Here is a 91748-nt window from a genome sequence, read left to right on the forward strand (position 1 = left end):
GGCCGGGGCCTCGGCGTACGCGGCGCCGCCCGCGCGCTCGCGCGCCGTGCCGACGGCACGCAGCCGGTCCACCGCGCCCTCCATGGCGAACTGCGCGGCGCCCAGGCCCTCGACCACATAGCCGCGGCGGGCCTGCCCGCTCTCCTCGAAGACGGACAGCACGCGGTACGCGGCGGAGAACCCGCCCTCCACGCCCTCGGCGGCCACCGCTCCCCGGGTCACCACACCGTGCCGGTCCAGGAGCGTACGGGCCAGGGCGTGGGCCCGTACGGTCGGGTCGGGTTCGGGCGCGGGCAGCAGCGACCAGCGGCCGGCGACGGTGGGAGGGCCGCCACGGGACGCGGTGGGCCGCAGGGGGACGCCCCCACGAGCGGTGAAGGAGCCGTAACGGCCGCGCGGCACCGACCGTTTGGCCCGGTGCGCGGTGGAGCCGGCCGTCCGGCCCGATCCGAGGTACGAGCGCAGCGGCGCCAGGGTGTCGTTGGTGAGGCGGCCGGACCAGGCGAGGTCCCAGACGGCCTCCGCGATCCGCGGTTCGCCGCTCTCGGGGTCCGTGGCGCGCACCCGGTCGGCGATCTGGCGGAAGAACAGGCCGTAGCCGCCGGACAGCGCCTCCAGTACGGCCTGGTGGAGCGGGGACAGCTCCAGCGGGTGCGGTGCGGGCAGCAGCAGGGGCGCGGCGTCGGCGAGCAGGAGCGAGACCCAGCCGTCCTTGCCCGGGAGCGCGCCCGCCCCCGCCCAGACGACCTCGCCGGCCGCCGTCAGCTCGTCGAGCATCGCGGGGGAGAAGTCCTTCACGCGCGCGGGCAGCACGAGCCTCTCCAGGGCGGAGGCCGGTACCGGTGCACCCTGCAACTGCTCGATGGCGCGCACCAGTCCGTCGACGCCGCGCAGGCTGTGGGTGCCGACGTGCTGCCACTGAGGGAGGAACGCGGCGAGCGCGGTGGGCGCCACCGGCTCCAGTTCCTGCCGCAGCGCCGCGAGCGAGCGGCGGCGCAGCCTGCGCAGGACGGTGGCGTCGCACCACTCCTGGCCGATGCCGGAAGGGTGGAACTCGCCTTGGACCACGCGGCCGTTCGCCGCGAGGCGGTGCAGCGCGCCGTCGGTCACCGCCGGGCCGAGACCGAACCGGGCGGAGGCCTGCGCCGAGGTGAACGGGCCGTGGGTGCGGGCGAACCGGGCGAGGAGATCCCCGAGGGGGTCCTTGACGGGCTCGGTGAAGGCTTCGGGGACACCGACGGGCAGCGCCGTGCCCAAGGCGTCGCGGAGCCGGCCCGCGTCCTCGACGGCCGCCCAGTGGTCCTGTCCCGCGACGCGGACGCGGATGGCTCGCCGGGCGTCCGCCAGGTCACGCACCCACCGCGGGTCGGCGCCGCGCTCGGCCAGCTCGGCGTCGGTGAGCGGCCCCAGGAGCCGCAGCAGGTCGGCGACGCTCTCGGCGTCCTTGGCCCGGCGGTCCTCGGTCAGCCACTGGAGCTCGCGCTCCAGCTCGGTGAGGACCTCCACGTCGAGCAGCTCGCGCAGCTCGGCCTGGCCCAGCAGCTCGGCGAGCAGACGGGAGTCGAGGGACAGGGCGGCGGCACGGCGCTCCGCGAGCGGCGAGTCGCCCTCGTACAGGAACTGGGCCACGTAACCGAACAGCAGTGAGCGCGCGAACGGCGACGGCTCCGCGGTGGTCACCTCCACCAGCCGGACCCGGCGGGCCTCGATGTCACCCATCAGCTCGGTCAGCCCGGGGACGTCGAAGACGTCCTGGAGGCATTCGCGGACGGCCTCCAGGACGATGGGGAACGAGCCGAACTCCTCGGCGACCTGGAGCAGCTGGGCGGCGCGCTGGCGCTGCTGCCACAGCGGGGTGCGCTTGCCGGGGTCCCGCCGGGGCAGCAGCAGGGCCCGTGCGGCGCACTCGCGGAACCGGGCGGCGAACAGGGCCGACCCGCCGACCTGGTCGGTGACCAGCTGGGCGACCTCGCCCTTGTCGAAGGTGACATCGGCGGCCCCGACCGGGGACCGCTCCGCGTCGTACTCCCGGCCCTGGAGGGCCGGGTCCGCGTCGAGCAGGTCCAGTCCCATCACGTCCGCGTCGGGAAGCCGCAGCACGATGCCGTCGTCGGCGTGCATCACCTGGGCGTCCATGCCGTAGCGCTCGGCGAGCCGGGAGCCGAGGGCGAGCGCCCAGGGGGCGTGCACCTGGGCGCCGAAGGGGGAGTGGACGACGACCCGCCAGTCGCCCAGCTCGTCACGGAAGCGCTCCACCACGATGGTCCGGTCGTCCGGCACATGGCCGCACGCCTGGCGCTGCTCGTCCAGATAGGACAGCACATTGCCCGCCGCCCAGGCGTCGAGCCCGGCGGCGTCGAGCCGCGCGCGGGCGGCCTCCGGCGCCAGCCCGCCGACCTCCCGCAGGAACGCGCCCAGGGCACGGCCCAGCTCCAGCGGGCGGCCCAGCTGGTCGCCCTTCCAGAAGGGCAGCCTGCCGGGCACGCCCGGAGCCGGGGTCACCAGGACCCGGTCGCGGGTGATGTCCTCGATCCGCCACGAGGTGGTGCCCAGGGTGAAGACATCGCCGACCCGGGACTCGTAGACCATCTCCTCGTCCAGCTCGCCGACCCGGCCCCCGCCCTTCTTGGGGTCCGTGCCCGCGAGGAAGACGCCGAAGAGGCCCCGGTCGGGGATGGTGCCGCCGGAGGTCACGGCCAGCCGCTGCGCCCCGGGGCGCCCCGTGACCGTACCGGCCACCCGGTCCCAGACCAGGCGCGGCCGCAGCTCCGCGAAGGCGTCGGACGGATAGCGCCCGGCGAGCATGTCCAGGACGGCTGTGAAGGCGGATTCGGGCAGCGCGGCGAAGGGAGCCGCCCGCCGCACCATGGCCAGCAGCTCCCCCACGTCCCAGGTGTCGACGGACACCATGGCGACGATCTGCTGGGCCAGGACGTCCAGCGGATTGGCGGGGACGCGCAGCGACTCGATGGCCCCCTCGCGCATCCGCTCCGTCACCACGGCCGCCTGCACCAGGTCTCCGCGGTACTTGGGGAAGACCACACCGGTGGAGACCGCGCCGACCTGATGTCCGGCGCGGCCGACGCGCTGGAGCCCGGAGGCGACCGAGGGGGGCGACTCGACCTGGACGACCAGATCGACCGCGCCCATGTCGATGCCCAGCTCCAGGCTGGAGGTGGCGACGACGGCCGGCAGCCGGCCCGCCTTGAGGTCCTCCTCGACCAGCGCCCGCTGCTCCTTGGAGACCGAGCCGTGGTGCGCGCGGGCGAGCACCGGCGGCGCGCCCCTCGCCGCGCCGGACTCGGCCATCAGCTCGGCGGGGGAGTGGTGTTCGGGCAGGGGTTCACCCGTGGCCCGCTCGTAGGCGATCTCGTTGAGCCGGTTGCACAGCCGCTCGGCAAGGCGCCGGGAGTTGGCGAAGACGATCGTGGAGCGGTGGGACTGGACCAGATCGGCGATCCGCTCCTCCACGTGCGGCCAGATCGACGGCTTCTCCCTGGCGTCGCCTTCCTGGACGGGCGAGGCGCCGAGCTCGCCGAGATCCTCCACCGGAACGACCACCGAGAGGTCGAACTCCTTGCCCGAGGGCGGCTGGACGATCTCCACCTTCCGCTGCGGCGACAGATAGCGTGCCACCTCGTCCACCGGCCGGACCGTCGCGGACAGGCCGATGCGCCGCGCCGGACGGGGGAGCAGGGTGTCGAGGCGCTCCAGGGACAGCGCGAGGTGCGCGCCCCGCTTGGTGCCCGCGACGGCGTGCACCTCGTCCAGGATGACCGTCTCGACACCGGCGAGCGCGTCCCGCGCGGCCGAGGTGAGCATCAGGAACAGCGACTCGGGCGTGGTGATCAGGATGTCCGGCGGGCGGTTGACCAGCGCCCGGCGCTCGGCGGGCGGGGTGTCGCCGGACCGGATGCCGACCCGGATCTCCGGCTCGGGCAGTCCCAGGCGCACCGACTCCTGGCGCATGCCCGTGAGCGGGCTGCGCAGATTCCGCTCCACGTCCACGGCGAGGGCCTTGAGCGGGGAGACGTACAGCACCCGGCAGCGCTTCTTGGGCTCGGCGGGCGGCGGAGTGCTCGCGAGCCGGTCGAGGGAGGCGAGGAAGGCGGCGAGCGTCTTGCCGGAGCCGGTCGGAGCGACGACCAGGACGTCGGAGCCCTCGCCGATCGCCCGCCAGGCGCCGCTCTGCGCGGCCGTGGGCGCGGTGAACGCCCCCGTGAACCAGGCGCGCGTCGCGGGGGAGAACCCCGCGAGACCTCCCGCCGGGTCGCCCACCGAATCCGCCGCCGTACCGGCCGCCACGTCGTCCGCCATGCCCCCCATCGTGCACCGCACCACTGACAATGCCCCGGAACCGCAGGTCAGGGAAGGTATGGGCGGAAGTGGCGGCCCGGCTCAGGGTGCGCCGGCGGGTCCGCCGGATCCGGTGTTCACAGGGTCCGCCCGTAGGCGCGCAAGGTCAGCAGCGAGGCGATCGTCACCATCGGCCGGCCCTCCAGCCGGGTGCCCGGGGCCCACGCGCGCCACCGGACCGGCCAGCCGCCGTCGCCCTCCTGCGAGGCGGCGAGGAAGTCCAGCGACCGCTCCAGCTCGGCGTCGGTGAACCACGGCCGGGCCAGCGAGCCGGGCGTACGGGCGAAGTCGTGCGGGAAGTGGAGCTCCTCCGGCGCGTACCCCTCCGAGACCGGGAAGTCGCCGGTCCGGGCGGGGTCCAGGACCGCCAGCCGCTGCTCCCGCACGGTCCGTCCCAGCCGTTCCGCCGCCGCTTCCGCGCGCGGGCGGTCGGGGGCGCCGTCGAGGAAGGCGACGGCGGCCTGCACCTCGTACGGGTGAGTCTTCGCCCCGGCCCCCAGGGCCTCGACGGCCGCCCAGCAGAAATCGGTCGCCCGGAACAGCCACGCGTGCCAGACCTCGTTGCGGTGCAGCAGACCCACCACCGGGCCGGTGGCCAGGAGATCGCTCGGCGGATCGTCGACCACCAGCAGCCACGGCGCCGCCGGATAGCCGCGCAGCGACGGGTGAAGCGCGGGCAGGGCCCCGTCGGGTGTGGAGACGGCCGTCAGATAGCGGCACACGCGCTCCATGCGGCGGTCACCGCAGCGGCCGATCTCGTCGAGCACGTGCAGCGCGTGCGCGGTGTGCAGTGGCTGGCTCACCGGCCCGCGCAGATCGGGCTCCAGGGCGTACCCGTACCCCCCGTCCTCACCCAGATAGGCGGTCAGGGCCGCTTCGACGGCGTCGGGGCTCCCGTCCAGGAAGTGGAACGCGAATCTGCGCTGCTCCAGAACGCGGGCGGTCAGCCAGATGAACTGCTCGGCACGGGCTACGGGGGATGCTCCGGATCGGGCCATGCACCGACCGTAGGACGGAAAGCGCCACCGGTCAGCGGCTCGTGCCCGGCAGCACTCTCAGGGGCGGGATACTGGTCGCATGCGGTTGACGGTCTTCTGGCAGCGGATGGGCGATTATTTCGGCGTGGCGTACGCCGACTCCTTCGCGCGCGATCATGTGATGTCCGAGCTCGGCGGGAGGACCGTGCACCAGGCCCTGGACGCGGGCTGGAATGCCAAGGACGTGTGGCGGGGCGTGTGCCGGGCGATGGAGATCCCGGAGGACCGGCGCTGAGCCGCCGGGGCGGGAAGCGGCTGTCCGGCTGATCCCGCCGGCGGCCGGCCGACCCGTCCCGCGGACGTCCCGGCCCCCTTCACCCGATAGTCCACACTTGCCCCGTGGCAGCAGACGACACCGCCCCGGACAGCACTCCACCACGCCCGCCCGACGCGGATGCGCGCATGCCGCGCTGGCTGCCCCGCGCGATGGTCGTGGCTCTCGCCCTCTTCGCCGCGTTCCAGCTGGCCAGCTGGGCGTTCCACCAGCTCATCGGCCTGCTGATCAACATCCTGATCGCGTTCTTCCTCGCGCTGGCCGTCGAGCCGGCGGTGGACCGGATGGCCGCCCGCGGCGTGCGCCGCGGGCCCGCGACCGGCCTGGTCTTCCTGGCCGTCACCGTGGTCGCGGCGGGTTTCTTCACCCTGCTCGGCTCGATGCTCGCCGACCAGATCGTCACCATGGTGGAGAACTTCCCGTCCTACCTGGACGCCGTGATCCGGTGGATCAACCGCACCTTCCGCACCAGGCTGTCCCGGCTCGAGATCCAGCAGAGCCTGCTGCGCTCGGACTGGCTCCAGAAGTACCTCAAGAACAGCGCCAGCGGTGTGCTGGACGTCTCCGCGACCGTCCTGGGCGGGCTGTTCCAGCTGCTGACCGTCCTGCTGTTCTCCTTCTACTTCGCGGCCGACGGGCCACGGCTGCGCCGCGCCCTGTGCTCCGTCCTGCCGCCGAACCGGCAGGCCGAGGTGCTGCGGGCCTGGGAGCTCGCCGTCGCCAAGACGGGCGGCTACCTCTACTCGCGCGCCCTGATGGCGCTGATCTCCGGCGTCGCGCACTTCGTCCTGCTGGAGGTACTGGGAGTGCCCTACGCCCCGGCCCTCGCGATCTGGGTCGGTATCGTCTCCCAGTTCATCCCCACCATCGGCACCTACCTCGCGGGCGCCCTGCCGATACTGCTCGCCTTCACCGTCAACCCCTGGTACGCGGTGTGGGTGCTCGCCTTCGTCGTGATCTACCAGCAGTTCGAGAACTACCTGCTCCAGCCCCGCATCACCGCCAGGACCGTGGACATCCATCCGGCCGTCGCCTTCGGCTCCGTGGTCGCCGGCACCGCGCTGCTGGGCGCGGTGGGCGCCCTGGTCGCCATCCCGGCGACCGCGACGCTCCAGGCGTTCCTCGGGGCGTACGTGAAGCGGTACGACGTCACGGACGATCCGCGGGTCCACGGCCGGCGGCGGCGCGGGGGCGGGCCGCACACCCCGGTTGCGGAGCGGCTGCGGCGGGCGGTGCGGGCGCTGCGGCGGCGGTGACGGCGCGCCGGTGGGGCGCGCTTGACACCAAATTCGAACATCCATTCTCATGGGTGTTCCGGGCCTGCTGGGAGGCTAGTTATCCACAGGCTGGGGCGGTGCCCGGGCCCATTGTCAGTGGCAGGCGTTAGCGTCGTTGACGTGAAGCGATCGACTCAAGCAAACCGGGTGGAACCCATGGCAGGAACCGACCGCGAGAAGGCGCTGGACGCCGCGCTCGCACAGATTGAACGGCAATTCGGCAAGGGCGCCGTGATGCGCCTCGGTGACCGGCCGAACGACCCCATCGAGGTCATCCCCACCGGGTCGACCGCTCTCGACGTCGCCCTCGGCGTCGGCGGGCTGCCGCGCGGCCGTGTCGTGGAGGTGTACGGGCCGGAGTCCTCCGGTAAGACCACCCTCACCCTGCACGCCGTGGCCAACGCGCAGAAGGCCGGCGGCACCGTCGCGTTCGTCGACGCGGAGCACGCCCTCGACCCGGAGTACGCGAAGGCGCTCGGCGTCGACACGGACAACCTCATCCTCTCCCAGCCGGACACCGGCGAGCAGGCGCTGGAAATCGTGGACATGCTGGTCCGCTCCGGCGCCCTCGATCTGATCGTCATCGACTCCGTCGCCGCCCTGGTGCCGCGCGCGGAGATCGAGGGCGAGATGGGCGACTCGCACGTCGGCCTGCAGGCCCGGCTGATGAGCCAGGCCCTCCGCAAGATCACCAGCGCGCTCAACCAGTCCAAGACCACCGCGATCTTCATCAACCAGCTCCGCGAGAAGATCGGCGTCATGTTCGGCTCGCCGGAGACGACGACCGGTGGCCGCGCGCTGAAGTTCTACGCCTCGGTGCGTCTGGACATCCGCCGCATCGAGACCCTCAAGGACGGCACGGAGGCGGTCGGCAACCGCACCCGCGTCAAGGTCGTCAAGAACAAGGTCGCACCGCCCTTCAAGCAGGCCGAGTTCGACATCCTCTACGGCCAGGGCATCAGCCGCGAGGGCGGTCTGATCGACATGGGCGTCGAGCACGGCTTCGTCCGCAAGGCCGGCGCCTGGTACACCTACGAGGGCGACCAGCTCGGCCAGGGCAAGGAGAACGCCCGCAACTTCCTCAAGGACAACCCCGACCTCGCCAACGAGATCGAGAAGAAGATCAAGGAGAAGCTGGGCGTGGGCGTCAGGCCCGTGGCCCCGGCGGGCGAGCCCGGCGCGGACGCGGCGGGTGCCACGGCCGAGCCGGCGAAGTCGGTGCCGGCTCCGGCGGCGAAGTCCACCGGCAAGGCGGCCAAGGCCACGGCTGCCAAGAGCTGATCCGTGACACGGCGATCGGAATACCCTCCGCCGTGGGCGGAGGGAGAGCGGCCGGAGCCGGGCACGGACGACCGAACCGACGGTGATGCCCCGTCCTCGTCGAGGGCCGGGGCCGGGGCACCACCGCGGCCCGAGGAGCAGGCGCGGGCCATCTGCCTGCGCCTGCTCACCGGATCCCCGCGCACCCGCAAACAGCTCGCGGACGCGCTGGCCAAGAAGGGCATCCCGGCCGAGGTCGCGGACGAGGTGCTGTCCCGCTTCGAGGAGGTCGGGCTGATCGACGACTCCGCGTTCGCGGGGGCGTGGGTGGAGTCCCGGCACCACGGCCGGGGCCTGGCCCGCCGTGCCCTGGCGCGCGAGCTGCGCACCAAGGGCGTGGACTCCGCGGTGATCGAGGAGGCCGTCGGACAGCTCGACTCCGACCGGGAGGAGCACACCGCCCGGGAGCTGGTCGACCGCAAGCTGCGGTCCACGCGCGGCCTGGACCGGGAGAAGCGGCTGCGCCGCCTCGCCGGAATGCTCGCCCGCAAGGGATACCCCGAGGGCCTCGCCCTGCGGGTGGTGCGCCGCGCCCTGGAAGAGGAGGGCGAGGAGCCGGAGCTGCTCGACCACTACCTGCCGGAGGACTGACGGCCATGGATGCCGGCCGGCAGGGCGGTCGTGGATCCGGGCGGTCGTGGATCCGGACGGTCGGGATACCGGGCGCCGGGCATCAGCCCGGCCTTCAGGGGACGGCCCGCAGGGGGCCGACCTCCACCGGGTCAGCTCCCCTCGGCCGCACCCACCCGTCGCACCGGCAGCCCGGCCGCGCGCCACGCCTGGAAACCGCCGATGAGATCCGTCGCGTGGTGCAGCCCCAGTCGGCGCAGGGACACGGCCGCGAGGCTCGACGCGTAGCCCTCGTCGCACACGACGACCACCCGCAGGTCGTGGCGGGTGGCCTCCGCCGCGCGGTGGTCGCTCAGGGGATCGAGCCGCCACTCCAGTTCGTTGCGCTCCACGACCAGTGCCCCGAGGATGAGCCCGTCGCGCTCCCGCAGCGCCGCGTAGCGGATGTCGACCAGCAAGCCGCCCCCGGCCTGCGCCGCTGCGGCTTCCGCCGGGCCGAGCCGGTCCAGGCCCTCACGGGCGGCCGCCAGCAGCTCCTCGACCCTCATGCCCACTCCTCCGGCCACTCGACCTGCTCCAGGCGCAGCACCTGACCCGCCCGGCTGTACCGCCGCATCATCGGCAGCGGCGGGAAGTAGGCGTGCACGGACACAGCGTGCCGCGCCGTCGACGGGTTGAACACCTGGTGCACATGGTGCGGACCGAACGCCCGCCCGCGCCCGTCGGTGAGCCGCCGCTCCCGGTCGATGCCGTCCGCCAGTTCCAGCACCTTCCAGCCCTCCGTGGGCAGTTGCGCGGCGAGCGACTGTTCGGTCAGCCGGCCGGCCGCCGCGGCGAAGGCACCGTGCGAGCCGCCGTGGTCGTGCCAGCCGGTGCCCGCACCCGGCGGCCAGCCGATCAGCCATGCCTCACTGCCGCCCGGCCCCTCCAGCCGGATCCAGGTACGGCCCTCGGGATCGAGGGGGAGCGAGGCGATGAGCGCGGCGTCGGCGGCGGTCCGCCGGACGAAGTCGAGAAGACCGGCAGCGGGACCCGGATCGGGGCCGGTGGCCACGGCGGTGACCGATGGAGCGCCCACCGGGGCGCCGGCGGAGCCGGGCGCGGGCAGGCGTACGGGAAGAGACACAGGAGACCGTCCTGAGTGATCGCGAAGGAGCGCGCGGCACTCGGCACGGCCGCGCGACGGGGAAGCGGATCAGCAGGACGGACGACAGACGCAGCCGGCGTAGCGGAGCAGGTCGAGATGGACCCTCCGCCAGAAACGCGCGCCGCTGTCAGTCACGGTGAGTAGTCCACCACGGTCGTCCGGGCACGGTCAACGATTGGCCGTGGCCTCACTGGGGGTTCCACCGGGCGCGCCCGTGGCCTCCGCACCCCTGCCGGCGGCCGATGTCCCCGGCGCGCCCGCGGATTCGCCGGACGTCGTCGGCGCCGCCGACCCGCCCCGTACGGCGTCCGCGCACCCGTACAGCTCCGCGGGCCGCACCCCGGACAGCGCCGCGACCAGATGACCGTCCGGCCGCACCACCAGCACCGTGTGGGCCGCCGCGCCCGGATACGCCTCGGCGACCAGCAGCTCCGCCCGCATCGGCAGGGCGCCGAGGGCGGCGGACAGCCGCGGCATGAGCCCGGCGCTCAGCCAGTGCCGCCGCTCCCACACACCCGTACCGGGCGCGACCAGCACCACCAGGAGATCGCCGCCCAGCCGGGCCCGCAGGCCCACCACCGATCCGTCCGGCGCGGTCACCGCGACGTCCTCGACCGGCGCTCCGGGGACCGTGGCCACCGGCACCGAGCCCGCCGGTGGCGCGGCCGGGGCGAGCGGAGTCCGGGTGTGGACGAACGGCGCGCTCAGCGGCCCGCGCCCCAGGTGCCCCTCGGTGAGCAGTTCGTCGTGTCCGCGTACGGCACCCGGCACCAGTGTGCGCCGTACCGTGCGCCACCCGCCCTGGTCCCGTACGGCCGGCAGGAACCGGTCGGCCGCCCGCAGCCGCGCCACGATCGCCCCGCGCCGCTCCACCTGATAGCTGTCGAGGAGGGCCTCGGACGCTCCCTGGTGCCAGGCCAGTACGAGCTTCCAGGCGAGGTTCTCCACATCGCGCAGCCCCTCGTCGAGCCCTTGGGTGCCGAGCGCCCCCAACAGGTGGGCGGCGTCCCCGGCGAGGAAGGCGCGTCCGGTGCGCATGCGGCGCGTGAGCCGGTGGTGCACGGCGTGCACACCGGTGTCCAGGAGCTCGTACGGCGGCACCTCCCCGCACCACGAGCCCAGGGAGTCCCGCACCAGCGTCAGGAGGGCGTCGGGGGTGACCAGGTCGTCGCCCGGCGGCAGCAGCCAGTCGAGCCGCCACATCCCGTCCGGCAGCGGACGGGCCGTCACCTCGGGGCCGCGCGGCGGCGACCGGTGCAGTACGGCCTCGCCGGGCCAGGGCAGTTCGGCGCGGAGCGCCGCGACCGCGTACCGCTCGACGGCCGTCCGCCCGGGGAACCGGGCGCCCAGGAGCTTGCGGACGGTGGACCGAGAGCCGTCGCACCCCACCAGATAGCTGCCCCGCCAGGGCATCCCTTCGCTGCCCCGGGTGTGCACGGTGATCCCGGCGGGGTCCTGCCGCAGGGTGTCGACGCGGGCGCCGGGCACGATCCGGACCTTGTCCTCGCGGGCGAGCGCGGCCCGCAACTCCCGCGTCAGCGCGTGCTGCGGGACATGGAGAGGGGACGGCTCCCCGCCGTCCTCGGGGTCCTCAGGGTCCTCGGGGTCCTCCAGGGCCCCGAACGGCACCCGGGCGACCAGCGCGCGGCGGCGCAGGGTGCGCCAGCCCGCCCACCGCGTGCCCTCGGCCGCGCCGCAGCCCAGCCGTTCCAGCAGGGCGGCGGTGTCCGGGCGCAGGACGGCGGTGCGGGAGAGGCGTTCCTCCCGGGGAGCGGTTCCGTCGGCGGGGGCCTCGTCGAGGAGGATGACGGGCACGTCGTGGCGGGTGAGGCAGAGCGCGAGCGTGAGACCGACCGGACCGGCCCCGACGACGATCACCGGGTCCACGGCACGGCTCCCTGTGCCCCGCGGCGGACGGCCTCGCCGTGGGCTCCGCGGTGCGTACGCGTCGTACGCACCGGGCGGTACGCACGGACGCCGGGAAAGGGAACACGGTGCTCGATCACAGAACGTATGCAACCCATTGCGGGTGCTTGCGTCAAGCGATCAGGCCCTGCCACGCGTCGCGCCGGAGCGAGCGCGCCCCGTCGGCCGGCCCGGCCGACGGGGCGTCACCCACGTGTGTCCCGCGGGACCGACGGGTCCTACGCGCCGGAGCCGCCGGTGGAGTCCGCCGCGACAGCGGCTCCGGGGACGACCATCACCGGGGGGCTGCCCTTGCGCGAGCGCTTCGTGCGCCGTTCGACCCAAGTCGCCAGGGAGGACAGGGCCAGGCACAGCAGGATGTAGATCGAACCGAAGACGATCACCATGGGAATGAAGGCGTAGACGCCGTTCACGGGCGGTGTCTGTTGGGCGAACGCCTTGCCGACGAACAGCAGCTCCTCGTAGAGGATGATGAAACCGAGCGAGGTGTCCTTGAGGGTCACCACCAGCTGGCTGATGATCGACGGCAGCATCGAGCGGATGGCCTGCGGGATGAGGACGCTCGCCATCACCTGCGTCTTGCGCAGCCCGAGCGCGTACGCGGCCTCGCTCTGGCCCTTGGGCACGGCGTTGACGCCGGACCGGAAGATCTCCGCCTGGACCGAGCCGTTGTAGAGCGTGAGCCCGATGACCAGGGCCCACATCGGGTCGGACGTGAAGATACCCGCGTACAGCAGGAAGATCATGATCAGCAGCGGCATGGCGCGGAAGAGTTCCACGACCACCGTCGACACCCAGCGCACCGGCTTGTGGTCGGAGAGCCGGCCGGCGGCGAGCACCGTGCCGAGCGCGACCGAGAGCACGGCGGCGATGGCGAACGTCTTGAGCGTCGTCAGCAGGCCGTCGACGATGCGCTGATGGGTGTCGGTGTATTCGTAGTCGTCCCACAGCTCGGCCTGGAACTGCCCGGTGTCGTCCAGCTTGTAGACGACGAAGGCGATCAGGCCGAGGATCGCGACGGTGGAGATCACCCCGTAGACCCGGTTGCGGGCCCGTGTACGGGGTCCGGGTGCGTCGTAGAGGATGCTCGCGCTCATCGGGCCACCGCCAGCCGGGTCTCCAGCAGCCGGAAGAGGCCGCTGATAGCGAAAGTGATGATGATGTAGCAGACCGCGATCCACAGGAAGATCACGTAGATGTTGTAGCCCGAGGCCGCGTTGAGCGTCTTCTGCACCGAGCTCAGCTCGGCCACGTTGAAGCCCGAGGCGATCGCGGTGTTCTTGGTCAGGGCGATCAGCAGGCTGCCGATGGGCGGGATCGCCGTACGGGTGGCCTGCGGGAGCACGATCTGGCTCAGGGTCTGCGTGAAGGTCATCCCGATCGAGCGGGCGGCCTCCGCCTGTCCCACCGGCACCGTGTTGATGCCGGACCGGATGGCCTCGCAGATGAACGCCGAGGTGTAGCAGCCCAGCGCCATGACGGCGAGCCAGAAGGAGTCCCAGCCCTTGAGACCCAGCGCGGGCAGCCCCAGGGTCACGGCCAGGAAGAGGAGCACCAGCGGCGTGTTGCGCAGCAGGGTCACCCAGGCGGTACCGAATATTCGCAGCGCGGGCACCGGAGAGACGCGGAACCCCGCGATCACGGTGCCCAGCACCAGGGCGAGCAGGGCGCTGAGCGCCGTCAGCTCGACGGTGCCGAAAAAGCCTTCGCGGAACATCGCGAAGTTGTCCGACAGAACGTTCACGTCAACTCTCCGGAAATCGCGTGGCGTGCCGCCACGGCCGCGGCGCCCGGTGCCCCGGGGACCGCTGGGGTCCAAGGCGCCGGCCGCCGCGGAACCGATCAGGCGTGGGCCGCTGATCAGTAACGGTCGACCGCGGGCGGGTTCGGGGCCGCGACACCGGAGCGGCCGAGCGTGGCGTCGAACGCCTTCTTCCAGTCGCCGTTCTTCATGTGGGCCTCAAGGGCGTTGTTGACGGCGTCGCGCAGCGCCTTGTCGTCCTTCTTCAGGCCGACGCCGTACGGCTCCTTGGAGAACGGCTGGCCGACGACCTTCAGCGCGCCCTTGTTCTCGGCGGCGTAGCCCATGAGGATCGAGTCGTCCGTGGTGAGGGCGTCGACCGTGCCGTTGACCACTTCCTGCGCGCACAGCTGGTAACCCTGCTGCGCCTTGACCTCGGCGGCCCCGTACTTGGGGTCCTTGATGCGCTTGAGGGGGGTGGAGCCGGTCGCCGAACAGACCTTCTTGCCCTTGAGGTCGTCCGGGCCCTTGATGTCGCTGTCGGCCTTCACCAGCAGGCTCTGGCCGGCGATGAAGTACGGGCCGCCGAAGCCGACCTGCTTCTTGCGCTCGTCGTTGATCGTGTACGTACCGACGTACAGGTCGACGCCGCCACTCGCGATCTGCGTCTCGCGGGCCTCGGAGGGGATCGTCTGGAACTTGATGTGGGCCTCGTCGAAGCCGAGATCGGCCGCGATCATCCGCGCGATCTCCACGTCGAAACCGGACCGCTTCTTGGTGCCAGGGTGCTCGAAACCCAGACCGGGCTGATCGGCCTTGGTGCCGATCGTGATCGTCTTGCCCTTGATCTTCTCGAAGACCGGCGAGTCCTTGACGTCGGCGGCGGTGTTCACCTTGTAGGTCGGCACGGGCGGCGCGGCCTTGTCGCCCGCCTTGTCGGCCTTGTCGTCGGGGCTGCCCGACTTGCCGCAGGCGGTCGCGGACGCGGTGAGCGCCAGCACCACGGCGGCCGCTGCGGCGGTTTTGCGGAGCATCATGGTGAACATCCTTTGCGTCTGCGGCTGTTGCGCGGCGGTCGGAGCGCCGATGGTGGTCGCCCGACGGACGCGGGTCCGTCGGGCCGGTGGGAACGCGGAAGGCGGGCGGTCAGTGGTGCAGGATCTTCGACAGGAAGTCCTTCGCCCGGTCGCTGCGCGGATTGCTGAAGAACTGGTCCGGCCGCGCCTCCTCGACGATCCGGCCGTCGGCCATGAAGACCACCCGGTTCGCGGCCGAGCGCGCGAAGCCCATCTCGTGGGTGACGACGACCATCGTCATGCCGTCCCGCGCGAGCTGCTGCATGACCTCCAGCACCTCATTGATCATCTCCGGGTCCAGCGCCGAGGTCGGCTCGTCGAAGAGCATCACCTTCGGGTCCATGGCCAGCGCCCGGGCGATCGCCACGCGCTGTTGCTGGCCGCCGGACAGCTGGGCCGGATACTTGTCCGCCTGGGCGCCCACACCGACCCGGTCGAGCAGGGCGCGGGCCTTCTCCTCGGCCTGCTTGCGGTCCGTCCTGCGCACCTTGACCTGTCCCAGGGTCACGTTCTCCAGGACCGTCTTGTGCGCGAAGAGGTTGAACGACTGGAAGACCATGCCCACATCGGCGCGCAGCCGGGCCAGCTCCCGGCCCTCCTGGGGCAGGGGCTTGCCATCGATGGTGATCGATCCGGAGTCGGTCGTCTCCAGGCGGTTGATGGTCCGGCACAGCGTCGACTTCCCCGACCCCGACGGGCCGATGACGACGACGACCTCGCCGCGCCCGATGGTCAGGTCGACATCCTGGAGCACATGCAGCGCGCCGAAGTGCTTGTTGACGTTGTGCAGGACGACCAGCGCGTCCGCGGGGGCCGCCGCGGCGTCCTTGGTCACCGATACTTCGCTCATCGGCGTTCCTCGCTCCATCCTCCTCGGTTGGGGAGGACCCTAATGAGCGGCAACGACCAGCGTCATTACATCTGAGCTGAAATTGAGCATAACGATCCGGCCGCAAAGGGACACACCGCGTGAAGGGGGCGCACGGTGCGCACAGGGGTGGTGTGGGAGTACCGGCTGCATAACGGAAGCACGCTCACACCCACAACCCCCTTGACGGGGCAGGTGTCCATCAGCGTGGATGCGGTGTTGCCGGAGCACACACCGGCTGGACGGGAGGAGGCGGATGAGACTGCTGCTCGTGGAGGACGACGACCACGTCGCGGCGGCGCTGTCGGCGATCCTGGCCCGGCACGGCTTCGACGTCACCCACGCCCGCAGCGGCGAGGAGGCGCTGCGGGCGCTGCTGCCCGACGACGGCGCGCCCTTCGCCGTCGTGCTGCTCGACCTCGGCCTGCCCGACCAGGACGGCTTCGAGGTCTGCGGCAAGATCCGCAAACGCACCGCCACCCCCGTCATCATGGTCACCGCCCGCGCGGACACCCGATCGAAGATCCACGGCCTCAACCTCGGCGCGGACGACTACGTGGTCAAGCCGTACGACACCGGGGAACTCCTCGCCCGTATCCACGCGGTCGCCCGGCGCACGCCGCACACCGAGAGCGCCCCCGACGAGACGCACGACTCCGTCGCACCCCAGCCGCTGCGGCTGGGCGCGCTCACCATCGAGCTCCCCAACCGACAGGTGTCCGTGAGCGGCATGGTCGTCGCGCTCACCCGCAAGGAATTCGACCTGCTGGCGCTGCTCGCCCAGCGCCCCGGTGTCGTCTTCCGCCGCGAACAGATCATCAGCGAGGTGTGGCGTACGAGTTGGGAGGGGACCGGGCGCACTCTTGAGGTGCACGTCGCCTCACTGCGCGCCAAACTCCGGATGCCCGCCCTCATCGAGACGGTCCGCGGGGTCGGCTACAAAATCGTCGTCCCGGCCGCGTGACGGCCGGCCGAACCCGTGCGCACCCGACTCCTCCCCCTCCTCATCGTCCTGCTGGCGGGCGTCCTGCTGGCCCTCGGCTTCCCCCTCGCCGGCAGCATCGCCGCCGCCCAGCAGCAGCGACTGGTCGTCGACCGCATCGACGACACGGCCCGGTTCGCCTCGCTCGCCCAGTACGTCACCATCCGGCCCTTCGACCCCGAGGCGCAGACCGACGAGCGGCTCACCACCCTGAGCACCGAACTGCGCCGCTACGAGAACCTGTACGGCATCAGGGTCGGCATCTTCTACCGTGACGGGCGGACCATGGCCGTCGCACCCGCGCACTGGCCCATGCCCTCCGACAAGGAGGGCCGGCGGGCCTTCCAGGAAGCCCTGGCCGGTCGCCGCAGCCACGATCCCGCCCAGGTCTGGCCGTTACGGCACGGCCGGATCACCGTCGCCTCCCCCGTCATCCGCGACGGCGACGTGGTCGCCGTCGTCGTCACCGACTCGCCCACGGGCCGGCTGAGGTCCCGGATCCTGCACTCCTGGCTGCTGCTGGTGGCGGGCGAGACCGCCGCGATGCTCCTCGCGGTCGCCGCCGCGTTCCGGCTCACCGGGTGGGTGCTGCGGCCCGTACGGACTCTGGACGCCGCCACCCACGGCATAGCCACCGGGCGGATGAACTCCCGGGTCGCGGTGCACAGCGGACCGCCGGAACTGCGCCGCCTGGCGCGGTCCTTCAACGAGATGGCCGACAACGTCGAAGAGGTGCTGGAACAGCAGCGCGCCTTCGTCGCCGACGCCTCGCACCAGCTGCGCAACCCCCTGTCGGCCCTGCTGCTGCGCATCGAGCTGCTCGCCCTGGACCTGCCCGAGGGCCACGCGGAGATCGCCTCCGTCCGCGGCGAGGGCAAGCGCCTGGCCAGGGTCCTGGACGACCTGCTGGACCTGGCACTGGCCGAGCACGCGGCCGCGGACCTCCAGCTGACCGACATAGCGGAGATCGTCACCGACCGGGTGGGCGCCTGGTCCCCGGTCGCCCACCGGGAGCGGGTCACCCTCGCCTACCACGGGCCCGCCGCCGTGACCGGCTGGGCCGATCCGGTGGCGCTCTCCAGCGCGCTCGACGCCGTGGTGGACAACGCCCTGAAGTTCACGCCGGCGGGCGCCCGCGTCGACGTCGGTGTCGCCCTTGAGGGCGACATGGTCGGCATCACGGTCGCCGACGGCGGCCCCGGCCTCACCGAGGAGGAGCTCACTCGTATCGGTGACCGTTTCTGGCGCAGCAGCCGGCACCAGAACGTCTCCGGCTCGGGGCTGGGCCTGTCCATCTCCCGCGCCCTGCTGGCGGCGGGCGGGGCCACCCTCTCGTACGCGCCCAACGAGCCGCGGGGCCTGCGGGCGGTGATCAGGGTCCCGCGCCACCGGAGCGGGGGAGCGGGACCCTAGCCGGCGCGGACGGCGGCGTCCGCCGGTCGCCCCCTTCACGTACGCGAAGCCCGCGTGCCCTTCAGGGCTTGACCGACGCGTAGTAGCGCCGCGCCCCCGCGTGCAGGTCCAGGGGGTCGGTGAAAATCGCCGTCCGGAGGTCCACTTTCTGCGCCGCGTGCACCTTCTGCCCTATGCGGTCGCGACTGTTCATCACCGAGCGCGTGACGCTCTCCGCCAGGTCGGGGTCCGCGCGGTCCGTGGTGACCAGCAGATTCGCCACCGCTATCGTTTTCACCGCCTGCGGAGCCCGCAGCTCCGGATAGGCGTCCACCGGCATGACGGCCGCCCGGTAGTAGTGCGTCTCGGGCCCGAGCGCGTGCAGCGGCTTGATCAGGTCGTCCAGCTGCACGAGACGGATCGGCAGCCTCCGGCCGAGACTCTGGACGGCGTTCGTCGGCAGTCCGCCCGACCAGAAGAACGCGTCGAGCTGCCCGCCCTCCAGCAGCCCCGGCATCCGGTCGATGCCCACCCGTACGGGAGTGATGTCCCGGTCGAAGTCGAGCCCGGCCGCCCGCAGCAGCCGCCGCGTGATCAGCTGCACGCCGGACTCGTCCGTCCCCACCCCCACCCGCAGCCCCTTGAGGTCCCGCGCCGACCGCACGGGCGAGCCCTTGGGGACCACCAGCTGGATGTAGTCGTCGTACAGGCGCGCGCACGCGCGCAGCCCCTCCGCGCCCGGCTGCCGCCCGTCACGGTAGGTGGCCACCGAGTCGGCGGTGGCCAGCGTGAAGTCGGCCGTGCCCGAGGTGAGCCGCTTGAGGTTGTCCAACGACCCCTGGCTGCTCTGCAGCCGCACCTCCAGGGAGGGCATGTCCCGGCCCAGGTCCTCCTTCAGCAGGTCGCCGTACTTCGCGTACACGCCGGTGGGCAGCCCGGTGGCGAACGACAGCCGCCCCGCCGGCGACGACGCCCCGTGCTGCGCCAGCAGCCACCACGCGAGCAGCGCGAACACCACGGCCGCCACCGCGCCCGTCCGTACGGCGCGGCGCCTGCCGAGGCGCGTGAGTCGGGGATCCATGGGCGGATACTGCCAGGCTCCGGCGGGCTTCGGCAGGGGGTTGGGGGAAGGGAAGAGGCGGGCTGTCCGCGCGACCACGTACCCTGGTCGATTGAGATGAGTGCGAAGACATACGAGGTGCGCACCTACGGGTCGGCACTTTCACAAACCCTGTAGATCCCTGTCAGCCCAAGTGCTGAGGCACCCTTTGGGCAGTCACAGGCCGGGAGACACATCCCTGGTTAGCTAGGGGAGGGTGCCCCGTAGCGGGAGCCCTGGAGGAGGTCGAGATCCAGGTCCAGGTCCAGGAGCCCGCCGCCCCTCTTGTAGCCATAGCGGGAGCCCCCGAGAACGTCCAAGTCGAGGAGACTGCCGTTACTGGCGCGGACGCCGATGTCTGCCTGAGCAGGTGTAGCAACGGAGAGGCCCGCCAGAGCGAGAAGGGCACTCACTGCGGCAGTGGCGGTAATGCGGAGGGTGCTGTTCATGACGTGCCTCCTGTACGTGGGCGGGCGGCGAGTTGCCGCAGGCTCGCATGGGAACTTCCCTGCCGTGTGTTCTGCCACACGTGCGCTCCAGGGATGCGTGGGAGCTTGCAGGGGCGCATTGGAGCTAGACCCACGGCTGACCACAGGCTTGTCAGCTTTTTCGCAGGTCAGGAGCGCGCAGAGGGCGGATTGCCGCTTCCCGGCCTAGGGTCGGGATATGGACTTCCGGATCACCGAAGGGGAACAGAGTCTCCTGTTCGTGATCGTCGCACACCTGGACTCAGGCAGCGCTCCAACAGTCGATGAGCTGTCCGCCGGAGTAGGTCACGATGCCCGGCCTGAAGCCCTGGCGTTGCGCCGGAAGGGCTGGATCCTCATCGACGGCTCTGAGACCGTCATAGCGTTGTCCCCGATGGCCGTACAGGCTGTTCGAAACCTGCGTTACGGGCAGCGAGGCCAGGCATAGCGAAGCCCCGCCCAGCGGATGCCGGACGGGGCAGTACATGGGGGGCTCAGCGGCCCTGACGGCCCGACTGGCCGTCGCCCTCCCTCGGACAGGGGTGTCGGGCGCGGACCATGACCGCTGGCCCACTGGCGCGCTCAACGAGCCGATCCAGCTGCGCGCCGCAGTGCGGACACTTCACAGCCGCGTCCCCACCAGCGCGCTCGTCGCTGTCCAAGCTCTGGCAGGCGTTATCCGCGTGTCCGGGTGGAGGTACAGCACATCGGGGTAGTCATGCCCCTCCACGGCCGCGAGAAGGGCTGCCCTCCGGTGCGCTTTCCGAAGGCGGTCCTCCTCTTCTTGCAGCCGCTCGGCTTCACGCTGTTCCTCTTGAAACCGTACAAAATCGCGGACCAGCGGCTCGTCGTACCAGAAAACCTGGTCGGCCTCTGTGATCGCGAGTTCGTTGGTATGCGGCTCGGCTTGCCAGCCGACGGGCGGGGCGAGTGGTGAGACCGGAGACTCTGCCTCGGCAGAGAGCTTCCGGGCGTGCCGGCCTCGGGAAGGCAGTAATAGCCGAAGCATCCACATCTGGATGCGCGCGATAAGGTCGCGCATGTCATCAGCTCCTCGATAGCTGCTGGCATCAGGACCCCGACAACCGGGCCAAATCGGTTGTCGGGGTTTTCTTGTGCCCCGACGGTAGCGTCCTTGTATAGGTATGTCTATCCTTGCTCAGCCTCGTTCAGCGATGCTCAGCCAACTACGCTGATGACATGGCAGCAAGCAAGATCAACTACCGGGCCCCGGAGCCGCCGTACAAGCAGATCGCGGCAGACCTGATTCGGGATATCGAGGCCGGCACCCTCGAAGTGGGTAGTCCGCTGCCATCCGAGAGCGAGCTTGTTGAGCGGTACGGAGTGGCCCGAAACACCGTGCGGAACGCGGTTGCGCACCTGCGGGACGGGGGCTTTGTCGAGACTGTTCCGAAGCGCGGGTCGTACGTGAGGGCGCGCGACCAGCAGGCCCCGAACGAAGGCGCATCAGCAGGTTAGGCGCGGCTGGAGCGCGTAGATCGGCTCCCCATCGAACGGGCTTCCGTTCCGGTGATCATGGGCATACATTCACCGCCATGATCCTTGGCGCAAGCACTCCGGCCCCGGCGGCGATCCCTGAGATCGTTGGGTCTGCCAGCCGAATCACCCCGCTCAAGGACGGGTATCCCGATCTTGGCCTTTCTCTGACGTTCGACGGCTCCATCGCAACGAAGCTGAAGATCCGAACTCGTGCCCTCGACCCTGTCCGACAGTCCGGCATCCTGATGCCCAAGGGTTTCCCGGAAACGTGGCTGGAGGCGGGTGTGAACCTGTCATCGCCGCGATGGGAGCGCGGGCACGTGCACGGGATCGTGAGAACTTCGGAGCAGCTCAGCGCCTGCATCGGGCCGTACGGGCGGGACGGCATGGCGGTGGAGGTATGGACCGTCGAGGGGTACGCGCTGCTGCCCTGGGTGGACTTCAGCGGACTCGGCAAGGACCACAGCTACAGCCTCCTCGAAGGAGTTGATTTCGGAGGACGCATCCGTGAAGCCGGCCCTGGGCACCAGGCTCTCGTCAACCGTGCGGGTGCCGACCTTCGCCTCGTTGAGCTGGGCTTCGGCGCGCAGGCGCTGACGGGTCAGGCACCCTGGCCCGACGGCAGTGTTCTCCCTCCGGCCGCGGTGGGCCAGAGCGGCGGCGCCCAGTGAGACCGCACGATAAATTCATTCATGCTGCCGAGGAAGCAGAAGCGGACAGGTCGGCGGTCGTCGGGCTGCACCTTGCGCTCCACTTCCTCGAGGCCGGCCTGGCTCAGCGGCAGCTCCTCGAAACGCACTGCACCGCTGACGGCGGGGCCTTCCTCGGGGACGTTGACTACGCCCGGAAGGCCCTCAAGGAAGCGGCCCCACATCTGCGAGTAGATCATCGCGAGCTTGTCGAGGACACGCGAGTACTCCTGTACCAGTGGGATACCTACGCGTTCGATCGGTCAGTTGAACTGCGGCGAATGTGCGAAATTCTGGAAAATCTTACCCAAATGAGCCTGAGGCGACCCGGTCTGCTTAGCACTACTCCATGAGGAGGCCCGCAAGTTCTGACAGGGCAGGGGACCCGCCCCGTCAGGACCTTGGCGGTTCGTCCGCGCTCGCGGAGGCTCACTACGAGGCATAGGCACCGAGGAGTTCCCGCACCCCTGCGTGGTCCTGGTGTGGCCGGAACTTGTCGAGCGTCCCGCTCACCCAGTCGTTGAGCCGAGGCGACGCCGTGTGGAAACTGAGGGTGGCGGCACGCTCAGCTGACGCGGTTGCCTCGTCGAGGGCGCCGGCATCCAGATAGGACCCCGCCAGCCAGCAGGCGTACAGTCCAACCTCACGGGCGTGGGTGTCGTCGTATGGGGTCGTCAGCCCCTCCAGGATGGGAACCGCCTTCTTCGGCTGGCGCAGTTCGGCCCAGCAGCGGCCGGCCATGATCTGGGTTTCTTCTCGGTTGATCCAGTAGACGGTGTCCGGTTCCTCTACCCGGGAAGTGTCGCGCTTGTCGTGGGCCGTCTCCGACAGGCCGAGGGCGCGATCGACCCCTGCGGAGTCCCCCGTCCGGGCGCATGCCCACGCCAACCGGTCCGACAGGACGACGCTTACGGCAGGAAGAACATCCTTGGGGGCGTTTGCCAGCGATGCCTCGGCCATAGCCACGCCTTCACGAGGGTCACCTGTGGACGCCGTCAGATACGACAGCTCGGACAGGGCCGTGGCTCCCAGCGTGAAGTCGCTGGCTTGGTTCGCGGCGCTGGCTGCGGCCTGCGCCAGCTTCCTGGCATGGGGGATTCGCCCGGCGTCGAACGCGGTCCACGACGCGAATTGGTACAGCTCGCCGAGCGCCCCGAGCAACTTGCGCCCCACGGAATCGGAGTACGTGCCGTGCGCGGCCATCCCCGCGAGGGTGCCGATCTCGGCGATCACCTTCGGATAGACGGAAACGCCGCCGCTGTAGTCGTCAAGGCGGCGCAGCGCTGACAGACGCTGGCCGGCGCGGACTACGTCGGCATGGCCGATGCGGCGGCCTCGGGCCGCAGCTGAGGGGGCGGACAGTGCGATGCCGGCTACAGCACCGGCTCCAAGGAAAGCCCGACGGTCCACAGGAGGTACCAGCCCTTCCACGTCAAGAACAACCGCATCGCGTACGGGAGTTTCACCGTAACTGGTGAGATCGGCCTCCAGCACGCGTTCGAGGTAGGGCATCCAGTCCTCTGGATGCCTGATGCCCTTCTCCCACCGGTACACGTAGTGCCCGGTGCACGTGCCCTTCCTCCTGGCCGCTTCGTCCCCCCACCGGGCAATGTTCAGTAAGCGCGCAAGCTGAGCTTGGGTGAGGCGCCGGGCCTCGCGCAGTTTCCGGATCTCGTCGCCGACAGCCATGGGCCTCCCCTTTGGGTCTCCTGGCATACAAGAGGCATAGCGATGGCCTACAGCCTGGCATCTATGCACATTCCCCCGTGCGCCGTTGACTGAACATCAGCCTTCGTGATGTTGAGGGAGACGGCAATGACGTACCGCACCGGGGCCTTGGTGATGGACACCGGCAACGACAGGCTCGGCGAGGTCATGGAGGAGTGCGCGTCGGTGGTGTGGCTCCGCCCGCCCGGCGGCGGACGGGAGTGGCACTGCCCCCGCAAGAACTTGAGGTTGGCCAGTCGCGAGGAGCGTGCCGCGGCCCGGCGGCGGTCACAGTGAAGACCTGCGAGGAGTGCGCCCGCTTGGAGGCGAAGAAGGTGAAGGCTCGCCGCGTCGGCGACATGGGCAAGGTCGTTGACCTTGTGGTTGAGCTCGCGCAGCACAAGGGGAAGCACTCGTGAGCCGAAGCCGTCACCGATTTTCCAACTGGGTAACGACCCAGGACATGACTACCGCGGCCGAGTTCTCCGCCGAGTGCCGGGAAGACGGCTGCGAGGCAGAGTTCAGCATCCTGGATGACCTCAAGGCCGCCGAATCGTGGATGTACGCGCACATGAAGCGGACGGGGCACAACAGCTTCTGGCAGACCTGCGGGCACCCTGTGATCGTCAGTGCGCCGCCAGGATCCGTCCTCGCGGACCACGTTGTCGAGCACGGTAGGGCCGACGAGCCCGAGAGGTGCCGACGATGAGCCCGCCTAAGGACTCCAACAAGGCGGGCGGGGCGCTGCCGGCCAGCCTTCAGATCGGTATGGCCGTTTACGACAGCGCGGCGGGGATGCCCGGCATCCTGACCTCGTTCGAGGGGCGGCTCATCCGCATCACTCGCCCTACTGGGTTCAGATGGGACGCGCACCCGAGTCGGGTACGGCGTGCCACTTCATGGGAAATACGGCAGCTCCAGGCGCTCGCCAGGCTTCACGAGCAGCGCAAGCGCGCGGCTCGGGCGCCCTCTTAGATCCCTGCCTCTCCCAGTCCTCCCCCCTCGGGAGGGGCAGGAAGGGTGCTCGTCCGGCTGTCGTGGAGGCAGGGCTGCGACAGCCGGGCGGGCCCGCAAGTGCACCAACAGTGCGGGGAAGGTCTCCGCACTGGCGCGGTGAGCACTTCTGACCGGAGGAGCAGACCATGCCCGTCCATCGTCCCGCTGTCAGGAACTTTCTTGCCGGTCCCGCCTTGACCCCGGCGGACCTGTCCTTGGTACTCCTGCTGCGGGAGGACGACGCTGCGGCGAACCATCCCATGCCGACCATCACCCTCAGGGAAGTCCCGCAGGTCGTCCGAGAGGCGGCGTCTCTCGGGATTCGGTCGGTGAAACTCTTCGCCGGCAGTCGCCTGCGCGATGACCAGGCATCTCAAGCGGATTCTCCCCACAGCCTGATGGCACGCGCGATCAGGGCTGCCAAGGACGAAGCCCCGGCCGTTGCGATCATGACGGAGACCTGCGTCTGCTCCTACATCAGCAGCGGTGAGTGCTACGTCGCGAACCGAGGCGTGGTCGACGTGGGAGCAACGACAGCGGTGCTAGCCGCCCAGGCGGTCACGCAGGCCGAAGCCGGCGCCGACATCGTTGGACCGGCCGCGATGATTCCGGGGACCACCCGGGCTGTGCGAACAGCACTGGACGAGGCAGGCCACTCGGACGTGTCGATCATGCCTCACCTGATCTTCGACTCGTCCCTGTACGAGGGGTACCGGCTCACGATGCGTGCCGTGCCGGCCTCGGGTGCCAGGGCGTTCCAGATCGCTCCGCGGCGAGCCGACCAAGCTGTGCAGACGGGCCTGGCCATGGTCGCTGATGGCGCCGACATGATCTTGCTGGAGCCGGCCCTCTTCACAGTGGACACGCTCATCCGGTTGCACGAGGCGTGCCCGGCCCCGCTGATGCCGTTCTCCGTCAGCGGGGAGTACAACCGCCTCGCCCCGGTGGCAGAGGACGGCTCCCGCGACGTGCGACCACTGGTGGAAGCACTCACCATGCTCAAGCGATCGGGAGCCGAGCGCGTCATCACGTACGGCGCGATGGAGGTCGCCCGCACGCTCTAGCCGCGGATCGCGGCAAGGATGCTGCCCGCACCCCGTTCGAGCAGCTCCCGTGCTACCGCCTGCCCCAGTGCTTCCGGTTCACCCGAGGGGCCGCTGGCGGTAGCGCGGACCTGTTCCTTTCCGTCGAGGGAGGTCACCGTGCCGGACAGGAGTAGCCCGTCCCCGTCCACTGCGGCGTGGGCTCCCACGGGCACCGAGCACCCGCCGTGCAGTGCACTCAACATCGACCGCTCTGCGCGTACAGCCGCGTCTACGGCTGCGTCACCGGTACCGGCGAGCAGTTCCCTCAGGCGCTCGTTGTCTGCGCGGATCTGGATCGCGAGTGCTCCCTGGCCTGGGGATGGGGGGAAAATCGTGACGTCGAGGTGTTCAGAAACTTCGGCGCCAATGCCCAGCCGGCCGAGTCCAGCAGCGGCCAGGAGAACGGCGTCGACAGCACCGGGCCCTTTGAGCCTCCCCAAGCGCGGGGGGACGTTTCCCCGGATGGGCACAGTGACGATGTCGGGGCGCAGGGCAAGCAACTGCGCGATGCGCCGTTGGGCTCCGGTGCCGACACGGGCTCCGGTGGGCAGTGTGGCGAGGGTGTGGCCGCACAGCACGTCCCGTACGTCCTCCCGGGGGCCGGGCACCGGGAGGACCACCAACCCCGGCGTGGGCTCGGTAGGCAGGTCTTTGAAGGAATGCACGACAACATCAACGTCTCCTGCGAGCAGGGCACGCTGCTGCTTGCCGGAGAAAGCGCTCCCGCTTTCCGTTTTCGCAGCAACCTCGGCGAGCGAAGCCGTCTGGCGATCCTCGTCCCCGCCCTCCAGGACCACCCGCTGCTTGAACGTGACCTTCGGGAACTGCTTGCGAATCGGCCCTAGCCATTCCTTGACCTGCGTTCGGGCCAGGCGGCTGGCCCGTGATCCGACAATCACCGTGGAACCCGTGGTCATGGCGTCAACTCCATGTTCGACAAGGGGCGTTGAGCGCACATGCTACTGCGGTCCACCGGTGCCTTTTCCGACTTTTTGTCGGCGTGTTTTCCGACTGATTGTCGGCATTGGAGAACCGGAGGAGCGATCATGAAAGAACACCCGGAGACCCTGCCCCGAACTGTATTCGAGGCATCCCTTCCTCACGGCACCGCATGGGCTGCCGTGCTGATACGTGACTACCGAGGACGCGTGCTGCTGCTGCACAAGACCGGAGCCGGCCCGCGGTCCTGGCATCTCCCCGGGGGCCACCTCGACCACGGCGAGTACCCCGTGCAGGCGGCTCTCCGCGAACTGAGCGAAGAAGCCGGCATCGCACCGGGGAACCGCCCGCTGCGGCTCATCGGCACGGACTTCTCCCTCCCGGTGCGCGGCTGGACCGGTAACCGCATCGCGTACTTCTTCGATGGCGGCCGACTCGAGGTCGAGTACATGGACGCCTGCGTCGAGCTGTCCAGCGAGCACGACGACTGGGATTTGAGGGCCATGACCGAATGGGAGACGTTGATGAAACCCCCTGACGCCCAGCGCATTTACCGGCTGGTCAAGGCCGCCGACAACGGGTCGGTCGCGTACCTCCACGAGATGGGAGAACCAGCATGAGCAACCCCGAACTGATCCGAATCGGCACCCGCGCAGCTCCCATGGCACTCGCCCAGGCCGAGCAGGTCGCCGAGCTGATCCGCAAGCACTCCCCGGACACCGCCACCAAAATCGTCCCCTGCAAGACCCAGGCCGACCTGTGGCAGGGCGACCTCGCACGCCTGGGCGGGAAAGGGCTCTTCACCAAGGAAATCGATCACATGCTCCAGCGCGGCAGCGTTGACATCGCTGTGCACTGCATGAAGGACGTTCCCGGAGACAAGCCCCTCCCCGAGGGCCTGATCTTCGCCGCATACCTTCCCCGCGAAGATGTCCGGGACGTCGTCCTGTTCCCCGAAGGGGCAGAACACAGGGCCCTCGCTGACCTCCCTCCAGGAGCAACGGTCGCTACGTCGTCCGTACGGAGGAAGGCGCAGGTTCTCCGGGACCGCCCGCACCTCCAGGTGGAGCGAGTACGCGGTCTCGTCGGCAACCGCGTGGAAAGGCTCGATCAGGGTAAGAAAGGCTGGTCCGCCATGATCCTTTCCCTTGCCGGCCTGCGCCGGCTCGGATTGGAACACCGGGCCGAACAGATCCTTTCCGTAGACGAGATGATCCCGGCCGTGGGCGCCGGAGTCATTGGTGTCGAATGCCGCCGCGATGACGCTCCGGTCGCCGGACTACTCGAACAGCTCAACCACGCCAAGACCATGAAGGAGCTGACCGCGGAACGGGTGATGCTCCACGGTCTCCGAGGCCGCTGCAACAGCCCCATCGCCGGTCACTGCATCACCGGCCCCGACGGCCAGCTCGTACTCAGGGGCATGGTCTTCACCCGTGAAGGCGCTCAGTTCGTGCACGCCCAGCACTGGGGCGAAGCAGGCAACGATCCGGGCACTCTGGGCGCCCGAGTCTGCGCCGATCTTCTACGGCAGGGGGCCCGGGAGCTGATCGAAGGCGTACCGCGCTGACGTGAGCCCCCTCAGCCGTCTTGAACTGGCGTCTATAGAACAAGGGAGCAGGCCGGATGCCAGGTAGACGACGGATCAGGCCGGTGGCTGCCGCTCCGGTGGCGTTGTTCGACTTCGACGGGACGCTGATCCAACGGCAGGAGGTCTTCGCGAAGTGGGCGTCTGAGTTCGCCGAGCAGTACGGCGTGCCCCTGGCGTGGCTACTGGAGGCCGACACCCAGTACATCTCGCAGCGAATCGGTTTCTTCGAACTGCTCAAGTCGACCTTCGGCACGCAGCCAGCAGCCGCAAAACTGCATGCCCAGTACCGGCAGCGCATGTCCGAGCTGATCGCCCTCGAGCCACAAGTTCACGCGATGCTTGTCGACCTGCGCGAGGCCGGCTGGCGCCTGGGGGTGGTCACCAACGGTTCGACCGACAGGCAGACCGCAAAGCTCCGCAAGGCGGGCTTGTACGACCTTGTCGACGCTGTGGTCATCGCCGGCGCGGTGGGGGTATGGAAGCCGGATCCGCGGATTTTTCACCGTGCCACGGCAGGGCTTGGCGTTCGCCCCGGCCCGCATGTGGTGATGGTCGGCGACAGCCTCGAACAAGATGTCGCCGGCGCTCACGTCGCCGGACTGTCCACGGTCTGGGTTTCTCACGGGCACCCGCCGCCGCACTCAGGTCCACGGCCCCAGCACACCGTCTGCACTGTGCTGGAGGTTGCTGAGCTTCTGCCTGGCATTGTCACCTAGGGCGGGGGCTGTACCCCTAGACTCTGCGCATGGCTCAGAAGATCATCACGATTTACACCGACGACCTGACCGGAGAGGAGATTTCGGAGGCGGAGACGCACACCTTCGCCATTGACGGTGTCACCTACGAAATCGACCTGGGTCCGGACAGCTACGAGCAAATGCTTCAGGCGTTCGGGCCGTTCGTAAAAGCTGCCCGCAAGCAGGGTAGGGGGAAGAAGCCGGCAGCCCGCCCGGCCGTGGCTCGGTCCAGCGAGGACACTGCGGCGATCAGGGCCTGGGCCAAGAAGAACGGGTACAACGTGAACGACCGAGGCCGGGTGCCGGCGGATATCCGCGAAGCCTACGCCAAGCAAAACGGCTAATTCCGGCCTGAGTACTGCACCAATCATGCGGCCCCCCTAGGGGGGCCGCATTTGTCTATAGAGAACCCCCTACACAGTAGATGTCGGTGTCCTTTCCGCACTCTGTGGACACCTGAGGGGAGAATCGTGAGACGGAACACGCCCTGGTGGGCGAATTAATTCATTCACGCGTGTGGAACCGGGAGCCCATCACCTCTCACGCCCCAGAGAGCCGTCCTCGCCAGCCTGGGCACCCCCATCCACCGCCGTCAGGCGACCCCGGAAACCCGGTGCGGACCTCCCCGGCCGGCGTCGGCACGAGGTTTCATACCCGTACATCGCCAGAGGAAGGGCCCCGCGGCGGGTCCTGAACGAATGAATTTGGGCATTACCCCCACGTGCATGCATTGAATGAATTAAATAATGAGTGGGCGGGATCACACTGGGATGGTGAATGGGGAATTAATTCATTCAATTGCGATGCATTGTCCGGTTGAGATGTGGGTCACTCTCGAAGATCTTGACAGCTACGCTTATGTAGCTCTACTTCGCGGGCATCCGCGCGGTTCCTTTCGATGGTTAGCGGAATGATGTATTGTGACCCAGGTCACGCAGTTCAAAGTTGACCGGTAACCCTGATCCGCGTAATGTTCTGGGTGTCGGAAAGAGCGAGACGCCGACAGGGTCAGGAACTACGGCCCAGATAGACCGCAGTAGTTCAGCCGCATAGACCACGTAGGACTCACTCCTAAAGGGTCACGCCGCTAGGTGGGCTACCTTCCGAGCCATTTCATCGGAGGTGAAGAGTCGGGGAATCTGACTTCTTTAGCGATTGCCACGGGATAGCAACTGTGGGGGTCGCTATGGAGGGCAGAGACGATGGCCAAGAGCTACCGAGTCAGTGATAAGCCTAAAGGGCTCACGCCGGTCACATATCGCACTACAGGGCGAGCGACCCCTAAGGGGTCGGCCTATGTGATGAGCGATTCCAGGGCGAATAGGCTGCTAGCTAAGCGCACTGCATGGCAGGTCAGGCGTGATGCCACGAGTTCCTAAGAGCCTATTTTTTTTGACCGATGGTTGTCCGGTAACCTACCCATGGGGGGTAAATATGAACGCGACTGTAACCCTCACGCAAGAGATTCGCATCAATGGAGGGGCCACCTATGCTCCAGGCCGCTCGGTTCCGATGGCCGGGTACATGGTTTCGCTGCACGGCAGCGAGCGAACTATTCCGCTCGACGCTTTCGGATCGGCCGAACTCGACAACTACATACAGGAGTACGCCTATCGAGTGGACGCCGACGCGCGCTTGTTCTATGGGGCGTGGGTGGATGGTGAAACCGTATATCTCGATCTATCCATGAATGTCGCCGACCGTGCAGAGGCCCTGCTTATCGGGGAGTTTGAGTCGCAGCTAGCTATCTATGACGTCGCTAACGGCGACGTGATCACGCTCTAGAAGATTGGCGAGCTTTGGTGGCGCATGCCTTGCGTGCGCTTGCCATGGCTGGCTAATCGGCCAGGAAAGCCTACTCAAAAAATCCGAGGGAATCTATGAGCGACTACACAATTGAGCAGGTTCGAGAGGCGATCAATCGGGGAGCTGATCTTGTGCTCGAAAACCTCAGTTTGGGGGAGCCCGAGGAAGACGCAATAAACCTGGTAGTCAACGCTGCGATCTCTTCCTTGGAAGATCCGACAGTCGATATTGAGCGCGTAGCGCAAGAACAGTACCAGGTGCCGTTTTCGGAAATCGCGACTTGGTGGTCGTGGTCATAGCGTGGAAGCGGTCCGAGGGTGAAGCCCAGTAATCGAGACTGACGCGCGTTGCTCAAGGCTCGGCCGAATAGTCGGGCCTTTTGCATGGCCTGTCAGCTACGGCAGACCTGAATCACATAACCCATTCGGAAGGTTAGTTCATGAGCATTTATGACGACGGTGCCGCTGGCGCAAACGAGGCCCGCGCGCGCTGGGCCCTGACCGCCATGGAGGCCATGGGCCGCGAGACTGGCCAGACAGGAGAAAGCTATTTCCCTGGAACCCTCATGGTGGGGGCAGAAGTGATTCGCGAGGTTGCCGGAGACCTCATGGCCAATCTTTTCCACCTTGCGCGGTTGAACGGCGTTGACCCCGCATTGATCGTCGCTGCCGGGGCGATGCATTTCGTGGAAGAGATCGACGAGGAATGGCAGGAGCTGGAGCAAAATGCGATCGAATCTGCGGCCGACGAGCTCACCGAGGATTTTCGTAAGCGCGGTCTTCCCGAGCTTGAGAAGTTCCTGAAGGGCGAGGGTGACAAGTGATCGACACCGGCAACGCGCACTGCGGCTCCTGCGGCATGGACTTGGGGTTCCCGGATCAAGACGGCGAGGTCAATGCCTGTGGGCACTGTCAATGGGACGAGCACGTCTGCCCGGAGGAGAAGAGCGTCGATGTCCTCCGAAGCTCCATCAAGCGCATTCGCGAACATGAAGCGCAATGGCTTCGGTGCCTCCGTGAGGAGGTTCCCTCATATGACCCAGACCTCAACGACGCGGACTGTGTCGACGACGTGCGACGCATGGACGAGATGCAGACAGATCAAGCCTTCGACGCGCAATTGCTGTTGCGGGCTCTCATGACGGACCTTGAGGCGGCGGTGGCATGACGACGGAATATATCGTTGAGAAGTACCCGGAAGAGGATTCGTTCCGCGAGTTCTGGGTCACGACGGAATGCGGTATACGGCACACGTTGGAACTCGGCTTGGATGCCGATCGGATGCCGATTGCCGTCTGGTCCTCTGATGCCGTCTCAGGGGCGAAGGAGTGGGAAACACAAGGGCTGATGCCCATCAGCCCAGCCCACGCGCGACAGATGATCGGAGCTCTTGAACGCATCCTGCGTGAGGCGGAGTAATTCTGACTCGCTTTGCTTCAGGCCGCTCGATTGCAGTGTCGAGCGGCCTTTTGCATGGCCGGTCAGCCGCGACAGGGCCGTAACTGAATCCTGAAAGGGAAATCCGTGAAATATCAGTGCAAAATATTCAAGGGTATCGAGACGCGGGCTGCTAAGGATATTCGGATGGAGTGGGGCTACGCAGATAGGGCGTCCACTGATTCAAACGCTCGGGGAGCAGTCACCCGGGGTATTGGTGCTCGACAGAGTGCGGCTCGGGCTCTCGTAAGGCACGTGCGCCGCTGCGGCCTCTGCGGATAGGGCTGAAATCCAATGGCAATGCGATGTGAACACAACACGGATCATGCCGCTTCTCGGCATGTGACCTCAGGTCGTCCGGACGGCAGCGGAGTGCCGATCACCGCCCACCTCTGTGTTGACCACCTCGACCCCTGGATAGCTGCCCTGGAGCGGTGGGACGGGCACGCGCTCCGCATCGACCGCCCCATTAACGGCTGGTGCAGGCCCTACGGCCTGTGCGCCATTCACTGAGGAGAACCACCGTGGGACAGATCATCATTCGTGCGGGGCAGTGGGAAGAGAGCCGCGACCGCATCCGAGTGCGCATCTGGCGCGAGGAACAGCAAGGGCCCTTCGTCGACATTGTGTTGGGCTCTTGGCGGCAGCGCCTCTACCGAGAGATGCCCGCCATGACCCTCTCGTTCATCGCGGAGGAGCACGGCGTCACCCGCCCGCCGAAGATCTACCGCAAGGACTACCACGACGCGTGGAACCCGTTCCTCTACGACTTGGTCGGGGAGTGCGAAGAATGAGCCCCCGCATCTATGTCGCCAGCCTCTCCGACTACGTCAACGGCCGCCTGCACGGAGTGTGGATCGCCGCCGACCAGGCCCCCGAAGACCTGGGCACTGAGGTAAACGTGATGTTGAAGGCGTCGCCGGAGCCGGACGCGGAAGAGTTCGCGATCCACGACTACGAGGACTTCGGCGGCATCGACATCGGGGAGTACGAGTCCCTGGAGACGGTCTCCGCCCTCGCGCAGCTGGTGACCCAGCACCCGCCCGAGGTAGTGGGCTACCTCCTGGGCGAGGGCCTGGAGCCCGAGGAAATCACCGAAGCGATCGATGACCGGTTCTGTGGAGTGCACGACTCCCTGACCGACTACGCCTGGGAGTGGATCGACGACCTCGGCGACCTGCCCAAGCACTATCACGACTACCGCTGGTCGATCGCTAAGGCCATGGCCCACGACTGGGAGGTGGGCGGGGAGTTTGTCACCGTCCGCACTTCCGAGGGCCTTGCCGTTCTCAGCCACGGCTGACCGGCCGTCGTCGCCCTCGACCCCTGAGCTGGCCGAGGGCGGCCACGGCCGGTCAGCCGACCGCCGAATCGTACGACTCAGAGACGAACCCATGTTGATCACGCCTGACCCGCGCATGTGCGGAACCTGCTTCACACCGCTCGAATCCCACTTCGACGGCTTCGGTCTGACGCCCCCGCGATACGAGCACCCCGTGCGTGACGAACCTTGGGACCACGAAGCCCAGCCTGTCCCCGTTGACGACCGTGTGATCCGCGTCTGCGACTTCTGCACACGCGCAAGCGCGGCCACGGCCTTCGTTACGAGGAAGGCGATCATCGCAATCACGCCGACCGGTCAGACCGAGGTCTGGGCGGAACCCTGGGCAGCCTGCGAGACCTGCGCGGCGTTCATCCGCAACCGGTCGCCGCACCTCCTGATGGACCGGGCGGTTGCGCTCGCCCGCCACCCCGTGACCGGCGGGCCACTGGACCGGCCCACCCGGCGCATCCTGCGGCGGGAGCACATCAAGCCCTTGTTCACCAAGTTCTTCCAGGCCGAGCCATCCGAGCACCACCACCAAGGAGGCAACGCCTGATGACCCTCCATGTCTGGATCATGGCGCTCGGCGACAAGACCAAGCCCGACACCCCCGCGTACGCGGAGGACACCCACCCCAGACGGGCGCGCGCCTGTGTCGAAGTGGACGACTTCGCCGACCTCTTCCCCATCTTCAACGCGTGGCGGCAGCACTTCGCCGAGGAGATCACCGCCTATGCCATGCCTGTCCTCCTGGCCGCCGAGGGGCAGCCGGCCCCGGGCTGGGAGGAGGAGTGGGCGGAGACCGGCCCGCCGATCCGGCTCGACACCATGCCTGGCGGCTTCCTCCAGATCCGCCCGGACGGTGACGTCCCCGCGCGCGGACGCCCGCCATTCGGCCGCCCCCGGGCCGCCCCGGCCGCCGACCCTCTTGCCCTGGGGACCCAGTGCTGATCATCGACGCCCTTGCCCGATTGCTGATCGCGACCGCCGATGCCGTGGCCGTTCGGTCTCGTGTCCCGAACCCCATGCACCTGTCCCGTGTCGTCCTGGCGGAGCTGGCCGACAAAGGCGGCGCCGACTTCTACGAAGCCGTCCAGTGGCAAGCCCGAGGAGCGGGCTTCACCTGGCCCGACTCGGACTGACCCGTCCACCTGAGCGTGAGTGAGTTGCTTGGCCGACCGCCCGGTGGCGGTCGGCCTTGCTGGTCACTCATGGAAGGCAAGTTGTGACTACCGAAACACCGAACGACGCCTATTGGCACTGGCCGAGCAGTTTCCTCGGAGCTAAGTACGCGTGCCAGCCGTGCGGAAACGCTCACGGTTGGGATGAATTCGCGCAAGACATCTACGGGCCAACCCTCCGCTTCCCTTGGTCGCATCAAGAGAAGCGGGGGCACCGCCTGCTGTGCCAATTCTGTGGGTCAACGGTCGATCGCGCATGAAGACCCGACGAGTTTTCAAACCCACACGGCTCCCCAATGGCGCCATCAAATGCAAGGCGTGCGATGACCCGGCCACGTGGTGGGAGGACTGGGAACACCACGGCGACCCCCGGTTCTGCTCATGGCCGTATTGCGACCTTCACGCCAGCCCCGAGAAGGCAGGGCCCGGCATCATCTGGCGCCCACTGCGGCGGCGCAGCCGCTGAGGAGAGAGACATGACCCCGAAGCAGTACCGGTACGGCCAGTACGTCAAAGGAAAGTGCGCGGAAGGTCGCAGAGTCGACGGTTGGATTGTCGGCGGCGTTCACAGCGGATCCCCCATGAACCGAACCACGCTCATAGGTGTAACTGTGAAGACTCGTTCGCTGATCAGCGTGATCGATGGCCGGGTGCTCGTGCCTGCCCAGTACCGGGTATGCCGGATGGCTGACGTCGAGCTGGCGAAGGAGCGGTCGTGGGCCTGATGAAACGCTACATGGAGGACAGCGACCACATCCGACAACTCGCCCGCAGCACTTCGCAACTCGACCGTGCGGCCGACCGGATGGCGGAGCTTGACCAAGTGTTTCGCGCCTGCGGTGAGATGGCCAACAAGTACGCCGACCCGGAATCCGTAGCCAAACGACTGGTTCGCGAGGCCGTGTACGAGTACCAGGCCGCGCGGACGCGGCTCCGTGATTCCACGCAAAGAGAGCGGCTCATGCGAGCTGCCTAACCGCCCATAAATCCACCAACGCGCTAAACACGAGGCAGCGGTCGCCTTCCAAAGGGGCCAGGGTCGTCGGATCCTGGCCCCTTTCGCATGGGCGCCTGCGGAAAGCGAATACCCATGACTGCCTTCAAAGGCATGAGCTATGGACCGATCGGTGAGGCTGTGCAAGCTGCGATGCCGTACACCGAGGCCGACCCGGTCGGCGTGTACGCGGCCGTCTTGGCGCAGTACTCATCGGCCATCAGCCGGACAGTCACCACAGACAAGGGCCGGCCCGTTGTGCTGTGGACCGTGCTGGCCGGCCGGTCCGCGATCGGGCGTAAGGGCTACGCGTACGGAACCAGTCGACAGATTCTGAACGGTGGTGTGGGCCGGTACATCACAGCGCGAACCGTCTCCGGCATCGCCAGCGGCCCGGCCCTCGTCGACTTCCTCTTCACACTGGAGATGGAGACGTTGGGAACGGAAGGCGGCGTCGACGGTCGGGCGCTGATCGTCGAGGAGGAGTGGGCGACGATCCTTAAAAGGGCGAAGCGGTGCCCCACGTTCTCACCGCTTCTCCGAACCGCGTGGGACGGGAAGCCGATCAGCAACAAGACCAAGGAAGGGACCCAGGAAGTCAGCAGGCCGCTGCTGGGGATGCACGCGCACATCACACCCGGCGAGTGGGCGAAATACGTCTCCGCCTCCGAGGCTCTGGGCGGCTCCCTCAACCGAATTCTTCCGGTAACGGTTGAGCGAAGTAAGCGTCTCCCGTACTCGGCCAACACCACAGCGCCCGCAAGTATGAAGCTGGCCGAGGCGTACCGCTGGGCCTGCGCGGAGCAGCGGACGATGGAGTTGACCAAGGCCGCAGAGGATCGTTTCGACCAGCTCCGGGATGAGATCGAAGAGCGGCTGATCAACCTGCCCGAGAGCATCTCCTGCTACCTGGAGCGCTCCGAGGAGCAGGTGGTGCGGGTGGCCTCGGTTCTCACAGCGGCGGAAATGAAGACGCGGGTCAGCAAGCGGGCACTGGACGCGGCATGGGAATTTGTGCAGTACAGCATGGCCTCCGCCGAGAAACTGGTGCGCGATGCCGCTACCACCTCGGCCGGTACACGCATTGGTAAGACGCTGGAGGAAAGCGTCATCGATGCCCTCGCCCGCTTCGGGGGCACCGCCACCTCCAGCCAGCTCCTGCGGTCGCTGGGCAACCGAGCCAACGCAGCCGGCCTGAAGACCGCTGTCGACGGCATGGACGAGGTCAAGTCCTGGAGCGAGAAGACAACGCCTGGCCGGGGGGCACCCACGATCTACTACCAGCTCGTGGACCAGGACTCGGCAGAGGTACAGCCCGCCCAGCCGCGGCAGGAGCATAAGCCCGCGCTGCGGGTCGTGACCGCACAGCAGAAGCGCAAGGCGCCTGCTCGCCGGAAGACGGCCGCCGCGGTCGAGGCGCCCCAGATGGAACTGGAGCTGGTGTGAAGGACCTCAAGGGAGACGAGGACATGGCGCAGTTCGAGAGTGCCTTCTCCACACTGGCCGTTGGCGACTACGTGACCGCCTCCGGAGTCGACACCCGAGGTCACAAGGTGACCCGCACGGGCACCCTGCTGGCCCCTGCGAAGCAGGTCAAGGCCCAGCGGAACGGGCGACGTACGAACGGCGTGCGGTTGTGCATCGGGCTCGCCGGCACAGACCCCTCCGAGCGATCCACGTGGACCACGCTGTTCCCCGGGACCGGGACGGTCGAGAGAACCCGTAAGCCCACTTCGGACGACTGGGTCAACGACGCACTAGGCAATATCCCCGGCACCCGGCGGATAAAGGGCAAGGTGCGGGGGCTATTCGGCGGAAAGGGCGGGAAACGATCGGTCAAGCCGTCCACGCGCATACTGGCTGGGATCAGGGCCGTTGGTGACGGCCGTTATGAGCTGTATGACGCGGCAACGGGAGAGGTGCTGCTGACCGCCACTCGTCAGACGCCCATCTGGTGGGCACCCCCGCCTGAGGAGGAGGCGCAGGTCCCTGATGAAGGTGCTCAGTGGCACGAGTCGGAGCTGGGGCACATCCGCTGCCCCAGTGATGTTGACGGTCGACGGTTCCGGTTCCTGTTCGGCGGTGAGGCCGGCGGGGACCATCACGGCCCTGTGCAAGAAGTTCCCGTGGTGTGGAGGAGCAATAGGGCGGGTCCGGGGCTGGTTCATGCGGAGACGGGCGACTGGGTGTTCAAGGGGACTCTTAAGTCGCGGGTCTGGTGGGCGCTATTGCCTGACGATGACGCCCTCACGACCAAGCCGACAGTGACCAAAACCCAGCAGCCCGACCCGGAGGTCACGTCGCCTCGAACGAAGCCGCTTCGGGGTCTGCTTTACGAGGGGTGGCTGTCACAGGAAGAGACGGCGGGATACGGTCGCGCAGTCCTGCACCTCACCTCGGGGCAGGTGATTGGGTGGCTGACCCCGGAAATGCAGTTCCTGCCCTCCGCGTGACTACCCCGCTTGCGATGCCCAGGCGGCGTCCCACACAAATCGTGCGGGGGCGCTACTGGGTGCTCGTGACGAAGTGGCGCGACGGAGTGTGGAAGGCTGCCTAACAACGCAAAAATGCCCCTCACCTTTCCGTGCGGAATGGTGAGGGGCATTTTCCCTGTCGAGAGATCAGCCGTTCGTTGGCGTCGGGGCGGTTTCCTTCTGGGCGAGCAGCCGCTGACGTGCTGCGGCCTCCTCCCACGGCGACGCCTGGTCCTCGGCGGCCCCGGTCTTCGAATCCTCGAACCGCTGCGCGGCTTCGCCGGCACCTACTATCGCGAGCACCAGGCCCGCGAGGGTGTACCAGTCCACGCCCGGCCAGCGAGCGAGGAGCAGTGGGACGACGGCAGCGGCGTACGAGGTCAGCCGGACCGGGTGGTTACGCAGCACTCTTTACCTCCGGGGTGGGGATGACCTGCTGGGGGACGACCGGGATGTCGGTGGGCTTGGAGACGTCAGGCATGACCGGCCGTACGGGCTCCGGCTTCGTGGGCTTGGTCGGGGCCGGGGGCTCCACGGGCTTGTGCGGCTCGGGCTGCTTCGGCTCGGGGTTGCCCTTGACCCGGTCCTTGATCTTGCTCAGTTCGCCCTTGACCTCCCGCAGCTCCTGGTCGATCCGGTCGAACCTCTCCGTCCAGTCGGCACCTGGCTTCGCCGGACCCGGCCTGGGCGCGGGCTTCGGCGGGGGCGTCTTCGACCTGCCGCTGTCGCCGGTCGAAGGCACTGGCCGGGGTGTGCCTGTCACCTTCAGCGCCTGGCCGGCCGCGATTACGTCGGGGTCCGTGATGCCGGGGTTGAGGGCCAGGAGCCGGGCGAGCGACATGCCGTGCGCGCGAGCGACTGCGCTGAGGGAGTCCCCGGACCGCACCGTGTACGTGCCTGTCGCGCTCTCGGGCTCAGGGGCCGGCGAAGGCGTGGACGTCTCGTCGCTGTCCTTGGCCGGAGGCTTCGGCTTCTCACTGGGCTTCGCCGGGACGGTGACCTCCTGGCCCTCCTGGACGTGGTCAGGATCGGAGATTTGAGGGTTGGCCGCCAGCAGGGAAGCGAGAGTGACGCCCAGAACGGCGGCGATACCGCCCAGCGTCTGCCCTGCCTTGATCTTGTACTTGCCTGAGGAACCGCCGCTGTCGTGGACGACGCCAGCACCCGAGTAGGCGGGGTGACCGAAGCCGAGGATGCGGGTCGTCGAGGCCCAGTTGCGGTAGGTCTTGCGGTAGACGCCGTCGCCGTTCGGCGCCGGGTATTCCCGGGTGTTGCCGCCCACGACCTCGATGTCCCGGCCGCCGTTGAACACGCCGATCACCAGCTCGACGTGAGTTCCGCCTTCGGAGCCGAACATGGCGAGCGAGCCGACGCGCGGACTGCGGTTGAAGGCGCTGCGCTGCTTGTAGTAATCGGTGCACACTGAGCAGGAGGCGGTGGCCGGGATGATGTCGCGGTTGTCGGTCTTCCATGCCAGCCACGAAATGAACGACTGACACCAGGGCCCGTAAATCGCCCAGTCGACCTGGATACCTGGGGTCTGCTCCGCGTACTTGTTGTAGTTGTTGGCGCCTTCCTTGTAGCCGACCTGGGTCAGGGCCAGGTTGACCATGGACGCTGCTGTCGATGCCAAGGGCACTCCTTTCGGTGGCATGAAAAAGGCCCGCCGAAGCGGGCCCTCCATGAGGTATTAATTCATTCAGCGAGGTGTGCGGAGGGCTGCGACGCGGGCCGGATCAAGCGCGGTCAGCAGCTCGATCAGCCGGCCGTTCTCGGCCTCGATGCGGCCCAGCCGCAGTTTGATCTCCGTCAGGTCGTCCTGAAGCCGGTCCGCCCTTGCCTTCTGGGCCTCGGCCTCGGACTTCCAGACCTCGGCGGTCCGCACCTCCTTGGCGGCGCGGACGACGACGTACCCGCCGATGACGATGCTGATGATCCCGAAGAGGTTCAGGATCACGGACGTGTTCATGGAACTTCACCTATCCATCGCAGTTCCTGGAAGCAGGCAGTGGTGTGGAAGCGGGCGTCAGCCCAGCCGATACCGGCAAGGTCCGGGGTATGGGCCACACAACTGATGAACTCGCCTGCGCGCATGGGTACTTCGACGGTGACCGTGCCGCAGTTGCTGTACGCCGTCCATGAGGAGAGGCTTCCGGTGGTGAAGGCGTTGTTGCCCACAGAGCTGGTGTTGAAGTCAGCAGACGGCAGGACGGCGATGTCGAGCCACATCATGTGGACCTGGTCGGCGCCCGCGGACTGGAGCCCCGGGGAGACGTTTCCGCCGATGGTGTATCGGTAGCGGCCGTCGATCGGTGCTACGAGGCCGACCACGTTGCCTGCACTGTTCGTCGGCGTCATGCCCGAGCGGGTCTCGTATGCGATTCCCGCAGGCTGCTTCCCGACGGGGTAGCAGGGCAAATGGGTGTAGCTGCCCTTGCGAGCCAGCCATTCCACACCGATAACCCGCACCGCCGGCGGCCTCACCAGGTGGCTGTGGACGTCCCGGACGCGTCGGTTCATCATGGCCGGGTCCGCGAGATCGCGAGAGGCCCAGTCTTCAATCGCGGGTGCGTTCATCAGTACCTCCCCACCCACCGCATCGAGAAGAACGACCGGCCCGGCAATGTCTTGTTGCCCAGCAGGAATGGCTGGTCGGAGATGCCGGCCGCGCTCACGGACTCGCCCTTCTTCAGGCGGACCGTCGCGGCGATGGAGCCGTAGCCCCGGCTGCCGTTGGAGCGGCCTGGTGAGGACGATGCGATTACGTGGGCGGCATCGGTCCACAGCGAGTCGTCTGTGACGTTCTTGCCGAGCTTGACGTGCATGTTCAGCGGCGTCGTGTTGGGCGTGTCGATGACGCCCCCGAAGGCGACGCTGTACCGGCCGTCCTCGGGCGCCGTCAGACGCAGTGCGTACGGTGTTCTCCCAGCGGTCGCGCCGGGCTGTACAAGGTTGGCGCTGTCGAACTCCGCGGAGGGCTGTAGACCTTGGCCGGGCAGGTACCACGCGAACGTGACCCACCGGCTAGCGGGGAGCTTGCCGGAGTCGAGGGCGTCAGCCGGCGCCCAGTTCACCGAGCTGTCCTTGTGCGTGCCGCGCTGCCGGGCGGTAGCCCAGCACGAGGGCGACCGGTACAGGAACCGGTGCGGGTCGCGGATACGGGCGTTCATCATGGCGGCGGTGAGGACCTCGCGTCGGGCCCACGTGGCACTCGTCGGGATCAGGGAAGCTCACCCACCCATCGCATCTCGAGGTATGTGGCGGCCGAGGCGTTCTCCTTGTCGTCGGAGAACATCCAGGCCGCGCCTTCGGCATAGCCGGCGAGTGCGATCCACTCGCCGGTACGCAGGGGGATCGTCGCGGTGCCGGTGCCGGAGCGGTGGGAGTTGCGGATGCGGTGGCATCCGAACTTCAAGAACGCGGTGGTCTCGAACTGCGCGCCCTCGGACAGGCCCTTGGCGATGGCGACGCGGGCGTAGCCGATCTTGCCGTCGGTCTGGTATGAGCCGATGACCGCGCCGGCGTTGACCTCGTAGAGCCCGTCGCGGGGAGCGGTGACGCGAATGGATGAGTCGGACATCGTGCTGCCGGTCGTGTCGTAGGAGTGCTCCCGGCCGTAGCTCTGGCCTGGGGGTTCCAGGGTCAGCACGGCCCAGGTTCCGGCGTCCTTGCTGCCGGACAGCTTGCCCGCTCTGCGGCAGCCGGGCGGGTTCGAGAGCAGAGTGAGCACGTCGCGGACGTGCGTGTTCATGTCCTCGGGGGACACCGGGCCCTGCCCCCAGGTGTTGATCTCGATTGCGTATCACCCCAGGTAGGTGCTGACGCCGAGCACCGACGCGTTGTCGTCGCCCAGAATCCAGGTCGGGTGGCCGTCTGAGCGGCCGGGAATGGTCACGAGGTAGAGGCCGGCAGTGTCCACTGGAGTGTTGAGGCTGAGCGTTCCTGCGGAGGCGCCCGCGCCAGGGGTCTCGGCGGTCAAGACGCTGATCTCGTACGAGCCGAAGCGGCCCAGGGCGGTCTCACGGGGAATCAGCCCTTCGGGCCAGCGGTAGCTGCTGACCTCACGGGAGGCCGTCAGCGCCACGAAAACGCTCACGAAGTCCCGTGAGGGCATGAGCGGGACTTTGTCCACTGCTTTGTACACCTGCATGTCGCTGACCGGGGTGAGCGACTGCTGGGTGACGTCACCGCTCCGGTACGCAAGGTTGATCAGCTTGGCCTGGGGAGAGGCGCCGAGGTCCCACAGGACCTGATCTTCATTGCCGGTGTACGGCCAGCATGCGACGGCAAGGGAGATCTCGTCCGGGCTGCCGCCCATGACTTGTGGCACGTGCCCAGCAGGGGATAGCAGCCGCGGCAGGCCGCTCATACTCGCGCAGATGCTGACGATGTAATCGTTGACCCGCGCACCGGGCGGCAGCCCGAGGGTGGCGTACTGCTTGGCGGAGACGGAGCCGGAGTTGCTACCGGCGTACGTGGCGAACTCCCGGGCTTCCGGCGGGCTGTTCATCCACTCCTGGCCGTCCCAGTAGCGGGCTGAAGGCTTCTCCACCCAGGATTTGCCGTCCCAGACCTTCTGGACGACTTCAACCCAGCCTTTACCGTCCCAGGTCATCACGGGGTTGTACTTACGCGGCATACGGCACCCACACATCGCCCGGCTGTGGATTCGACGGAGGCGTTGGCCCGCTGAACAGGCGGGCCGCGCCCACGTTCGGGGCGCTGACCGGGCCGCCGGCCTCGATCGGTCCGGCGGTACGGACGAGTCCTGTCTTGTAGACGCGGAAGCAGGGGCTGGTACCTGGTCCGTTGCTGGAGACGGAGACAGCAGGGCGGCTGTCACTGAGCGGCGTCGTGTTGATCACCAGCGGCGAGTTGTCCGTGAAGGGGTTCAGGTACAACGTGCCGTTGCCCTTGATGTTCGTGCCGAGGGTGCCGGCCCGCGTCACACGGATCACGTCGCCGGAGCCGTCGGCCGCCTCGACGGCGACCCAGGGGTCCGTCGTCGCGGTGGCGGCCTGGTTCGCCCCGTTGAGCCGGACTGCCTGGGCGAACTTGCCGTCCGCGTACTCCCGTGCCCGGTGCGGGTCGGGGTCCAGCTCGGTATGCCGCCTTAGCCGGATGCCCAGGTTGACGGGGATCAATTCCACTCGGCGGACCCCGGAGTCCGCCCACAGCCGCTCCACACCGGGCGGGCCGAAGAATGAGGGCAGGTAGCCGTGCTGGTCGGCGACCAGAGTGCCACTGTCGAGCACGGCGCCGTCCGCGTCCTGGAGGTCCATGACCCGGGCCGCTGTGTCGGACGGACCGTCCCAGATCGTCACCGGGGCCCCAGATACCCGCCGGCCGTCAACGTCCTCGGCGACATCAGCGGCCGAGCCGCCGAACATGTTGCGCTCCATGCGCCTCCTTACTCGTTGAACTGGTTGGCCTCGAAAATGCCGCTGAATACGATGCTCGCGCGGGGTGGGAAAACGAGGAGATAGTCGAGACCGTCGCGGAGACTGTTTGCGGACTGGCTGAGGATGCGTACGGTCTGGCCGCGCTGACCAGCCCACGCCATGCCGGTGAGACCGGCCATGTTGGGCAGCCCCGATCGTTCGTCGATGTTGAGCAAGTAGCCGGTGAACGCCTGGCCAGTGGCTCCGTTGAGGGGTACCGGGAGCTGGAAGGACAGGGCATCCTGCCGGGTGCGGATCTCCGCGTCGGAGTCGTTGCGGTAGTCCACTGAGAACCACGCGGTATTCGGTGCGATCCAGCGCCAGCGGCCACGGCAGACCAAACCCTTGGGGTCGCTGGAGGCGTTGATGAGCTGAGGCGTGTACGTGAATGACTTGCCCAGCGTCATCGACGGTACGAGCCCGTCACGGCCGCGGAACAGCTCCTGCTGCCCATGACGGGCGTCGGAGTCGAGGTCGTACACGAAGGTGCCGGGGGGCACGAAGTTCGCCGAGTCTCCGGCGTTCCACGGGAACGCGACCGGCGTCGGCATGTCGAAGGGAGCCCGGTTGAAGGGCTCGACGCGGCCGTTGCCGCGAGGCACCTTCAGCTCGTGGATGACCAGCTCCCACTCCTGCCCCGGCTTCCGTTGAGGCTGCACTGCGATGGGGTTCGCCGACGGCTGGCCCTGGACGACGGCCATGTTCACCGATCCGCGGGGGATGTCGGCACGCAGGACGACGGTGTCCCTTCGGTCTTTCGCAGGGTCGAAGTTGGCGCCGATGTCGAAGGAGATCGGGGCATCGAGCCGGTAGAAGAATCCACCGACCCACGCTTCCCCGGGGGAGACTTCCACGGTGCGGTCCCCGATGACCTTGATGGCGAAGGGCAGTGCTGCTCCGGTATAGGAGTTGCCGGTGAGCTTGGCGGCGACTCGGTCGCCGCCCCACATCTGCGCCATCGCTTGCCAGTCACCCTGGCCGACGGCTTGCCGGCCGCCCCGATCGTTGTCCTGGTTGAAGGGGAAGCTGATCTCTGCCAATTACATCCTCGATTCGAGCTTGCGCAGTCTTTCCCGCATTTCGAATACGGTCTTGTAGAGGTTCAACGGGTCGCCCATGCCCTGCTGGCCGATCTTCGGTGTCACGGACTGGGTCCGGCCGCCGTCCTCGACGGTGATGTTGACCTCGCGGACGATGTCGCTGTATTCCTGCCCATCGATCGCCACGGTGATCTTGTCGCCCACGAAGTAATCCACCCCGAAACGAACTTGATCCGTATCAATGGGGTAGATCTGAAAATTACCGGCCTTCTCGCCTTCCTTGAGAGTGGCCGTGGCGGCATCCTGGGCGGTCTTCACGTAGTGGGCCAGCATGACCTTCTTCGCGCCTTCGGAGGCGTTCATCAGGCTCAGGGCTGCGGCGTTGCTGGCGGCGGTTGCAGCCGTCTTGAGCTGAGCGGCCTTGGCCTTCTCGTCATCCGTTTTCGCTTCCCGCAGTGCGGTTTCCGCGCCCGCTGCTTGCGTCTGCGCATCTGCCACGGCCTTCTTCGCCGCTGCCAGGGCCGGAGTCCACTCCGTCCCGTCCGGTCCGGTGCCCAGTTCCTCGCTGCCGTCGGAGTTCTTACGCAACACCAGCTCGGGCTCGCCGCGGGCGGTGGTCCGCAGCGGGATATCGCGGCGGTCAACGAACTGTTCCATCACCAAGCCCCACTGCTGCTCGCCCTCGGCGTCGATCTGCTGGTAGAGGTACCGTTCCGCCCCCTGTCCCTGACAGGCGACGATGGCGCGAGTTACGCGCGGAGCGGTCAGAGTCCAGACGACCTCGCGGAGATTGCCCAGCTCTTTGGAGAAGCGGACGTTCCGCGACAGGTCCCGGGGCTCGAAGACGGCCAGCTCGATCTTCTTGCGAGCGGGATTCCACAGAAAGCGGTAGCCGACGTTCTTGTCCGTGCACCACTTTTCGAAGGTCGTGCCGAGGTTGTCATAGCGGAGGGTGCCGTTGACGTCGTCGCCGATCTTCGGGAGCGGCCCGACGTCGACGCCTTCGACCTTCCGGTCAGACAGGGCACGGCTGCCGAAGGCAAGATCGCACTCGGACCACAGGGCCTGACCAGCCGGGCCGCCTGCCGGGCGGGAATCCTGTCCCTTCCACTGCTCCGACACGGGAAGCAGGGTCGTCTGATTACTTCCGGCTCCCTTGACCGCGGGGAAGGCGAGGTAGCCGTACGGGATCTTGTTATCGCACTTCCCGCCGATGTAGAGGCTCCCCGGGCCGGTGTGCTGGGCGTTGGTCCAGTACTTCTGGAACATCTCGACCTGGCCGGTGAAAACCGGGGCGGGGACGCCATCCTGGTAGACGGCGATGCCTCCGCCGCGCTGGAGCAGCTCGGCCTGGTCGGTGCCGGCCTTTACGAGGAGCTGCCAGGAGCCTTGCTGGCAAAAGCGGACAGTAAATCCAGCTTGATCCAGGAGTCCAGCTCCCCGACAAGATTCAGGTTTCGGTCACGGACAAATACGCGGTATGCCAAAGGGTCAGTAGCTTTCGTAGCGGGGTTTGATCGTCATCGTCAGCGCGGCAGAGCCACTGCCGGGCACCAGCTGCACACTGATGCGCGAGGCCCCGGCGGGCAGCGCCCACAGCGCCGGGTTCGGATCGAGGGCCGGCCAAAGGTTGCGGCCGAGGTCGTCTCGGACGGTCTTCACGCCCGGTCGGGTGTCGATGCGCAGGGTCCGGCCGCCGGGGACGACTTCGCCGGAGCCGGGGCCGGGGCCGGTGATGCCGAAAGACTGGCCGCCGCAGGCGAGAGTGAAGGACCGTACGGGGCCTCTGATCTCCCAGACAGGCCATGCGGCGGCATCGCCGGGATTCAGCACCGGAAGGGCTGCGTCGGAGACCAGGCCGGCGCTGAGCTTGAGTGGGAAGAGCGGCGCGGAGTTGCCCAGGAGTGGCTGGCCGCCGCCGAAAGACCACTGCGCGACATGGAAGTCGTCGCCGTAGTAATAAGGGTCGGGCGCGGTGAGCTGTATGCCGTACCGCTGCCAGCGGAACCCCGCACTGTCCTCGCCCTCGTTGCCCTCCAGGCCGCCCTTGTAGTAGCAGGTCAGGTAGCGGGGAGGCTGGCCCGACTCCTGGACGCGCAGGGTGCACGGCCCGTTGTTCGGGTTGAGGGTGCGTATCAGCTTCCGCTTGAGTTGCCGGACGGAGTACCGGTCGATCCCGTAGAGGAAGAGAGGGATCATGATTTCCCGGGCGGCGACCCGGGAGGACCTGAACGAGCTGCCGTCCAGGTTGGGGCTGACGTCGTAGTTCACCTCGTGCGGCGGCATGTCGAGGCCGGTGGCGCCGGCCTGCATGAAGATGCCCGGCCAGTGGCGGCCGGAGAAGCCGGTGAGAGGGATCTCCCCCTCACCGGCCCCGCCTGTGATCGAGACGTAGGTGTGCCCCCAGCTCATCGGCTGGGGTGGACTCGGCGGGAGCAGCGGGGGCTGCTCCGTCTGGAAGTCCCAACTTGCCGGGATGGGCAGGAAGGATCACCTTCTTTCGATCAGTGTGCGGACATTGCCTCCGCGTAGCGCATCGCTCGGAGCACCGCTTGCGTGGTGTCCTCGGACCATGCCTCATGGATGTGGATCTCGTAGCGAGGAGTGAGAAGGTCCTGTGAGTCGCGGTTGTTGTAGACGCGCTCGCCCCCGCGGAAGTCGACCAGTTCCGGGCCGCGCTCACCCACCAGGGCCAGGCCGGCGGACGCCGACCGAGTACCCGTCCAATAACCCTTTGGCGGCAAATTGGGATTCGCCTGCTGGACCTTGGAAATGTCGCCGTAGCGGTCCCGGATGTAATTGATCACGGAACTGAGATTCGCTATCGGGTCGAAAATGTCCCAGCTCGTACCCGACTGATGGTAGGCCCGGAACGTCGGGTCGATCACCTGACCCACCCCCTTGGAATGGGTACCCGAGGCCGCGTTGCTGTCCCAGTTATTCACCGCGAGGGGGTCGCCGCTGGACTCCCGCATGACCAGCGTGACCAGACCACGCAACCAGGCGCCGCCGGAGACTCCGGTGGCTTGCATCGCCGCCTGAATCCACGCGGTGAGCTGTCCGGACCCGACACCCCCGCCGCCGTCGAAGAGAGACTTGGGGATGCTGCCGGGCCAGGGGTTGAACGACGGCCCATTGGAGTCGGCGACCCCGCCCTTCGGGCGCAGTGCCGCGGTGGCGCTGCGGTTGTACCCCCGGGTGTGCTTCAGCGAGTTGGACTCGTTGCCGCCGATCGTCTCGTCGGGGCCCACCATGATGTTGATGTGGCTGTCCCCGCCGTAGGTGAGCAGGTCACCGGGACGAGCGGACGAGACAGGGACGTGTTGCATGGCCGCGTTCCACTGAGCGACCGCCGGCCACCGATTGGCCGGAGCGCCATGCGGCGAGCCACCATAGGCAGCGTTGGCCCCGGCCTGGTCAACCACGAAACTCACGAAATCCGCGCACCACGCTTCGACAGCACCATTGGTGTACTTCGAGCCGCCGACCGCAGGAGCCTCGTTCGCGAACTCACGCCGGGCGATCTCCGCGACCCTTCCGCCACCGCCCTGGTGGTCGTCCAGGTACTTGCCCCACGCCTTCGCCCATGGCTGTGTCTTGCGGAAGTCGTCGGCCGACAGCCGGCCGACGGCCGCGAGGGAGGAAGCGATGTGCTTCAGCTCCGGCTCGACCACCGCGGACCAGCCTCGGCCGATCGCCTCCTCGTAACCGGCGTACGGCTCGTCCTTGTGCTTCTCGACCCAGGCGCCGCCGCTGACGACGCCGCCGTTGGCAAAAACGTTTCCGCCTTTGCGGGCCGCAGCGTTCCAATCGTGAATGGTCTGCACACCCAGGGCGCGTACGACCTCCGGGCGAAGAACGCCCTCGCCAGGGCTCAGCACCGCCGGCACCCGGTCAATCCCCGGGGCGTACCCGGGCACCACGCCACCGGTTGCGAAGTGCAACTCGGTCAGGGGCGCGTCAGCCCCGGCGAGCTTGGCCATGGCACCGAGCATCGGCACCATGGCGGAGTTGTACGGGCCCCGGATCGTGGACCGGGTGGAGGCGTCCACCGCGGCCATGGACGATGACCACGAGCTGCGGATCGCCGACGAGGAGGACTCGAAGACGCCCTGGAGCGTACCCAGCCCGGTCTGGAGGCGGGTGAACTGCCCCAGGCTGCTCGAGGTCGCCGCGGACACGCGGCCCTGTACAGCAGACCAGACCCCCTCATGAGCCGTCTGGAAGGTGCGCTCAGCGGAGGTGAGCGGGCCAGCAAGGTGCTGTGCCCACCGCTGCTGCGCGGGCCGGATCTCGCCGTCGATGGTGGAGCGGACGGCGGAGGAGACCGCGTTCCACGAGGATCCGGCTGCCGCCTGGTGCTCGGCGACCGCCTTGGTCATGGCCTCCAGCGCGGCGCGGATGCGCTGCGCTGCAGCCTCGACAGCTTCCGCGTCCGGGACCGGCGTCACGTCGTCCTGGACCTGGCCCTCGCCGGAGGACCGGCTGAGGGTGCCGTACTTGGCTCCGCGATTGAGACCGTGAACGGCCTGATGTCCGAGAGCCCGGACTGCCTCGGGTCGCAGAACGGCTTCACCGGGGCTCAGCCGCGCGTGGACGATGTCGCGGCCGGGGCGGTAGCCCGGGACGATCCCGCCATCGGCAAAGTCGAACAGACCCTGGGTGTTGGGCATCGCTTCGCGTGCCCGGTCCCAGAAGGAGTCGAAGACCTCGGCTGCGAACTCGCCCGGGTTCGAAGCGATGTCCTGGACGGCCTGGATGGTTTCCTGGACGCCGCTGATCATCTCAGTGAACATGGTGCGCAGGGCATCGATGCCCTCGCCCAGGACCTTGCCGGGCCCATCAGTCGCGATCTTCTTGGCGAGCGACCCGATCTCTTTCGCCGTCTCATAGAGACCGCCGAAGAGATCTTGAATCATCTTCCAGATGGACCCCGGGTTGAGCATGTGGTCCGTGAATGTCTGGCCGCGCTGGGCAATATTGCCCTCGCCCTTCCAGATGTCGTCCCACGCGTGCTGCCCGGCGGTCGGTGCGACGGCGCCAGCGACCAAGCCGACGAGCTGACCCACACCGGTGGGGGCTGCGCGAAGGAGGTCCGGTATTCGGTCGGTGATGAAGCCGCGCAGATTGGTGAGCCGGTTCAGCGCGCTGCGGCCTGCCGCGTCACCGCCTTGCCGGGCGCCCCATGCGCGGAGGTTCTGACCGGTGTCAGCGCCGACACCGGAACCGGCCCGAGACATCAGGAGGCCGCCGTCGAAAGCTCCCACGGCGGGGCCCATGTTGATGCTGGACCACAGATCATCGAGGATGCTCAGCGGCCAGGGGCCCCCCTTGGGCGTGCCCTTGCCCGCAGTGCCCTTGGCGTGTCGGGTGAGACGGCCGCGGGCTGCGGCAGCGTTCCACCGGTTGATCGTGTCCGCGCCCAGGTGGTGAGCCACCTCCGGGCGGAGGATCGCCTCACCGGGGCTCAGCACCGCCGGGATACTGTCCACCCCGGGGGCGTAGCCGGGCAGCACGCCGCCCATCGCGTGACGGCTCGGCCGCGACTTCTTCCCGCCGCCCCCGGAACCGCCGCCTCCGCCGCCGTTGGCGACGTTGACAGCGATGATCTTAGTTTCTAGGCCGCCGGCCTTCTTCTCCGCCTTGTCCAGGGCATCGGCGAGCGTGCGGACCCGGGAAGTGACCTGACCCAAGCCGCGGCTGTTGACGTCCTTGATCTTCTCGTTGAGGTCCTTGGCGTGCCCGTACGAGCCCTTGATCGCCGGACTCAGGGAGCCGGAGAACCGCTCCCGAACAGCGGCAAGGCTGCGCCCGTTGATCTCTTTGATCTCAGAGGAGACGTTTCCGGCGTGCCGGTAGGCCGTGTCCGCCTTGTCTTTCAGATACTCGAACTGCTGGCGGACCAGGCCCAGCTTGCCGTCGTTGAGCTGCCTGACGGCGTCGTGCACTTGGTGCACGTGCCGCTCGGACTCGTCCGCTCGCCCGGCAAGGGCCTGGAACTTGGCAGAAAGTTCTCCCAGCCCGGCCTGGTTCAGCTGCTGAACGCTGCGCTGCGCGCTCTCGATCTTCTGGTCGGCGTCGCGGGCGCCGGCCTTCACCGACGTGCCGAACTCACCGCCCAGCTCGTTCGCGAGGTTGGCCAGCCGTAGTTCGTTCAGCGCCCGTACCGCCGCCTTGACCGTCTCAATCTTCCGGTCCACCTCGCGCAGCGCCGCCTCGGCCTGCTCGGTGTTCAGGCGCAGCGCCTCTGTGCGGCTGTCCTGACCACGGGCCCGGTCGACCCCGCGACGAGCCAAGGAACGGTCGTCGCCGTGGTAGTCGGCGCGCCGCTCCCGGTAAGTCGACAGGTAGTTGCCCCGGCCGGCCCGCGTACCCGCGAGGGTCTGGTTTGCCGTGCGGGCGACGCCGCGCGTGCCCTTCGCCAGACCACCGACCATCTTGAACAGCGGGCTGAACGCCTTGCCGACCTTGCCGAACGTCTTGGTCGCCATGCCAATCGCGATCGACAGCGGACCAAGGACTGCGGCTACCTTGGCCACCTTGACGATGACGGCCTTGAGCTCGGGGTTGTCGTTAAGAAACTCCGCCGTCCACTCGAACCCCGTGACCAAGTAGTGGAGGGACTTGACGAAATTGCGGATCAGGCCGCCAGACAGCTCCTGGAAGTCATCATCGGACAGCACCCCGTCCACACGGTCGATGAGCTTGAGAACGCTGTCTCCCAGCTCGGTCCATTCAAATCGACCTGTTTCCGGGTCGAAGTCTCCGAAGAGCTTGCCGGTATTGAGCTGCGCCTTCTCCTTGACGGACTGAAGGAGGCCGCCGATGGAGCCGGTGCCCAGATTCTCAGCCGTGCCCTTGACACCCTTCCGGGTGTCGTATGCCTTAAGGAAGTTTTCGAAGAAGCTCTTCGAGGAAACGCCGGCGCCACGTTCCTGGACCTTGGTCAGGAACTCCTTCGCTTCGGTGTCCTCGTCATCATCGGACTCGACCTTGAAACCCGCCATTTTTGCGAGTTCGTTGATGGGGATGCCAGTGCCCCGGCTGAACTGCTTCAACGAGCGTGTGTTCAGCTTCGACATGTCCATCATCATGTCCGCCGAATACATGGCGCTCTTCACACGCCCCGGGTCCATGACGCCGTACGAGGCGGCGAAGTCCGCGATCCCGCGGATCAACTTCTCGGACTTCTGCAAGGACTCCGAGCTGGTGTTGCCGTAAGACTGAAAATTCCGCGTCAGCTGCTGGAATTTATCCGTCATGTCTTCAAGGCTGAATGGGGTCTTAACTGCGAAGTCCTGAATGGACTTGATAGACGCCGAGACTTCCTTGTTGTCGAAGCCAGCACGCTCCAGGCCCCGAGAGGCCAGAAACTGCATATCGGCGGACTGTGATCCGATCTTCGTCATGTAGCCGGCGGCAGCAGCCAGCGGCATCACGAGGTTCTGCGTGAGCGTCCGGCCGATCTGCTCGACGTTGGTGCCGAACGTCTCGGTCCGCTGTGACAGCGACTTCCAGTGTTCGCCCGCCGTCTTGGTAGCCGTGCCGGACTCCCGGACGAACGCCCGGACCTGAGCCCGATTGCTGGCGACGGTATCGGCGTACTCGCGGCGCTGGAGCGCCAACTGGCGCAGCTCCTCCTGGAGCGCGACCTTTCGAGTCTGGATCGCCAGGCGTTCCTCGGCGGCGCGCTGTCGTGCGGCTGCGGTCAGCTCCCGCTCGGCCTGTCGCTGCTCGGCGGCGGCCTGCCGGGCGGCTTGCGCTACCTCTCGCTTGACCTGCCGGACTTCGGTGGCCAGCGCGCGCTCCTCCGCCTTCTCGGCGGCGATGCGGCGGCGGGTGTCCGTCATGGCCTGCCGCTCGCCAGCGGCCTGTTCGCGGGCCTGCTGCTGGGCAGCCCGCATGCGCTCCCGTATCGCCTGCTGATTGGAGCGCACCACGTCGTTGATGGCCTGGCGGGTGGCCCGACTGGTGCCCTCCTCCATCTGCTCGCGCTGCTTGTGCAGATTGCGGAACATCCGCAGCTGCTTGCCGGCCTCCTCGCCGTGCACCTTCGTCAGGTGTCGCTCCAGCTGCCGGAGCTTCGCGCGGGAGTCCACCGCCTCCTTCTCCACTGCCTGCCGGGCCTGTTTGGCCGTACGTGAGGCGGTGGCAGTGGCCTGCTGGCTGGCCTGCGCCATATGCCGGGTGAGGTCAGCGCGCATTCGACCGACCGCTTCGCGGCTGATCAGCGGCAAGATCTCGACGTAGCCGGAACCCACGCGGATGGGGGCCCTATTCATAGCCACAGGGCCTCCTTACAGGTTGTTCATGTCCGCAAGAAATGCGGATAGTTCCTCACCCGATGCGAAGCTGTGTGCGGGCTTCTCTGGCTCGGGTTGCCCCGGGCGCCGGATAGGTTCCGGTGGGGTGAGATCGCCACTCTCCGAGGAGTTGGCCTTGAGGAAGAAGAAGTTGGCCAGCTCCAGTGCATCGGAGATGCGTGCTGCCAGGTGGTCTTGCACGGACCACACAGCTGACTTGTCGAATACCGCCAGCAGCGAAGACTGGCCGGGCTTACCCATCAGTGCCTTGATCAGGACACTGATGCGACGAAGGGAAAGCCGTCCGCGCCATGCGTCGAGCAGGTCGATTCCGAAGTGCTCCAGCAGATCCGCTTCAAGCTCGCCGGGGTACTGCTGTATGACGCGGACGGTTTGAATTAGTTTCCCGAGTCGGCCTGGCCCGCCGCCTGGGCCACCTTGTCAGCGAAAACCGCGAAGTCGCCGAGCGTGGAGTCCTCATGAGCCAGGTAGGTCTTCCACTGGGCCGCGCCGAGGATCAGCCGGACTGCCTCAACCTCATCCTGAGCCTCCAGAAGGGCGACGGGCAGCTTGAGCGGTGCGGGGACGGTGAACGTGATGTCGTGGTGCTCGAACGTGGTGGGGGAGTCCTTCGCCTCCTTCTTGGCGGCGGACTCGGTGGCGGGCGTGGCAGCAGTCATGGTGGAACTCCAGAAGGCAAGAGAAGAAGCAGAGGGGCCGGGGATGAAAGCAGCCCTCCCCGGCAGGGGCGGGGACGGGTTAGACCGTCTTGGGCTTGACGTCCACGACGAGCGCCCCTGCGGCGGCCTCGGTCGTGCCGTCGCCGGCCTTGATCTCGTAGCGGCCCGCCGGGCAGTCACTCGTCACGGACAGGGCGATGCGGGCGTCACCGCGCGGGTCGGTCTGACCGGCGGTAGCTGTGATCTTCTCGGTGCCCGTGGTGAGGGTGATCGGAGTGCCGGGCTTGAACCCGGTCAGGCTCACGTACACGGTGTCGCCCGGCGCCGCGGTCTCCGTCTCAAGCTCGGCAGCAGCCACCTTCGACGGAGGCGCGCTGCTCTCCTTGAGGTTGTCCGTGGTGAGCACGTAACCGAGCCGGCCGCTGCTGTCCAGCGCCTCGATCGTGAGTTCGTACTTGCCGGACTCCTGGCGCTGGAGCTGGATGGCACCACGGTCGGCGACCATCGCGCGCTCGATGACGGCGCGGTACTGCACGTCCGCCTGGGCCCAGTCGACCACCAGCGAGATCTCCTCAAGCTGAGGCGTGCTCGAAAGGTTCAGACGCCAGGTGCCGGGGACCTCCTTCCAGCCGCCGTTACCGTCCTTCTCGGTGGCCTTCTCCCACTTCGCACCGTAGAAAAGCTCGGTCGTAGAGAGGTTCGTCTCTACAAAACTGGCCTTGACCTTAAAGCTTGCTTCCTTGACGTTGTACAGGACCGGCACCGCCGCCTGCCAAACCTTGACGGGGTCGCTGGAAATTTCTGGGGTGATGGTCACCCCGCCCTCGTCAACAAACCCAAGGGGCGTATAGCCGTCAGGGGTGACGCCCTTGACGCCGCACGAGGTCGGCGGGTTCGGCTTCGGACCGGTCTTCGGGATCGACGCGAAATAGACCGCACCCTCTGGTGCGAATCGGATGCGGCCAGCGTCATTGCCGTGCTTGTCAGCAGCTATGGGAACTCCAGGTGCTAGAGAAATAAAAAAAGCCCCCGAGAAGGGGCTGCGTAAGAGGCCATCAGACCTCTATGAAGAAGAGGGCGACCTCGCCGCCGTACACGTGCTCCCGGGATACCTGGTCGGGCAGATAGCGGGGCGCGCTGACCTCGGCCACGTCGAGGAACTGGGCACCGGGAACGACGGCTCCCGGGGCGTGTTCGAGCAGCTGCTCGCGCAGGGCGTACGCCAGGGCGACGGCCTCGCTGCGGTCGGGATGAACGACGCTGTACTCGATGTCCGCGCGGTCGGCCCGGTTGCGGACGCGCCGGAACCCTCCGCTGTGCTCCAGGTAGATCGTGACCTCGCCGGGCTCACGGCCGACCAGGTCCCCCGTTACGTACTCCCTGATGCCGGAGACCGTCTGTAGATACTCCACCAGCAGGGCAACCGGGTCTCGTCTCACTCGGCCCTCGCCCGCTCCAGAGCGCGCTTGAGGAACCTGTTCCCGCGGTGCCGGCCGCCCTTCCGGTCTCGCCAGCCGCCGTCGAGGTCCTGCCACAGCGCGTGGAAGACCCGGCGGTCTTCCTCGACCACGACGTTGCCGCGCCAACTGGTCGCGTCCAAGGCGACGGCGGTTGAGATGTTGTTCTTGATCGCGGTCCAATCGTTCTTCGCCATGCTGGCGCGCGGTGCGAGCCCGACGGCCACGGTCCTGACCGTCTCGGTGTGCACGGTGACCAGGTCCCGAACACCGTGGGACCGGAGCACCTCTCGCTCCCATGTCTTGTTCAGTTCGAGACGCACACGGACAGCAGCCATCAGTGCTCCACTTCCCACGCGTTGACGCGGACGTGCCGCAGATTGCCCGAGCCCCACACCATGGGGAATCCGTCCACCTCGTACCAGCGGCCGGAGATCAGAAGCCGGTCCGCGGAGTCCACCGCCACGCTGTGCGGCAAGTACACGCGAAGCCGACGTTGCGCGGTCTCCCTGGCCGGGCTGCGGACTTCGAAGCTCCGGTCGGGCTGGACCGATGCTGGCCCTGCCCAGACCTGCGTCTGCTCAGGAGGCATCGCCCAGTCACGTTTCCGCGTGTAGCCGGCGGCCACCAACGGCGCCCGGTGCACCTCGACGTGGTCGGGGAGCATCACGGACCACACCTCGTCAACGGGATGGAGCCGAACTTCGGGCGGTACCGTTTCAGTGCCGCGCGCGAGGCCGGCGACAGGGACTGGGCGGATGCCGCTGCGCCGTACGTCACCTCGACGTCCCCGGTCCGCTCGCTCAGGACGCCCGGCTGCATGGCCAGCCACCGGATCACCTCAGCGCAGATGACGGCCCGAATGCCCGGCGCCTCGTCGCGGTACCCGGAGCCGCAGTAGTCCTGCACGAGCGCGGTAGCGTCGTGGATGAATGCCTCGACACGGGGCCGCTCGCCGGGATCGAGGTCCCGGCCGAGCCGCACCGCGATGTCGATGGGTATGACGGGCAACGGTTACGCGGCCAGGGCGACGTCGGCCTGCGTGAGGCGCCGCTTCTGGTCGGCCTTCACGTTGTGATCGTTCACGGCCTTCTCAACGCCCGTGGCGACGAGCAACTGTTCGGGCCGAATGACCTTGGCGTCGTACACGATCCGAGACTTGATCGCATCCGTGAAGCTCTTCTCCGGCTTGTAGGCCGCCATCTCCGCGAAGGGGATGACAAGCGAAGTCGCCGCGGTGCTACCCATAAACATGTCGACACTGTTCAGGGCGTCGTGGCGGCGGCCCTTAACGAGCTTGTTTTCGGCCGGCCGCTCCTTGCCCAGGGTGTTGGACACCCGGACAGGCACGCCCAAGATGGTGCCGATGACGCCGGACGGCATGACCGCACCGCCGCCGAAGTGCGAGCTATCAATGAACTTCGGGTCGCGAAGCATGAGGGAGCGCAGGCGCGGCGAGATGAAGAGGTAACGGCTGTCGGGCGCGTTCTTGAGGTCCAGGTTCTCCAGCATGCGCACGAGGTAGTCGTACGGGCCGATGTACTCGGACTCACGAGCGCCGATGTCGCTGTAACCGATCGCATCGATCTCGCCGTGGAGCTGGCCGGGGGCCTGGCCCTCTACAGGGGTGCCGTCCACCTTCAGCTCGACGCCGTTGAGATCCTTGCCATCGATGGCCGCGGTGATGGTCTGAGCAAGGACGCGGTCGATCGTGACGGCAGTCTGCCGACCGCGCTGGCGTACCAGCTCGGACATCAGATCCACACCAGTCTTCGTCTGGAGCTGGTGGAGGGAGTCGATTTCGATATGGAAGCTCGAGCCCTTGGCGACGGTCATCTTGATGTACTCGAGCGCCGCATGATCCGTGCTGCCGATCTCGCCGTACGCCTTGACCAGGCCCTTGTCCTGGACGGTGTCCAGGAAATGGGGGATGCGGACGACGTCACCTTCGCGCCGAAACTCGCCCTCGTAGGACCTGTTGGTAATTTCGGCTGAGCCGAGGATCAGGTTGTCTTCAAGGTCCTGGAGCAGCTGCGCCGTCCAGATTTCCGGGATGAAATGGCCGTTGGTGGTCTGGAGCTTGCCGGCTCCGACATTGTTCCCGGCCTGTGTCTCAAAAGCCATGTATCTCCATAAAAGGGCTAGGCATTAAAAAGGAGGGCATTCAGCTTCCCCGCCTTGCGGGCCTCATTGATCTCAGCGGTCGACATGCGGGAAAGGTCGTCGCGGCCGAGCTGACTCGCGGCCGGCCCTCCCTGGCGGCCGAGCCCCAGGCCCTGAGCGAATGCCGGAGCCGCCTTGGCAGCAGGGAGGGAGGAGACAAAGGACCCGATCCGCGCCGTATCCGGCGCTCCGTCCTCGCCTACGAATGCATCGAGACGAAGGAAGTCCGCGCCGGGCAGCTCGACGCCGGCCGCCGCGGCGTGCGCACGGAGTTCCGCGTGGACGAGCTGGCTGTTGACCTCCGTCAGGGCCGCGGTCCGCGCTTCCTGGCGGGCGGCTTCCACGGCGGCCTCCGTATCCGCCGCGCTGGACTGCCGGAAGGTGTTCAGTTCCTGCGACAGAGACTCGTACCGCGATTGCCAGGAGTGGATCTCCGCCTCCGGGGAGGCAAGCTCCGGCGTGCCGGCAGGCTTCGCAGAAGCGGACTCGGTGGCGGCCTGGGTGTCGGACATCAGGGCATCCCTTCAGGATTCGAGCATCAGATGCGGCAGCTAGGGCGTGTTTGATGGATCTGTTACTCGCCTGTCAGGCACTGGGCGCCCGGGTGGTTCTGTACGCCCCTGGAGGCTTCCGGGCGCCCTTTGCGTGTGGGTGCGAGGGGCTGCGGGGTTGGGAATGCTGCCATCCCACCCCATGTGCCGATACGGCGCACGCCTTTGGGAGGCATGTCATGAGCACCATTCGCCGGTTCGTCGCCGCTATCGCGGCAACTGTCCTTCTCGCGCTGGCAAGCATCGTGCTGGCCACTCCCGCTCAGGCCGCCGATGGCGGCCTCCTCGGCCCCGGTGGCGGCCCCGGTGGCGGCCCCGGTGGCGGCCCCGGTGGCGGCCCCGGTGGCGGCGGCGGTGGCGGCGGCAGCGTCCCCAGCCTCCTCGACAGCCTTGTCGGCCCCGGTGGCGGTGGCGGCCTCCTCGACGGCCTCCTCGGCCCCGGTGGCGGTGGCGGCGGTGGCGGCGGCGGTGGCGGTGGCGGTGGCATCGTCCCCAGCCTCCTCCACAGCCTCCTCGGCCGCGGTGGCAACTGATCCCGATCGTGGTGTCCTGAACGGCCAGGGCGTCAGGCAGGTCACGGGCGTAGCCAGAGCCGGATCGCGGCGAGCGTGACCGTGCCCTGGAAGACGTAGGCGCGCTTGTCGAATCGGGTGGCTACGGCCCGATTCCCTTTGAGGGCGTTCATGGTGCGTTCGACTTCGTTCCTGCGTGCGTACTGGTCTCGGTTGAAGCCGGTGGGCCTGCCTCCCGCGCTGCCGCGGCGTCGGCGGTGTGCCCGCTGGTCGCGGCGCTCGGGAATGACGTGCCGGATCTGGCGTCGGCGGAGGTAGCGGCGGTTACGGCGTGACGAATATGCCTTATCGGCGCTCAAGCAGCCGGGACGGGTACGCGGGCGTCCTCCGCCTGGACGGGGAACTCGGATACGGTCGAGGACCGGGATCATCTGCGGCCCGTCACCCCACTGCCCCGGGGTGAGCAGCAGGGCAAGCGGGCGGCGCCCGCCCTCACTGGCCAGGTGGATCTTCGTCGTCAGGCCACCCCGGGAGCGCCCCAGCGCCTCGTCCGGGCGATGCCCTGAGGGGCGGATCCGCTTACCCGGGACCTTCGGGGCGCACGTCCGGGCGCCGGCAGCGTGCTGGTGTACACGCAGGACGGTCGAGTCCACACCGACCATGGACCAGTCGATCCGCCCCTCCGCATCGGCAACAGCCTGAAGCCCCTGCAAGACCTTCTCCCAGGTACCGTCCGCCGACCACCGGCGATGGCGGCAGTACACCGTCTGCCACTTGCCGAACCGGGCCGGCAAGTCCCGCCATGGAATCCCCGTGCGTAACCGAAACAGAATCCCGTTGATCACCTTGCGGTGACACTTCCATCGCCCACCCCGCCCCGTATTCCCTGGCAGGTGCGGTTCCAACCGGACCCACTCCGCCTCACTCAAATCCCCCCGCCCCACACGGCTGAGAACGACCCATGCCCCCGGGCGGTCACCGACCCGTCAAACACCCCCTAGGCCGCCTTGGTGTATGCGGCCTGGCTCTTGCGGGCCGCGTTGCCGGCGTTGCCCTGCGGGGCCTTCCGGGCGGCCTTCTCGGCCTGCGGGTCCTTAGCGGCAGGAGGCTGGAGTGCCGCCTTCTCCGCCTGGGTCTGGTAGCGGTCGGCCCGTTCCATCTCGGTCCGGGCTTCGTCCTCCAGCAGGGTGTCGAACCGCTCGATCTGCTGGGGGGTATAGCCAGCGTCCGACCAAAGCTGCTGTTTGGGCACATTGAGCATCTGAAGTTTCAGCAGGGCATCAACGTGTTGGGCTTCCGTGCGGTTCTCCGGGTCGCGCCATATAACCTCGGCGCCCCAGGCTTCGGCGCGCTCCTTGTCGTGCTTGACGAGAAACGCGAGCCTCATGATTCGCTCCCACGCCTCACCGAAGTGCAGCATTCTTTCTCGTGTCTTCGAAATGAGGCCGGCCTCGGCTGAAGTGATGGCTTCACCACTGGGCGCCTGGCCGCCGTTAAGTAGGAAGTAGTGGAAAGGGATCCTGCTGATGCTCGCCATGTGCTGCACCAGCATGTTGACCAAGTCCACATAATTCGAAAGGTTCGCTGCCTCGAACTGGCCCCACTTGGTGTTGGGGTCCTCGGCCTGGAGAAGCTTGTCCACAGCAACCTGAAACGGCTCGATGGGGACACCATTCGAGTCCTCGATGATCTCCAGGCCGCTGACCCACCGTTGTGGCCATGCCGCATATTCGGATGCCACCAGCGCGTCGGAGGTGACCTTGTTGATCGCGTCAGCCAGGGGAATCACCGTGGCCAGGTCTGACACGGGATCGCCGACCAGGCGCGCCCGATTCGAGATCGGTACGACAGGAACGACACCCAAGGGGTTGTTCTGCGACTCGGTGAGCGTGAAGCTCAGCCCCTCGGGGGTGCCCTTGTGGACGCGATCCGGGAGCCACAGCGTGCAGTGCGCGCGCCCCCAGTCATCGAAGAAGAATTTCGCCGCAGCCTCCAGCTGTCGGCGGCTGCCCGCCTTGTGCTGCACAACCGTGGTTTCTGCCGACTCAATGCTGATGACGGGCTCGCCGTCCTCGTCGGCCCACACCACCGCGTAGGAGGCGCCCTGGATCATTGCGTCCAGGTGGGCGGAGTTGGACTCGGCGTCCAAGAAGTTTCGCTGCCAGATTTCGCGCGCTTCCTTGTCGGCCACCGGCTCATCAGTCATCCGGAAACCGTCAATGGCCAGGCGCTCGTTGACGCTGTCTACGATCAACCCGCAAAAGTTGTCGTTCCACTGCTCGAAGACGCCAGCGAACTCCCTCTTGTACTTCGCCTGGGCGAACAGCATCCGCTGATGATTGCCATCGTAGTAGGCACCGAACTTCTTGTAGAGGCCGACGCGCGAGCTGAGCTTGGAATAGAGGAAGTCCATCCACTGCTGCGGAGTTTGCGGCCGGGAGCCGAGGCCGACGGCCCCGCTGTCCGTAGCAACGGTCATGAAGCCCCTTTCTTGCGCGAGGGGCCTTACCTAGAACCCGACAACTCGTCTGCGCGGTTTATGCAAGCGACCGTCAGCGATGGCATCCGCCCGCGCCTCAAAAGCGAGAACCGCACATACGGCTAGGTCGATCTTGCGCTTGGATCGTGGACTATCCTTCTGGATGAGAATTCCTTGAGGGACCTCTCGCGTTACGGCGTTGAGCACGTGCCGGGTGATGTGCGGGTCTCCGTCGTGCTTCAGGTCGCCAACCGCCGCGGCAGAATGGAACCGCTCGATGGCCTCGCACATGCGGGTCGGGCGGTTGGTCCAGTATTCGAAAACCCGGTCGTCGCCGTAAGTGAGCGCCCACCGGCCGATGGCCTCTTGGAAGTACGGGGGATCGCAGTAGGCCCACTCCACCCGGTAGGTATCGAAGGCACGCTTGATGGCGGCCTCGACGCCGAGGACGTCGACCTCCCAGTCGGATTTCGTCCCCGGGTTCTCCCACAGCCCGAGGAGGAACGTTTTTCCATCGCGGAGGCGACAGCCCACCACGCCTGAGCTGTCGTGGTGGAGGGATCCGTCGAAACCGATAGCGATCTGGTCGCCGGGCATGATGGGGTCGGCGTCGTCGGCGCATGCGTCCCAGGTGACCTTGTCCATCCAGGTGCCGTCGGAGGAGAAGATCTCGTCCAGATAGAACCGGCGCGCGTTGGCCTCGCTGGTCCGCGGGTCCTGGATGGCCTCCACCAGGGCGTCGATGTCGACCCATGACGAGTCGCCGTACGCCTCGACGAGGCCGGCGCGCAGCGCCTCGGTGTCCTTGAGGTCGATGCCCGGCGGCGCCTCAAGGCAGTCGTACAGCAGGCCCTTCGACCCGGCGAGGAACGCTTCGTGGGTCCGCTGGGCGACGCTGCCTTCGCTCGGGGAGTAGGCATTCGTGGACTCCAGCAAGCGGGAGCCGGCACCAGCTGTCTTGCGGACGTTGCGATCAAGGACGTCGTATACGTGGATGCCCTGGTTCGACTCGACAAGGTGATGAGATTCGTCTAGGCATACGAACGACTGACGCGCCCCTTCCAACCCACGGCTGGAGGCGGTCACCGGGCGGATCGAGCCGGGTTTGCCGCTCTTGAACTGGACGAGCGTCTTGCCGATGTCGAGTCCGAATTCGCGCTCGGCGGGACTCTCGGCGAGCATGCCGCGGATCGCGTCGTAGACGTTTGCCGTCTGGTCGATCGACGTGGCGGCCAAGTTCACCAGCGGCAGTGGCACGGCCTTGCCGACGGGGTGCAGGGCTGGCCCAGTGTGCGGAACCCCTCCGCAAGACGCGCAGACCTCGCCCTCGGCCGCCCAGTGCGAGAAACGCGCTGGGCCGATGAACTCGACAATGCACAAGGCCGCTAGGAGCGGGCTCTTCCCCCACTAACCACCCCTTGGAGCGCCGGAGGCACCCCGAGGAGTAGGCCCACCTCCCGTTCTCATCGACAGAAAACCAGTGGGCGAGGAATCGTATTTGTTCGTTGGTGAACCGCCAGGCAGTGCCGGCGTGTTCGCCGTCCGGCTGGACGATGTAGCGCTCGGCCCAGGCCAAAATCTCCCAGGCGAGGGTCCGTTCGGGCATCTGCTGGGGGATGTTGCCGGTCTGCGACACTCATCCCCCTTACGGGCCTCAAGGGGCTGTGAACGCCTGCCTGTACCGGTCGATGCTTGTAACCCCCGACGGGGGCTCCTTGGTTTCTTCGTGCCCATCGCGCACCTGCTGCTCGAAGGACATACGCAATCTGGCTCTGTCCTCCGTTGTCGCGCCCCATTTGCCGACGCGTTGTCGGATCTCACCAGCCAACTTCGTGTCACCCGCGAAGAAGGCGTCCACGAGCTTCACGGTGATTTCCAGCTCCGCCCAGTCCGTTTCGGCCCAGTGCTGGGTTTGGGGTGCCGAGGACCACGTCTTCCAAAAGCGACGGGCGCCGGCAGTCTGGATGCCGAGCGACTTCGGCAGCATCCGCCCCTCGGCGGCTTCCTCGGTCAGTGAATGGCTGCCGAGGGCATGTGTGGTGTTTCTGCGGACGGCGTTCGGCTTGGGCGCTGGCCCGCGGCGAGCGACCATTACAGCCTCACCGCCTGGGCGTCAATGCCATGGATCTCCGCCAGTTCGAACAGGTTCTCCCTCGCATCTCGGCGCCACTGCCGCTTGTCTGCCGACCTGCCAGACCGTTTGGGGAACGACGGGGGGAACGGGCAGGTGCAGCCCGCGCACAGGCCGTCGCAGTCGGCGGACATGATGAGCCTCCAGCTGAATGAATTAATTAGGAGCCGATGCGGTCCTCGTGGGTCTTCTGGCGATGGCACGGGCGGCACAGAGTGCGCAGGTTGCTCGGGGCCCAGGTCCCTCCCCGGGCGACAGGCACGATGTGATCGACTTCGAGTTCCTGGCGGCTGCCGCAGAACTGGCACCGGAACCGGTCCCGGGCGAGGGCCCGGGAACGCCTGGACGTGGCATCGCTCGGGCGTTGCCGGTTACGCGCTGACGCGTTGCCCCAGTTGTGGGGGCGCTGGTGGCTCGCGCAGCGGCCTGCGCGCTGCGTCGCGGAGGTGCAGCCGGCCACCAGGCAAATCTGTTTGGCCCTGGGTATGGGGTGCACCTCCGCGACAAGCTAAAGGATCAAGAAGGTCGTACAGGAGTTCGAGTAATGTATTTGGAAGTTCTGGAGCCCCGGAGGTTGCGTATCTGGCTCCGGGGCTCCGTTCTCTCTGGATCTGGACTGGAGAGTTGACTCGATCAAACAGGAGATCAACAGAGAGAAGTCTTAACGACCTCTTAACGAGGTTTTGAAGTCAAGATCAGAATGAGTTAGCGTCTTGCCTTGCCTAGTCGTTCGACCTCGTTTCACTCGGTCTCACTATTAATGTCGGTGTCCGGTCGGCGTGTTTCCGGACACCACCCTGGGAAGTGAGACCCGTATCACACGGGGTGGCTGTCCCTAGTGCTGAAAGTTGTTCGGTGACCCCGCTGGCGCTATTGTGTAGATCACACCGTGACCAGGGCAGCCATCGACCGGAGGGGGAGTCCGTGCCTGCCGATCAGGTATTGCCAAGCATCGTCAAGCTCCTGGAGCTGTACGACGGCGGCATGAGCCAGCCGGATATCGCGGCACGCTACGGCGTCTCGAAACAGGCAGTGTCGAAGGTCATGGCCCCATACATGGCGCAGACCAACGCCAAGAAGGTCGCTGCGCTCATCCCTTGGCAGATGGTGGACGGGCACCACCACAAGGCGTACGTGGCTAAGTGCGTCAAGGCGCTCATGCGGCGGCGGCTGATGGACGACACCCTCACGGACGCACAGATGAAGTGGGCCGACCGCATCGCCAGGCGCCTCCGGGACGAGGTCCTGGACTACGACCCCGCCACCACCGAGGGCTGGCTGTTCAGAGCGCGGGAAGAGACAGACGGTCAGCTCTTCTTCCGGTGGCCAGCCGACAGGGACCTGCCGGCCCCCGCAGATCTCCCGCTGATCACGCTCAAAAGCCCAGAAGCCGAGGCGGAGGAGCGGGATCAGGTGCAGGATGCCATCGATCGTAAGAAGCGCGACCGCGAATAAATTCATTCAGAGAACGAGCCGTCAGCCCGGGGTGGGCGGACGGCTCGCTTGCTGCCTTGGACCCTCAGAAGAACGTGCTCACGGCCTTGGCGGTCTGCATGGTGTGTGCCGCCAGGGCGCTGGGATCGTCGGGCATCTCGGTGATGGGTACGAGCAGCAGGACAGCGCCAAGAGCGGTGTTGTGTTCCGTCACCGGAGCGGCGACAGACGCCCACCCGAGGATGCATTCTTCGATGCCGACGGCGTACCCCCGACGGCGGATCTCCTCCAGGGACGCCAACAGTTCGGCATCCGAGCGGATGGCGCCGGGGCCGGCCTTGCGTGGCACAGGCTCCGCGAGAACACGGGTCCGTAGGGGAAGTGGACTGTGGGCCAGGATGGCCCTGCCGGAGGCGCCTGTTCGCAGCGAACTGCCCACAGAGGCCAGTGCGAGCGGGTTCAGGCCGCTGACGTCAGTGCTGCCGGTTACGTAATGCAAGAGGGTGCTGGCGTTGCCTTTAGCGGCGTAGTAGCAGGCTAGGCCAAGCGTGGTGCTGTGCAGCTGTTCCAGAGCCGCGAGAGTCGCATCCGGGTCGGGGGTGCGACCTTGCCAACGCATGCTCAGCATGGCCGAGGACTCTCCCGGCCAGTAAAGCCCGCGGTCGTCCGTGGCGAAGGTGCCGAGTTCGCACCCGGCCTGGAGGGCGCGGTGAGCGGTTGCCGCAGAGATGCCGACGGCTGCCGCAATTTCGGACGGCGTGAGCCGTTCTGCGTGCAGCTTAAGGAAAGCCGCTTGGACGGCATATGCGTTGCGTTGACTGATACCCCTGCGTGGCGGGCTGCTGCTCATTGGCTGATCCTCGGGCACGTGCTGAGCTTTCTCACACAGCCGACGAGTGCTCAGCGGCTGTAAGAACAACGAGGTTACTACCCAGTTCGGCTGATCGACTTCAGTAGTAGTAGCCGATCATGTTGAGCATGGTCTTCCCCGGGTACCCATGCGAGGGGTTGCCGGGCACCAGTGTGCGGTGGGCCCACCGCACATCATCCAGCATGTACCGAGCCTCGACTGGAAGGGAAAGAGCGCCAATTGCCTTAGCGGCAAAGATGGTGTGGATGCTGTTATGTATGGCATGCAGGTCGGTGAATAGATTGGGGAGCCAGAAGCCGATGATCGATTTCGACCCGAAGACCAGGTCCCGGAACGCAATGTCACCGCGATTCCGGGATGAGCAGCCGTCGACCACTATGCGCCCTCGGAATCGCAGCGATTGGAACAGGGCCGGGAAAATGTCGCCGCCGACCAGATCGAGCGCGGCATCAATAGGCAGACCGCCGGTTGCCTCACGGATCCGGTCGATCAGCCCGTCGGTCTCTGAGCAATCAACGATCGCGTCGGCGCCCAGGTCGAGTGCGGCCTGGAGCCGGTGCTTGCCGCGGTCCATCGCCACCACGAACGCTCCGTGGGATTTGGCCAGCTGGATGGCCAGGCAGCCCACCGCGCTCGCGGCGTCTGAGACAACCAGAACCTCGTAGCGCTCGATTCGCAGCGCCGTGTGCAGCAGGTGCCAGGCAGTCAGCCCGTCCAGTGTCAGGCCGCAGGCGTCCTCGTCGGTGAGTTCGTCGGGGATCTCCCAGTACAGCCCTCGCTCCACCAGCGCCCTCTGAGCGTATGCGCCGCTGCTGGTGAGCCCGGCGATCCTGCGCCCATCGTCCAGCACACCGACGAGTTCCCGACCGGGGACGAAAGGGAACCGAATCGGGCCGAGCCACTGGTTCTCTCGCATGAGGATGTCTGCGGGATTGACGCCGGCCATCGTCACCATCACAAGCTCGTGATCAGGTCTCGGCTCCGGTTCCGGAACCCGGACCACTTCCAGAACCTCGGGGCCGCCCGGCTCCGTGGCCATGACTGCGCGCATCTGTCTCCGCGCCACCTTGCGCATGCTCTTCCGCCTCTTGCTATGTACACGTTCCTGGTAATCCTAAGCTCACGAATGGAGTGGGTAGGACCCGTTTCCACCTTGGAAATGATCAATATGAGAGATCGTTTCCAAGGTGGAAACGGCAGGTCAGCGGCCGAATGAGCTGGATTCTTGCGGGGGGTTCGTGTGTAAGATCGTGGTTGACCGGTGATCTTCTTTTCGGGGGATGATCATCTCCGATACCGCGTCCGGAGGGGGACGTTTCATGGGGCATGCGGCTGTCGAAGAGCGCTGCACGATTCTCGACTGCGCTCTCGGTGTGCTGACTGACCTGTCGTCAGCGGATTTCCATCTTGCGCTCCTCACCACCGGGGTCGTGGTGACCCTGGCTCGAGTAGGAGACGTGACCTACTACCGCCTTTTCATGTCCGACCTGACGGACACCGAGGACATGGAAGAACTGGCCACGCTTGAAGCGGATCACGGCGTCTGCTTGAGCCGGAACACGGTCAGCTTCGAGTACGTCCCGCAGGCGCACCCGGACTTGCCCGGGAGTACCTGGCATACCCATCATCTGATTGCTAGCCAGACGGAGGCCAAAGCGTGATAGAGACCCAGCCCCGCAGCGTTTCCCAGACGCAGCAGTACGAGGAGTGCCCCTGGCGCTTCTACCTTCAGCGGGTACGGCGTGAGACTCCGCGGCCTGCGGCGTGGAGTCATCACGGAGTCGCCTTCCATGCCTTCGTGGAGGCGTACGAGCTGTCTGAGCGCACTATGAGCATCGCTGAGGGCCTTGAGCTCTTCTCGGACCGGTACAGCTCGCTCGTGAACGCTGATCTGGAAAGGGAGCCTGATACGGATCGGTGGCTGGCCGCCGGCCTGCCGGGCGGCGCGGACATCGAGCGCAGGTACGTCGTCGGCAGGGAGCAGGTTCGGCACTACGTCGGGTGGGCCGCCGAAAACCCCACAGAGACGTGGGTGGCCCCGGACGGTCGTGCCGGATTGGAGTTGTGCTTCATGACCGAGCTGGGTGGGGTGCAGGTGCGGGGGTACATCGACCAGTTGGTACGGGATGCGGATGGCTCGGTGCGGCCCCGGGACTGGAAGACAGGTAGCACGAAGAGCCGGTTCCAGCTCGAGACCTACGCCGTCGCGGTCCGCAAGGAGTTCGGCGAGGAAGTGAACCGGGCTGACTGGTACCTCGCAAAGACGGGGCGCCTTAGCCGACCGGTGAAGCTGGACGACGGGACCGAGGAGCGGGTGGCTGAGCGCTTCGCGGCCATGGATGCGGGCGTGAAGGCGGGTAACTTTCCTGCCAAGCCCGGCTTCAACTGCCGGTTCTGTGACGTGTCACACGCCTGCTCATTTGGACGCAAGGTTGTCCAGTAACCTAAACTGTAAGTGAGCGATGCCGGCCCGCAGGGGCCTTATTTTCAACCCGATGGTTGACTGGTAACTATCTCAGGAGTGGCGTTGTATTCGCTTTCCCAGTCGGTGCGGGTGCGTGGAGCTGCCGGCGAGCCGCTACCCAGCCCCTTCAAGGGGTTGACCCGCTTGGAGGCCGAGCTCCGGCGAGGCGAGTTGTCGGTGGTGGCCTCGGCGGCCGGCACGGGCAAGTCGGTCCTGGCCGTGAACATAGCTATTCAAAGCAACGTCCCCTGCCTGTACTTCTCCGCGGACAGCACGGCGGCAACGCAACTCAGTCGCGCGACGTCCATCATCACGGGGGCTGACAGTAAAGTCATCAAGCGGAAGCTGCACGAAGGTGACTTCGCGGAGTATGCGCCCGCCCTGGCTCAGCGTTGGTGGATCCGATTCAACTTCGAGGCCCGGCCGACGCCGGCCTCGCTGGAGCTGCTGCTCGAATGCTTCCGTGAGGTGTTCGGCATATATCCACATCTCGTGGTGCTGGACAACCTCAGCGATGTGGACGCCGGTGCGGCTGACTCCGCCGAGTCGTACACGTTCGGGCTGGAAGGGCTGTGCGGCTACCTGTCGGAGATGGCCCGGGAGACGCATGCTCACGTGATGGCGATGCATCACGTTGTCGGCGAGTTTTCGGACGGCCTCAAGCCGATCCCCCAGAGCGGACTCCGCGGCAAGATCAGCCGCGTCCCCTCGCTCATCCTCACCATGCACAAGGAGATTGACGGGATGACCGGCAGAACGTTGAACGTCAGCGTCGTCAAGAACCGGGAGGGGTTCGAAGACAGCTCAGGAGAAACCTATGCGGCGCTGGAATTCAATCAGTCCAACATCCGCCTCCGTGATGTCGAGCACGCCTTTTAATTTTTCCCTCAAGGTTGACCAGTAACCCTAAGGTGGGTAATATGGGCAATGCAGGAACGAAGAACAAGGCCAAGGGCTACAGGTTTGAGCGAGAGTTCGTAGAGGACCTCGTCGCCGAGTTTGCCGAATATCCCGAAGTGGCCGACCTGATCGAGCGGCACGGCTCCGTCTACGGAGTGAATGACCGCGGGGACATCCGGATGGGCCCCATCGCATGGGTCTGGGAACTGAAGAACGTTCAAAAGTTCGACCTCGCAGGCTTCATGAAGGAGCTGGAGCGCGAGATCCAGAACCACCCCAACGCCGAGTCCGGGGCCGTCGTCATCAAGGCCCGCATGAAGAAGGCCCGATACGCCTACTCGGTGCTCCCCGCTTGGCGCCTAGTCAAGCTACTGAAGCAGAACTACGAGTTGGCGCGCCAGCTCCATCTTGAACGAGAAATACGAAAGAACAGCAAGTGATTGAGCGTCATGGCCACGTCCACGCAACCGTCCTTCGCTCCCGGGACTGGCGCGGGAACCAAAAGACTTGGGTTGACTCGCACCGCCGCTACGACTTCCCGGTCAGCATCCGCAAGGTCGACGATGCGCCGATCGAAGCCCCCGATCGCTGACGTATTCGGGTACTACTACCCCGACGTCAAAATCCGAGGCACGGGCGAGTGGGAGAAGATTCTTTGCCCTCTGCATTCTGAGAGAAATCCCAGTGCCTCCGTGAACACTCAGAAGAACAAATGGCACTGCTTCGCCTGCGCCCTCACAGAGGACTCATGGGATGTAGTCCAGCGCGAAGAAGGAATGAACTTTCGTGAATCAGCAGACCTCGCGGCAGAGCGATTTGGTCGAGGCGGCGAAACGCTACGCGGAGAGCTACGAGGGGAGCCCGGCCGAACGGTACATCGAGCACCGCGGTTTGGCGGAAGTGGCCAGCCGCTTCAAACTCGGCTACGTCGCTTCGGCGATAACCGGGCATGAGCGGTACACGGGTCGCCTGGCCATTCCCTACCTGCGCCCGGCCGGCGGCCCAGCCGCCGTCGCAACGATCCGCTTCCGCTGCATCGCCGATAGCTGCACCAAGTCCCCCGAGGGCGACTGGCTGGAGAAGGAGCAGCACGAAGGGCACGGAAAATACCTCGGGCTCCCGGGGGATCCGCCCCGGATCTTCAACACGGCAGCCTTGATCACACCAAGCCCGCACGTTGGCCTGACCGAAGGCGAACTCGACGCCATGGCCGGCGAACTGGCCGGAGTCCCAACTGCTGGTGTCCCTGGGGTCAGCGCATGGAAGCCCCATTTCGCCCCGGCCTTCAAGGGGTTCGACCGAACGCTCGTCTTCGGCGATGGGGACGAAGCCGGCCGGAACTTCGCCGACAAGATGTCGACGGTCCTGGAGAACGCAATCCCCTGCGCCATGCCTGACGGCCTCGACGTCAACGGATTCGTTCAAAAGCAAGGAGTTGCAGCATTCCGAGAGAGGGTCGGCGTTTGAAGTTCATGGTCGGAGACTGGGTCCGAGTGCTTCCCCCTGAAGCCGCCGGGCCGCCGAACGCCGTGGCAGAACTGAGCAAGAACCGAGTCGGCAGGATCTCTGCCATCTACAGCCCGGACAGCCAGCCCTACCCCTACGACGTCGAACTCAACGGCGGCTCCCAACTCTGTTTTGCCGAAAGGGAACTGGAGCGTGCCGACGCGCCAGCGGGCGGCCTTCCGGACGAGGAATCGCCTGTGGGCAAGCACCGTGGTGACCGGGATCAGGAGGAAGCCGGATCCGCTCAAGAGCCCGAACCGGGCCCCGGGCAGAGACTGCTTCGGGAGTCCGGCGGCTTCCATCACGGCACCGATTCCGCAGAGTCCCAGGCGGCCATGAAGGCAGCTTTCGCCGCCGTCAAGGCGACGGCTACATCCACCGGGGGCGACAACGTGAATTCGCCCAGCCACTACACCTCGCACCCATCCGGCATCGAGTGCATCGATATCACACAGCACCTCGACTTCTTGCTCGGCAACGTCTTCAAGTACCTCTGGCGCTACGGCCTCAAGCCAGACACCAACAGCCTCCAGGACCTGAAGAAGGCCGCCTGGTATTTGAACCGCAAGATCACCCTGGAGGAGCACAATGAATAAGACCGTGGTCGTGGTGCCCGATATCCAGGCGCCCAAGCACGATCAGCAGGCCCTCGACGCAATCATCTCATTCATCGCCGACATCGATCCCGACGAGGTCATCCAGATCGGTGATGCCTGCGACTTTGAGGCACCGGGCCGCTGGTCCGCCGGCACCCGTGCCGAGTACGAAGGCAGCGTCGAGCAGGAAGCCGAAGACCTCCGCCAGTCCTTCATTATCCCCGTCCGCGAGGTATTCGACGGCCCCTTCGGCTTTCACGAAGGCAACCACGACCTCCGGCCGAGGCGGTACCTCGAGAACCGGGCCCCCGGGCTCGGCACCTCCGACCACTTCCGGATGGAGAACCTGCTCCGTTTCACCGAGCACGGCGTGACACGCCTCCCCGACTTCTACGAGGTCGCCCCCGACGTCATCACCACGCACGGACACCTCGGGCGCATCGGCCTCCGCCAGGACGCGGGAGCCACCGCACTTGGCGCGGCAAAGCGCTGGGGGCGTTCGGTCGTGATGGGCCACACCCACCGCGCGGCGGCCATCCCGTGGACCACCGGCATCGGCAGCCCTCGGACGGTCTGGGGCGTCGAGGTCGGCAATGTGATGCGGGAAGACTGCGCCGACTACCTCAAGGGCGCACCTGGCAACTGGCAAAAGGCTTTTGGCGTCCTGCACTTCTCCAACGGCCACTTCAAGCCCGAAGTGGTTTACCTGGACGACGGCAACGAGTTCGTCTACGGCGGATACCGCTACCTCCAGGAGGCCCCCGATGCAGCCTGACGTCGAACTCGACTGGAGCTACCTGGCGGACTTGGCCGGCCGCGTAGCCCGTCAAATCGCCGAGAAGTGGTGCGTTGTCGAGACCGACGACGTCAAGCAGGAGATCTTGCTGCACGCGCTCCAAGAGCGCCGGCACATCGAAGCGGCGTACGGAGACGAAAGCCTCCTCCGGAAAATCTTCTGGACAGCCGGTGTGCGGTACGCGGCCAAGGAGCGTGCGCACTACGACCTCATGGACGACGTCTACTTCTACACCCCGGACGAGGCAAGGGCGGCTCTGCGCAGCTTCCTGTACACCGATACGGAGCTGGGCGAAATGCTCGGCAAGCGGGATGACCTCCTGCGTTGCAAGGTCTCCGACAACTTGGTCTCCGCGCGCATCGACGCCACTGCCGGGCTGAAGAAGCTGACGCCTCGGTACCGAGACCTGGCCATGAGGGTGTACGTCTACGGGCTCCCCCCGAAGGACGACGCCGAACGCAAGGCCGCCAACAGGGCCGTCGACGCCCTCACTCAGGCCATGAACCGCCACATCCGCACCAAGAAGATCGAGGAACCTCGTGACTGACCCCACCGACCCGTTCGCGGACGTCAGCCCGTGGGAGACCCCCACTGAGCTTCCGGCCGAGCCCGCCGCCGTCACCACCCTGGAGCCGCCTGTGCCCACAACCTCCGCCCCCATGAACCCGTTCAAGATCGGCCTGACCTTCAAGTCCAGCGCCTCTTTCGAGGGCGAGTGGATCACTCCAACGATCTATGGCTCCACTGCCGACGAGACCGCGCGACGAGCCGTAGAGCTGATGCATTCCCTCAGGGAACACGGCGTCATCGACCTCGCGAGCAACGCGGCCCAGTACACGCGTCAGCAGTACAAGGGCGCCGCGGCCAAGCCGGCCACGACGGCACCGAAGCGTTTCGAAGGCGGCAAGGTGCAGCCGAAGAGCGACGGGGAGCACCAGGGCGAAACCGACTGCCCCCACGGCCGGACGCATGTGGCCAAGGGCACGTGGGAGGCGTACTTCTGCAACGCCGATGAGCGTGCCGGCGAGAAGAAGTGCGGAGCCGCCTTCCTTAACAAGAAGACCAACCGGTTCGAGGTCAAGAACTAATTTTTTTACCGCATGGTTGTCCAGTAACTCCGGGGGCGGCGTCGATGCCGCCCCCGGGCACGCAGGGCCGATCGAGAAACAGAAGGACAACAGAGCCTTGCGGCTGATCGAGTACAAGATCAAGCACCACCTGGTGCGCATCCACGTGGTGGAGACGCCGGAAGATCTCCCGGCCTTCCATCGGTTTATCGAGGACCACCGCGAGCTCATCGCCTGGGACACCGAGACCACCGGGCTCGACTGGTGGCAGGCGAGTACCGGCGCGTTCCGCCTGCGCCTCGCGCAGTTCGGAACCGAGCGCGAATCCTACGTCCTGCCGATCGAAAACGACGGGCCCGAGGGTCACTTCGCCGAAGCAACCCGGTGGGCGCTCCGGACGGCCGAGCGCCTTGTCGCCCACAACGTGTCCTTCGACCTCCACGTGGTGGAGCAGTGTCTCGGCATCGCCATGGAGGAGCTGGCACCCCGCTCCTGGGACACGAAGCTGATCGCCCACCTCGCCGATCCACGGCCGGTCGCCGACGGAGGTCCTGGGCACAAGCTCGTCGAGCTCACCCGGCACTACCTGTGCCCCAGGGTCGCCGACGAGGTCAAGTCCTCGATGAACGTCATCGCCCGCGAACTGAAGGTCAAGAAGGACGAGGTGTGGCGGGCGGTGCCGCTCCAGCACCACGGCTTCAACCTCTACGCCGGCATGGACCCCATCTTGGCCGCCTGGCTCTTCAAGATCCTCATGCCGAAGGTGCCCGAGCGGTCTCGGCGGAAGGGCCTGATCTCGTGGGAGCACCGCACCGCCCACATCGCCGCCAAGTACGAGCGCAACGGCCTGCCGGTCAATCGGGTCTACGTCGAGAACCGGGCCGCCGAGCTGACCGAGGCCCAGCGCGACGCCGAGGCGACGGCACGGAAGTACGGGGTCGAGAACGTGGGCTCCAACCGCCAGCTCGTCGAGGCGTTCACCAACCTCGGCGTACGGCTGACGAAGACGACCGCCAAGGGCAACATCGCGATGGACGACGCCGTCCTCACCGCTATCGATCACCCCCTGGCCCACGCGGTGAAGGAGGCCAAGAAGGCCGCGAAGTGGCGGGCCACGTGGTTCGACCGAGCGCTGGCCGGCATCGGCCCCGACGGCAAGGTGCACGCCAGCGTTAACACCGTCGGTGCGCGGACAGCCCGGATGTCGATCGCTGGCAGTATCCCCGCCCAGACCTTCCCCAAGGGGTCGGGGTACGTGCGCGGAGCCTTCGAGGCGGAAGAGGGCTTCGTGATCGTCTCGACCGACTACAGCAACATGGAGCTCAGGTTCCTCGCTGCGGACAGCGGCGACGAGACCATGCTCAAGGCATTCCACGACGACCTGGACCTGCACCAGATGACTGCGGATGCTTCGGGTGTCTCCCGCAGCGTCGGCAAGACCGTGAACTTCGCCTACGTCTACGGCTCCGGCCCCCGGAACATCGCCGAGACCTGCGGCATCACGGTCGCCAAAGCCAGGGAAGTCATCCGCGGCTTCGAAGAGACCTACCCGAAGGTCAAGCGGTTCTCCGAGCAGCTGCAACGCCACGCCCGCCAGCACGGCTACATATGGACGGCGACCGGCCGTCGACTCCCCGTCGACCGGAACAGGCCCTATTCGGCCCTCAACTATCGCATTCAATCCTCGTGTCGAGACGTAACGGCCAGAGCCATGATCGAGCTCGATCGACACGGCTACTCCAAGTACATCAAGCTCCCCATCCACGACGAAATTCTCTTTGCCTTCCCCGAAGAAGTAGCGGAGGAGCTGGCCCACGAGACGGCCCGGCTCATGGAGTTCACCTACAAAGGGCTCGTCATCCCCGCAGAAGCAGAGATCGCTGGCAGGTCCTGGGGCGACCTTTACAGCGGCGAAACCAAGCACTGAAGGAGCGCAACGTGTACGCAACCTACCTAGGCAACGACCTTGTTCAGGTCACCCTTGACTCCGACGACCTAGAAGCTGTCATTGCCGCAGTGAAGGCCGGCCTCCGCTGCGACCCCCGCGGGCCGATACATCAAGCAGTGGTATGGGAGTTCCTGGATGCCGTCGAGCCCGTGCGACCCGGAAACGAGGGCTGACCATGGATGAGCCTGAGCTTGACTCCTTCAAGCAGATCATCGACGGCCTTACCCATGACCTTCGGCGCGAACAGCTGGAGCAGCGCGGCACGTTGGCCCTCCTTGCGGCGCGCATCACGGGTGTGATTTACCAGGACGCCGTAGCGCACGGGGTACCCCATGCCCTGGCCCAGGAGATGGCGGGCGACTTCTGGTCGGGAGAGATGGGCCGGCCCCCCTGCGTCATGCCGGAGGGGGATGACGGGGTCCTCCATGAATGAATTAAAGGCTGGGCGGCTGCGTCAGTCCGGCCGGTGAGGTAGCACGCAGGGGCCCCACGGGGCCCCTGCGTGTTTCTCGTCTACGGCGTACGCCGCGATCCTGGCGCCACGGTCGCCAGGATCGCCGTTGCTTTCTCCGTCAGCTCCCCGCCGGCCTTTCCGGCTACCGCCGTCAGGAGTCCGTCCTTCCGAGCCCGCTTCAAGTGGTTCTTAATCGTCTGCTCCGGCCGCCCGAGCTGGCTCGCGATCAAGGGGACGAGAGCTTTCTCCCCGCTGTCGGCGATGGATCTGTACATCGCAGCGAGCACTGCGAGGTACTCCTCGGATAGCCCAGCCTTCGCAAAAAGCGTTTGTGCTGTGGCTGTGAGGCCCGCCAGTTCGCGATCCCTCTCTTGGCGTCGCGTGTCAGGCCCAGTTGTAGCGGCCCTGGCCTTCTCCACGGCGCCTACAAGGTCGAAGTCCCGAAGTACTGCGGTGGAGATGCCCCGCAGCACGTCACGGTTCGCGGCGTCGCCGGCTGGCTCGATCCAAAGCTGCTGCGGCCCTCCTGTCACTGCCCCGTCCGGCCACCACATGCGCACGATCCATGCCCCGACGCGCTGGGTGATCTCCAAGCCACTTCCACATTCCCGCATCCGAGGAAGTTACCTCACACCTCCCAGCCCTGAAGTGGAAACCCAGAGGTGGAGACCCAGGGTTGACATGAATAGGTCTCTGCGATGAGGTGGACACCGCAGGGCTTCGGCCTGCGAGCCAGAAAGAACGAAGGAGTCACCGCACGTGTTCAAGCAGCACCAGCGACTGATCGGAGTCATCCGGCTCAGCAAGGAGACTGACGAGTCGACGTCGCCCCAGGTGCAGCGGCGGGCCATCCTGGCCATCGCCAGCCTGCGGGGGGCCGAGGTCGTCGGTTGGGCCGAAGACCTCGACATCTCTGCGAGCACGTTCAGTCCTGCTGAGCGCCCGGAGCTTGCTAAGTGGCTCAAGCGTCCGGATGAGTGGGACGGACTGGTCTTCTGGCGCCTCGACCGTTTCGTGCGATCGGTGATCGACTTCGCGGACATGATCCGCTGGTGCAAGGCGGACGGGCGCTCCAAGAACCTGATCAGTGCGACTGAGCCCATCGATCTCAATACCCCGATCGGCGTGGCGCTTGCGCAGATCATCGTGGTCTTCGCCGAGCTGGAAGCCGCCACGATCAAGCTCCGAGTTCTGGCCGGCCGAGAAGAGAAGAGGAGCCTCGGCCGGTGGAGCGGTGGGGAGCCGACCTTCGGCTACAAGACCGTGCCCGCTCGGAAGCATGTTGAAGGCTGTGACTGGCACGCCTGTGATTGCCCGGAGGTCGAGGGGCTACAGATCGACTTTGACGATGACGTGGTCCCGAACGTCGGAGAGCCTGCCTATGAAGTGGCCCGGGAACTTGTGGATCGAGTGCTTGGCCCCAACGACAGCATGAACTCGGTCTGCCTCGACTTTGAAGATCGAGACATTCTCGCACCCAGTGACTACAAGCGTGTGAGGAAGGGCAAGGAGATTGGAGGGACGAAGAAGCGTAAGGGAAAGCGTGCTAAGTGGTGCACGGAGACGGCCAGGAAGATCCTCACCTCACCGACCATCCGGGGGCTGATGTCTCATGAGGGCGAGGTGGTCTATGGGGACGATGAGATGCCTATTCGTGTCGGCCCAGCCCTGGTCACCGACGACGAGTGGCGGCGTCTCCAGGTAAAGCTGGTGGATCGAAAGGGCACGCGTATCCGCACTAAGGATGCTGCGCCGCTGCTCGACGTGGGCTTCTGCGACTGCGGGCACAAGTTGCACCTGTGGCGTGTCACGCGAAAGCTCGCCAGTGGGCCGAAGCCGTATCGCTACTACCGCTGCGGAAATCCTGAAGTGAAGGAAAAGAATAAGGTGTGTCTTGCTGCCGCCTTGAATGCGGATTTCCTGGAATCTCTCGTCTCGGCGTACGTCACGTTCCCTGGAATTCTCGGCGACGTTGAGGTGCAGCGGAAGGTCCTCATACCTGGCGAAGACCACACGGCAGAGCTGGCACGCGTCCGCGAAGCCATTCAGCGGCTCACCAATGAGAAGGATGAAGCTGAGGACTGGGACGACGAAGACGAAGCGGCATACCTGTCCCGGATGGCGAAGCTGAGGGAGAAGCGGAAGACCCTAGCCAAGCTGCCGCAGCGTGCCGACCAGTGGCACTGGGAGGGTACGGGGGAGACCTACGCACAACTCTGGGAGCGATCGGACTGGGCCGCGCGACGGCAACTGCTGATGAGTGGGGCATTCACCCTCGTCGCCTACCGCCCGAAGTCCGGCCGCGGGGGAGCCTCCGGTGCGGGCGAGACGCAGATTCTCCTCTGCCCCGGCCCAGACCTGGCGAATCGCCTCCAGGGCCGGGACCTGCCGAAGACGCCACCCCTCCCGGAGTCACCAGACGGGCTGGAAGCCCCCGCCGCTTAGCAGCCCGTCACCCCCATGAGCAGCCCCCGCCAGCGGGGGCTGTGTCGCGTTCGGTGACGAGCGCGGGGCGCCCCGTGGGCCGTGGTCGGGAGCTTCACCGGACCCCCTTTACTCTGGAGCAATGACCAGCAGCAGTGACCGGACCGGGGCAGTGGACGAAGTGGGCGTTACTCGAAGCTACGAGATCCGCACCTACGGGTGCCAGATGAACGTCCATGACTCCGAGCGGCTCTCCGGCCTGCTGGAGGACGCGGGCTATGTCCGCGCGCCCGAGGGCACCGAGGAGGGTGACGCCGACGTCGTCGTCTTCAACACCTGCGCGGTGCGGGAGAACGCCGACAACAAGCTCTACGGCAACCTCGGCCGGCTGGCGCCCATGAAGACGAAGCGGCCCGGCATGCAGATCGCCGTCGGCGGCTGCCTCGCCCAGAAGGACCGCGACACCATCGTCAAGCGGGCCCCCTGGGTCGACGTCGTCTTCGGCACCCACAACATCGGCAAGCTGCCCGTCCTGCTGGAGCGCGCCCGCGTCCAGGAGGAGGCACAGGTCGAGATCGCCGAGTCGCTGGAGGCGTTCCCCTCGACTCTGCCGACGCGGCGCGAGTCCGCGTACGCCGCGTGGGTCTCCATCTCCGTCGGCTGCAACAACACCTGCACCTTCTGCATCGTCCCCGCCCTGCGCGGCAAGGAAGAGGACCGCCGCCCGGGCGACATCCTCGCCGAGATCGAGACGCTGGTCTCCGAGGGCGTCTCCGAGATCACCCTGCTCGGCCAGAACGTCAACGCGTACGGCTCGGACCTCGGGGACCGCGAGGCCTTCTCCAAGCTGCTGCGCGCCTGCGGCGGGATCGAGGGCCTGGAGCGCGTGCGCTTCACCTCCCCGCACCCGCGCGACTTCACCGACGACGTCATCGCCGCGATGGCCGAGACGCCGAACGTGATGCCGCAGCTGCACATGCCGCTCCAGTCCGGCTCCGACACCGTCCTCAAGGCCATGCGCCGCTCCTACCGCCAGGAGCGCTTCCTCGGCATCATCGAGAAGGTCCGTGCCGCCATGCCGGACGCGGCCATCTCCACCGACATCATCGTGGGCTTCCCCGGCGAGACCGAGGAGGACTTCGAGCAGACCATGCACGTGGTGCGCGAGGCCCGTTTCGCGAACGCCTTCACGTTCCAGTACTCCAAGCGCCCGGGCACCCCCGCGGCGACCATGGAGGGCCAGATCCCCAAGGAGGTCGTGCAGGCGCGTTACGAGCGTCTCGTCGCCCTCCAGGAGGAGGTCTCCTGGGACGAGAACAAGAAGCAGGTCGGGCGCACGCTGGAGGTCATGGTCGCCGAGGGCGAGGGCCGCAAGGACGGTGCCACCCACCGTCTGTCCGGGCGCGCCCCCGACAACCGCCTGGTGCACTTCACCAAGCCCGACGAGCCGGTCCGCCCGGGCGACGTCGTCACGGTGGAGATCACCTACGCCGCCCCGCACCACCTGCTCGCCGAAGGCCCCGCCCAGGGCGTGCGCCGCACGCGCGCGGGCGACGCCTGGGAGAAGCGCAACGCCGCACCGGCCCAGAAGCCGGCCGGCGTGATGCTGGGCATCCCGGCCATCGGCGCACCCGCCCCGAGCCCGGCCCCGGCGGCCGCGGGCTGCGGCTGCGACTGACGGATCCGCGCCGGAGGAAACTCCGCCCGAGGCTCCAGGGGGGCCGTTGACGACCTGGGGTCTGCTCATCGAGACGACGGTGGGGTCAGGGGAGTACAAGCGGCCGGCCGGGTCGGTCATCACGCACGTCGACGGCTCCCGCGATGACGCCTTGCGGGAGCTGGAGACGCGCGCCCGGTCCTACGAGCCACAGCACCCGATGAACCCGCAGCGCAGGCGGCTGTTCCGGACCACGGACGGATACGACCTGATCGTGGACGGACAGTGGACCAGTTTCCTCACCCGCTTCACGGTGGCGGAGCTGCTGGCCGACAGCGACCCCCCTGCACCGGCTCCCGAGCCGGAGCCCGCCGACGCGGCGCCGAAGCCCACGGAAGGCGAGATACCGCGCTATCCGGACGGGGTGCCGGTCCTGCCGTCGTGGCTGGGCCGTGACGATCTGCCCTGACGCCCGCAGGGGCCCTTGTTAGGGTTCCCGCATGCTCGTCGCCGCCGCCGTGTGCCCCTGTCCGCCCCTGCTCGTCCCGGAGGTCGCCGCCGGGGCCGCGCCCGAGCTGGACGGCCTCCGTGCCGCCTGCCTCGACGGCGTGAGCCTGCTGGCGGCCGCGCGGCCCGACCGCCTGATCGTCCTGGGCCCCGCCGCCCCGCCCGGCCGCGGACCGTATCCCCAGGGCGCCGCCGGGTCCTTCCGTGGCGTCGGCGTGGACCTCGATGTACGGCTCGGCCGGGGCGGTCCCGCGGGGGGCCGGGAGCTGCCCCCGTCCCTCGCCGTCGCCGCCTGGCTGCTGGGCCGTACGGGCTGGGCCGCCGCGCCCGTGCAGGGCCTGGGGGTCGGGGAGGAGCTGGAGGCCGAGCGCTGCCTGGCCGCCGGCAGGGAGCTGGCCGCCGGTGACGAGCGCGTCGCCCTCCTGGTGATGGGCGACGGGAGCGCCTGCCGGACGGTCAAGGCGCCGGGCTACCTCGACGAGCGCGCCGAGCCGTTCGACACCGCCGCCGCGCGGGCCCTGGGAACCGCCGACACGACCGCCCTGGCGGCGCTCGACGCGGAGCTCGCGTACGAGCTGAAGGCCGCCGGTCGCGCGCCCTGGCAGGTGCTCGCGGGCGCCGGCGAGAGCGCGGGGCTGACCGGGGAGCTGCTGTACGACGAGGCGCCGTACGGCGTGGGCTACTTCGTCGCGGCCTGGTCGTAGCGCGCCGGGGCCCTCGACGACCCTCCACGGGCCCGCCGGGGCCCTGAGCCGCCGCGCCCGGGCCGTGACCGGGGACAACCGCGACGGGCCGCGGAGCATCCGCTCCGCGGCCCGTCGCGGCATGAGGTCCTAAGGGGCCGTGGGCCCGGAACCACCGCCGTTCTTCCCGTCCTTCTCGGCGAGGCGGTCGATGGCTTCCTTGGCCTTGCCGGTGCCCGTCCGGATCTGGCGGCTGTACTTGCCCTTGGTCTTCTCGTCGACAGCCTTGGCGGCCTTCTCCAGCCCCTGCTCGATCTTGTCCCCGTGCTGCTGCGCGAGGTCACCGACCTTCTCCTTCGCAGGGGCGAGCTTGGCCTTGAGAGTGTCCAACAGGCCCATGGCGCCTTCCCTCGTCTTCCTTTGGTCAGAGCTACTTACGGGCGCCCTCACCGGCCTCGCTGTCCGCCGCCTTCTCCGCGGACTGCTGCTTGGGAATCTCGACTCCCTCGCCCGCCGCGGCCTCCGCCTTGGCCTCGCCGGACTTCTCCGGCTCCGCCTCGGCGGTCTCGGTGGTCCCGGCGTCCTCGGCCGATTCCGCCGTCAGAGTGGCTGTCGCCGCCTCCTCGGTTGACGCTTCGGCCTTCTTACGGCGAAACCTTGAAAACACGCCCATATCTACTCCATTACCTTACTGGTGTGAGCGAAGTCCCGCGTCGTCCGGGCGGCCCATTGCGCCATTGCCGCACACCGGCCCGTGAACCGGCTCTCGGAACCTCGCAACAGGCAACGAACCCGACAGCGCCGCGTCACGTCGCTCGTTCGAGGGGCGCGCCAAAGGTTTGCGAGACTGATCCGGTGAAAAACCCGGTGAAAAACGCAGTTCCCGCCCCGCGGGTCATCGCCGTCGTGGGACCCACGGCGGCCGGCAAGTCCGATCTCGGCGTCGCCCTCGCCCAGCACCTGGGCGGCGAGGTCGTCAACGCCGACTCCATGCAGCTGTACCGGGGCATGGACATCGGCACGGCCAAACTGACGCCGGAGGAACGACAGGGTGTGCCGCACCACCTCCTCGACATCTGGGACGTCCAGGAGGCCGCGAGCGTCGCCGAGTACCAGCGGCTGGCGCGCGCCGAGATCGACCGGCTGCTCGCCGAGGGCCGTACGCCCGTCCTCGTGGGGGGCTCCGGTCTCTACATCAAGGGCACCATCGACGCGCTCGACTTCCCCGGCACGGACCCGGCCGTACGGGCCCGCCTGGAGGAGGAGCTGGCGGCCGAGGGGCCGGGCGCGCTGCACGCCAGGCTCGCCGCCGCCGACCCGGCCGCCGGCCGCGCCATCCTGCCCGGCAACGGCCGCCGCATCGTGCGCGCCCTGGAGGTCATCGAGCTGACCGGCCGGCCCTTCACCGCCAACCTCCCCGGGGAGGAGCCCGTGTACGACGCCCTGCAGATCGGCGTCGACGTCGAGCGCCCCGAACTGGACGAGCGGATCACCCTGCGCGTGGACCGCATGTGGGAGGCCGGGCTCGTCGACGAGGTGCGCGCGCTGGAGCGCGAGGGCCTGCGCGAAGGGCGCACGGCGTCCCGCGCGCTCGGCTATCAGCAGGTGCTCACCTTCCTCGCGGGGGAGTGCACGGAGGAGGCGGCGCGGACCGAGACCGTACGGGCCACCAAGCGGTTCGCGCGGCGCCAGGACTCCTGGTTCCGCCGTGACACCCGGGTCCACTGGCTGAGTGGCGCGGCGGACCGGAGGGCGGAACTCCGCGGGCAAGCGCTGGCGTTGGTCGAACGGGCGGTCACAGCCTGATCACGTGATGGCATCAGGACGCCACGCACGCCATTTCGGCTCGCGTGAGCGTGCCATCATCAAGCTTCGATCGAGCCGTGAAGTCCGAGTGGGGAGGGCGCGTGGCGATGGAGGCCGGCCCTCGTGACAGACCGCAGCAGCCGCCGCAGGGCGAGCCCGAAGCGCTGACCCCGGACGGTCCCGAGGACACCGTGGAGACGGACGGCTCCGTGGCCGGCGACCCCGCTCCGGCCTCGTTCCGTGAGCTGCGCCCCCCGCGCAGGTTGCGGATCTGGCAGCTCGCCCCCATCGTGGTGCTCGCCGCCGTGGGCTCACTGATGTTCGCCTTCCCCCTCGCCTTCGAGGTCGGGGACGGCGGACCGGTGGTCGCCATGCTGGGCCTGCTCATCAGCTGCTGCGCCGCGGGCTGGGGCGTGATGGCCGCCCGCCGCGTCGGATACACCTGGCCGGGCCTGCCGGCCCGGGGCTCCGGGAGCCGGCCCGACTGGCGCTACGTGGCCTCGTACACGGCCGTGGTCGCCCTGGTGGTCGTGCTCGCCGTCTGGCGCGTGGCGCGCCTGCGCTAGCCCGGCGAAGGGCCTGGCCGGCGGCCGTGTCACAGCCGCCCCGTACCATCGAGACGTGAGCACACAGATCGCCTTCCTCAAGGGCCACGGCACCGAGAACGACTTCGTGATCGTGCCCGACCACGACGGCCGGATCGAGCTGTCCCCGGCCGCCGTCGCCCGCCTGTGCGACCGCCGGGCGGGCATCGGCGGGGACGGCGTGCTGCGCGTCGTACGGTCCGCCGCCCACCCCGAGGCCCGCGCGATGGCCGACGAGGCCGAGTGGTTCATGGACTACCGCAACGGCGACGGCACCGTAGCCGAGATGTGCGGCAACGGCGTCCGCGTCTTCGCCCGCTACCTCCAGTGGGCCGGCCTGGCCGAGGAGGGCGACGTCGCCGTCGCCACCCGTGCCGGGATCCGCCACGCGCACATCGCCAAGGACAGCTCCGGCGGTGGGATCACCGTCTCGATGGGCAAGGCGCTGCTGCCCCCGGGGCCCGTCACGGTCACCGTCGGCGAGCGCAGCTGGCCCGCCCACCACGTCAACATGGGCAACCCCCACGCCGTCTCCTTCGTCGAGGACCTCGCCCACGCCGGGAACCTCTTCACCGCGCCCGCCGTCGCCCCGGCCGGCGCGTACCCCGACGGCACGAACGTCGAGTTCGTCGTCGACCGCGGCCCGCGTCACGTCGCGATGCGGGTGCACGAGCGCGGCTCCGGGGAGACCCGCTCCTGCGGTACGGGCGCCTGCGCGGTGATGGTCGCGGCGGCGCGCCGCGACGGCGTCGACCCGGCGGTCACGGGCGTGCCCGTGACCTACACCGTGGACCTCCCCGGCGGCCGTCTGGAGATCACCGAGAGCCCGGACGGCACCGTCGAGATGACCGGCCCGGCCGTGATCGTCGCCGAGGGCGTCCTCGACGCGGCCTGGCTCGCCGCCGGAGCCTGACCGGCGCGCATTACCCCGACTCGGGGCGCTCGCCGAACGCCTGGCGGTACGGCTCGCTCGAATGGGTGATCCGTTTCACTCTGGGCGAGAGCGGGTGAGCAGCGCGTGATGGGCTCGGTAGCATCAAGCACCGGTCCGGAGGCGCGAGCCGACCGCCGGTCGACGCTGCCGGAGGTGCCCATGAGCGCAGACGCCCCGAACGAAGCCGTTCCCGGCCGCTGGCGCGGCCGAGCCCGCCTCGACCTGAGACGGCTGCGGCGGGCGGCGCTCAGCGGCTCCGGCTCGCGCGGCCGGCTGCCGGACGCCATCGACCACGTCGCCAAGGTCCACCGGAGCCACCATCCCGGCGCGGACCTCGACATCCTGCGCCGTGCCTATCTGCTCGCGGAGTCCTCGCACCGCGGGCAGACGCGCAAGAGCGGCGAGCCGTACATCACCCACCCGCTCGCCGTGACCCTGATCCTCGCCGAACTGGGCGCCGAGACGACGACCTTGACCGCCTCCCTCCTCCACGACACCGTCGAGGACACCGAGGTGACGCTCGATCAAGTGCGGGGGCAGTTCGGCGAGGAGGTGCGCTTCCTCGTCGACGGCGTCACCAAGCTGGAGAAGGTCGACTACGGTGCGGCGGCCGAACCGGAGACGTTCCGCAAGATGCTCGTGGCCACCGGCAACGACGTCCGCGTGATGTCCATCAAGCTCGCCGACCGGCTGCACAACATGCGCACCCTCGGCGTCATGCGGCCCGAGAAACAGATCAGGATCGCCAAGGTCACCCGCGATGTGCTGATCCCGCTCGCCGAGCGCCTGGGCGTGCAGGCGCTCAAGACCGAACTGGAGGACCTCGTCTTCGCGATCCTCCACCCCGAGGAATACGCCCGCACCCGCGATCTGGTCCTGTCCCACGGAGACCGGTCCAACCCGCTGGAGGCGACCGCCGAGCGCGTGCGGGCGGTGCTGCGCGAGGCCGGCATCGCCGCCGATGTCCTCGTCCGCTCCCGCCACTTCGTCTCCGTGCACCGGGTGCGCCTGGAACGCGGCAGGGTCACCGGGTCCGATCTCGGCCGGCTGCTCGTCCTCGTCTCGGAGGACGCCGACTGCTACGCCGTCCTGGGCGAACTGCACACCTGCTTCACCCCCTACATCTCGGAGTTCAAGGACTTCATCGCCGTACCGAAGTTCAACCTCTACCAGTCGCTGCACACCGCGGTGGCCGGGCCGAGCGGCGAGGCCGCGCAAGTCCTCATCCGGACCCACCAGATGCACCGCGTCGCCGAGGCCGGGGTGATCGCCCTGGGCAATCCCTACGCGGCTCCCGAGACGCCCGACGCGACCGACGGGGAGCGCGTCGACCCCACCCAGCCCGGCTGGCTCTCCCGGCTGCTGGAGTGGCAGCGGGCCACGCCCGACCCCGACACCTTCTGGACCTCGCTCCGCGACGAGCTCGCCCAGGACCGCGAGGTCACCGTCTTCCGTGCCGACGGCGGCACCATCGGCCTGCCGGCGGGTTCGAGCTGTGTCGACGCGGCCTACGCGCAGCACGGGGACGGCGCGCACAGCTGCATCGGCGCCCGGGTCAACGGCAGGCTGGCCACGCTCAGCACGGTCCTGCGCGACGGGGACACCCTGCACCTGCTGATGTCCCGCGACGCCGTCTCCGGGCCGTCCCCCGACTGGCTGGAGCACGCCCGTACCCCCGCCGCCCGGATCGCCATCGAGCGCTGGCTGGCCACCCACCCGGCGTCCGACCCCGTCCCGCCGCCGGAGCCGGCCGCACCGGACCGCCCGTGCCCGCCACCCCGGTCGACCGCCCCGGCCGTCCGGTGGCCGGTCGCGGTCACCTCGGACGGCACCGACCTCGCGGCCGCGAGCGTACGGCTCGCCGGCTGCTGTACCCCGGTGCCGCCCGACGAGGTCACCGGCTTCGCCGTGCGCGGCGGCACCGTCACCGTGCACCGGGCGCAGTGCCCGGCGGTCGAGCGCATGGTCACCTCGGGGCGCGTGCCCGTGGACGTGCGCTGGCGCGCATCTGAGAGCGCCGGCGCCTGCGACTACCGGGTCACCCTCCGCGCCGAGTCCTTCAGCAGGCCGCACCTTCTCGCCGATCTCACCGAAGTCATCGCCGCCGAGGGCGCGGCGGTCATCTCCGCGGCCGTCGAGCCGCCCCACGAACAGCGCGTGCGCCACACGTACACCCTCCAGCTCACCGACGCCGGCCGGCTGCCGGAGCTGATGCGGGCCATGCGCCGCGTGCCGGGGGTCTACGACGTCGAGCGGGCGGGCCGGGCGGTCGCCGGGGCGCCGCTGTAGCCGTGGGCGTGGCCGCCCGGCGGTGTGACGCTCGTACATTCTTCCGAAATGCTCGTACGGGTGGGCCGACGTCGTGCCGCCGACAGTGGTGGCTCGCGCGCTGATAGCGGTGGACGCATGCCGCACTTTCCCGGGAACCGTCCCCCGAGCCCCCGGCGGTCCGCGCGCCTGCGGGCCGCCCTCTCCGCCGCCGCCACGACCCTCCTCCTGGGCGCCGCCGTCCCGCCCACCGAGACCGCGCGGGGGATCGGCGACCGGCTCTTCCCGGAACTCGGCAACCCCGGCTACGACGTCGTCTCCTACGACATCCGGTTCGCCTATCACGGCAACGACAAGCCGCTCGACGCCGTCACCACCATCGAGGCCGAGGCGACCGAGGACCTGGAGCACGTCAACCTGGACTTCTCCGGCGGCACGGTCCGCTCGGTCGTGGTCAACGGCCTGCCCGCCGAGTTCACCCCGGTGAAGGAGGACCTGGTCGTCACCCCCGCCTTCGACCTCCCGGCCGAGGGCCACTTCACCGTCACCGTCCGCCACACCAGCAATCCGCGCGGCACGGACGGCGGCTGGGTCCCCACCAAGGACGGCCTGGTCATGGCCAACCAGGCCGACGCCGCCCACCGGATCTTCCCCGGCAACGACCACCCCGCCGACAAGGCGCGCTTCACCTTCCACGTCACCGTCCCCAAGGACCTGACCGTGGTCGCGAACGGCCTGCCCGAGGGCCGGGTCGCCTGGGGCGGGAACACCACCTGGACGTACCGGAGCCTGCACCCCATGGCCACCGAACTCGCCCAGGTCTCCATCGGCCACTCCGCCGTCCCCCGCCGCACCGGGCCGCGCGGCCTGCCCGTGCGCGACGTCGTGCCCGCCGGCGACCGCGAGCGACTGGAGAAGTGGGTGGCCAGAACCCCGGACCACCTCGCGTGGATGGAGCGGCGGGTCGGGCCGTACCCCTTCGAGACCTACGGCGTGCTGATGGCCGACGCCTCGACCGGCTTCGAACTGGAGACGCAGACCCTCTCCCTCTTCGAGCGGGACCTGTTCGTCAGGACCGACATCCCCGCCTGGTACCTCGAATCGATCATGGTCCACGAACTGTCGCACCAGTGGTTCGGCGACAGCGTCAGCCCGCGCACCTGGTCCGACCTCTGGCTCAACGAGGCCCATGCCACCTGGTACGAAGCGCTCTACGCCGAGGAGAAGGGCAAGAAGCCGCTCGACCTGCGCATGCGCTTCGCCTACGAGCACTCCGACGCCTGGCGCGCCGACGGCGGCCCGCCGGCCGCCCCCAAGGCGTCCGCTCCCGGGAAGAAGACCAGCATCTTCCGCCCCAACGTCTACGACGGCGGCGCCGTGGTGCTCTACGCCCTGCGCCAGAGGATCGGCGCGGCCGCCTTCGAGCGGCTGGAGCGGGAGTGGGTCGCCGGGCACCGCGACTCCACCGCGGGCACCGCCGACTTCATCGCGCTCGCGTCCCAGGTCTCCGGCCAGGACCTGAGGCCCTTCCTGCGCCCCTGGCTGTACGGGGCCACGACCCCGCCGATGCCCGGTCACCCGGACTGGAAGCCCGCCCCGAAACCCGCGTGACGGCCCGGGGCGGTCGTGGGACCATCGACGGGTCGGCGCGGCGGCCGTCCCGGGGAATCTCCGGGGCCCGTCAGGCGTTGACGCTCGTGCGGCCCCTTGCCGGGGCCGCCCCTTCTCAACGACGTAAAGGATCAAATGACCTCCTCTTCTTCCCTTCCCCAGGACCGGCAGAGCCTTCCGGAGAGCCTTCGGGCCGACGCCCTGATGGAAGAGGACGTCGCCTGGAGCCACGAGATCGACGGGGAGCGCGACGGCGAGCAGTACGACCGCTCCGAGCGGGCGGCACTGCGCCGCGTCGCGGGTCTCTCCACCGAGCTGGAGGACGTCACCGAGGTCGAGTACCGGCAGCTGCGCCTGGAGCGCGTGGTGCTGGTCGGCGTCTGGACGTCCGGTACGGCTCAGGACGCGGAGAACTCCCTCGCGGAGCTCGCCGCGCTCGCCGAGACCGCGGGCGCCTTGGTGCTCGACGGTGTGGTCCAGCGCCGGGACAAGCCGGACCCGGCCACGTTCATCGGTTCCGGCAAGGCGCGCGAGCTGCGGGACATCGTGCTGGAGAGCGGCGCCGACACCGTCGTCTGTGACGGCGAGCTCAGCCCCGGCCAGCTCATCGCCCTCGAAGACGTCGTCAAGGTCAAGGTGGTCGACCGTACCGCCCTGATCCTCGACATCTTCGCCCAGCACGCCAAGTCCCGAGAGGGCAAGGCCCAGGTCTCCCTGGCCCAGATGCAGTACATGCTGCCGAGGCTGCGCGGCTGGGGTCAGTCGCTGTCCCGGCAGATGGGCGGCGGCGGTTCCAGCGGCGGGGGCGGCATGGCCACCCGTGGTCCCGGTGAGACCAAGATCGAGACGGACCGGCGGCGGATCCGCGAGAAGATGGCGAAGATGCGCCGGGAGATCGCGGAGATGAAGACCGGCCGCGACCTCAAGCGCCAGGAACGCCGGCGGAACAAGGTCCCCTCGGTCGCCATCGCCGGCTACACCAACGCCGGCAAGTCCTCGCTGCTCAACCGCCTCACCGGTGCGGGCGTGCTGGTGGAGAACTCCCTGTTCGCCACCCTCGACCCGACCGTGCGCCGGGCGGAGACGCCCAGCGGGCGGTTGTACACCCTCGCCGACACCGTCGGATTCGTCCGGCACCTGCCGCACCACCTGGTCGAGGCGTTCCGCTCCACGATGGAAGAGGTCGGCGACTCCGACCTGATCCTGCACGTGGTCGACGGCTCGCACCCGGCACCGGAGGAGCAGCTGGCCGCCGTGCGCGAGGTGATCCGTGAGGTCGGCGCGCTCGACGTGCCCGAGATCGTGGTCATCAACAAGGCGGACGCGGCCGACCCGCTCGTCCTGCAGCGGCTGCTGCGCGTGGAGAAGCACTCCATCGCCGTCTCCGCGCGGACCGGCCAGGGCATCGAGGAGCTCCTGCAGCTGCTCGACGACGAGCTGCCCCGGCCCGCCGTCGAGATCGAGGCGCTCGTGCCGTACACGCGGGGTTCGCTGGTCGCGCGGGCCCACGCCGACGGTGAGGTGATCTCCGAGGAGCACACCGCGGAGGGCACCCTGATCAAGGCCCGGGTGCACGAGGAGCTCGCCGCCGAGCTCCAGCGCTACGTGCCGGCCGCCCGCGGCTGACCCGGCGTACCGACGCGAAGGCCCGCCCCCGATCCGGGGGGCGGGCCTTCGGTTACAGGAGGACCGTTTCGCCGGGAGTCCGCTCAGAACTGACCGAGCTGGACCCGGCTGTCGGCTCAGCGGTTGGCGAACTTCCGGCTGAGCGCGTCGTAGACGCCCTTCGCCTCCGGGCCCAGGCGCGGACCCGCCAGCCAGGTGTTGTCCGACGGGCCGATGGAGGTGTTGGAGACCAGCACCACCTTGCCGTCGCGCTGGGCGAACCAGCCGCCCCCGGACGAACCACCGGTCATGGTGCAGCCGATGCGGTACATCGTGGGCTGCGAGGGCTCGACCGTCAGCCGGCTCGGCTTGTCGATGCAGTCGTACATCTTCTGGCCGTCGAAGGGCGGCGCGGCCGGGTAGCCCCAGGCACCCATGGAGCGGATGGACTTCACCTGCGGGGCCTCGAAGTCCACGGTGAGGGCGTTACCAACGGTCTCCTCCAGCGACTTGCCGGAGCCGGCCTCGGGCTTGACGTGCAGCACGGAGAAGTCGTAGGGCGCGCCCGCGCCACCGGTCTCGGCGCCCTGCGTGATCCACTGCGTGGAGGTCTGGGCCCAGTCCGCCCACCACATGCCGTACGGGGCGACGTCCTGCACCGGCGCGCTGTTGACCTGCGAGGCGGGCAGACCCTTGTCGTTGTAGGACGGCACGAAGGCGATGTTGCGGTACCAGCCGCCCTTCTTGCCCGAGTGCACGCAGTGGCCCGCGGTCCACACCATGTTGGACTTGCCCGGGTGTGCCGGGTCCTTGACGACCGTCGCCGAGCAGACCATGTGGCCCTCGGGGCTGTCGAAGAACACCTTGCCGACCGGGGCCGCGTTGTTGTGGTACGGCAGATCGACCGACTTCGCCTGCACCGGGCGCGGCTCGGGGTCGGTGACGCCCTGGTCGCCGGAGGCCCCCGGAGCGGTGCCCGGGGCACCCTTGCTCGCGAGCGTCTTGTCGCTGGAGCGGGCGTCCTTCATCGTGTCGGGCTTCCAGTGGCCCTTGATCATCGGGTTGACGAAGTCGCGCGCCTCACGCAGCCACTGGTCCTTGTCCCAGTTCTTCCACTCGCCGTTCTTCCACTTGTCCAGGTCCTTGAGGGAAGAAGGGAGGTTCTTGGGCAGCTGAAGGACGTCGTCGCCGGTCTTGGTGGCGGAGGCGCTGGGCTTGTCGCTGCCCGCCGTGTCCTCGGAAGGGCCGCACGCGGTGGCCGTGAGGGCCAGTGCGGCGGTCAGAGCGGCCGCGGCCAGCGCCGGCCGGCGGATGGAAGCCATGGAGTGGGATCCCCCTGATCGATCTGCTGATGAGGTGTGCCGCGTGCGCGGCCACTGTGAAGTTGTCATGCACCCGCCCTAGCGGGGAGGCAGGGCCCCACTATGCCGGTGCGATGGGAGACGGACACGGGCGGGTCCCCGGTTCCGCGCGGAAGGATCTTGACGCCGGGCCGTGTTCCGCCGCTCGTGGCGTCGTTGGTACGTACGGGGAAGAGCCGACGAGTGTTCAAGCATGTCCAGTGTTCAATCGGGAGGACCCAGAGCCGTGGCCTTGACCCAGCTACCGCCGACGGCGTCGGCGTCAACGGCCCACGAAGGCATCCTCCGGCGGCAGTCGGCACGGGAATCGGCGGCCCGCACCTACGCACGCTCGCTGCCCATCGTGCCGGTGCGCGCCCGGGGGCTGACGATCGAGGGAGCCGACGGGCGGCGCTACCTCGACTGCCTCTCGGGGGCCGGTTCGCTGGCGCTGGGCCACAACCACCCGGTCGTGCTCGAAGCCATCCGCGCCGTCCTCGACTCGGGCGCGCCGCTGCACGTACTGGACCTGGCGACCCCGGTGAAGGACGCCTTCACCAGCGAGCTGTTCGGCACGCTGCCGCCCGGACTGGCCGACTCCGCCCGCATCCAGTTCTGCGGGCCCGCCGGCACGGACGCCGTGGAGGCCGCCTTCAAGCTCGTCCGCACGGCCACGGGCCGGGACGGGCTGCTCGCCTTCACCGGCGCCTACCACGGGATGACGGAAGGAGCCCTGGCCGCCTCCGGCGCGGCACCGGGCGTGCGCGTGACCCGGCTGCCCTATCCGCAGGACTACCGCTGCCCGTTCGGCGTCGGCGGCGAGAGCGGTGCCCACCTGGCCGCGCGCTGGACCGAGAGCCTCCTGGACGACCCCGCCAGTGGCGTACGCGCTCCCGCCGGGATGGTCGTCGAGCCTGTGCAGGGTGAGGGCGGGGTGCTTCCCGCGCCCGACGGCTGGCTGCGCCGGATGCGCGCCCTCACCGCGGACCGCTCCATTCCGCTCATCGCCGACGAGGTACAGACCGGGGTGGGCCGGACCGGGGCGTTCTGGGCGGTCGAGCACAGCGGTGTCGTGCCCGACGTGATGGTGCTGTCCAAGGCCATCGGCGGCAGCCTCCCGCTGGCCGTCATCGTCTACCGCGCCGAACTCGACGCCTGGCGGCCCGGCGACCACGCCGGCACCTTCCGCGGCAACCAGCTCGCCATGGCGGCGGGCACCGCGACCCTGCGGTACGTCCGCGAGAACGGCCTCGCCGCGCGCGCCGCGACCCTCGGCGAGCGCATGCTGCGCCGGCTGCGGGCCCTGGCGCGGGAGTGCGACTGCGTCGGCGACGTACGCGGGCGCGGGCTCATGATCGGCATCGAGTTCGTGCACCCCGAGGGCGCCGGGCGGTGCGGCGACCGGCCCGGTGGAATGGACGACCGCGGCGATGCCGGGCAGCCGGAGGCCGACCTGCTCGCGGACGGACTGTGGCTGGCGAGCGCCCGCCCGGACGCCCCGCCGGCCGACGGCTCCCGCACCGGCGGCGCCGAGCCGGACGGCGG

Annotated in this window: 101 protein-coding genes; 55 read left to right on the forward strand and 46 right to left on the reverse strand. The window is 67.8% G+C overall.

All coding sequences use genetic code 11. The features are described 5' to 3' along the window. Positions 1-4317 (reverse strand): ATP-dependent helicase (locus tag J7E86_RS09500; protein ID WP_215081116.1); only part of this gene is annotated, 4317 nt, incomplete at its 3' end. Between the two features lie 116 nt (positions 4318-4433). Further along, the gene (locus tag J7E86_RS09505; protein WP_215081117.1) at positions 4434-5354 is read right to left on the reverse strand and encodes a hypothetical protein; all 921 of its coding nucleotides are present in this window, start codon (positions 5352-5354) and stop codon (positions 4434-4436) included. 79 nt (positions 5355-5433) lie between these two features. On the opposite strand from J7E86_RS09505, the gene J7E86_RS09510 reads away from it, so the two are divergent. From J7E86_RS09510 to recX, 4 genes are all read left to right on the forward strand, one after another. Continuing rightward, complete coding sequence (locus J7E86_RS09510; RefSeq protein ID WP_184738672.1) at positions 5434-5628, forward strand: DUF3046 domain-containing protein; 195 nt, start codon at positions 5434-5436, stop codon at positions 5626-5628. A gap of 86 nt (positions 5629-5714) precedes the next feature. Then, on the forward strand, positions 5715-6923 hold the full coding sequence (locus tag J7E86_RS09515; RefSeq protein WP_374223782.1) for an AI-2E family transporter: 1209 nt from the start codon (positions 5715-5717) through the stop codon (positions 6921-6923). Positions 6924-7100: 177 nt separating this feature from the next. Then, on the forward strand, positions 7101-8225 hold the full coding sequence (gene recA / locus J7E86_RS09520) for a recombinase RecA (protein WP_215081118.1): 1125 nt from the start codon (positions 7101-7103) through the stop codon (positions 8223-8225). A gap of 3 nt (positions 8226-8228) precedes the next feature. Continuing rightward, complete coding sequence (gene recX / locus J7E86_RS09525; RefSeq protein ID WP_215081119.1) at positions 8229-8855, forward strand: recombination regulator RecX; 627 nt, start codon at positions 8229-8231, stop codon at positions 8853-8855. Between the two features lie 131 nt (positions 8856-8986). Here the strand turns inward: recX and J7E86_RS09530 are convergent, their stop codons facing one another. The 8 genes from J7E86_RS09530 to J7E86_RS09560 form a co-directional block, all read right to left on the reverse strand. Beyond that, positions 8987-9382 carry a rhodanese-like domain-containing protein gene (locus J7E86_RS09530; protein WP_215081120.1) on the reverse strand — a complete coding sequence of 132 codons (396 nt, stop codon included), beginning with the start codon at positions 9380-9382 and terminating at the stop codon, positions 8987-8989. Next, positions 9379-9912 (reverse strand): cysteine dioxygenase family protein, encoded by a 534-nt coding sequence (locus tag J7E86_RS09535; protein WP_215081201.1) that lies wholly within the window; start codon positions 9910-9912, stop codon positions 9379-9381. Before J7E86_RS09535 ends, J7E86_RS09530 begins: the two co-directional genes overlap by 4 nt. Before the next feature lie 117 nt (positions 9913-10029). Continuing rightward, positions 10030-10116 (reverse strand): putative leader peptide, encoded by an 87-nt coding sequence (locus J7E86_RS32005; protein ID WP_361895513.1) that lies wholly within the window; start codon positions 10114-10116, stop codon positions 10030-10032. 33 nt (positions 10117-10149) lie between these two features. Beyond that, positions 10150-11868, reverse strand: coding sequence for an FAD-dependent monooxygenase (locus J7E86_RS09540; protein ID WP_215081121.1), 1719 nt, complete (start codon positions 11866-11868; stop codon positions 10150-10152). Positions 11869-12125: 257 nt separating this feature from the next. Next, positions 12126-13004 carry an amino acid ABC transporter permease gene (locus tag J7E86_RS09545; RefSeq protein WP_215081122.1) on the reverse strand — a complete coding sequence of 293 codons (879 nt, stop codon included), beginning with the start codon at positions 13002-13004 and terminating at the stop codon, positions 12126-12128. Then, complete coding sequence (locus J7E86_RS09550; RefSeq protein WP_215081123.1) at positions 13001-13651, reverse strand: amino acid ABC transporter permease; 651 nt, start codon at positions 13649-13651, stop codon at positions 13001-13003. The genes J7E86_RS09545 and J7E86_RS09550 overlap by 4 nt, the downstream gene beginning before the upstream one ends. A gap of 116 nt (positions 13652-13767) precedes the next feature. After that, positions 13768-14685: a glutamate ABC transporter substrate-binding protein gene (locus J7E86_RS09555; protein ID WP_215081124.1), complete on the reverse strand. Its 918-nt coding sequence runs from the start codon at positions 14683-14685 to the stop codon at positions 13768-13770. A gap of 109 nt (positions 14686-14794) precedes the next feature. Continuing rightward, positions 14795-15574 (reverse strand): amino acid ABC transporter ATP-binding protein, encoded by a 780-nt coding sequence (locus J7E86_RS09560; RefSeq protein ID WP_215081125.1) that lies wholly within the window; start codon positions 15572-15574, stop codon positions 14795-14797. 274 nt (positions 15575-15848) lie between these two features. Here J7E86_RS09560 and J7E86_RS09565 point away from each other — a divergent pair, with 274 nt between their 5' ends. Together J7E86_RS09565 and J7E86_RS09570 are read left to right on the forward strand one after the other, a co-directional pair. Next, the gene (locus tag J7E86_RS09565) at positions 15849-16556 is read left to right on the forward strand and encodes a response regulator transcription factor (protein ID WP_215081126.1); all 708 of its coding nucleotides are present in this window, start codon (positions 15849-15851) and stop codon (positions 16554-16556) included. A gap of 15 nt (positions 16557-16571) precedes the next feature. Beyond that, positions 16572-17987: a HAMP domain-containing sensor histidine kinase gene (locus tag J7E86_RS09570; protein ID WP_215081127.1), complete on the forward strand. Its 1416-nt coding sequence runs from the start codon at positions 16572-16574 to the stop codon at positions 17985-17987. A gap of 61 nt (positions 17988-18048) precedes the next feature. Here the strand turns inward: J7E86_RS09570 and J7E86_RS09575 are convergent, their stop codons facing one another. Then, entirely contained in the window at positions 18049-19047 is a 999-nt protein-coding gene (locus tag J7E86_RS09575; protein WP_215081128.1) for a TAXI family TRAP transporter solute-binding subunit, read from the reverse strand. Between the two features lie 684 nt (positions 19048-19731). On the opposite strand from J7E86_RS09575, the gene J7E86_RS09580 reads away from it, so the two are divergent. After that, entirely contained in the window at positions 19732-19980 is a 249-nt protein-coding gene (locus J7E86_RS09580) for a hypothetical protein (RefSeq protein ID WP_215081129.1), read from the forward strand. A 174-nt stretch (positions 19981-20154) separates the two neighbouring features. Here J7E86_RS09580 and J7E86_RS09585 read toward each other — a convergent pair whose 3' ends face one another. Continuing rightward, positions 20155-20574 carry a hypothetical protein gene (locus J7E86_RS09585; protein WP_215081130.1) on the reverse strand — a complete coding sequence of 140 codons (420 nt, stop codon included), beginning with the start codon at positions 20572-20574 and terminating at the stop codon, positions 20155-20157. A gap of 158 nt (positions 20575-20732) precedes the next feature. On the opposite strand from J7E86_RS09585, the gene J7E86_RS09590 reads away from it, so the two are divergent. Next, a complete protein-coding gene (locus J7E86_RS09590; protein WP_215081131.1) occupies positions 20733-21011 on the forward strand; it encodes a GntR family transcriptional regulator in 279 nt (92 codons plus the stop codon). A 77-nt stretch (positions 21012-21088) separates the two neighbouring features. Continuing rightward, positions 21089-21703, forward strand: coding sequence for a hypothetical protein (locus tag J7E86_RS09595; RefSeq protein WP_215081132.1), 615 nt, complete (start codon positions 21089-21091; stop codon positions 21701-21703). Between the two features lie 450 nt (positions 21704-22153). Here J7E86_RS09595 and J7E86_RS09600 read toward each other — a convergent pair whose 3' ends face one another. After that, positions 22154-23410, reverse strand: a complete 1257-nt coding sequence (locus J7E86_RS09600) for a helix-turn-helix transcriptional regulator (protein WP_215081133.1) — start codon at positions 23408-23410, stop codon at positions 22154-22156. A 126-nt stretch (positions 23411-23536) separates the two neighbouring features. On the opposite strand from J7E86_RS09600, the gene J7E86_RS09605 reads away from it, so the two are divergent. The 3 genes from J7E86_RS09605 (at position 23537) to J7E86_RS09615 (ending at position 25488) form a co-directional block, all read left to right on the forward strand. Next, complete coding sequence (locus J7E86_RS09605) at positions 23537-23725, forward strand: hypothetical protein (RefSeq protein ID WP_215081134.1); 189 nt, start codon at positions 23537-23539, stop codon at positions 23723-23725. A gap of 166 nt (positions 23726-23891) precedes the next feature. Then, entirely contained in the window at positions 23892-24137 is a 246-nt protein-coding gene (locus J7E86_RS09610) for a hypothetical protein (protein ID WP_215081135.1), read from the forward strand. A gap of 433 nt (positions 24138-24570) precedes the next feature. Beyond that, positions 24571-25488 carry a hypothetical protein gene (locus J7E86_RS09615; protein WP_215081136.1) on the forward strand — a complete coding sequence of 306 codons (918 nt, stop codon included), beginning with the start codon at positions 24571-24573 and terminating at the stop codon, positions 25486-25488. On the opposite strand, the gene hemC (J7E86_RS09620) is transcribed toward J7E86_RS09615, so the two are convergent. Further along, positions 25485-26426 (reverse strand): hydroxymethylbilane synthase, encoded by a 942-nt coding sequence (gene hemC, locus J7E86_RS09620; RefSeq protein ID WP_215081137.1) that lies wholly within the window; start codon positions 26424-26426, stop codon positions 25485-25487. The two genes, J7E86_RS09615 and hemC (J7E86_RS09620), sit on opposite strands and share 4 nt — an antisense overlap. A gap of 129 nt (positions 26427-26555) precedes the next feature. Here hemC (J7E86_RS09620) and J7E86_RS09625 point away from each other — a divergent pair, with 129 nt between their 5' ends. From J7E86_RS09625 to J7E86_RS09710, 18 genes are all read left to right on the forward strand, one after another. Continuing rightward, complete coding sequence (locus tag J7E86_RS09625; protein WP_215081138.1) at positions 26556-27068, forward strand: NUDIX domain-containing protein; 513 nt, start codon at positions 26556-26558, stop codon at positions 27066-27068. Further along, on the forward strand, positions 27065-28018 hold the full coding sequence (hemC, locus tag J7E86_RS09630) for a hydroxymethylbilane synthase (RefSeq protein WP_215081139.1): 954 nt from the start codon (positions 27065-27067) through the stop codon (positions 28016-28018). Before J7E86_RS09625 ends, hemC (J7E86_RS09630) begins: the two co-directional genes overlap by 4 nt. Before the next feature lie 83 nt (positions 28019-28101). Next, positions 28102-28755: an HAD family hydrolase gene (locus J7E86_RS09635; RefSeq protein WP_215081140.1), complete on the forward strand. Its 654-nt coding sequence runs from the start codon at positions 28102-28104 to the stop codon at positions 28753-28755. 29 nt (positions 28756-28784) lie between these two features. After that, positions 28785-29120 (forward strand): Lsr2 family protein, encoded by a 336-nt coding sequence (locus tag J7E86_RS09640; RefSeq protein WP_215081141.1) that lies wholly within the window; start codon positions 28785-28787, stop codon positions 29118-29120. Between the two features lie 1090 nt (positions 29121-30210). Further along, the gene (locus J7E86_RS09645) at positions 30211-30561 is read left to right on the forward strand and encodes a hypothetical protein (RefSeq protein WP_215081142.1); all 351 of its coding nucleotides are present in this window, start codon (positions 30211-30213) and stop codon (positions 30559-30561) included. 95 nt (positions 30562-30656) lie between these two features. After that, positions 30657-30881, forward strand: coding sequence for a hypothetical protein (locus tag J7E86_RS09650; protein ID WP_215081143.1), 225 nt, complete (start codon positions 30657-30659; stop codon positions 30879-30881). 140 nt (positions 30882-31021) lie between these two features. Continuing rightward, entirely contained in the window at positions 31022-31405 is a 384-nt protein-coding gene (locus J7E86_RS09655) for a hypothetical protein (RefSeq protein WP_215081144.1), read from the forward strand. Continuing rightward, positions 31402-31749, forward strand: coding sequence for a hypothetical protein (locus J7E86_RS09660; RefSeq protein ID WP_215081145.1), 348 nt, complete (start codon positions 31402-31404; stop codon positions 31747-31749). The genes J7E86_RS09655 and J7E86_RS09660 overlap by 4 nt, the downstream gene beginning before the upstream one ends. Next, positions 31746-32000, forward strand: a complete 255-nt coding sequence (locus J7E86_RS09665) for a hypothetical protein (RefSeq protein ID WP_215081146.1) — start codon at positions 31746-31748, stop codon at positions 31998-32000. The genes J7E86_RS09660 and J7E86_RS09665 overlap by 4 nt, the downstream gene beginning before the upstream one ends. Positions 32001-32542: 542 nt before the next feature. Further along, positions 32543-32812 carry a hypothetical protein gene (locus tag J7E86_RS09670; protein ID WP_215081147.1) on the forward strand — a complete coding sequence of 90 codons (270 nt, stop codon included), beginning with the start codon at positions 32543-32545 and terminating at the stop codon, positions 32810-32812. Next, entirely contained in the window at positions 32809-33321 is a 513-nt protein-coding gene (locus J7E86_RS09675) for an antirestriction protein ArdA (RefSeq protein ID WP_215081148.1), read from the forward strand. The genes J7E86_RS09670 and J7E86_RS09675 overlap by 4 nt, the downstream gene beginning before the upstream one ends. Before the next feature lie 193 nt (positions 33322-33514). After that, a complete protein-coding gene (locus tag J7E86_RS09680) occupies positions 33515-33898 on the forward strand; it encodes a hypothetical protein (protein ID WP_215081149.1) in 384 nt (127 codons plus the stop codon). Beyond that, on the forward strand, positions 33898-34293 hold the full coding sequence (locus J7E86_RS09685; RefSeq protein WP_215081150.1) for a hypothetical protein: 396 nt from the start codon (positions 33898-33900) through the stop codon (positions 34291-34293). The genes J7E86_RS09680 and J7E86_RS09685 overlap by 1 nt, the downstream gene beginning before the upstream one ends. Next, positions 34287-34484 carry a hypothetical protein gene (locus J7E86_RS09690; protein WP_215081151.1) on the forward strand — a complete coding sequence of 66 codons (198 nt, stop codon included), beginning with the start codon at positions 34287-34289 and terminating at the stop codon, positions 34482-34484. Before J7E86_RS09685 ends, J7E86_RS09690 begins: the two co-directional genes overlap by 7 nt. 515 nt (positions 34485-34999) lie before the next feature. Continuing rightward, the gene (locus tag J7E86_RS09695) at positions 35000-35248 is read left to right on the forward strand and encodes a hypothetical protein (protein ID WP_215081152.1); all 249 of its coding nucleotides are present in this window, start codon (positions 35000-35002) and stop codon (positions 35246-35248) included. Beyond that, positions 35239-35499, forward strand: a complete 261-nt coding sequence (locus tag J7E86_RS09700) for a hypothetical protein (protein ID WP_215081153.1) — start codon at positions 35239-35241, stop codon at positions 35497-35499. The genes J7E86_RS09695 and J7E86_RS09700 overlap by 10 nt, the downstream gene beginning before the upstream one ends. A gap of 114 nt (positions 35500-35613) precedes the next feature. Further along, complete coding sequence (locus tag J7E86_RS09705) at positions 35614-36963, forward strand: DUF3987 domain-containing protein (RefSeq protein ID WP_215081154.1); 1350 nt, start codon at positions 35614-35616, stop codon at positions 36961-36963. Beyond that, a complete protein-coding gene (locus J7E86_RS09710) occupies positions 36960-37970 on the forward strand; it encodes a hypothetical protein (protein ID WP_215081155.1) in 1011 nt (336 codons plus the stop codon). The genes J7E86_RS09705 and J7E86_RS09710 overlap by 4 nt, the downstream gene beginning before the upstream one ends. Before the next feature lie 168 nt (positions 37971-38138). Here the strand turns inward: J7E86_RS09710 and J7E86_RS09715 are convergent, their stop codons facing one another. The 21 genes from J7E86_RS09715 to J7E86_RS09820 all read right to left on the reverse strand — a co-directional run bounded on the left by J7E86_RS09715 (position 38139) and on the right by J7E86_RS09820 (position 57587). Then, positions 38139-38399: a hypothetical protein gene (locus J7E86_RS09715; RefSeq protein WP_215081156.1), complete on the reverse strand. Its 261-nt coding sequence runs from the start codon at positions 38397-38399 to the stop codon at positions 38139-38141. Further along, entirely contained in the window at positions 38389-39624 is a 1236-nt protein-coding gene (locus J7E86_RS09720) for a LysM peptidoglycan-binding domain-containing protein (RefSeq protein ID WP_215081157.1), read from the reverse strand. The genes J7E86_RS09715 and J7E86_RS09720 overlap by 11 nt, the downstream gene beginning before the upstream one ends. A 66-nt stretch (positions 39625-39690) precedes the next feature. Further along, a complete protein-coding gene (locus tag J7E86_RS09725) occupies positions 39691-39960 on the reverse strand; it encodes a hypothetical protein (RefSeq protein ID WP_251018902.1) in 270 nt (89 codons plus the stop codon). Continuing rightward, the gene (locus J7E86_RS09730; RefSeq protein WP_215081158.1) at positions 39957-40568 is read right to left on the reverse strand and encodes a hypothetical protein; all 612 of its coding nucleotides are present in this window, start codon (positions 40566-40568) and stop codon (positions 39957-39959) included. Before J7E86_RS09730 ends, J7E86_RS09725 begins: the two co-directional genes overlap by 4 nt. Continuing rightward, positions 40568-41161, reverse strand: a complete 594-nt coding sequence (locus J7E86_RS09735; protein WP_215081159.1) for a hypothetical protein — start codon at positions 41159-41161, stop codon at positions 40568-40570. The genes J7E86_RS09730 and J7E86_RS09735 overlap by 1 nt, the downstream gene beginning before the upstream one ends. A 50-nt stretch (positions 41162-41211) precedes the next feature. After that, entirely contained in the window at positions 41212-41742 is a 531-nt protein-coding gene (locus J7E86_RS09740; protein ID WP_215081160.1) for a hypothetical protein, read from the reverse strand. Between the two features lie 51 nt (positions 41743-41793). Then, positions 41794-42606 carry a hypothetical protein gene (locus J7E86_RS09745; RefSeq protein ID WP_215081161.1) on the reverse strand — a complete coding sequence of 271 codons (813 nt, stop codon included), beginning with the start codon at positions 42604-42606 and terminating at the stop codon, positions 41794-41796. Positions 42607-42619: 13 nt separating this feature from the next. Beyond that, the gene (locus J7E86_RS09750) at positions 42620-43393 is read right to left on the reverse strand and encodes a hypothetical protein (protein WP_215081162.1); all 774 of its coding nucleotides are present in this window, start codon (positions 43391-43393) and stop codon (positions 42620-42622) included. Between the two features lie 8 nt (positions 43394-43401). Further along, positions 43402-44472, reverse strand: coding sequence for a hypothetical protein (locus J7E86_RS09755; protein WP_215081163.1), 1071 nt, complete (start codon positions 44470-44472; stop codon positions 43402-43404). Continuing rightward, positions 44473-45900, reverse strand: a complete 1428-nt coding sequence (locus J7E86_RS30895) for a siphovirus ReqiPepy6 Gp37-like family protein (protein ID WP_251018914.1) — start codon at positions 45898-45900, stop codon at positions 44473-44475. It abuts the gene before it with no gap. Between the two features lie 63 nt (positions 45901-45963). Then, entirely contained in the window at positions 45964-46884 is a 921-nt protein-coding gene (locus J7E86_RS09765; protein ID WP_215081164.1) for a phage tail domain-containing protein, read from the reverse strand. A gap of 92 nt (positions 46885-46976) precedes the next feature. Further along, entirely contained in the window at positions 46977-52754 is a 5778-nt protein-coding gene (locus J7E86_RS30900; protein ID WP_251018903.1) for a transglycosylase SLT domain-containing protein, read from the reverse strand. A gap of 15 nt (positions 52755-52769) precedes the next feature. Next, entirely contained in the window at positions 52770-53036 is a 267-nt protein-coding gene (locus J7E86_RS09780; RefSeq protein WP_251018904.1) for a hypothetical protein, read from the reverse strand. A 137-nt stretch (positions 53037-53173) separates the two neighbouring features. Beyond that, on the reverse strand, positions 53174-53455 hold the full coding sequence (locus J7E86_RS09785) for a hypothetical protein (RefSeq protein WP_215081165.1): 282 nt from the start codon (positions 53453-53455) through the stop codon (positions 53174-53176). A gap of 79 nt (positions 53456-53534) precedes the next feature. Beyond that, positions 53535-54272 (reverse strand): hypothetical protein, encoded by a 738-nt coding sequence (locus tag J7E86_RS09790; RefSeq protein ID WP_215081166.1) that lies wholly within the window; start codon positions 54270-54272, stop codon positions 53535-53537. Between the two features lie 238 nt (positions 54273-54510). Then, a complete protein-coding gene (locus tag J7E86_RS09795) occupies positions 54511-54894 on the reverse strand; it encodes a hypothetical protein (protein WP_215081167.1) in 384 nt (127 codons plus the stop codon). Then, a complete protein-coding gene (locus tag J7E86_RS09800; protein WP_215081168.1) occupies positions 54891-55250 on the reverse strand; it encodes a hypothetical protein in 360 nt (119 codons plus the stop codon). The genes J7E86_RS09795 and J7E86_RS09800 overlap by 4 nt, the downstream gene beginning before the upstream one ends. Beyond that, entirely contained in the window at positions 55250-55582 is a 333-nt protein-coding gene (locus J7E86_RS09805; protein WP_215081169.1) for a hypothetical protein, read from the reverse strand. The genes J7E86_RS09800 and J7E86_RS09805 overlap by 1 nt, the downstream gene beginning before the upstream one ends. Continuing rightward, on the reverse strand, positions 55579-55923 hold the full coding sequence (locus tag J7E86_RS09810) for a hypothetical protein (protein ID WP_215081170.1): 345 nt from the start codon (positions 55921-55923) through the stop codon (positions 55579-55581). The genes J7E86_RS09805 and J7E86_RS09810 overlap by 4 nt, the downstream gene beginning before the upstream one ends. A gap of 3 nt (positions 55924-55926) precedes the next feature. Next, a complete protein-coding gene (locus tag J7E86_RS09815) occupies positions 55927-57036 on the reverse strand; it encodes a hypothetical protein (protein WP_215081171.1) in 1110 nt (369 codons plus the stop codon). 17 nt (positions 57037-57053) lie between these two features. Then, on the reverse strand, positions 57054-57587 hold the full coding sequence (locus tag J7E86_RS09820) for a hypothetical protein (protein ID WP_215081172.1): 534 nt from the start codon (positions 57585-57587) through the stop codon (positions 57054-57056). Between the two features lie 218 nt (positions 57588-57805). On the opposite strand from J7E86_RS09820, the gene J7E86_RS09825 reads away from it, so the two are divergent. Continuing rightward, the gene (locus J7E86_RS09825; protein ID WP_215081173.1) at positions 57806-58159 is read left to right on the forward strand and encodes a hypothetical protein; all 354 of its coding nucleotides are present in this window, start codon (positions 57806-57808) and stop codon (positions 58157-58159) included. 41 nt (positions 58160-58200) lie between these two features. On the opposite strand, the gene J7E86_RS09830 is transcribed toward J7E86_RS09825, so the two are convergent. From J7E86_RS09830 to J7E86_RS32010, 5 genes are all read right to left on the reverse strand, one after another. Next, entirely contained in the window at positions 58201-59082 is an 882-nt protein-coding gene (locus tag J7E86_RS09830) for an IS5 family transposase (protein ID WP_215081174.1), read from the reverse strand. 53 nt (positions 59083-59135) lie between these two features. Continuing rightward, positions 59136-60617, reverse strand: coding sequence for a phage portal protein (locus J7E86_RS09835; RefSeq protein ID WP_251018906.1), 1482 nt, complete (start codon positions 60615-60617; stop codon positions 59136-59138). A gap of 30 nt (positions 60618-60647) precedes the next feature. Further along, positions 60648-61859 (reverse strand): hypothetical protein, encoded by a 1212-nt coding sequence (locus J7E86_RS09840; RefSeq protein WP_308312535.1) that lies wholly within the window; start codon positions 61857-61859, stop codon positions 60648-60650. A gap of 412 nt (positions 61860-62271) precedes the next feature. Then, entirely contained in the window at positions 62272-62709 is a 438-nt protein-coding gene (locus J7E86_RS09845) for a hypothetical protein (protein WP_251018907.1), read from the reverse strand. Positions 62710-62908: 199 nt separating this feature from the next. Continuing rightward, positions 62909-63244 (reverse strand): HNH endonuclease, encoded by a 336-nt coding sequence (locus J7E86_RS32010; protein ID WP_374223780.1) that lies wholly within the window; start codon positions 63242-63244, stop codon positions 62909-62911. A gap of 428 nt (positions 63245-63672) precedes the next feature. Here J7E86_RS32010 and J7E86_RS09855 point away from each other — a divergent pair, with 428 nt between their 5' ends. Beyond that, complete coding sequence (locus tag J7E86_RS09855; protein WP_215081175.1) at positions 63673-64203, forward strand: hypothetical protein; 531 nt, start codon at positions 63673-63675, stop codon at positions 64201-64203. A 64-nt stretch (positions 64204-64267) separates the two neighbouring features. On the opposite strand, the gene J7E86_RS09860 is transcribed toward J7E86_RS09855, so the two are convergent. Together J7E86_RS09860 and J7E86_RS09865 are read right to left on the reverse strand one after the other, a co-directional pair. Then, positions 64268-65032 carry an IclR family transcriptional regulator gene (locus J7E86_RS09860; RefSeq protein WP_215081176.1) on the reverse strand — a complete coding sequence of 255 codons (765 nt, stop codon included), beginning with the start codon at positions 65030-65032 and terminating at the stop codon, positions 64268-64270. 100 nt (positions 65033-65132) lie between these two features. After that, positions 65133-66128, reverse strand: a complete 996-nt coding sequence (locus J7E86_RS09865; protein WP_215081177.1) for a zinc-binding alcohol dehydrogenase family protein — start codon at positions 66126-66128, stop codon at positions 65133-65135. Positions 66129-66333: 205 nt separating this feature from the next. Here J7E86_RS09865 and J7E86_RS09870 point away from each other — a divergent pair, with 205 nt between their 5' ends. The 12 genes from J7E86_RS09870 to J7E86_RS09920 all read left to right on the forward strand — a co-directional run bounded on the left by J7E86_RS09870 (position 66334) and on the right by J7E86_RS09920 (position 74763). Continuing rightward, positions 66334-66714 carry a hypothetical protein gene (locus J7E86_RS09870; protein WP_215081178.1) on the forward strand — a complete coding sequence of 127 codons (381 nt, stop codon included), beginning with the start codon at positions 66334-66336 and terminating at the stop codon, positions 66712-66714. Further along, positions 66711-67496: a PD-(D/E)XK nuclease family protein gene (locus J7E86_RS09875; protein WP_215081179.1), complete on the forward strand. Its 786-nt coding sequence runs from the start codon at positions 66711-66713 to the stop codon at positions 67494-67496. Before J7E86_RS09870 ends, J7E86_RS09875 begins: the two co-directional genes overlap by 4 nt. Before the next feature lie 111 nt (positions 67497-67607). Beyond that, entirely contained in the window at positions 67608-68396 is a 789-nt protein-coding gene (locus tag J7E86_RS09880) for an AAA family ATPase (RefSeq protein WP_308312538.1), read from the forward strand. Positions 68397-68437: 41 nt separating this feature from the next. Next, positions 68438-68857 carry a hypothetical protein gene (locus J7E86_RS09885; protein ID WP_215081180.1) on the forward strand — a complete coding sequence of 140 codons (420 nt, stop codon included), beginning with the start codon at positions 68438-68440 and terminating at the stop codon, positions 68855-68857. 123 nt (positions 68858-68980) lie between these two features. Beyond that, a complete protein-coding gene (locus tag J7E86_RS32015; RefSeq protein ID WP_374223781.1) occupies positions 68981-69370 on the forward strand; it encodes a CHC2 zinc finger domain-containing protein in 390 nt (129 codons plus the stop codon). Further along, positions 69294-69884, forward strand: a complete 591-nt coding sequence (locus J7E86_RS09890) for a topoisomerase (protein ID WP_374223783.1) — start codon at positions 69294-69296, stop codon at positions 69882-69884. Before J7E86_RS32015 ends, J7E86_RS09890 begins: the two co-directional genes overlap by 77 nt. Positions 69885-69889: 5 nt before the next feature. Further along, positions 69890-70519: a DUF3310 domain-containing protein gene (locus J7E86_RS09895; protein ID WP_251018917.1), complete on the forward strand. Its 630-nt coding sequence runs from the start codon at positions 69890-69892 to the stop codon at positions 70517-70519. Next, positions 70512-71294 (forward strand): metallophosphoesterase, encoded by a 783-nt coding sequence (locus tag J7E86_RS09900; protein ID WP_215081182.1) that lies wholly within the window; start codon positions 70512-70514, stop codon positions 71292-71294. The genes J7E86_RS09895 and J7E86_RS09900 overlap by 8 nt, the downstream gene beginning before the upstream one ends. Further along, entirely contained in the window at positions 71284-71862 is a 579-nt protein-coding gene (locus tag J7E86_RS09905; protein WP_215081183.1) for a hypothetical protein, read from the forward strand. The genes J7E86_RS09900 and J7E86_RS09905 overlap by 11 nt, the downstream gene beginning before the upstream one ends. Further along, positions 71855-72403: a hypothetical protein gene (locus J7E86_RS09910; RefSeq protein ID WP_215081184.1), complete on the forward strand. Its 549-nt coding sequence runs from the start codon at positions 71855-71857 to the stop codon at positions 72401-72403. Before J7E86_RS09905 ends, J7E86_RS09910 begins: the two co-directional genes overlap by 8 nt. Before the next feature lie 97 nt (positions 72404-72500). Next, complete coding sequence (locus tag J7E86_RS09915; protein WP_215081185.1) at positions 72501-74309, forward strand: DNA polymerase; 1809 nt, start codon at positions 72501-72503, stop codon at positions 74307-74309. 196 nt (positions 74310-74505) lie between these two features. After that, positions 74506-74763 carry a hypothetical protein gene (locus J7E86_RS09920; RefSeq protein WP_215081186.1) on the forward strand — a complete coding sequence of 86 codons (258 nt, stop codon included), beginning with the start codon at positions 74506-74508 and terminating at the stop codon, positions 74761-74763. Positions 74764-74843: 80 nt separating this feature from the next. Here the strand turns inward: J7E86_RS09920 and J7E86_RS09925 are convergent, their stop codons facing one another. Then, on the reverse strand, positions 74844-75377 hold the full coding sequence (locus J7E86_RS09925; RefSeq protein ID WP_251018909.1) for a sigma-70 region 4 domain-containing protein: 534 nt from the start codon (positions 75375-75377) through the stop codon (positions 74844-74846). 166 nt (positions 75378-75543) lie between these two features. Here J7E86_RS09925 and J7E86_RS09930 point away from each other — a divergent pair, with 166 nt between their 5' ends. From J7E86_RS09930 to J7E86_RS09945, 4 genes are all read left to right on the forward strand, one after another. Then, the gene (locus J7E86_RS09930; RefSeq protein WP_215081188.1) at positions 75544-77229 is read left to right on the forward strand and encodes a recombinase family protein; all 1686 of its coding nucleotides are present in this window, start codon (positions 75544-75546) and stop codon (positions 77227-77229) included. Between the two features lie 121 nt (positions 77230-77350). After that, entirely contained in the window at positions 77351-78886 is a 1536-nt protein-coding gene (gene miaB / locus J7E86_RS09935) for a tRNA (N6-isopentenyl adenosine(37)-C2)-methylthiotransferase MiaB (RefSeq protein ID WP_251018910.1), read from the forward strand. Between the two features lie 46 nt (positions 78887-78932). After that, complete coding sequence (locus J7E86_RS09940) at positions 78933-79334, forward strand: hypothetical protein (protein ID WP_215081189.1); 402 nt, start codon at positions 78933-78935, stop codon at positions 79332-79334. A gap of 31 nt (positions 79335-79365) precedes the next feature. After that, positions 79366-80076 carry a class III extradiol dioxygenase subunit B-like domain-containing protein gene (locus J7E86_RS09945; protein ID WP_215081190.1) on the forward strand — a complete coding sequence of 237 codons (711 nt, stop codon included), beginning with the start codon at positions 79366-79368 and terminating at the stop codon, positions 80074-80076. A 129-nt stretch (positions 80077-80205) separates the two neighbouring features. Here the strand turns inward: J7E86_RS09945 and J7E86_RS09950 are convergent, their stop codons facing one another. Then, on the reverse strand, positions 80206-80454 hold the full coding sequence (locus J7E86_RS09950; RefSeq protein WP_215081191.1) for an antitoxin: 249 nt from the start codon (positions 80452-80454) through the stop codon (positions 80206-80208). A gap of 31 nt (positions 80455-80485) precedes the next feature. After that, positions 80486-80728, reverse strand: a complete 243-nt coding sequence (locus tag J7E86_RS09955) for a gliding motility protein (RefSeq protein WP_215081192.1) — start codon at positions 80726-80728, stop codon at positions 80486-80488. Between the two features lie 194 nt (positions 80729-80922). Here J7E86_RS09955 and miaA point away from each other — a divergent pair, with 194 nt between their 5' ends. The 6 genes from miaA to hflX all read left to right on the forward strand — a co-directional run bounded on the left by miaA (position 80923) and on the right by hflX (position 88884). After that, the gene (gene miaA / locus J7E86_RS09960) at positions 80923-81861 is read left to right on the forward strand and encodes a tRNA (adenosine(37)-N6)-dimethylallyltransferase MiaA (protein ID WP_215081193.1); all 939 of its coding nucleotides are present in this window, start codon (positions 80923-80925) and stop codon (positions 81859-81861) included. Between the two features lie 107 nt (positions 81862-81968). After that, positions 81969-82427, forward strand: coding sequence for a hypothetical protein (locus tag J7E86_RS09965; protein WP_215081210.1), 459 nt, complete (start codon positions 81969-81971; stop codon positions 82425-82427). Between the two features lie 55 nt (positions 82428-82482). After that, entirely contained in the window at positions 82483-83358 is an 876-nt protein-coding gene (gene dapF, locus J7E86_RS09970; protein ID WP_215081194.1) for a diaminopimelate epimerase, read from the forward strand. A 180-nt stretch (positions 83359-83538) separates the two neighbouring features. Further along, complete coding sequence (locus J7E86_RS09975) at positions 83539-85668, forward strand: bifunctional (p)ppGpp synthetase/guanosine-3',5'-bis(diphosphate) 3'-pyrophosphohydrolase (protein ID WP_215081195.1); 2130 nt, start codon at positions 83539-83541, stop codon at positions 85666-85668. Positions 85669-85785: 117 nt separating this feature from the next. Continuing rightward, on the forward strand, positions 85786-87258 hold the full coding sequence (locus J7E86_RS09980) for a M1 family metallopeptidase (RefSeq protein ID WP_215081196.1): 1473 nt from the start codon (positions 85786-85788) through the stop codon (positions 87256-87258). A gap of 135 nt (positions 87259-87393) precedes the next feature. Beyond that, entirely contained in the window at positions 87394-88884 is a 1491-nt protein-coding gene (gene hflX / locus J7E86_RS09985) for a GTPase HflX (protein ID WP_215081197.1), read from the forward strand. 116 nt (positions 88885-89000) lie between these two features. Here the strand turns inward: hflX and J7E86_RS09990 are convergent, their stop codons facing one another. After that, complete coding sequence (locus J7E86_RS09990; protein ID WP_215081198.1) at positions 89001-90185, reverse strand: serine protease; 1185 nt, start codon at positions 90183-90185, stop codon at positions 89001-89003. A gap of 265 nt (positions 90186-90450) precedes the next feature. Between J7E86_RS09990 and J7E86_RS09995 the strand changes: the two genes are divergently transcribed. Beyond that, on the forward strand, positions 90451-91748 hold a 1298-nt coding region (locus tag J7E86_RS09995), incomplete at its 3' end, for a diaminobutyrate--2-oxoglutarate transaminase family protein (protein WP_308312537.1).

Source organism: Streptomyces sp. ISL-11 (assembly GCF_018614525.1).
Classification (GTDB): domain Bacteria; phylum Actinomycetota; class Actinomycetes; order Streptomycetales; family Streptomycetaceae; genus Streptomyces.

Coding starts and splice junctions, on each gene's coding strand:
- recA (WP_215081118.1), top strand. CDS start 7,101: ATGGCAGGAACCGACCGCGAGAAGGCGCTGGACGCCGCGCTCGCACAG.
- J7E86_RS09900 (WP_215081182.1), top strand. CDS start 70,512: ATGAATAAGACCGTGGTCGTGGTGCCCGATATCCAGGCGCCCAAGCAC.
- J7E86_RS09545 (WP_215081122.1), bottom strand. CDS start 13,004: ATGAGCGCGAGCATCCTCTACGACGCACCCGGACCCCGTACACGGGCC.
- J7E86_RS09745 (WP_215081161.1), bottom strand. CDS start 42,606: ATGACCTGGGACGGTAAAGGCTGGGTTGAAGTCGTCCAGAAGGTCTGG.
- J7E86_RS09645 (WP_215081142.1), top strand. CDS start 30,211: ATGAACGCGACTGTAACCCTCACGCAAGAGATTCGCATCAATGGAGGG.
- J7E86_RS09590 (WP_215081131.1), top strand. CDS start 20,733: ATGGCAGCAAGCAAGATCAACTACCGGGCCCCGGAGCCGCCGTACAAG.
- J7E86_RS09565 (WP_215081126.1), top strand. CDS start 15,849: ATGAGACTGCTGCTCGTGGAGGACGACGACCACGTCGCGGCGGCGCTG.
- J7E86_RS09725 (WP_251018902.1), bottom strand. CDS start 39,960: ATGAACACGTCCGTGATCCTGAACCTCTTCGGGATCATCAGCATCGTC.
- J7E86_RS09575 (WP_215081128.1), bottom strand. CDS start 19,047: ATGGATCCCCGACTCACGCGCCTCGGCAGGCGCCGCGCCGTACGGACG.
- J7E86_RS09980 (WP_215081196.1), top strand. CDS start 85,786: ATGCCGCACTTTCCCGGGAACCGTCCCCCGAGCCCCCGGCGGTCCGCG.
- J7E86_RS09730 (WP_215081158.1), bottom strand. CDS start 40,568: ATGAACGCACCCGCGATTGAAGACTGGGCCTCTCGCGATCTCGCGGAC.
- J7E86_RS09650 (WP_215081143.1), top strand. CDS start 30,657: ATGAGCGACTACACAATTGAGCAGGTTCGAGAGGCGATCAATCGGGGA.
- J7E86_RS09610 (WP_215081135.1), top strand. CDS start 23,892: ATGACTACCGCGGCCGAGTTCTCCGCCGAGTGCCGGGAAGACGGCTGC.
- J7E86_RS09595 (WP_215081132.1), top strand. CDS start 21,089: ATGATCCTTGGCGCAAGCACTCCGGCCCCGGCGGCGATCCCTGAGATC.
- J7E86_RS09860 (WP_215081176.1), bottom strand. CDS start 65,032: ATGAGCAGCAGCCCGCCACGCAGGGGTATCAGTCAACGCAACGCATAT.
- J7E86_RS32015 (WP_374223781.1), top strand. CDS start 68,981: ATGCGCCGATCGAAGCCCCCGATCGCTGACGTATTCGGGTACTACTAC.
- hemC (WP_215081137.1), bottom strand. CDS start 26,426: ATGACCACGGGTTCCACGGTGATTGTCGGATCACGGGCCAGCCGCCTG.
- J7E86_RS09800 (WP_215081168.1), bottom strand. CDS start 55,250: ATGGCTGCTGTCCGTGTGCGTCTCGAACTGAACAAGACATGGGAGCGA.
- hflX (WP_215081197.1), top strand. CDS start 87,394: ATGACCTCCTCTTCTTCCCTTCCCCAGGACCGGCAGAGCCTTCCGGAG.
- J7E86_RS09835 (WP_251018906.1), bottom strand. CDS start 60,617: ATGACCGTTGCTACGGACAGCGGGGCCGTCGGCCTCGGCTCCCGGCCG.
- J7E86_RS09950 (WP_215081191.1), bottom strand. CDS start 80,454: ATGGGCCTGTTGGACACTCTCAAGGCCAAGCTCGCCCCTGCGAAGGAG.
- J7E86_RS09705 (WP_215081154.1), top strand. CDS start 35,614: ATGACTGCCTTCAAAGGCATGAGCTATGGACCGATCGGTGAGGCTGTG.
- hemC (WP_215081139.1), top strand. CDS start 27,065: ATGAGCAACCCCGAACTGATCCGAATCGGCACCCGCGCAGCTCCCATG.
- J7E86_RS09975 (WP_215081195.1), top strand. CDS start 83,539: ATGAGCGCAGACGCCCCGAACGAAGCCGTTCCCGGCCGCTGGCGCGGC.
- J7E86_RS09945 (WP_215081190.1), top strand. CDS start 79,366: ATGCTCGTCGCCGCCGCCGTGTGCCCCTGTCCGCCCCTGCTCGTCCCG.
- J7E86_RS09735 (WP_215081159.1), bottom strand. CDS start 41,161: ATGAACGCCCGTATCCGCGACCCGCACCGGTTCCTGTACCGGTCGCCC.
- J7E86_RS09845 (WP_251018907.1), bottom strand. CDS start 62,709: ATGGTCGCTCGCCGCGGGCCAGCGCCCAAGCCGAACGCCGTCCGCAGA.
- J7E86_RS09870 (WP_215081178.1), top strand. CDS start 66,334: ATGATCATCTCCGATACCGCGTCCGGAGGGGGACGTTTCATGGGGCAT.
- J7E86_RS09825 (WP_215081173.1), top strand. CDS start 57,806: ATGAGCACCATTCGCCGGTTCGTCGCCGCTATCGCGGCAACTGTCCTT.
- J7E86_RS09885 (WP_215081180.1), top strand. CDS start 68,438: ATGGGCAATGCAGGAACGAAGAACAAGGCCAAGGGCTACAGGTTTGAG.
- J7E86_RS09820 (WP_215081172.1), bottom strand. CDS start 57,587: ATGTCCGACACCCAGGCCGCCACCGAGTCCGCTTCTGCGAAGCCTGCC.
- J7E86_RS09560 (WP_215081125.1), bottom strand. CDS start 15,574: ATGAGCGAAGTATCGGTGACCAAGGACGCCGCGGCGGCCCCCGCGGAC.
- J7E86_RS09990 (WP_215081198.1), bottom strand. CDS start 90,185: ATGGCTTCCATCCGCCGGCCGGCGCTGGCCGCGGCCGCTCTGACCGCC.
- J7E86_RS09625 (WP_215081138.1), top strand. CDS start 26,556: ATGAAAGAACACCCGGAGACCCTGCCCCGAACTGTATTCGAGGCATCC.
- J7E86_RS09905 (WP_215081183.1), top strand. CDS start 71,284: ATGCAGCCTGACGTCGAACTCGACTGGAGCTACCTGGCGGACTTGGCC.
- J7E86_RS09640 (WP_215081141.1), top strand. CDS start 28,785: ATGGCTCAGAAGATCATCACGATTTACACCGACGACCTGACCGGAGAG.
- J7E86_RS09965 (WP_215081210.1), top strand. CDS start 81,969: ATGGAGGCCGGCCCTCGTGACAGACCGCAGCAGCCGCCGCAGGGCGAG.
- J7E86_RS09695 (WP_215081152.1), top strand. CDS start 35,000: ATGACCCCGAAGCAGTACCGGTACGGCCAGTACGTCAAAGGAAAGTGC.
- J7E86_RS09765 (WP_215081164.1), bottom strand. CDS start 46,884: ATGAGCTGGGGGCACACCTACGTCTCGATCACAGGCGGGGCCGGTGAG.
- J7E86_RS30900 (WP_251018903.1), bottom strand. CDS start 52,754: ATGAATAGGGCCCCCATCCGCGTGGGTTCCGGCTACGTCGAGATCTTG.
- J7E86_RS09815 (WP_215081171.1), bottom strand. CDS start 57,036: ATGGCTTTTGAGACACAGGCCGGGAACAATGTCGGAGCCGGCAAGCTC.
- J7E86_RS09555 (WP_215081124.1), bottom strand. CDS start 14,685: ATGATGCTCCGCAAAACCGCCGCAGCGGCCGCCGTGGTGCTGGCGCTC.
- J7E86_RS09955 (WP_215081192.1), bottom strand. CDS start 80,728: ATGGGCGTGTTTTCAAGGTTTCGCCGTAAGAAGGCCGAAGCGTCAACC.
- J7E86_RS09655 (WP_215081144.1), top strand. CDS start 31,022: ATGAGCATTTATGACGACGGTGCCGCTGGCGCAAACGAGGCCCGCGCG.
- J7E86_RS09605 (WP_215081134.1), top strand. CDS start 23,537: ATGACGTACCGCACCGGGGCCTTGGTGATGGACACCGGCAACGACAGG.
- J7E86_RS09665 (WP_215081146.1), top strand. CDS start 31,746: ATGACGACGGAATATATCGTTGAGAAGTACCCGGAAGAGGATTCGTTC.
- miaB (WP_251018910.1), top strand. CDS start 77,351: ATGACCAGCAGCAGTGACCGGACCGGGGCAGTGGACGAAGTGGGCGTT.
- J7E86_RS09600 (WP_215081133.1), bottom strand. CDS start 23,410: ATGGCTGTCGGCGACGAGATCCGGAAACTGCGCGAGGCCCGGCGCCTC.
- J7E86_RS09750 (WP_215081162.1), bottom strand. CDS start 43,393: ATGGAGCGCAACATGTTCGGCGGCTCGGCCGCTGATGTCGCCGAGGAC.
- J7E86_RS09740 (WP_215081160.1), bottom strand. CDS start 41,742: ATGAACACGCACGTCCGCGACGTGCTCACTCTGCTCTCGAACCCGCCC.
- J7E86_RS09685 (WP_215081150.1), top strand. CDS start 33,898: ATGACCCTCCATGTCTGGATCATGGCGCTCGGCGACAAGACCAAGCCC.
- J7E86_RS09505 (WP_215081117.1), bottom strand. CDS start 5,354: ATGGCCCGATCCGGAGCATCCCCCGTAGCCCGTGCCGAGCAGTTCATC.
- J7E86_RS09615 (WP_215081136.1), top strand. CDS start 24,571: ATGCCCGTCCATCGTCCCGCTGTCAGGAACTTTCTTGCCGGTCCCGCC.
- J7E86_RS09510 (WP_184738672.1), top strand. CDS start 5,434: ATGCGGTTGACGGTCTTCTGGCAGCGGATGGGCGATTATTTCGGCGTG.
- J7E86_RS09675 (WP_215081148.1), top strand. CDS start 32,809: ATGAGCCCCCGCATCTATGTCGCCAGCCTCTCCGACTACGTCAACGGC.
- J7E86_RS09865 (WP_215081177.1), bottom strand. CDS start 66,128: ATGCGCAAGGTGGCGCGGAGACAGATGCGCGCAGTCATGGCCACGGAG.
- J7E86_RS09780 (WP_251018904.1), bottom strand. CDS start 53,036: ATGGGTAAGCCCGGCCAGTCTTCGCTGCTGGCGGTATTCGACAAGTCA.
- J7E86_RS09585 (WP_215081130.1), bottom strand. CDS start 20,574: ATGCGCGACCTTATCGCGCGCATCCAGATGTGGATGCTTCGGCTATTA.
- J7E86_RS09580 (WP_215081129.1), top strand. CDS start 19,732: ATGGACTTCCGGATCACCGAAGGGGAACAGAGTCTCCTGTTCGTGATC.
- J7E86_RS09785 (WP_215081165.1), bottom strand. CDS start 53,455: ATGACTGCTGCCACGCCCGCCACCGAGTCCGCCGCCAAGAAGGAGGCG.
- J7E86_RS09920 (WP_215081186.1), top strand. CDS start 74,506: ATGGATGAGCCTGAGCTTGACTCCTTCAAGCAGATCATCGACGGCCTT.
- J7E86_RS09530 (WP_215081120.1), bottom strand. CDS start 9,382: ATGAGGGTCGAGGAGCTGCTGGCGGCCGCCCGTGAGGGCCTGGACCGG.
- J7E86_RS09895 (WP_251018917.1), top strand. CDS start 69,890: ATGGTCGGAGACTGGGTCCGAGTGCTTCCCCCTGAAGCCGCCGGGCCG.